Source organism: Micromonospora sp. Llam0 (assembly GCF_003751085.1).
GTDB lineage: Bacteria > Actinomycetota > Actinomycetes > Mycobacteriales > Micromonosporaceae > Micromonospora_E.
The window spans coordinates 1,147,706-1,263,048 of the sequence record NZ_RJJY01000001.1; the positions used below are offsets into that span (position 1 = coordinate 1,147,706).

Here is a 115,343-nt window from a genome sequence, read left to right on the forward strand (position 1 = left end):
CATGATCGCGAGTATCGCCTGCCTGACCCTGCTGCCATTGGCGTTGATCGCGCGGCAGGACCTGACGGCGGAGGTGCGGATGGCGTGGATCGGTCACCTCACCGACGGCAACCTTGATGCCGCCAACGGCCAACTGGCCGATATTTCCTCGGTCATCGACGCGGATTCCCTCACCGATGTGATGCGCAGCTATTCCGGCAAGTCCGGTTCCGCGTGTGGCCGGGACCTTGCGATGACCGCCCTCCTGGCGGGCGTCGACGCTGCGGCGGTGACCAGCTGGCGGGAGTTCGGACGCCGGTACGGTGTACTGCGGCAGTTGGCCAACGACCGTAGGTCGGTGCTGAAAGACGTCCGCGACGACGAGGATCTCGCCAACGGCACCCGGACACTGCTGCTCGCCCACGCGCTCGCCGGCGCGCCAGGCGACCACCAGGAACACATCCGCCGGCTGAGCGAGCGGGCCCGCCTCGACCTGGACGCCCGCACCGAACTGCGGGGCGAGCTGACGCGCACGGCCGTAGCCGAACGGTACGACTCGCACGTCACCGAACTGGGCCGGCACGCGAACCGGATGCTGTTCGACCTGGCCGCGCCGTCACCGTTCCGAGCGGCGGTCGAATGGATGGTCGACGTCTCGGTCGAGTCGGCCCTCATCGCGGTGGACTCGCCGACGGATGACCGGGCGCAGCGGGGTCCCCGACCGGCCCGGTCAGGCCGGCTCCTTCGTCGAGACCGCTGTGCGTAGCTGGCGCGCTGCGGCCAGGCCACTGCGTACGGCACCATCCAGGTAGGGCCCACCGAGGTAGTCGCCCGCGAACGCCAGGCCCGGCAGGGCCGGCTGCGCGTCGGTGAACTCCCGGGTACGACGGACGTGACCCACGTCGAAACGTGGCAGGGCGCGCTCCCACCGCTGCACGTTGCGCAGTTCGGCACCGCGCAGCCATTCGGCCGGGCCCAACACCTCGCGGATACGGCCGACCACCGCCTCTGCCAGGATGTCGTCGGGCCGGTCGGCGTGCCGATCGAAACCCTCGCCCGACAGGTACACGTGCACGAGCCTCTCCTCGTCCGCGCCGTCGGCCGGGGCGAGCCTGAGATAGGCGTTGACGGCCACGACCTCGGGCGCCTCGGCGGCGGGGAACAGCACGGAACCATCGGGAAAGGCCGCGCCGGCCGCCCTGACCGCGAATGTCAGTACGGCGGTGCGACCGTAGGAGATGGACCGGAGGTAGGCGAGGTCCGGCTCGGGCAGGTCCGGTATGATCGTCGCCGCCGCGCCCGCCGTGGTGGCACAGACGACCGCGGGCGCCCGGTACGTCGTGATCCCACCGCCGGTGTCGGCCTCGATGCTGAAGTCTCCCGAGGCCTTGCGCCTGATCCGCCGGACAGTGGTACCCGTTCGGACCTCCACCCCGGCGGCCAGTGCCTGCGGGAACCGGGCCAGGCCACCACGCATGCGACGGGAGGCACCGGCGGTCGCGTGGGCCTTGAGGATCGCCAGCAGGACCGGATAGCTCGTCGTCTCCGCGTCCCAGTAGAGCATGCCCCGCAGCAGCGGCCCGAACAGGTATTCGAGATTCTCGCTGCCGACCCGCCGACGTAGGAAGTCCGCGCAGGACATCACGTCCAGGTGGTCGGCGCGGGCCAGGTCGGCGATGTCGAGGGCCCGCCACCGGGCCGCGAGCCCGCCCGCGAAGCGGCACAGACGGAGCTTGGCCGACGCGCCGACGGCGCTGCCCGCCAGCAGCTTCGAGCCGGGGAGGATGGGGCGCAGCCTACCGTCGCGCACGACGTAGGTGCCCTGGTCGTGCTCGGACAGCTGCCCTGACACCCCGAGCTCATCCATCAGACGCAGCGTCGATACGTAGAAGGGCGTCACAAAGGCAGCCCCGGCCTCGATCACATGGCCGTCGACGGTCACACTCCGGACCCGCCCGCCGATCTGCTCGCCACCCTCCAGAACCAGCACCCGCTGGACGGACCGACGGAGATCGTGTGCCGCAGTCAGGCCTGCGACCCCACCGCCGACCACCACGACGTCGGCGGATGTTGCGTGCATCACCAGATGTCTCCCGTGTGAGTCCGTGTCGACCAGTGTGCACTGCCCGGTACGTCGGACACCGCAGTGTCGCCCGGCGACCGGCCTCTGTCGATGTCCAACCTATAGCGGGGCCAGCTCACCCGGGCGTTTGGGTGACCGCCGGTCATCGGGTCCGGGTCAGGCTTAGCGGAGCGGACTGCTGGGTATGTGTCTGCCGGGTGTCGACGCCCGACCGCAAGGAGGCGACCATGGTCGGCAGGATGATCAAGCGCTGGGCGGTCGTCGCGGTCGCCGTGCCGTTGGTGGCGGCCGGGGCGCGCAAGCTCAGCTCGGTGGTGGAGTCCCGTAGGGGCCCGTCGTCGCGTACCTCGAAGCTGCTGCGGCAGGCCGGGGACGCGCTGCACCGGAACAAGCGGCGCCGCTGACGGCGGTGAGCCGCGACAGGTTGCCCGGTCCGGAGCACGGTCGGGGTCCGCGCCACCGGACCGGGCAACCGCCTCTCAGATCGGGCAACCGCCTATCGGGTCAGGACGGGCAGTTGCCGGCCGCCCGGCGTTTCTCGATCGCGTCGGCGGCACCCGAGGCGTACTCGACCAGCACGCCGCCGCCCGGGTCGAACCGCCAGGTGTCCTGCTCCAACCGCAGTGAGCTGTTGCCCACGGTGTCGTCACGGCGCCAGGTCAGGTCGACGGCCGTCTCGTCGACCGGTGTGACCTCCTGCAGTTGGAACTCGACGCCGTCCTGCACCGGGCACGTCTCGTTGGTCTCGACGAACACGTCCTCCGGCACCGACTGCTGGGCCTCGGCGGTCCACAGCTGCCAGGCACCCGACCAGTCGCCGCCGGCGATCAGGTCGAACTCCTGCTGAGCGACGTCGAGTGCTTCGGCGACGTTGACCTGGATCGGCTCGCGGGTCTCGGTCGGCGTGTCGACGCCCGGGACCGACGGGGTGCCGGGGGACCCTGACGGGGGCGGGGTGCAGGCGGCGATGAGTGTCAGGGCGGCCACCCCGACGAGTACGCTCGCGGTAGAGCGGCGCATGACCGTTCCTCCTCTCGGTGCGCCTCCGGCAGGGGACGGCTTGGGAGCGCTACCAGAGGTCAATCTGGCAGCTTAGGCCCAGCATCAACTTTTGTCGATCACCTGCGGGTGGTCGGAGCGGTGCTGTGTATCAGGTGTGTGAAACCTTGTGAACAAGTTGCGCTGGTGGCCTCGGCCTTTTGGCTGCTCTACCCCGCCACATGCCGAGAAAGTCACGGTGAACTGGTTTCACCTCTTGTTCACGAACGTTCAGCCTGATAGAACACGGAGGTGGTGCGCCGTACTTCGCGGCCCGCTCGCCGCTCCACCCGCTACCTGAACGCACAGCTACCTGAATGCAAGGTCACCCTCGCCGTTCACGACGGAGGACTTCTCCCATGGCTGGTACCTCTCCGCGGGGCGGATCCGCCCCGCCCGCCCTCTCCCGCCGGTCGGTGCTCCAGCTCGGGGGCATCGGCGCGTTCCTGTTCGCCACCGGCGCCTGTGCCTCCGGCTCGGGCACCGACGGATCCGACGACGCCTCCCCGGGCGCCTCCGCCGACACCCTGCGGATCGCCGTCTCCAGCTACCTGAGCAGCTGGGACCAGGACTTCGTCGGCTTCGACCCGGTCGCGCTCATGCTGTACAAGAACGTCTTCCCGTACATGATCGACTACGGGGTGACCGAGGTCGACGGCTCCCGGATCCTCGACACCGAGAACGTCATGGCGACCTTCGCCGAGTCGTTCGAGCCGAACGCCGACCAGACCGTCTGGACCCTCAAGCTGCGCCAGGGCGTCACCTTCGCCAGCGGCAACGAGATGACCGCCGCCGACGTCAAGTGGTCCAAGGACCGGGCGTTCGCCGCCCAGGCCAACGTCGCCGGCATCTACCGGACCATCGGCCTGACCGAACCGGACCAGGTCACCGTGGTCGACGACTACACCGTCCAGTTCACCCAGGCGTTCCCCAGCGCGCTGACCCGGCAGATCCAGGCGATCTCGCTGTACGTCTTCGACTCCGAAGAGGCGAAGAAGCACGCCACCGACGCCGACCCGTGGGCCGCCGAGTGGTTCGCCAACAATGCCCCGACCGGCGGCTACTTCAACGTCGAGCGGGCCGTGCAGGGCCAGGAGATCGTGCTCGCCGCCAACGAGCAGTACCCCGGGCCGGACCCGGCGCAGACCAAGACCATCCGGATCTCCGTGGTCCCGGCCGCCGCCAACCAGCGACTCCAGCTGGAGGCCGGCGACATCGACGTGGCGTTGGGCATCGGCCAACGTGACATCGCGGATCTGAAGAACACCGACGGCGTCAAGGTCATCTCTGCGGCCAGCAACGAGCAGGTCGCCATCCAGATGTCGGTGACCACCGCGCCGTTCGACAACGTCGACGTCCGCAAGGCCCTCGCCCACGCGGTGCCGTACGACCAGATCATCAACAACGTGTACGGCGGCGACGCCCGCCCGACGAAGAGCCTGGTGCCGCTGGACATGCCCGGCTACGACGAGCGCGGCTACCCGTACGGCTACGACCCGGACGCCGCCCGCGCCGCGCTCGCCGCCGCCGGGGTCGACCAGATCAGCTCCGAGCTGGTCTACGCCACCGACAACGACACCCAGCAGCAGATCGCGGTCCTGGTGCAGAGCGAGGCCCGCAAGGTCGGCATCGAGCTGGAACTGGTCCCGCTGGACCCGGCCACCCTGGCCGAGCGGCGGCAGCAGAAGAACATCCCGCTGCAGATCACCGCCGGCCAGCTGTGGGTCAACGACGTCGAGTACATGCTGGCCACCAGCTTCGTCGAGGGCGCCAACCTCAACTACTCCAACTACGTGAACCCGGAGCTGGAGGAGATCTACGAGCGGTCGCACACCGTCGTCGACCCGGCCGAGCGCAACGAACTCTGGCTGCGGGTACAGGAGATCCTGGCCGCCGACGTGCCCTGGGTGATCCTCTGCCAGCCCAACTTCAACCTGCCGGTACGCGAGGCGGTCAGCGGCTGGGTCCAGCCCATGGACGGGCTGGCCCGGCTGCGCTACCTGAGCGCCTCGGCCTGACCGTCGGCGGCGACCACCCCTCATGCGCATCGCCCGCTTCGTCGCCCGCCGGCTGCTGCAGCTCGTACCGGTGCTGCTCGGCGTGGTCGTCGCGACCTTCGTCCTGGTCCGGGTGCTCCCCGGGGACCCGATCCGGACCATCCTCGGCCCCAACGCCACCGAGGCCGAGGCCGCCGCCGCCCGGGCCCGATTCGGACTGGACCAGCCACTGTGGAAACAGTTCCTGGACTACCTGGGCGGGCTGCTCACCGGCGACCTCGGCACGTCGATCCAGAGTGGCAACGCGGTCGCCGGTGAGCTGGCCCTGCGGGTCGGGCCCACCCTGCAACTGGTGGTGCTGGCGGTCGCCGTGGCGGTGCTCATCGCCGTGGTCGGCGGCATCTGGTCGGCGCGCCGCGCCGACCGGGCCGCCGACCACGGCATCCGGGTGCTGGCCCTGATCGGCAACTCGGTGCCGGAGTTCTGGCTCGGCCTGGTGCTGGTGCTGGTCGGCTACAGCATGCTCGGCTGGTTTCCGGCCCCCAGCGGCCGGGTCGACCCGGACACCAACCTCACCCCGATCACCGGCGCCGAGCTGATCGACGCCGCGCTGACCGCCAACGGACCGGCGTTCACCTCCGCGCTGGCCCACCTGGCGCTGCCGGTGGCCACCTTGGCGATCGTGGTGGTCGCCCCGCTGCTGCGCAGTGTGCGCGCCTCCGCGCTGGAGGTGCTGCACTCCGAGGCGTACACCGCCGCCGCCGCGCACGGGCTGCGCGACCGGCTGCTGCGCCGCGGCTACCTGGTGCGCTCCGCCCTGGTCCGGCTGCCGTCGCTGGCCGCCCTGGTCTTCGGCACCGCGATCGGGTCGACCGTGCTGATCGAGTACGTCTACTCGTGGCAGGGCTTCGGCCAGTGGGCGCTGCGCGGGCTGCTCTACCGCGACTTCCCGGTGGTGCAGGCCTCCGTACTGCTCATCGCGGTCTGCTACGTCCTCGTCTTCCTGATCGCCGACGTGGTGCACGCGATCCTCGACCCGAGAGTGAAGATCTGATGGTTGACCTGCGCGCGGCCGGCGGACCGGCGGACAGCGCCGACGACGCCGCCCCGGTGGTGGCCGCCGGCACCGCCCGGGGCGGCCGGTTCGCGACCGTACTGATCTCGGTCGGCGCGACGATCCTCGCGGTCGTGGCGCTGGCCGCGATCGCCGCACCGCTGCTGTCGTCGTGGGGCCCGCAGGAGATCGACCCGGCCGGCACCCTGCTGCCGCCCGGCGGCAGCCACCCGCTCGGCACCGACATCAACGGGATGGACGTGTGGAGCCGGCTGCTGCACGCCGGCCGGCTCGACCTGGGCATCGCGGTCGCCGCGGTCGCCCTCGCCGTGCTCGCCGGCACCACCCTCGGCCTGGTCGCCGGCTACTTCGGTGGCTGGGTCGACGACGTGCTGATGCGGCTGCTCGACATCTTCCAGGCGTTCCCCACCTTCATCCTGGCCCTCGCGGTGGCCGCCCTGCTCGGCGGCGGCACGGTCAACCTGATCCTGACCATCGCCCTGGTCAACGCCCCCGGCTACGCCCGGCTGGTGCGGGCCGAGGTCCGCTCGGTACGGGAACTGCCGTTCATCGACGCCGCGGTCACCTCCGGCGCGTCGCACCTCGGGGTGCTGTGGCGGCACGTGCTGCCGAACAGCCTCACCCCGGTACGGGTGATCGCCCCGCTCGGCTGCGGCTGGGCGATGCTCACCCTCGCCGGGCTGTCCTTCCTCGGGCTGGGCATCTCGGTACCGACCGCCGAATGGGGGTCGATGATCAGTCTCGGTTCGCCGGACGTGGTAGCCGGCCGCTGGTGGACTTCGGTGCCACCCGGCCTGTTCCTGCTGATCAGCGTGTTCGGCTTCAGCCTGCTCGGCGAAGGGCTGCAGGAACGCGCGGAAGCGAAACGGCGGTGACCGCGATGGACCCGACTACGATCACCCGGGACCTGCTCGCCATCGAGAACCTGTCGGTGCTGATCCGCCGACCCGGTCGGCAGGTCGCCGCGCTCAGCGGGGTCAGCCTGCACGTCGACCGGGGCGAGGTGGTCGGCCTGGTCGGTGAGAGCGGCGGCGGCAAGTCGATGGTGGCCCGCTCGATCGTCGGCCTGCTGCCCGGTGGCGCGCAGGCCACCGGCCGGGTCCGCTTCCACGGCGGCGACGCCACCGGCGACTCCGCCGACGGGCGGGATGCCGGTGCCGACGGTGGCGGCGACACCGGCGCCCCGGTCGACGTGCTGCGGCTCGGCCCGGAGCAGCTGCGCCGCCACCGCGGCCACGGCGCGGCGATCTGCTTCCAGAACCCGCGCGGCGCGCTCAGCCCCACCCGTACCGTCGGTCGACAGTTGACCGACCGGCTCACCACCCATCAGGGCATGACCCGGCAGCAGGCCCGCGAGACGGCCCGGGAGCTGTTCGCGGCGGTCGGCATCCGCAGCCCGCAGCGGCGGCTCGACGCGTACCCGCACGAACTGTCCGGCGGGATGGCGCAGCGGGTGATGATCTCGCTGGCCACCGGCTGCGCGCCCGGCCTGCTGATCGCCGACGAACCCACCACCGGCCTGGACGTCACCCTGGCCCGGGAGATCCTGCGGCAGTTCCGCCAGGCCGCCGACACCGACCGGCGCGGGGTGCTGCTCATCTCGCACGACCTGGCCTCGATCGCCGAGGTCTGCGACCGGGTGGTGGTGCTCTACGCCGGCACCGTCGTGGAGAGCGGCCCGGCGGCGCAGGTGCTGCGCGCCCCGGCCCACCCGTACACCCGGGCGCTGCTCGCCTCGGTGCCCGACGTGGACGGCCGCCCGGTGCGGGCCACCGCCGGCGGGATGCCGCTGCTGACCGCCCCGCCCGACGACTGCCCGTTCGTCTCCCGGTGCGCGCACGCCACCGACCGCTGCGCCGCGCAGCGTCCGCCGACCGGCGCCGTGCCGGCAGCCGCGTCGGACCGCGCCGCCGGCCGTACGACCGCGTCGGATCCGGCCGCTGGCGGTACGGCCGGTTGGACGCTGGCCTGCTTCCACCCGCAGACCGGGCCGTTGGTCACCGACCCGGCCGTCGTCGCACCGTCGACTGGTACCGGGTCGACCGGCACCGCGACGAGGGTCGCCCCCGACCCGGTCGGCGCAACCGAGCGGACGGTGCTGCGCATCGACGACGCGCACGTGGTCTACCGCAGCCGGTTCGGTCGCGGCGGGCACCACGCGTTGCGCGGCGTCGACCTGACCGTCGCCGCCGGCGAAACGCTCGGCGTGGTCGGAGAGAGCGGCTGCGGCAAGTCGACCCTGGCCAAGCTGATCCTCGGGCTGGTCGAGCCGGCCAGCGGCACCGTGGAGATCGGCGGCGCCCGGATGGCCGAGCTGCGCGGCCGGGCGCTGCGCACCCTGCGGACCCGCGCCCAGATGGTGTTCCAGGATCCGTTCGGCGCGCTCAGCCCGCGCCGCACCGTCGCCGACGCCATCGCCGAACCGCTGCGCGCGCTCGGCGTACCGGCCCAGCAGCGGGCCGAACGGGTCGGTGCCGCGCTGGACCGGATGGAGCTGGACCGGTCGATCCTCGGCCGCCGCCCGCACGAACTCTCCGGCGGGCAGGCGCAGCGGGTCGGCATCGCCCGCGCCCTGGTCGGCGACCCCGACCTGATCGTCTTCGACGAGCCGACGTCGGCGCTGGACGTCACCGTGCAGGCGCAGATCCTGGAAGTGATCCGCGACGTCGCCGCCGACCGGGACCGGGGCAGTGTGTTCATCTCCCACGACCTGGCCACGGTACGCGGCTTCGCCGACCGGGTCATCGTGCTCTATTTGGGCCGGATCGTGGAGGAAGGGCCGGTCGACGAGGTCTTCACCAGCCCGGCGCACCCGTACACCCGGGCGTTGCTGTCCAGCGCGCCGAGCCTCGGCGCCGGGTTCGGCGGCGGCCGGGTCGAGCTGCTCAAGGACCTCGACGAGTCGGACGCCGCCGCCGGTTGCCCGCTCGCCGCCCGCTGCCCGTTCGTCACCGGCCGGTGCCGCACCGAACAGCAGCAACTGCGGCCGTACGGGCGCAGCCGGGCGGCCTGCTGGCGGGCCCCGGAGATCCCCGACCTGCTGACCGAATCCGAAAGGTGACCTGAGACGATGCCCGCACCGCACATCCGGCTCGCCGTCGACATCGGCGGCACCTTCGTCGACGCGATGGAGCTGGACACCCGCACCAACCAGGTCCGGTTCCGCAAGGCGTCGACCACCCCGGCCCGCCCCTGGGAGGGCGTGCTGGACGCGGTGACCGCGCTCGGCACCGACCTGTCCCAGGTGGAGCTGTTCATCCACGGCACCACGCTCGGGCTCAACGCCGTGCTGGAGCGTCGGGGCGGGGCCACCGGCATCATCACCAACGAGGGTTTCCGGGACGTCTTCCTGCTCGGCCGGGGCAACGTGCCCGCCGACCACATGTACGACTTCCAGTACGAGCGGCCGGAGAGCCTGGTCAAGCGGCGGTACACCGCCGGGGTGACCGGCCGGCTCGACTACCAGGGTCGGGTGGTGACCGAACTCGACCCGGACAGTGTCCGGGCCGCCGCCCGCACCCTGGTCGAGGAGCACGGGGTCGGGTCGATCGCGGTCTGCTTCCTGCACTCGTTCATCGACCCCAGCCACGAACGCGCCGCCGCAGCGCTCATCCGCGAGGCGTACCCGCAGGTCAGCGTCTCGGTGTCGACGGACATCGTGCGCGAGCACCGCGAGTACGAGCGGACCAGCACCACCGTGCTGGAGGCGTACATCCGGCCGATCTTCGAACGCTACGTCGACGAACTGGAGTCCGGGCTGGCCGACCGGGGCTTCGCCGGCCGGTTCCTGATCATGCGCTCCGGCGGCGGCTCGATGACCTCGACGACGGCCAAGAAGTCGCCGACGCACACCGTGCTGTCCGGCCCGGCCGGCGGCATCGTCGGCGCCGCCTACCTGGCCGGCGCGCTGGGCCGGGACAACCTGCTCACCTTCGACATCGGCGGGACGTCGCTGGACGCCTGCGTGATCGAGGCCGGCAGCCCGGTCGCCGCGTACGAGGCGCAGCTGGAGCACTTCCCGCTGCTGATCCCGACCTACGACATCCGCACCATCGGCGCCGGCGGCGGCTCCATCGCCTGGCTGGACCGGGGGCTGCTGAAGGTGGGACCGCAGAGCGCCGGCGCCGACCCGGGGCCGGTCTGCTACGGCCGGGGCGGGCAGCGGCCGACCGTCACCGACGCCTCGGTGGTGCTCGGCTACGTCGACCCAGACCGGTTCCTCGCCGGCACCATGGGTCTGCAGGCCAAGGCGGCGCGGGCGGCGCTCGACGAGCAGATCGCCACCCCGCTGGGGCTGAGCCCGACCGCCGCCGCAGCCGGCGTCTACGACGTGCTGCTGGCCCGTACCGTCGGCGCGGTCCGGCAGATCACCGTGGAACGCGGCCACGACCCCCGGGTGTTCTCACTGCTCGCGTTCGGCGGCGCCGGGCCGCTGCTGGCCCCGCTGCTGGCCCGCGAGATGGGCATCCGAGAGGTGGTGGTGCCGTTCGCCCCGTCCGGCTTCTCCGCCTGGGGGATGCTGTCGGCCGACATCGTCGACGACTTCTCCCGTACCGTGCTGGCCACCCTGGACGCCGACGCGCCGGAGGGCAGCGTCGACCTGGCCGCGCTGGAGGCGATGTTCGGCGAGGTCGAGGCCGAGGCGGTCGGCTCCCTGGTGGAGCAGGGCGTCGACGCCGGCTCGGCGGTGCTGGAACGCCAGCTGGAACTGCGCTACCTCGGGCAGGAACACACCCTGATCGTCACCGTCGGCGCCGAGCTGGACCGCGACGCGATCCGGGACGCGTTCGAGCAACTGCACCGCACCCGGTACGGGCACGCGATGAGCAACCGACTGCAGATCCTCAACCTGCGGGTACGCGGCATCGGCCGGACCACCCGCCCGGAGCTGGTCCGCCCGCCGGCCGGCGACGGTGACCCGACGCGGGCGCTGCTCGGCCACCGCGACGCGTTCGACTTCGGCACCCGCGAGGTGGCGTCGTTCGCCGTCTACGACCGGGCGAAGCTGACACCGGGGGACCGGTTCGCCGGCCCGGCCCTGGTCGACGAGGGCACCTCCACCACGGTGGTGCCCAGCGGCCAGTACGTCGAGGTCGACCCGCACGGCTACCTGCTGGTGACCCTGGAGGAGGCGAAGTGACCACGCTGGACGGAGCCACCGCCGAGGTGGTGCGCAGCTACCTGATCTCGGCCGCCGAGGAGATGCGGGCCACGTTGATCCGCACCTCGTTCAACCCGGTGATCTACGAGGTGCACGACTTCGGCATGTCGATGTACGACGCCGACCTGCGGCTGATCGCCGAGGCGACCGGGTTGACGTTCTTCCTCGGCGCCAACGACTTCTCGCTCGCCAAGGGGGTCGCCTACGTCGGCCGGGAGAATCTGCACCGCGGCGACATCGTGCTGCTGAACTACCCGTACTGGAACGCCGCGCACGCCTCGGACGCCACCCTGTTCGCCCCGGTGTTCATGCCGGACCCGGCCGACGCCGATCCGGACGCCGACGGCGACCTGGTCGGGTTTCTCTGCGTGCGGGCGCACTGGATGGACCTGGGTGCCAAGGACCCGGGGTACGTGCTCGACTCCACCGACATGCACCAGGAAGGGCTGATCTTCCCGGGTACGAAGGTGGTGTCCCGGGGCGAGCCGGTGCACGAGATCCACGAGCTGATCCGCTTCAACTCGCGGATGCCCGCCGAGGTGCTCGGCGACCTGCACGCCCAGATCGCCGCGCTGCGTACCGGTGAGCGGCGGTTCCTGGAGATCCTGGCGAAGTTCGGCCGGCCCACGGTGGCCGCCGCCGTCGAGGCGATCATCGCCGACGGCGAGGCCCGCAGCCGGGCCGCCCTCGCCGCCCTGCCGCAGGGCTCGTGGACCGCCACCGACTGGGTCGACGACGACGGCATCACCGAGGACCCGGTGAAGATGCAGGTCACCGTCACCATCGCGGACGGCACCTTCACCGTCGACTTCGCCGGCTCGTCACCGGCGGTGCCCGGCCCGATCAACATGCCGTACGGGGCGACCGAGGCGATCTGCAAGGTCATCCTGAAATCGTTGACCTCGCCCGACCAGCCGTCGAACGCCGGCACCATCGCGCCGCTGCAAGTCAGGGCCGAGCCGGGCACCCTGTTCCACGCCGTCTACCCGCAGCCGACGTTCACCTTGTGGACCGGCATCGTCGCCGTCGAGCTGATCCTCAAGGCACTCGCCCAGGGCATGCCGGACCGGTTGCCGGCCTCGTCCGGCGGCGACGTGCCCGGGTTCATGATGGTCGGCATCCATCCGGACACCGGGCAGCTCTTCGCGGTCAGCAACAACGACCCGGTGGGCTGGGGCGGCACCCGGGAGCACGACGGGATGAACGCCGCCACCCACGTCTCCGGCAGCACCGGCCGGATGACCCCCATCGAAGTTCTGGAAGCCCGGACCGGGATGTTCTTCGAACGGTTCGAGATGCGCACCGACTCCGGCGGCGCCGGCCGGCACCGGGGCGGCGTGGGGCTGCGGCGCGACATCCGGTTCGTCACCCCGGGTGAGTTCCTGTCGGTGATCAAGAAGACGAAGTCGGCGCCGTGGGCGCTCGACGGTGGCGCGCAGCCGGACCCGAACCAGGTGATCGTGCACCCGGGCACCGACCGGGAACGGCGGGTCAGCACGAAACGGACACCGGTGGTGCCCGGTGACCGGGTCACCCTGCTCACCGCCGGTGGCGGCGGGCACGGCGACCCGCGTCGGCGCGACCCGGCGGCGGTACGCGAAGACGTCGCCGAAGGCTACGTGTCGCCGGCCGCCGCCCGCGAGGTGTACGGGGTCGACGTCGATGACTGACAATGCCACTGTGGATGGCGCGGCGACCGAGGTGGTGCGCAGCTACCTGGTGGCCGCCGCCGAGGAGATGCGCTCCGCGCTGGTGCGCACCGCGTTCAACCCGGTCATCTACGAGGTGTACGACTTCGGCATCTCCATCTACGACGCCGGGCTGCGGCTGGTCGCCGAGTCGACCGGGCTGAGTCGGTTCCTCGGTGCCAACGACTACTCGATCCGCAAGGGCGTCGAGTACGTCGGCCGGGAGAACCTGCACCCCGGTGACATCGTGCTGCTCAACTACCCGTACTGGAACGCGGCGCACGCCTACGACGCCACCCTGTTCGCCCCGGTCTTCCTGCCAGAAAGTTCCGGTGGGGACGGCACGCTCGTCGGGTTCCTGTGCGTGCGGGCGCACTGGATGGACCTGGGGGCCAAGGACCCGGGCTACGTGCTCGACTCCACCGACATGCACCAGGAAGGCGTCATCTTCCCCGGCACCAAGGTGTTCCGCCGGGGCGAACCGGCGCCCGAGATCATCGAGTTGATCCGCTTCAACTCGCGGATGCCGGAACTGGTCATCGGCGACCTGCACGCCCAGGTCGCGGCGCTGCGCACCGGTGAGCGCCGGCTGATCGAGCTGGTCGAACGGTTCGGCCTGGCCACCGTGACCACGGTCGTCGACACCGCGATCGCCGCCGCCCAGGAGTCCACCGCCGACGCGCTCGCCGCGCTGCCGCAGGGCTGCTGGACCGCCGTCGACTGGCTCGACGACGACGGCATCACCGACGAGCCGATCAAGATGCAGGTCACCGTCACCATCGCCGACGGCACCTGCACGGTGGACTTCACCGGGTCGTCACCCGCCGTCGCCGGTCCGGTGAACCTGCCGTACGGGTCGACCATCGCCACCGCCCGGGTCGCGTTCAAGGCGCTCACCACGCCGACCGAGCAGACCAACGCCGGGCACTTCACCGCGCTGCGGGTGGTCGCCGAGCCGGGCAGCCTGTTCCACGCCGTCTACCCGGCCGCCACCTTCACCCAGTGGACCGGCACGGTGGCGATGGAGCTGATCTACCGGGCGTTGGCCCAGGGCATGCCGGACCGGCTTGCCGCCTCGTCCGGTGGCGACGTACCCGGGTTCATGATGGTCGGCACCCACCCCGACACCGGGCAGCTGTACGCGGTCAGCAACAACGACCCGGTCGGCTGGGGCGCCTCGCCCGACCACGACGGCATCGGCCCGGCCAACCACCTGTGCCAGACCCAGGCCCGCAACACCCCGGTCGAGGTGCTCGAGGCCCGCACCGGGATGTTCTTCGAACGGCTGGAGATCCGCACCGACTCCGGCGGCGCCGGCCGGCACCGGGGCGGACCCGGACTGCGCCGCGACATCCGGTTCGCCACCGCCGGCGAATTCCTGTCCGTGGTGAAGAAGACCAGATCGGCGCCGTGGGCGTTGGACGGTGGCGGGCAGCCGGACCCGATCCAGGTGATCGTCCACCCCGGCACCGACCGGGAACAGCGGGTCAGCACCAAACGCACGCCGGTCGCACCCGGTGACCGGGTCACCCTGCTCACCGCCGGTGGCGGCGGGCACGGATACCCGCGCCGACGCGACCCCGAGGCGGTACGCGAAGACGTCGCCGAAGGCTACGTGTCACCGGACGCCGCCCGCGACGTCTACGGCGTACCCGTCCCCGCACCCGCAGAGAGGCCCGCGATGACCACCTCCGCTGACCGGACGCCGACATGAGCGCAGCCACCCGCCCCGGGCCGGTCGACACCGTCCTGACCAACTGCACCGTCGTCGACGCCCGCATTCTTGACGGCGTTGGCCCGGTCACCGACGCCGCCGTCTGGGTACGCGGCGACCGGATCGCCGCCGTCGGCCCGGCCACCGAGGTGACCGCCGCCGCCCGCGCCGAGGCCGACGTCACCGAGGTCGACCTCGGCGGGGCGTACCTGACGCCCGGGCTGACCAACATGCACACCCACCTGTCGCTGTCGCTGCCCGGTGCCGGCGGGCAGAGCGTCAAGGACATGACTTCGCACGAGCTGGCCCTCTACATGGCCGACGGGGCCCGGCGCACCCTGCTCTGCGGGGTGACCACGGTCCGCTGCGTCGCCGAGAAGGACCACGCCGACTTCGCGCTGCGCCGGGCGATCACCGCCGGCCGGGTCACCGGGCCACGGATCTTCACCGCCGGCCGGGCGCTGGTCTGCACCGGCGGGCACGGCCACGAGAGCACCGACACCCTGGAATGCGACGGGGCCGACGGGTTCCGGCGCGGCGTGCGCAGCCAGATCAGGGCCGGCGCCGACCTGATCAAGGTGATGATCTCCGGCGGGATCGCCGGCGAGCACGAGTCGATCCACACCCGGCAGCTGTTCCCGGACGAGATGGCCGCCGTCATCGACACCGCGCACGCCTGGGGCCGCAAGGTCACCGCGCACGCCGGCCCGGCACCGGTCATCGGCGAAGCCGTCGAGCTGGGCCTGGACTGTGTCGAGCACGGCTACCAGCTCACCGAGGAGGTGGCCGCCCGGATGGCACGGCGCGGCACCGCGCTGGTGCCGACCCTGCTGGTCACCCGGTGCAAGGAGTTCTTCGACGAACTCGGCGTACCGCAGTGGATGCAGTGCCGGTCGCTCGGTGCCGGACCCCGGCACCTGGAGAGCTACGCGATGGCCCTGGCCGCCGGGGTGGAGGTGCTGCTCGGCAGCGACATGCCGCCGTTCTGGCAGTTCGAGGGCACCAACGCCTCGGTGCGGGAGCTGGAGTACCTGTCGGAGAGCGGCATCGGCCCGGCCCGCGCCCTGTACGCCGGCACCCTCGGCCCGGTCCGCTGGCTCGGTGCCGAGGCCGACCTCGGCACCGTCGAGACCGGCAAGTACGCCGACCTGGTGGCGATGGACGCCGACCCGGTCGCCGACACGTCCGCGTTTCGGGGCGTGCGCTGGGTGATGTCCGGCGGCCGGGTGGTCCGCGACGATCGCACCGGCTGGACCGCCTGGTGAACGCGGTGCCCGTCCACCGTCCAGACGCCGCACCACGCCGGCCGGAAACTGACTGGAGGATCAGCATGTCCGAGCAGGAGACCGCCGAGATCGCGGCCGCGATCGGCGACATGTACGACGCGTTCCTCGCCGGCGACCGGGTCCGCTTCGACCGGCACCTGCACGCCGACGTGACCACCTGGGAGACCCACCTGCCCGGCCCGCTGCGCACCCGCGACCAGCTGGACGCCTACCGGTCCCAGCGCGACGCCGCCGGGGCCCGGCCGGTACTGGACCGGCTGGCCCCCGAGGACCTGCGGATCGACGTGTGGGGCGACGCTGCGGTGGCCCGCTACGTGCTGGTCGCGGTGCCAGCCGGCGGCGGGCCGGCCGAACACAGCCGGGTCACCGACGTACTGCGCCGCACCGGCGACGGCTGGCGGATCGTGCACCACCACTCCGAACTGGTCCGCCACCCGGCGGGACCGGCCCGCGAAGCGGCCCTCGAACCGGCCGGCGGCCCGGCATGAGACGCCTCATCGCCACCGGGTACGGCGAACCCGACCAGGTGCTCACCGTCGCCGACCTGCCCGACGACCCACCACCCGGCCCCGGCCAGATCCGGATCGCCATCGCCACCGTCGGGCTGAACTTCCTCGACGTGATGCTCTGCCGGGGCAGCTACCCGGTCCGCCCGGCGCCGCCGTTCACCCCCGGCGTCGAACTGGCCGGCCGGGTGGTGGCCACCGGCACCGGCGCCGAAGCGCTCGCCGACGCCGACGTGGTGGCCTGCCCGGCGTTGCCGCACGGCGCGCTCGGCGAGACCGTCACCATCGACGCGGCGCTCGCCGTACCGCGTCCGGCGGGCATCGACCCGGTCGTCGCCGCCGCCGTCCCGGTCACCTACCAGACCGCCTGGTTCGCGCTGGAGCGGGCCGCGGTCCGGCCCGGTGAGACGGTGCTGGTGCACGCCGGAGCCGGCGGCGTCGGCATCGCCGCCACCCAGCTGGCCGCCGCCCGGGGCGCCCGGGTGATCTGCACCGCCGGCGGGCCGGCGAAGACCGCGCTGTGCCGCGACAACGGCGCCGACGTCGCCATCGACTACCTGGTCGGCGACTTCGTCGAGGCGGTACGCGACGCCACCGGCGGCGCCGGCGTGGACGTGATCGTCGACCCGGTCGGCGGGGACGTGTTCACCCGGTCGCTGGACTGCCTGGCGTTCGAGGGCCGGCTCGTCGCGGTCGGTGCGGCCGGAGGCGACCCGCCGCCGGTGGACCCGATGCGGCTGATCGCCGGCAACCACACTCTGATCGGGCTCTCCTGGGGCTCGGCGTACCCGTGGACCCGGCCGGACGCGGTCGCCCAGGCGTACCAGCGGATCTTCGACCTGATCACGGCCGGCACGGTCCGGCCCCCGGTGAACCGGGTCGTCGACCTGGCCGGCACCCCGGCCGCGCTCGCCGACCTGGCCGACCGGCGCACCACCGGAAAGATCATCGTCCGGATCGACCCGAGGGAGCAGTGATGAGCGACCAGAGCACCGGTGCCGCCAGCGAAGGTGTCGCCGGCGGCGACATGGAGGTTTACGACCTGCGGGTCAGCGTGGACCGGATCACCGGCCGGTCGGTGTGCGGGATGGCCGTCGGCGACCACTTCGACCTGACCGACAGCGCGCATCTGAAGATCCCGGAGGGGAAGCACTTCTGTGTGTACGCGCTCGCCTCGGTGCTGCCGTTCCTGGCCGCCAAGCAGCGCGACATGCCGCCGGGGGACTGGCTGGAACGCGACACCCTGTTCGCCTGCCCGGACCCGGAGGAGGGCCTGGTCATGCGGGTCGAACGGACCTGCAAGCGGCGGATGAACTCGGCCGACCTGACCTGAATCATCGGAGGTTCGCGTGGCTGTGGAAATTGGACTCGGACTGCAGAGCGACAAACGCGCCGGCGACTACGCCCGGCTGGCCCGCGCCGCCGAGGCGTACGGCTTCGACGTGCTGAGCGTCTTCGGTGACCTGATGTACCAGCCGCCGATCTTCCCACTGCTGGAGATGGCCGCCGCCACTGATCGGGTCCGGCTCGGCACCGCCTGCCTCAACCCGTACTCGATGGCGCCGTACGAGATCGCCGGCCAGCTCGCCGCGCTCGACCTGGCCTCGCACGGGCGGGCCTACCTGGGGCTGGCCCGCGGCACCTGGCTCGGCGCGGTCGGCATCGAGCAGCCGCGCCCGCTGACCGTGCTCGCCGAGGCCGCCGAGGTGATCCGTCGGCTGCTGCGCGGCGACCGGTCCGGATTCGACGGCAAGGTGTTCCGGCTGGCCCCGGACACCGCCCTGCGGTACGCGGTGCACCGTCCGGATCCGCCGCTGCTGCTCGGCGCGTGGGGGCCACGCGGTGCCGCGCTCGCCGGCCGGATCGCCGACGAGATCAAGGTCGGCGGCAGCGCCAACCCGGACATGGTGCCGGTGATCCGCGACCGGCTGCGTCCCGGCGCCGACGCCGCCGGCCGCTCCGTCGACGACGTCGGCATCGTGTTCGGCGCGGTGACCGTGGTGGACACCGACGGCGACGCGGCGCGGGCGAAGGCCCGCACCGAAGTGGCGATGTACCTGGCGGTGGTCGCCGACCTGGACCCGACCGTGACCGTGCCGGACGAGTTGCTGGCACAGGTCAAGTCGCTGGTGGCGGCCGGCCGCGACGTCGACGCCGGCCGGCTGGTGCCCGACGACCTGCTGGACCGGTTCGCCTTCTCCGGCACCCCGGAGCAGGTGGCCGCCCAGGCACAGGGGCTGATCGACGCCGGGGTGCGCCGGGTCGAGTTCGGCACCCCGCACGGGCTCACCGACGATCGTGGCGTGGAGCTGCTCGGCAGCGCGGTGCTGCCGCTGCTACGTAGGGAGGCTTCCCGATGACAGTCGACGGTGTACTCGTCGTCGCCGGCCCGGGGCTGGCCGTCGACCCGGAGCTGCTGCGTGGCCTGGTCGTCGCCGAAGCGGCCGGGCTCGGCGTGGTCGGTGACTTCGTGGTCGCCGCCGACGCCGACGAGATCCGCGGCCTGCTCGACGGTGTCGGCAGCGTCGGCGGGCGCGCGGTGGTGCTGCTGCCCGGCCCGGACCCGGCGGTACGGGCACTGCTGACCGCCGACGGCCGCTGGGCGGGACGCACCGTCCACTACGACCCGCAGGTGACCGACCCGCAGCCGACCGGTCCTGGCTCGGTCCATCTGTCCGGTCGGGGAGTGTGGGGGCTGGCCTGGGCGATCCGGCACGCCGTGCACCGGCTGCGCCGCCCGGCGCTGCGGATCGCGTACGGCCCGGACCCGGAACAATGGGGCGAGCTGCGGCTACCGGCCGATCCGCCTGATGTGTCCGCCGGGCCGTTGCCGGTGGCGGTGCTGCTGCACGGTGGCTTCTGGCGGTCGATCTGGGCGGCGGACCTGATGGACGCGCTCGCCGTCGACCTGGCCGATCGGGGCTACGCGGCGTGGAACCTGGAGTACCGCCGGCCGGACCGGCATGGCTGGCCGGCGACCACCGCCGACGTGGCGACCGGGCTGGCGGTGCTGGCCAACCTGCCGGAGCTGACCGGCGGCGCGGTGCCGGACGGTCTGCTCGACCTGGACCGGGTCGCGGTGTTCGGCCACTCGGCCGGCGGGCAGTTGGCGGTGCGGCTGGCCGCCGACGGCGGCCCGGTGCCGGTGGCGTTGGCGGTCTCCCTGGCCGGGGTGCTGGACCTGGCGGAAGGGGACCGGCGGCAGGTCGGCACCGGTGCGGTCGCCGCCGCGCTCGGCGGTGGCCACGACATCGTGCCGCAGGTGTACGCCGCCTCGGATCCGATGGCCCGGCTGCCGATCGGGGTGCCACAGCTGATCGTCCAGGGTGCCGGTGACGACCTGGACCTGATCGACTTCAACCGCCGGTACGTAGCGGCGGCGCGGGCCGCCGGGGAGGACCCGGGCTGGCTGGAGCAGCCGGGTGACCACTTCTCGGTGATCGACCCGGCTGCACCGATCTGGCAGGCGACGATGACGCAGGTGGACCGGATCCTGGACCGGGTCCCGGGCCGGTGACGGGCCGGTGACGGGCCGGACCCGGTCAGCTGACCCGAAATTATGACGTGTCAGTGAACATGTTGCCCACTAGTGGGCAACATGGCGGTCAGAACAGCCGCGGGGTGACCACCGACACCACGGTGGTCACCTGGTCGGTGTCGTTGTACAGCCGGTGTGGGGTGCTGGACCGCAGGTGCAGGCTGTCGCCCGGGTAGAGCCGGTGCTCCACCCCGTCGACCTCGTACAGCAACTCGCCGCTGACCACGTAGGCGAACTCCTCACCGAAGTGCCCGTACGCCTCCTCGCGGCGCCCGCCCGGCGCGATGTGCACCAGCATCGGCTCCAGCACCAGGTTGGGGCCGCGGTCGGAGAGCATCCGGTAGGTCTGCTGGCCGGAGACGTACTCGGTGGCACCGTTGTCGGCCCGGGTGAGGGTGAAGTGCACCGGCAGGCTGCCCTGCGGGTCCTCGGCGGTTTCGGTCGGCTCCGCGCTGAAGAACTCGGCGACCGGCCGGTCCAGGGCGGCGGCGACGCTGTTGAGCGCGGTCAGCCCGATCGACGAGACACCCCGCTCGACCTGGGACAGGAACCCGATCGACAGGTTGGCGCGGCTGGCCAGACCGCGCAGGGTCAGCCCCTGCTCCTTGCGGAACTGGCGCATCCGGGCGCCGACCAGATCCTGGCGTGCGTCGCCGTCGGCGACGACGCGATCAGACCTGCGCACCGGACCTCCCGAGACCCCCCGCGCGGACCGCCCGCCGGGCCGCGCCGATTCTTGTTCGATGGTATCGAACTAACTGCCCCAACCGGAACCCCGACCGGACCTCGTGGAGGAGGGCTACGGGGTCGTAGCGCTGAGTAGTTGTTCGTTGTGCTCACTGTTCGTTACCCGTTGGCGTCGAACGGGTACGCCGTGTCCGCTTTGTGGTTGCAGGTTGTGACGGGCATTTACGCCGATCGTTCAGGGCCCTTATAGTTCGGGCACTGACTGGCGTCAATCACGGGGGTGCCGGATGGCAGGCGTGCGCATGGGCGGTTCGCGGCGCTACTGGGCCGCGACAATGGCCGCATCGGTAGCCCTGACAGGACTGGCGGTGCCGGCACGCGTGGCCGCTGCTCCCACCAGCTCTCCGCCACAGGCCTGTGTGGATGAGCAGGCAGACGCAGCCTCGGCGACGCGAATGGTTGAGATCTGTGGCCGGCGGGTCGAGCTTCTCGCCGAGCGTACGGAGTGGACACAGACCTTCGTCAACGTCGACGGTTCGCGGACCTTGGAGCAGACCATCGAGCCGGCCCGGGTCCGTAAGGGAAGCGCATGGGTGCCAGTCGACACCACCCTCAAGATGACGGCCAACGGCCCGGCGCCACGGTCAACGGTGCTGCCGATGGTCTTCTCCGGAGGCGGCGATGCCCCACTTGCCCGGCTCCGGGACGGCGAGCGAGAGCTGGCGATGATCTGGCCGTCTCGGCTGCCGAAGCCCGAGCTGGCGGGTGCGACCGCAATCTACCGGGACGTACTGCCTGACGTCGATCTACAGGTGACCGCGCAGCCGTTGGGCTTCTCCGAGGTGCTGGTGGTACGTTCCCGCGAGGCAGCGGCGGATCCGGACCTCGCGTCACTGCGGTTCGGGCTGGAGACGAAGGGCGTCACGGTGGGCGCAACCGCCTCGGGCGGGCTGGCCGCCCGCGACGACAAAGGCGCCGTCGTATTTGCCGCGCCTGCACCTCTGATGTGGGACTCCACTGAGTCCGCGGAGGCCGAAACCGACGCGGCACCGGAGAGGGCCACCCGGGAGAAGGACACGCAGGAGTCCGCACCGCAGCGCAAAACTGACTCAGCAGAGCAGCAGCAGCTGGATCAGTCGTCGACCGCGGAGGTCGCACCCGACCAGCCCGCCATCCCCGAGGCCGCCCATCGGGCGGTGATGCCGGTCCGCGTCAACGGGGACTCGATGACCATCCTGCCGGACAAGACGATGCTGACCGACCCACGGACAAAGCTACCGATCTATATCGACCCGTCCTGGACCGGTGGGATCGTCAGCAACGCGTGGACGACGGTGTGGAGCAAGTACAAGTCGAGCTCGTTTTGGCAGAACTCGTCGGCGTTGTACAACGGTTCGACATACGGATCGGCGGGTGCCGGGCGGACCGAAGACTGCTCCGGGTGCAGCGACTACATCATCCGGTCGTTCTTTCGGATGAATACATCAAAGGTTGCAGGGAAGAACATCGTCAAGGCTGAGTTTCGGGTCGAGCAGCGGCACGCGTGGACATGCAGCCCGAAGAGCAATGCGAAATTGTGGCTGACCGGGGCGATCTCGTCGAGCACGACGTGGAACAACCAGCCCACCTGGAACGGCAGCTACACGGCACAGACCTCGGGAAACCGCAAGCATGGGGCTGCGCACGGCTGCCTCGGCACCGGCACCATCGAGTTCAACGTGACGTCAATGGTGGCGAAGGCCGCGTCCAGTAAATGGTCGAACCTGACCGTAGGTCTGCGGGCTGTCGACGAGGGCACCAAGAACCAGTGGAAGCGGTTCAATCACTCCTCACCGAAGCTGGCGATCACCTACAACACCGACCCGAACGCACTGACGGACCGCAAGTCCGATGGAAAGGCCTGCGCCACCGGGGCGTCACGGCCGTACGTGTTGACGACCACGCCGATCCTCGCGGCCAAGCACTCCGACCCGGACTCTGACCAGCAGTCGCTGACAACCGACTTCTACTGGTGGCCGGTCGGCGGTGCCCGTAGCGAGACGAACAAGGTCTCCCAGTCGGCGGGGAACCCGTCGACGGTGTCACGGGCGATCCCGTCCGGGCGATTGACTGACGGCACGAGCTACGTGTGGCAGGCCCGCACCTGGGACGGTTCACGTCATGGGGTGTGGTCCGGGACCTGTGAGTTCACCGTAGACGCGACACCGCCGCCACCGCCGGCGAGCGTCGACTCCACGAACTACCCCGATGACGGCGTGCCGCGCGGCGGCGTAGGTCTGCCTGGCACGTTCACCGTGACCGCGCCGACTGTCCGCCCGTTCGAGGTCAAAGAGTACGCGTACAGCTTCGACCCAGCTGTGATGACGGCGGCGAAGACTATGTCGGCACGAACGACAGACTACGGCGCGTCGGTCACCGTGGTGCCGCCGCACGACGGCGTGAACGTGCTGTACGTGTGGTCGAAGGACCACGCTGGCCGATTCTCCACGCCCGTGTCGTATACATTCAGCGTTCGGGCCGGCGCCGGCCCTGCCGCCGAGTGGACGTTCGAGGAGACCGGGGCAACCGCTACCGACGTCTCCGGCCACGGCAACACCCTGACCGTCGGCGCATTGGCGACCCGGGTGGCCGGCCGGTCCGGGACCGGTACGGCACTGTCGCTGCCGGGCACCGCAGCGGCCACCAAGGCCGGCGCGCTCAGCACGCCGCACCCCGACACCGGTGTCTCGACACAGGTCCGCACCGATGTGAGCTTCACCGTCGCAGCCTGGGTCAGGATCAACTCCACCGCGGGAACTGGCCTACAGACCGTGGTCAGTGCGAACGGCTCCCGGACGTCCGCGTACCACCTCGGCTACGCCGGCGGCAACCAACGCTGGCGATTCACCATGGCGGCGGCCGACGTCGACAACCCCACGCTGTACAGCGTGCTGTCCAACGAGGCACCCACCGCAGGCAGGTGGACTCACCTCGCCGGGGTCTACGACGCCTCGACCAAGCAGATGACGCTCTACGTCAACGGTGTGCTCCAGACCGCACTGACCTAAACTTTGGTCGTTTTGTGGGTAATAGCGCCGGTTTCGGGGTGGGTGTGGGTCGGGTGCGGGACGTGAAGAAGCTCCTGGTAGGACATGGATTGACTAGATCAACATGTTCCAACCAGGAGCTTCGGTGTCGAATTCTGCCATGCTGTCCGCCAGCGCGGTGCGACAGGCCGCCGATCAGCGGGAGACGCTGCGGGCAGCGGTGATCGCCGGGCCCGCCGGTGTCGGGACCCTCGACGAGCAGGTGACCGGCCGGTTGTGGCCACTCCTGGCCGATGCCGCACTGATCGAACGGGCGCGGGCCACGGTCGGGCACGTCGACGCCCGGCGGCGGGTGCTGACCGGAGCGGTCACGGTGATGATCGTGCTCGGGCTGTGCCTGTTCCGGCGGGAGAGCACATCGGTGGTGACCGCACGGGTGACCTCACGGCTCCCCCGGACCCGGGTGGAGGGCGCACCGACCGCCGCGGCGGTGTCGAAAGCCCGGGGCAGACTCCCCGCAGCGGTGCACCAGCGGGTGTTCACCGACGCCGCCCGGTCCACACCGACGTTCGGGCCCGAGTCGTACGCGTTCGGTCTGCTGGTCACCGCGATCGACGGCACCGTGTTCGACCTGGCCGACACGACACGGACACGGGCCGGGTTCACCACCCCGACCGGCGGCCGGTTCCCCCAGGCCCGGATGGTCGCCCTGGTCGCCTGCGGCACCCGCTGGATCCTCGCCGCCCGCATCGCCTCCTCCGGGACCAGCGAACAGGCCCTCGCCGACGACCTGATCGGCGAACTCCAACCCGGCACCATCAACCTCGCCGACCGGGGCTTCTTCTCCATGGACCGCTGGACGCGGGCGGCCGCCACCGGGGCGCACCTGCTGTGGCGGGTCAAGAACGGCGCCCGGAGCCTGCCCGCCCGACTGGTCGAGGTCCTCCCCGACGGCTCCGCGCTCGTGCAACTCGCCGAGTCCGACGCGATGCTGTCCCGCCGCCGCACCACCCGCGCCGACCGCACCCTGCCCCGACTCCGTCCGACACTCGCCCGTCTGGTCGAGTTCACCGTCACCACCCGCGACCGCGCCGGCCGCACCACCCACAGCCGCTACCGCGTCCTGACCACCCTGCTCGACCACCACCGTCACCCCGCCACCACACTCGCCGCGCTCTACGCCGAACGATGGCAGATCGAACTCACCTACGGACGACTGAAGACCACCCTGCGGGGACCCCGCACCCGACCACGCGGACACACCCCCGAACTCGCCTACCAGGAACTCTGGGCGCTACTGACCGTCTACAACGCCCTCGTCCGACTCGCCGTGACCACCGCCGTCGACCTGAACATCGACCCCGACGCGGTCAGCTTCGCCACCGTCCTCGCCCTGACCCGCGCACACCTCGCAAGCCAGGACCCCGCACCCTGCGTCAACTGCGGACACGACGACCCCGACCCCACCACCACCCTGCTCACCGCGATCGCCGCCCAACCCCACAACCGACACACCCGCACCCGCACCGGCCCCCGCACCAAACGACAACGACGAACACAACGCACCCGCGACGTCACCTACGAGATAACCATCACCCAGACCGACCTACCCAAAGCCAGCAAAACGGCCAAAGTTTAGGTCAGTGGCTCCAGACCGCGACCGCGACCCTCGTCGGGGGGTTCAACGCCACGACAGATGTCGCCGTTGGCAAACGCAAGTGGAACGGCGGCGACGACAGCTTCTTCACTGGTCTCGTCGACAACGTGCGCTTCTACAACTTCGTCGAGACCCCGGCGAATCTCGCTGAGCTCGCCGTACCGCTGCCGCCGACAGTCACCTTTCCCAACGGCAGCGACGTCAGTGCTGGCGGCCAGCTCACCGTCCAGCTTGACGCGGGTGGGGACACGAATGTCACCTCGTTCCAGTACAGCATCGACGGTACTGGGCTGGGCAGCACGGTGAACGCGACCGTTGCAGGCGGCAGCGCGACGGTGACCGTCAACGTTGGCAGCGTCATGGGGGAGCGGCCCGTCTACGCGGTCGCGGTCGACGGCGGCGGCCGGGTCAGCTCTGTGAACGAAGGCATTTTCACGGTGACGTCCGCAGCGAGTCTGTCCGGCACGGTGTGGAACGCATTCTTTCTCCCACAGGCCGGCGTCGTCGTCCAGCTGCAGCCTGGTGGCCACCAGGCCACCTCGGGGTCCGACGGCAGCTACGCGGTGACCGGGTTCGCTCCCGGCTCATACACCATCACCGCAACCTTCGGCGGCCGATGCGGCGAGGTGTTTAGCGGACCAATTACGATCAGCGGTCAGGACGAAACGTTCGACATTTTCCTCTCCGCGTTCAGCGACGATCTCGGCCACACCTGCGCCGAGCAGACCACCGCGTTCACCGCCGCATCCAGCGCACTAACCTTGACCGGCGACGACGCCGTTGCCACCGTGGAACTGCCGTTCGCGTTCCCGTTCTACGGCGGTGCCTACCTAAGCGCGTGGGTGGACACCAACGGGTTGCTCTCCTTCACCGACCCCGGTGGCTCGCACCCGTACAGCGGCCAGCAGCCGGCTCCGGTCGCGCCGGCTGCGGCGGTCGCCCCGTTCTGGGACGACCTGGTCGTTGACGCCTCAGCGAGCGTGCGTACCGCGACCACCGGAAGCGGCACCGGAGAACGGTTCGTCGTCGAGTGGCGCAACGTCCACCGCAAGGGCAACACCGCGCAGCGGCTGTCCTTCCAGGCGATCCTCGCCCCCAACGGCACCGTGACCACCAACTACGACCAGATCGACAACGCCGCCGAACAGGGCGCCCACGCGGTCGTCGGCATCGAGGCACCCGAAGGCCAGGACCGGCTGCACTACTCCGTCGCCGAGCCGGTACTGGCGAGCGCCAAGGCGATCACCTTCACCCGCCCCGACGCCGTCGGTGAGCTGGAGCTGCACAGCCTGTCCGGTACGTTGACCAACGCCGTCGGCGCAGCGGTGGTCGGTGCCACGGTCATCCTGGACCCGACCGGGGTCAGTACCACGACCGGTGCCGGTGGCGCGTACAACTTCACCGGCCTGGTGGCGGACAGCTACACCGTCGAGGTGCGGATGGCCGGACGGTGCGGCGCAGTCGTCCGCGAGCAGGTGGAGCTCTTCGCCGACCTGGTGTCTGACCTGCAGCTGGGTCCGGACTATGGCGGCCTGGGCTACGCCTGCAGCACCGGGTCGTCCGGGTTCGTCGCCGCGTCTACAGCGCTGGCGCTGACCGGCGACGACGCGGCGACCATGGTCACCCTGCCGTTCCCGGTACGCTTCCACGGCGAGACGTACACCAGCGGACGGGTACACACGAACGGTTTGGTGAGTTTCGGCAGCGTGTCCGGTGAGCCGGACACCTGGGCGAACCCGACGATGCCGACGACGGCGGCGCCGAACGCCGTGGTGGCCCCGTTCTGGGACGATCTGGAGGTCGACGCGTCGGCCAGCATCCGTACCCAGACGCTGGGCAGCGCACCGAATCGGTCGTACGTGGTCGAGTGGCGCAACGTCGGATTCCGACCGACCAACGCCCAGCGGATCACCTTCGAGGTGATCTTCCACGAGGACGGAAGGATCGCATTCCACTACGGGGCCATGTCGACCCCGATCCAGCAGGGCTCGGCTGCGACGGTCGGCCTGGAGAACGCCTCCGGCACGGTGGCGGCGCTGTACTCCTTCCACGAGGCCGCGCTGACCGCTAACAGTTCGATCACCTACACCCCGGCGCCGGCCGGAACGGTTCAAGGGGTGCTGACCACGGCAGTCACCGGTGCCCCGGTGGCCGGGGCGACGGTGACGTTGAACCCGGGCAACCGCAGCGCCACCACCGCCGCCGACGGCAGCTATCAGTTCGCCACCGTTCCAGTGGGCGAATACAAGGTCGTCGCGTCCACCGGCGACAACCGGTGTGCCGGCCAGTACGCCCGAGAGACGATGAACCACCCCGGCGGCACCTCCGACGTGGACCTGTCGGTGATGGTCGACGGCGACGAGTTCGGCTACAAGTGCACCACCGCAGCGCAGACCTTCATCCCCGGTGACGTCGTCGAGGCCTGGCAGGGCGACGAGACGGTATGGCAGAAGAACCCGCCATTCCCGGTCAAGCTCTACGGTGAGTCGTACACGTCGGCGTGGATCAGCGCCAACGGCCTGATCAGCTTCAAGGACCCGGCGTACTTCGGCTGGATCGGTTCCTGGCCGGGCCCGATCCCGTCGCCGGCGGTGGATGGCTCACCGAACGCGGCGGTCTACGTGCTGTGGGACGACTGGGTGGTCGACGCCCAGGCCCGGATTGCGACCAGGATCAGCGGCACCGCCCCGAACCGGCAATGGGTCGTGGAGTGGCGCAACGTCCACATCTACGGCGACACGAACACGCGGGCCACCTTCGAGGTCGTCTTCTCCGAGAACGGCCAGATCATGCTCGCATACGCCGACATCGACCCAGCGAAGTCGATCGAACGCGGCGGTGAGGGCACCGTCGGGATCGAGAACGGCGACGGCTCCATCGGCTTCCAGTACCTGTTCCGTGAGCCGTGGCTTGCCTCCGGCCAGGGCATCACGTTCACCCCCAACCCGCCCGGACTGGGCAGCGTCGCCGGCACCGTCACCTGTGCGGGAACACCGGTCGCCGGAGCCACCGTGGCGGTCGCGGACAAGACGACCACCACCGCTCCCAACGGCACCTACCAGGTCACAGCGGTGCCTGCCGGCACTTGGGCCGCGATCGCCACCGTGCCGAGCGGCGCCTGCCGCGGGTCGGACGCGCGCCAAGTGGTGGTCGGCACCAACACCCAGGTAACCGCCGACTTCGGCCTAGCCGTCACCGCTACCGGCGGCGGCTACCAGTTGGCCGAGCAACCCGTCGCCTACACCGCCGCCAACGGCACCCTATTGTCCCTGACCGGTGACGACGCCTACACCTCGGTCGCACTTCCCTTCCCAGTGACCCTCTACGGCCAGACGTACTCCACCGGTTGGGTGGACAGCAACGGACTGGTCAGCTTCATCAACCCCGGCGAGCCCGCACCGGACGCGTGGCCGATCCCGTCACCCGCCGGCGCTGAGCAACCCAACGCCGCGCTGTACCCGTTCTGGCACGACTGGGTCGTCGATGCCAATGCCAGCGTCCGCACTGCTGTCCGTGGCACGGCGCCCAACCGGCAGTTCGTCATCGAGTGGCGCAACGTCCACTCGTACGAGGACCCCCGTACCCGCGTCACCTTCCAGGCCATCATCGACGAAGCCGGCGGCTACAGCTTCGCCTACACCGACAACGACGGCACGTTCCTCGAACGTGGCGGCGGCGCCACCATCGGCATCGAAAACGCCGACGGCACCGCCGCGATCCAGTACACGTACCGGCAACCCGTGCTCCGGCCCGGAGTGGGCCTGCGGTTCACCGCTCCCACGTCCTGATCGCACTGACCTGACTCGTATGATCCATCCCTCTGAGGACCCGGAGGTCGCGGTGCAGGAAGACCTGCTCCCATTTTCGCTGCCACTGGTCCGGCGCAGCCCGGCCCAGAAACTTCGGTGGATCGTCGCTACTGCACTGGCGGGTGTACTGGCCGCGAATCTACTGGTGCAGGCGCCGTCGGCCACGACTGCGCAGGCGGCCCACGCCGCCCAGCCCCCGGCGGTCGAGGAAGTGCCAAGTGTTCCGGTCGCCGCAGTTGCGGCCAACGAACCGGACCCGGTCAAGCCGTTGCCGCCAGCCAGCAACAAACCGGCACCGGTCTGGCCAGACGGCGGCGTCGCCTTCACGGACTTGGTGGCGGCCCGAGGCGGTATGACGGTGCGACCCGGCGGTCTGCCGGTGCAGGTGACCGCGTCCGACGACGGGTCGGCCCGGTCGGCGGGCAATCGGCCCGAGCGGCGGCCCGAGCGGGTGCGGGTCGAGGTGCTGGACCGAGCGGCGACCGTGCAGGCAGGTGTCCGAGGAGTGCTTCTTCGGCTCGCACCGGAAGGGGACGCAACCGACGGTGAAGTGTCGGTCAGCGTCGACTACGGTGCGTTCGCCACAGCGTACGGCGCTGACTGGGCGAGTCGGCTGCGGCTGGTCAGCATGCCGGACTGTGCGATGACCTCCGCAGCGGGGGATTGCGCCGGCAATGCCTTGCCTGGCCGCAACGACCTGGCCGCTACGACGGTGACAGCAACGGTACCGCTGGCGGCGAGCGGCAGTCTGGTCGCCCTGGTAGCGGGACCTTCAGGCCCAGCCGGGGACCTGGCCGCGACCTCGCTTCTGCCGTCGTCGACCTGGGCAGTCGGCGGCAACTCCGGCACCTTCAGCTGGTCGCATCCGATGCGGGTGCCGCCTGCGGCCGGCGGTCTGGCTCCGTCGGTGTCGCTTGCGTACTCGTCGCAGTCAGTCGACGGTCGTCACGCGGCGTCCAACAACCAGCCGTCGTGGATCGGTGAAGGATTCGACACATCAGGTGGCGGGTTCATCGAGCGGCGGTACCGGGCGTGCGCCAACGACATGGGCGGGCAGGCCAACAACACCGTCAAGACCGGCGACCTGTGCTGGGAAACCGACAACGCCGTCCTGTCGATGTTCGGCCGCGGCGGAGAACTGATCTACAACGCGCAGGAGAGCCGTTGGCACCTGCGCAACGACGAGGGCTCCCGGATCGAACGGAAAACCGGCGCGACCAACGGTGACAACAACGGCGAGTACTGGGTGCTCACCACGACAGACGGGGTCCAGTACTGGTTCGGGGTCAACCGGCTGCCGGGCTGGGCGTCGGGTAACCCGGTCACGAACTCAGCCTGGAACGTTCCAGTCTTCGGCAACGACCCGAACGAGCCGTGCCGTGCCGCCACCTTCGCCAACTCACACTGCATGCAGACCTGGCGGTGGAATCTCGACTACATCGTCGATCTGCACGGGAACTCAGTCTCCTACTGGTACAGCAAGGAGGCCAACCAGTACGGGCGTAACCTCGTCGCCACTGACGCGGCGAGCTATGACCGGGGCGGCTGGCTCGACCGGATCGACTACGGTACCCGTCGGGTCAGCGGGGTCGACTCAGTGTTTGCGACCCCGGCCCCGGCGCGAGTCGACTTCGCGGTGGCGGATCGCTGTCTGAGCAATTGCGGCGTGCACGACGAAGCGCACTGGCCAGACACGCCCTGGGATTCGGAGTGCACGGGCTCATCGTGTAACGAGGTGCTCTGGCCGACATTCTGGAGCACCAAGCGACTGGCCAGTGTTACGACCCAGGTCCGCTCCGGCGGAGCGTACGACAACGTCGAGCGGTGGACACTCACCCACACATTCCCGGATCCGGGTGATGGTACCCGGGCAGGACTTTGGCTGTCCACGATCACTCAGACGGGTCTTGTCGGTGCGGCCATCAGCATGCCGGCGATCGAGTTCACCGAGGTGCAGCTCGCAAACCGGGTCGACACCAACGACTTCGCACCGGCAATGAACTGGCTGCGCATCACGCGGATTCGTCATCAGAGCGGCGGAACCACCAACATCACGTACTCCGGAGAGGACTGTGTCGCGGGGCAGACGCCGACGCCGCACACCAACACCCGGCTTTGCTACCCGGTGCTCTGGACACCGGAGGGCTACCAGCAGCCGGTGACCGACTGGTTCCAGAAGTACGTTGTGACCAAGATCTACGAGACTGACCACACCGGTGGCGGACCACCTCAGGGCAGCCCACCCACGGTTTACTCGTACAGCTACCTCGATGGAGCGGCCTGGCGATACAGCGATGACGACGGGCTGATCGATTCGGACAGCCGCACCTGGTCGGGCTACCGTGGCTTCAAGCGGGTGGGCGTCACGGTCGGCGACCCCGGTGAGCAGACCTACACCGAGACCCGATTCTTCCAGGGCATGCACGGCGACCGGGCCGGCCCGGCCGGCGGGACCCGGACGGTCACTATCGACGGCATCAACGATGAGGACTGGTACGTCGGGCTGGCCAGGGAGACCAGGTCGTTGAACGGGCCTGGCGGTGCGGTGGTGTCCCGGCAGGTGAATGATCCGTGGGCATCGCCGGTCACTGCGTCGCGGACCGTCAACGGGCAGACGGTGACGGCCCGGTTTACCCGGGTGGGCTCGGTCCGCTACTACACGGCGTTGGACGCTGGCCGGGGCGAAAGGTCAACCCGAGTGGTGGCGACCTACGACCTGCACGGCATGGCGGCAACCGTCGATGATCACGGTGACGTGAACATCAGCGGCGACGAGCAGTGCACCAAGCTCGACTACACGCCCCGCAACGAGTCGAACTGGCTGATGGACCGTCCACACCGGGTGCAGTCCTACGCTGTCGGCTGCGCAGTCACCAGCGGCACCCTCGCTGAGGCTGACGTGCTGGGGGAGATGCGCACTCTATACGACGGCAACGCGTTTGAGACGGTACCGACCCGGGGGCTCGCGACCCGGGCCGACGAGATGTCGGCCTGGAACAACGGTGCATCGACTTTTGTCACGGTGAGCCAGTCGAGCTATGACGCCCATGGTCGGTCGATCTCCGTCCGCGACGCGATGAACTCCCAGACCACTACCGCCTACACGCCGGCCACCGGTGGGCCGGTCACTTCGGTCACCATCACTAACGCGATGCAGCACGCCACGACGACGACCGTGGCACCGGCCTGGGGGCTGCCGCTGGCCACGGTCGATCCAAACGGCAAACGCACCGACATGGCTTACGACAGCATCGGCCGGATGACATCGGTCTGGCTGCCCGGCCGCGACAAGGCGACCCAGTCGGCGAACGCGACCTACGCCTACCACGTCCGCAACAACGCGGCGACGACAGTCGCATCGTCTCGACTCAACGCAGAAGGTGCGTACGTCACGTCGTATTCTCTTTACGACGGACTGCTGCGGCCCCGGCAGACGCAGACGCCATCGCCGTCGGGTGGCCGAATTCTGACGGACACCTTCTACGACAGCGCTGGCCGGGTCGTCAAGGAGTACGGCGCCTACCACGACGGTACCGACCTCCCCGGCATCAACCTCTACACGGCGACCGAAGCGGCGTTCGTGTACACCCAGACCCGAGCCGTCTACGACGGCGCCGGCCGCATGCGAGCCGCGGTCTTCCAACCGTTTGCGGACGAGCGGTGGCGCACTAGCGTCTACTACGCTGGCGACCGGGTCGACGTCACGCCACCCGAGGGCGGCACCACGACCTCTACGCTGTCCGACACGCATGGACGCACCGTCGAACTGCGTCAGTACCATGGCGCGACCCCCACCCCGGGCTCTGCTGGAAGCTGGGACTCGTCGACGTACCACTACAATCGCAAGGGCCTGCTGCAGCGCATTACCGACAACGTCGGCAACAACTGGACGTACGGTTACGACTTCCGCGGCCGGCAGACCCAGGTTACCGACCCGGACAAGGGCGCCAGCACCTTCACGTACGACAACGCAGGCAGGGTCACCACCAGCACCGACGCCCGTGGCGAGAAGCTCGCCTACCTGTACGACCCGCTGAACCGCAAGCGAGCTGTCTACGACGACGAGATCGGCGGCACGCCTCGGGCTCAGTGGATCTACGACACCATCCTCAAGGGCGCGCTGACCCAGTCCACGCGGATCGAAGGCAGCGCTTTCTACCAGGTACGGGTGACCGGCTACAACGATCGCTACCAGCCGACTGGCACCCAGGTGACCATCCCCGCGACCGAGACCGGCTTGGCTGGTATCTACAACACCTTCCTGACCTGGAACGTTGATGGCTCGCTGGCGTCGCTACGTCTACCGTCAACGAACAACGACCTGCCGGACGAGACCCTGCTGTACAGCTACAGCGACCTCGGGCTGCCGACAAGGCTCGAAACTGAATATGGAGGCATGTCGAGCCAGTACGTCGCCGGCACCACCTACAACGCTTTCGGTCAGCCGACCCAGGTCACTCTCGACACCGACGACATCCTCGGTGAACGTGTATCACGGGCGTTTGCCTACGAAGTGGAAACCGGCCGGATGTCTCAGGCCATCACCGAGCGAGACACCGTCGCACCGAATAGGATTGCCGAAATACATTACATCCAGGACCACGCGGGCAACGTCACCAGCATCCGGGACGAGGCCCAGGATCCGGTCGACGACACCCAGTGCTTCAACTACGACCACCTGCGTCGGCTCACTCAGGCCTGGACGCCGAGCTCGGCGGACTGCGCCACGGCCCCGTCCGCTGCCGGCCTGGGCGGCCCGGCACCGTACTGGCATTCCTGGACCTTCGACAGCGTCGGCAACCGTCGTACCCAGTCGGTGCACACCACCGGTGGCATCGCCACCACCACTTACAACTATCCAGCGGCCGGCGCGGTCAGGCCACACGCCCTCGCCTCCACCACTGGGGCGCAGACCGGCACCTACACCTACGATGCGGCGGGCAACACCGCGACCCGGCCGACCGTCACCTCCGGCACTCAGACCTTGGGATGGGACTCCGAGGGTCGGCTGGCCAACTCCACCGACAGCAGTGGAGCGACCAGCTACCTCTATGACGCAGACGGCAACCGGCTGATCCGTCGTGATCCGGGCGGGAAGACGCTCTACCTCCCCGGCCAGGAGATCCGCTACAACTCGGCGACGACTTCGACCAGCGCCACCCGCTACTACAGTCACCTGGGCTCCACCGTCGGATCGCGGACCATGAGTGGGTTGTCGTGGCTGGCCAGTGACCACCAGGGCACGTCGTCGATAGCAGTCGACTCGGTCAGCCAGGCGTTGACCGTCCGCCGCCAGACCCCGTACGGCACTCCCCGAGGGGCGGTGCCGACCTGGCCGAACAGCAAGGGCTTCGTCGGTGGCACCATCGACAACACGGGCCTGACGCATCTGGGCGCTCGCGAGTACGACCCGGTTGCCGGCCGGTTCATCAGCGTCGACCCGGTCCATGACCTGACCGATCCGCAGCAGTGGAACCCCTACAGCTATGCGAACAACAGCCCAGTAACCTACAGCGACCCCAGCGGCATGATCTACACTGATTTCCTAGTGGGTAACGATCCCCACGTCAACGGCAGTCATCACGGTCTCGGGCCGAGCGTCAAGGGCGGCACGATCCGAACTACCCACTGCAACGGTACTGGCCCATACGATTGCCAGGCGAAGGCAGATGCTGGTCGATATGTTAGCGCTCAGCTCAAGATGGGACCTCCGCGAAGTTGGCAAGAAGAGCTTGCTGGGGAAGTGGCCTGTACGCTGAGTGGATTTTGTCGCGGAATTTCAACGGGTTACGATGGGTACCTTATTGGCAAGGCGCTTTTCGAAGGGGATCTCCGTGGTGCAGCGGCCGCAGGCGTGGGGTTCCTGACTCCGGGTTGCCCCACCCGTATCTGCGGAGGAATAGTCGGGAAGCTCTTCGGAGGTTCCTCCACGCCTGACGCGCCTGGTCCGACGGTGAAGCCAAAATCCGATACCCCATCATCGGACGCGCCCGCTGGTGGCTCAACCGGCAAACCGACGACAGCCAACACCGGCTCCGGTTCTGGCTCGGGGGGCGGCAGAGGGTCAGATGGGCCGCCAACCGGCGCTTCTGTCGACGGCGCGACTGGGGTTTCTGCCTCATCTGGCAATGGGCTAGGTCGGTTGTCCGGACGGGAGATTCGTGTCTCGGATAGTGGGCTTGCTAGAGTGGAGGCGCACCTGTCGCAATTCGGTCAAGTTGATATAAATGATGCGATGATCTCTCGACTTCGGGAAGCTAATGCAAGCGGTACTCGAATTAGTGGTGGAGATGCAAGTTTCTATATGCACGAACTGTCGGAGTCGCAATTCATGAAGATGGGCATGGACTACATGGATGCACATGCTGCCGCTTTTTCTAGGTACGACGTTTCGCCGTTCAGTGTGTACCCTCCGGAAGTCGTTTCACAGTTTTCGTCTCAGCTTTCTCCGGGCTATAAGAGGTTTTGGGGGCTGGGATGATTGAAGTCGCGCTTCGGTATCACCGCAAGGCGCGTGTCTGGTTTGATGATCGGCCGGCTTGCTTGGAGGTGTCTCCTGCAGAGTTGGCGGTCTGTGTACCGGGATATGTGCGGCCATATAGATCGTCTGCAGCGATCGAGCTTATGATCCCGCGTGGTGCCGATGTGCAGTATGGCCTTCTTGGGGGTACATATTATGCAACTTCGGATGATCGGCTCGTCCTCCGTGCCGCCACTATTGATGAAGATGTTGCTGGATGTGGGCTGGAATATCGTGACTCGCTTGTGCGGAGCCTGGAAACACCTAGAGTTGGGCTTCCGAGACACCTTGCCGAAGGTGCAATATCTGGCCTGAAGAGCTGGTTCTCTGTGCAGGGCTCCTTGAGTCCCGGTATCCTCTCTCTTGACTGTGCGGCATTTGGATCTGTTGGGTCAAGCTCGGTGGTTTTCGGACATCTCGCGAGCCTTCTTGTTTCTGTGATGATGGCTCAGGAAATCTCTCCGATGTTGCTTGACGGGGTGTTGGAGGATTTGCTATAGATGGACCTTGACTTGCTACTCCAGCCGTACTTTCAGACTTGGAGGCTGCCCTGGTAGTGGCTGGCTCGGGCACAGTGCTGATGCCTACGCCGCCACCGACCACTGCCGGATGGTGATCAGGTGCGCTGGGAGACGTCGGACCCCGCTGAGGCGTGAACGGGGTCGGTTGGTTTCCTCCGGATTCGCTGTCTTCTTTTCGACTTCTGCGGCGGCAATGGACAGGAATCGGAGGCACTGACCTAAACTTTGGCCGTTTTGCTGGCTTTGGGTAGGTCGGTCTGGGTGATGGTTATCTCGTAGGTGACGTCGCGGGTGCGTTGTGTTCGTCGTTGTCGTTTGGTGCGGGGGCCGGTGCGGGTGCGGGTGTGTCGGTTGTGGGGTTGGGCGGCGATCGCGGTGAGCAGGGTGGTGGTGGGGTCGGGGTCGTCGTGTCCGCAGTTGACGCAGGGTGCGGGGTCCTGGCTTGCGAGGTGTGCGCGGGTCAGGGCGAGGACGGTGGCGAAGCTGACCGCGTCGGGGTCGATGTTCAGGTCGACGGCGGTGGTCACGGCGAGTCGGACGAGGGCGTTGTAGACGGTCAGTAGCGCCCAGAGTTCCTGGTAGGCGAGTTCGGGGGTGTGTCCGCGTGGTCGGGTGCGGGGTCCCCGCAGGGTGGTCTTCAGTCGTCCGTAGGTGAGTTCGATCTGCCATCGTTCGGCGTAGAGCGCGGCGAGTGTGGTGGCGGGGTGACGGTGGTGGTCGAGCAGGGTGGTCAGGACGCGGTAGCGGCTGTGGGTGGTGCGGCCGGCGCGGTCGCGGGTGGTGACGGTGAACTCGACCAGACGGGCGAGTGTCGGACGGAGTCGGGGCAGGGTGCGGTCGGCGCGGGTGGTGCGGCGGCGGGACAGCATCGCGTCGGACTCGGCGAGTTGCACGAGCGCGGAGCCGTCGGGGAGGACCTCGACCAGTCGGGCGGGCAGGCTCCGGGCGCCGTTCTTGACCCGCCACAGCAGGTGCGCCCCGGTGGCGGCCGCCCGCGTCCAGCGGTCCATGGAGAAGAAGCCCCGGTCGGCGAGGTTGATGGTGCCGGGTTGGAGTTCGCCGATCAGGTCGTCGGCGAGGGCCTGTTCGCTGGTCCCGGAGGAGGCGATGCGGGCGGCGAGGATCCAGCGGGTGCCGCAGGCGACCAGGGCGACCATCCGGGCCTGGGGGAACCGGCCGCCGGTCGGGGTGGTGAACCCGGCCCGTGTCCGTGTCGTGTCGGCCAGGTCGAACACGGTGCCGTCGATCGCGGTGACCAGCAGACCGAACGCGTACGACTCGGGCCCGAACGTCGGTGTGGACCGGGCGGCGTCGGTGAACACCCGCTGGTGCACCGCTGCGGGGAGTCTGCCCCGGGCTTTCGACACCGCCGCGGCGGTCGGTGCGCCCTCCACCCGGGTCCGGGGGAGCCGTGAGGTCACCCGTGCGGTCACCACCGATGTGCTCTCCCGCCGGAACAGGCACAGCCCGAGCACGATCATCACCGTGACCGCTCCGGTCAGCACCCGCCGCCGGGCGTCGACGTGCCCGACCGTGGCCCGCGCCCGTTCGATCAGTGCGGCATCGGCCAGGAGTGGCCACAACCGGCCGGTCACCTGCTCGTCGAGGGTCCCGACACCGGCGGGCCCGGCGATCACCGCTGCCCGCAGCGTCTCCCGCTGATCGGCGGCCTGTCGCACCGCGCTGGCGGACAGCATGGCAGAATTCGACACCGAAGCTCCTGGTTGGAACATGTTGATCTAGTCAATCCATGTCCTACCAGGAGCTTCTTCACGTCCCGCACCCGACCCACACCCACCCCGAAACCGGCGCTATTACCCACAAAACGACCAAAGTTTAGGTCAGTGGAATCGGAGGTCATTACCGCTACCGACGGTCACCCGTTTTGGGTAGCCAGTCAGGCGACGTGGCGTGACGCCAGCAGGCTACGACCGGGTGACGAACTGCTGGCCTCGGACGGCTCCCGCCTGCGGGTCATCGACATCGTCGCCTGCCAGCGGCCCGCCACGGTTTACAACCTCACCGTCGCTGACATCCACACGTACTATGTGTTCGCCGGCACAGCACCGGTACTCGTACATAACTGCGGTGAGCTAATCGCCGGCCCGAATTTGGGATCCCTTCGGGTATCGGCTGCCGATCCTTCAGACTCTGAATTGGCGGCCGCACAGTACATGGCTGCCCGGGGAGGGAATGTTGTTCTTAGGGATCCGGTTGGTCCGAGGGGGACTGCAACAAGTGACCTTCTTGTGGACGGTGTACAGTGGGATGTCTACACCCCCACTACGAGAAATGTGAGCAGAATCGTGAGCGCTGTTGCTACTAAGGGTGGTCAGGTCCGAGGTGGCGGCGTTATTATTGACCTTTCGCAAACGAGCGTTACCGCAGACCAGCTTGCCAATATCCAGGCCAGGATTGCGGGAACGGGCGCGCGTGTGGGTCAGATTGAGGTGATGCCGTGATGGCGAAATTTCTGTGCATATGCGGCACGATAATTCAAACAAGTGGGCCGATCCCTAACGAGCTGGAGTGGAAAATAATTTCGGACCTTGAATTTGATCGATTCGAGGGCCTGGTGGACGCTGAGGAGGTCTATGTGGCGTCCAGGCCGGTATTCAAATGTCACACCTGTGGCCGCCTTTGGATCTTCTGGCGTGGTGTGGATGAGCCACCGCAGTGCTATAAGCCAGAAAGTCCGACTGAATTGGGAGAGGTGGATACCTAAACTAATACGGCAGCCCGGGTTCGTTCTGTAGATGCTGGTTGATGAATTGCCTGGTCGCGGCGGCGGTAGTGGCTGGTCCGGGCGCGTGCCTGGTGTCGACGCCGCCAGTGTGACCAGGTCAGCCAGTGGCTGATCGGGTGGACGGTGTTGGTGATCAGCTTCGCGAAGAGACGGCGGATCTCGGGCAGGGTCAACGCGATCACTGTCTGATCGGCTGCGGTGCGGTCACGGTGTTCACGGGCTGCGATCACGGTCAGGATCGCGTGGGCGAGCATGACGAGGGTGACGTGGCGGTGCCAGGCGTGCCAGCGGCGGACCTGGGGCTCGTCCAGGCCGATGGCCTTACCGGTCTGGAAGCAGGTCTCGATCGACCATCGGGTCCCGGCCACGCGCACGAGCGTGCGCAGCGGAACGGGCCGGGCCGACCAGCAGCGGTAGAAGGCCAACTCGCCGTCGCTGATCCGGCGGCGGATCAGCAGGGTGTGCCGGCCGGGGGACTCGTCGGCGGGTGCGGTGATGGCGATCCAGGCCCAGTCGTAGTAGCGGGAGCCTTTCGACCCGACGCCGGCGGGCAGGCGGTTCCAGGCTCGGGTGGGCAGGTCGGCGGCGAGCCGGTCAGCACGCCGTGGGCCGTCGACCGGACGGGCGGTGACCCGGTGGCTCTTCGCCACGGCCAGGACGTAGCCGATCCCCCTGGCCTGCAGACCGCGGCGCAGGTGCCGGTCACCGCCGTAGGCCTCGTCCGCGGTGACCCACGCCGCCGGCGTGTCCGCGTCGAGGGCACGGGTGAGCATCCGCCGGGCCAGAACGAGCTTGGTCGCGAACTCGACATCGGCGGGGACGCCAGCGGCGGCGCACCGGTCCGGGTCGTCGGTCCATGCCTTGGGCAGGTAGACCTCCCTGTCGATCAACGTGTGACCGCCCGGGGCGGCGTAGGCGAGGTATACCGCGACCTGCGCGTTCTCCACCCGCCCCGCCGTGCCGGTGTACTGCCGCTGCCATTTAGCGAGACCGGTGTCGATCGGCAAATGCCGGAGCAGCGCTCGGCGTAGTGCTGCGGCGGCAACCGACGGCGGCAGCCGGGGAAGCTCGTCGAGTTCTGGGGCGTGGTGTCACCGGTGTGCGCGCGGGGTCGTGGGCCGTGGCGTGTGTGTGCGGTCCGGCTTCGGCCGGACCGCTTCTGGATCTGGTGGAGCAGGTCCTAGCCCAGCAACTCCGGTGTGAGCGCTCCGTGTTCGCCGGCTTTGATCGAGTCGATGAATCTGGCCCAGGTCGGAGTGGTGAAGGCGAGGGTTGGTCCGGCCTGGTCTTTGCTGTCGCGGACTGCGGTGGTGTGGGGCATGTTGGCGACCTCGATGCAGGCGCCGCCGTTGTTGTCGCTGCGGCTGGACTTGCGCCAGGTGGGGTGGGGCGTGTTCATGGTCAGCCTCTGGTGTCGTCTGCGATCTGTTGGATGAGGGTGCGGGATTCGACCGGGCCGAGGGCGGCGGCGGTGAGTCGTTCCCAGAGCCGAGTGTATGCCCGGACGGAGTCGGGTCCGTCGAGGTAGTCGGCATCGGTGAGGGTCTCCAGGTAGACGACTTCGGATGCCAGCTCTTCGCCGAAGCGCAGGATGATGAAGTTGTACGACGAGGTCTCGTAGGTGGGGGCGTCGAACGGGAACACCTGGATCGTCACGTTTGGGCGGTTGGCGAGTGTCGCGAGGTGGGTGAGCTGCTGGTGCATGGCGGCCGAGTCGCCGAGGGTGCGGCGGAGGGCTGACTCGCTGAGGATCAGGTGGAGGTGGGGTCCGTCGGGTTGGTCGATGACCTTCTGTCGTTCGAGTCGTACGGAGATCTGTCGCTCGAGGTCGTCGGTGTGGGTGCGTTGGTTGAGGGCGCGGATGTAGGGCTCGGTCTGGAGGATGCCGGGGATGACTTCTGGTTGGTACCAGCGGATGTGGGTGGCGTCTGCTTCGAGGTCGAGGTATTGGCGGAACCAATCGGGGATGACGTTGCGGTAGCCGCTCCATCGTCCGCGTTGGCGGCCGGCTCGTGCGAGGTCGCGGAGGGGTTCGGCGTCGTCGCGGGTGACGCCGTAGAAGTCGAGGAGCAGGGTGAGGTCGGTTTGGCGGATGCCGGACTGGCCGAGTTCGAGTCGGCTGATCTTGCTGGCTGAGGAGTCGATGATCTTGGCGGCTTCGTCCTGGGTTTTGCCGGCGGCTTCGCGGGCGCGTTTGAGGGCGTTGCCGAGGCGTCGGCGCTGGATCGTCGGGTTGACCATGGTGGTGAGTATCTGACGGCTGTCCCGGTGGGTGTGGGACGTGCCGGGTGGGTTCCCAAAGTGTGTCCTCACACGTACCATCGTTTTTGGACTTGCAAATTAGGAGTGCGGTTCGGGCTTGCGGGAGGTCGTGTGTCTGGGCGTGTCACGTACGAGTCGTACCTGGTGGCGGCGGCGATGACGCTGGCTCGCCGGCATCGGCCGGTGTGGTCCTGGCGCAGGTGGCGGCGGATCTGCCGGTGCGGGTCGGTGTTGCCCTGCCGGGCACGGCACCGGATTCCGATCAACCGGGGTCACTGGCCGGGGGAGACGCGGTGACGACGCATCGACCCGTACGGCCGAGCTGGATCTGCGCTGGCTGTGGCCTTTCGTGGCCGTGCGGGACGCGGCGGCGGGAACTGCTGGCCGAGTACGCGGGGGCGCGGGTGTCGCTGTCGGTGTACCTGGCGACGTGCCTGCTGGACGCGATGGCTGACCTGCCGCAGGACCGCTGCGGCGACGTCTACTGGCGGTTCATGGGCTGGTGGCGGTGAGAGCCGGGGTCGGGCCGGTGGCGGCAACCACCCGGCCCGATCCCGTTCCATCCCTCCGAGAGAGACGTTCCATTTCATCCAAGGGAAGGCAGACGATCATGGACATCTGTGCGTTGACCAGCGCCACGGTGCTCGGCTACCTGGCTGGGTTGTTCTCGTTCCGGGTCAAGAGCCGCTGGTGCCCCAAGTGTGGCGAGCTGACCACCGTCCCGCCGCCGTCCAACCCGATGAGGTAGCCGATCGGCGTCGGCGCATGACAGCAGGTCACCGGCGGTCGGCGTACAGGTGGGAGACGCGTCACTTCCGCAGCTAATGATCGGTTGAGTCCACCGGTTGTTGGCCGACCGGCCCCGACCCGTTCATCGCGGTTGGCCAGGGTCAGCAGCCATGACTGCACAGCACCATGCGATAGACCGCCGCGTCTTCCTGCGCGGCTCGGCCGCCCTCGCCGCCCTACCGGTAGCGGGCAGCCTGCTCGCCGCCGCCCCGGCGTCAGCCGCCCCGGCCACGGCGACCAGCACCGCAGCGGCAGCGGCGGCCGTCACCGGGAACGTGCCGCCGGCACCCAGCTACCCCGGGTTGCCGTTCGTCGACGACTACCTGACCAACACCAGCGCCAACCGGACCCCGCAGACCAACGCGGCGGTACGGATCCTCGCCGGCTTCGAGCAGCTGTGGACCACCGGCAGCAGCTGGGACGACGGCGTACCGCGCAGCGCCGAGGTGTTGCGGGCCAACATCCGCTACGTGGTGAAGGTCGGCGAGGAGCGCACCGACGCCGAGGCGAAGCAGGCGTACGTCTTCGACCGGCAGCACCAGAGCTACAGCGCGATCAGCGGCCTCGGCCCGCTGACGCAGCCGTACCTGGCGGGGTCGCTCGCCGTCACCGGCATCACCGCCGCCCCCGACGGGGTGCCGGCCGGCCGGGTCAGTGACGCGCTGCCGCCGGGTGCGCCAGCCGGCTCGGCGCTCGGCGCCGGCTCCACCTCGTCGGCGCTGGGCACAGTGGTGCAGCTGGTCAACACGATCCGCGGCCCGCACGCCTCCAGCAACCCGAGCAAGTCCACCAACCAGTATCCGCGACCGTGGCGGCTCACCGACGACAGTAAGGTCGTCGAGACCGGCGGTATCCCGGTGCTGGGCGTGCCGGTGTACGCGGCGAACACCGCCGTGGTGCCGCAGCTGCTGCGCCAGCGGGCCGAGAACCCGGCCGACGACGGCGGTTTCCCCAGCGGCCACGCCAATGCCGCCTACCTGGCGGCGCTGGCCTTCGCGTACGCCGTGCCGGAGCGGTTCCAGGAGTTGCTGGCTCGGGCCAGTGACGTCGCGGACAGCCGGATCGTGGCCGGCATGCATTCGCCGGTGGACGTGATCGGTGGGCGGATCCTGGCCACCGCGCTGGCCGCCGCCGTGCTGGCCGACCCGGCGTACGCGCAGCTCAAGGCCGACGCCCGGCGCCAGGCCGCGGAGTATCTCCAGGCCCGCACCGGCACGAGCGCCGACACCTTGTACGCGTACGCCCACTCGGCCGGGCCGGACACCGACCCGTACGCCGACCGGGCGGCGAACCTGGCGAAGGTGACGCCCCGGTTGACGTACATGTTGCCGCAGGCCCGTAAGGACACCCCGTTCACCGTGCCGAAGGGCGCCGAGACACTGATCGAGACCCGGCTGCCGTACCTGGACGCCGAGCAGCGCCGCGAGGTGCTGCGCAGCACCGGGCTGCCGGGCGGCTACCCGCTGCTGGATGGCCCGGAGCAGTGGGGTCGGCTGAACCTGTTCGCCGCCGCCGACGGCTACGGGTCGCTACGCCGGACCGTGCGGGTCACGATTGACGCCGCCGCCGGCGGTTTCCACGCCGCCGACGCCTGGCGCAACGACATCGACGGCGAGGGCATGCTGGTCAAGCTTGGCACCGGTGCGTTGACCCTGTCCGGCGCGAACAGCTACGTCGGCGGCACCCGGCTGGTCGACGGCACCCTGGTGGCGGCGTCCGCGCGGGCGTTGGGCGACGGCCCGGTGGAGCTGCGCGGCGGCACGTTGCGGCTGGACCGCACCGCCGGCCAGCTGTGGGTACGCGGCGAGTACAGCCAGTCCGGCCAGGCGACCCTGGCGGCGAACCTGACCGACAGCGGTGAGCCGTCGCTGGTCGTCGACGCGACGGCGACGCTCAACGGTCGCGCCGCCCTGGTGCTGACCCTGGACCCGGAGCGCCCGCCGGCGGCGAACGCGTCGGTGCCGGTGCTGCGGGCCGCGAAGCTCGTCGGCACGTTCGGGTCGGTCACCGTCACCGGGATCGACGGCTACACGGCCGAGCCGTTCCATACCGCCACCGGTGTGTCGGTGCGGCTGCTGAAGACCGCCTGACAGCTGCCCGACTGACAGACCGGGCCGCGCCGATCGACGCGACCCGGCTGGTCGACCGGGCATCGAGGTGAAGCTGGGACACCCTTTCGTTGCACCGATGGGTGTCCTGGCCGCACTTCGCGAACGTCAGTGGGTGGCGGCGGTCGAGTGGAGGACGGCGTCGAGCGCCTTCAGGTAACCGTCGGTGTATCCGGCCAGGTTCGGGTGGAACGCGTCCTCGACCGCGGTGATGCCGTTGAGCCACGGGTCGTCACTGCAGACCCGGTGCTTGGCGAACAGGTCGTCGACCGGCACGAACACCCCGTACGTCTTGGCAGTCTTCTCGATGGCCTGGTTGAGCTGCACCGCCGCGTTGTTGAGCAAGTTTCGTCGATACTCGTCCAGCGGCGCTTCGACGCAGAAGCTCTGCGCGAACAGTTGGGAGTAGCCGAGGATCACCAGCTTGGCGTTCGGGGCTTTGGCGACGATGTCGCCGTACACCTGCTTCAGGTCGCCCGGCAGCGCCGTCTCGATGATCGCGACGGCCGCGTCCACGGCGGCCTTGCAGGTGCTGTCGTGCAGCGCCTCGATGCATTTCTCCAAAGTGGCGGTGAAGCCGAGGTTGTCGCCGCCGACGGTGATGGTCACCAGCTTCGTGTCCGGCCCGAGGAAGCCCAGCTGGTAGGCGATCACGTCGTCGGTGGTCGCGCCGCTGCACGCCGAGAAGCCGAACGACATGGCGCGGTTGGCGTCGGCGAACTGTGCCGCGTAGGAGTGCTTGCTCTGCTTGCAGTCACCGTCGGTGTACGGCGGCGCGCCGACCCCGGATGAGTACGAGTCGCCGAGCGCGACGTACTGCCGATCGGCTGCACTGGCTGTCGTACCCGCGCTGGCGGCGACTGGCAGAGCGGCGACCGCGCCGACCAGTAGCGCCACCGAGACGGGCAGGATCAGAACGAGGCGGGTTCTTCGGGCATAGTGCAACATCACGGGTACCTCCCCAGTGGATTCATGTTGGAGTGAGGAGAGGATGGGGCATCCGTCGCGGTGAATCAATCGTGGAGCGGACGGCTGTCCGCTTCACGACGGACATTCGCGTTCGACGGTGTGGCTGCGGCACCCTGATGTCGACATCGACCACCGTCCACGTCGGCTGTCGGGAGGACCAATGAGGCAACGAATCCGGCCACGAACGATCGGTGCCACATTGTGGCCGCGTTGGTGGGCACCCTGGTCGCCACGCTGCTGCCCGCCGCGCCCGCCCTCGCCCTGCCCTCGGGCGCCAGCTGGTCGGCTTCGTGGAGCTACTACCACCCCAACGCCTACCAGTACGCGGGCACCCTGCCCGGGGTGAGCCTGACCGGCTACGCAACCGACTACTCCGGCACATCGAACACGGTCGGAACCATCCAGGACACCGCCAACGACGGGCGCTGCGCCCGGGTGATGCTCTATGCCAACGGCGTCGGCTACCTCGTCGACCAGACGATCTGCGGCAACGGCCGCAGCCTGAACTACAGCACCGGAAGCTACAGCCAGGGACTGCTGGTCATCGTCTACCGGATGATCGAGGGCACCTCGACTCACGACAAGGGCTACTACCTCTACATCCCGGGCTCGGCCAGGGACCCGGAGCTACGGACCGTCGGCACCGGGGCGAGTTGGTCCTACTACACCTCGACGGCGTTTCAGTACGCGGTGACCCGGCCCGGTGTCACGCTGGTCGGGTACGGCTCGCACCAGGCGTCCGACCAGCGCTCCTCGCTGAGTACGGTGCAGAAGACCGCGACGTCGGTCGGCTGCGCGACCGCGCGGGTGACCGGCGGGACGGCCACCAGTAGCGGCACCTGCACCAACGGCGGCAGTGCGTCGTTCAGCCGGTTCGACCACACCTACAACCTGGAAGCCTCCGCCTGCTATCAGCCGGTGCCCGGCACCCAGAACTGCCTGGCGCTGAACATCCCCGAGCCCTGGTGACTCCCCGGCGGGCGTAGGCCCAACCGATCCGCGAACTCGGTGAGCTCGTCCCGCTGCTCAGCCGGATCGTCGGCGGCGCTGCCGACCACGATGCGGGTCACTCCCTGCTCGGCGAAGGCCGCGACCCGCTCCGCCGGCATGTCGATAGACCCCCACCGGGTGTACTCGATCGCCGCCGGGTCGCGGCCCGCGTCCGCCGCGACGGAGCGGGCCAACCCCCACTGCGCCGCCCGCTCGTCCGGGGTCAGCATCCCGCCCGGGAAGTAGCCGTCGCCGCGTAGCCCGACCCGCCGGGCGGCGGCCCGGCTCGACCCGCCGACGTGGATCGGCAACGACATCGACCCGTACGGTTTCGGGAAGCTGCAGATCTGATCGAAGTCGAAGAACTCGCCGTGGAACGAGACGCCTTCCTCGCCCCCGGCCCACAACAACCGCATCACGTCGATCGCCTCGTCGGCACGCCGTCCCCGGGAGCGGAAATCGACACCGATCGCCCGCGCCTCACCGGGCAGGCTGCCCAGACCCACGGTCAGCAGCCGCATCCGGCCCTTCGACAGCGCGTCGATGGTGGCCAGCCGCTTGGCGAGCACCACCGGATGGTGGTACGGCAGCAGCAGCACGCCGGTGCCGAGCAGCAGTCGGTCGGTTGCCGCCGCCACGAACGCCAGCAGGTCCAGCGGGTCGGCGAACGGCAGCGACGGCGGGATCTGCACCGGCCCGACCGACGCTCCCGGATACAGCACCACATGCTCTGGTACGTACAACGCTTCGAACCCGCACGCTTCGGCATGCCGGGCGTATGTGACAAGCCGGTCCGGGTCGGTGCCGTGCAACGGGGTGCTGTAGCTGACCGCGAACCTCACTGCCGTCGCCGATGCGTCCGGGTCCGATCGAGCTGGCGTCGCAGTTGCTCCCGTACGGTGGCCAGCCGCTGCAGCGCGGCATCGACCTCGGTCAGCTTGCGGCTCAGCACGGAGATCGAGTCGGGGCAGACGTCGCCGGTCGGGTTCCCGGCCCGTAGGCAGGTCACGAACGGGCGGATGTCGTCCAGGTCGAAGCCGGCCGCGAGCAGCGACCTGATCTCCTCGACCACTCGCAGTTCGGTGTCGTCGTAGTCGCGGTAGCCGTTGGCGCAGCGCCGGGGACACACGAGCCCCCGGGCCTCGTAGTAGCGCAGCATCCGGGCGCTCGTCGCGGCCCGCTGCGCAAGTTCGCCGATCAGCATCCGAACCTCCGTCCTTGCCGTGGCCGCGACGCTAAACCTTGACATCGGTGAGAAGGCAACCGACAGCCGACGGCGGAACCCCAGGGGGTCAGCCGAGGCTGGCCGCCATCCGGCGTACCGCCTCGGTGATCGTCTCCGGTGCGGCGGCCAGGTTCAGCCGGGCGTGCCCGGCGCCGCCGCTGCCGAAATCCCCGCCGGCGCTCAACGCCACCCGCCCCCGGTCGAGGAACGCGGCGGCCGGGTCGTCACCCAACCCCAACGCCCGGCAGTCCAGCCAGGCCAGGAAGGTCGCCTTGCCCGGCGGGTACCGCACCTGCGGCAGTTGCGCCGCGAGCAGGTCGGCCAGCAGCCGCCGGTTCGCGTCGACCGCCGACCGTACGGTGTCCAGCCAGTCGCCGCCGTCGCGGAACGCCGCCGTGTGCGCGATCACCCCGAGATGGTTGACTCCGTGGCCAACCTCCTCCGGCAGCCGGGCCAGGTCGGCCGCGGCCGCTGGCCCGGCGACCGCGAGGGCGGCCTTCAACCCGGCCAGGTTCCAGCCCTTGGAGCCGGAGATCAGCGTCAGGCCGTCGTCGGCGCCGGGCACCGACAGGTACGGCACGAACGTCACACCGGACGCGGTCATCGGTGCGTGAATCTCGTCGACCACCACCCGTACGCCGTGCCGGCCGGTCAACTCCGCCACGGCGGCCAGCTCGTCGGCGGTGTGCACCGTCCCGGTCGGGTTGTGCGGACTGCACAGCAGGTACGCCGCCCGGCGGCCACCCGCGCGGGCGGCGGTGAACGCCCCGGCCAGCGCGTCAAGGTCCAGCCGGCCGTCCGACCCGAGCGGGGCCTCCCGCACCGGCCGACCCAGGTTGCGCAGGAACCCGTAGAACGGCGGGTACACCGGCGGGTTGATCACCACCGTGTCGCCCGGCCCGGTCACCAGCTTCAGCATCTCGACCGCGCCGAGCATCACGTCCGGCACGATCGCCGTGCGCGCCGGGTCCAGACCGTCCCACCCCCACCGTTCGGCCGCGAACCCGGCGACCGCCTCGGCGTAACCGGCACCGGTGGCGTAACCGAGATCACCGGCACGCACCGCCGCGTCGATCGCCGTGACGACCGGTCCGGCCGGGTCGACGTCCATTTCCGCCACCCACACCGGCAGCACGTCAGCCGGGTAGAGCCGCCACTTGATGCTGGTCCGCTGCCGGGCCCGGTCCAGCGGCACCCACGGCCCCTGCGGTGGTGTCGTCACCGTCGCCTCCGATCCAGGACGTTCGTTCACCCTGATCCGCTCGCGGTCGGCTCGACCGCCTTCAGCAGTTCATACATTCCCGACGAGGGGTTGTCGTTGGGGAACGTCGCCTGATTCCGGTCGTGCCGCCGCCCGAGCAGTGCGGCGCGTCGTGCCGCCGCCTGCCGTTGCTGCAGGTAGCGCGTCGGGTCGATCCGCTTGCCGGTACGGCCGTCGAGCTTGCGGCTACGCCGTTCGGCCTCAGCAGTGGTGAGGAACGCCGTCTGGTCCTGAAAGTGCAGGATGAGCCACAGCTCGAAGCACGGGTTGCTGACCGCCAGTCGAATGCCGTGTTTCGCTGCCAGCCGGATGGCCCGGTCGAGGTGCGGATGGTGCTTGGGCCATTCGACGTCGAACACGCACCAGCATTCGTCGACCTCGTCGTCCCCGCTACGTTCTATCGCCCGGTTGACCAGGGTCAGCGGAACCCCTCGCTCCGGGTCGATCTCGATGTTGATCGATGTGCTGTCCCTGATGTGCGGAAGCCGGCGGAGCGCGTTCAGGTAGTCCGGCTCCGACGCCTCGCCTTCGCAGAAGATGACGATCGTCCTGCGCTCGGGGCGGGTCGCAGTCCGCCGTCGCAGGTCCTTGGCCCGCGTCCGTCTCGGTGTCACCGGTCAGCCGATCAGTCCGAGTGCCCGGAGGATCTCGGTGCGGTCGACGTCGGGTAGCGCGCCGAACCGCCCGTGCAGGTACGCCTTTTCGAGGTTCTGCGACCGGCGTACGCGTTCGCCGGCGAACTCGGCGAGCGCGCCGAGGCGGGTCGCGCCGTCAGCTGCCTTTTCGGTCAGCCAGACCTCGTCCCGGTTCAGGTGATTGAGCAGGCTGGTGTCGTGCGACGTGAAGATCAGCTGTGCTCCCGAGGGGTTCGTCGCGGGGTCGGTGAACAGCCGGATGAGCTGCATGGACAGTGTCGGGTGCAGGCTTGCGTCCAGCTCGTCGAACAGCAGCAGGGAACCTGCTTTCAGCGCGGTCAGCACCGGGCCGATGAGCTGGAACCAGGTACGAGTGCCCTCCGACTCGGCACCGAAATCCAAGGGGACCGCTTCGCTTTCCGTGCGATGCACCAACCGGACCCGTCGTCGACGGCCCGGCGGTGTCAGATCCTGATCAGCAGCTGCACCGTCATCGATCAGCACGTCCTCGATGCCGAGGTCGGCCATCCGCAGCAGCGCCAACGCCTGGGCCCGGTCCGGACGCAGGTCCTCGAACCACGCGGGTTGCAGCTGATCGGGGCCGGTCTCCTCGAACCAGTACCTGGTCGAGAGGCTTGCCGCCCGCCTCACGAACGGGCGGCGCCGAGCCATTTGCCCCAGTGTCTGGACGTTCAACAGTGCGTGGGCGGGGCCGGTGACGAGGGGCTCGCGGAACCGTCGGGCAGCTGACAAGGCGAGAGTACGGGCGGTCAGCAGCTCACGGGTGCCCGACAGGTGGCCGAGGCCCCGTTGCAGCGTCAGCTCGTCGCCTTCGCGTTCGAAGATCCGACGCCGCTTGCGCTCCGGATAGTGGAACAGACCTTCGTAGCGGATCGCGTCGGTGTCGAGCTCGACGACGTACTCGAAGCGGACCCCGCCGAGGATCAGCTCTACGGTGAACTCCGACGGGCGTCGCGGACCGTCGCCGAACGCGAACGGCTCGACCGGGATCCCGTCGTCCCAGAACCGCAGCGAGTCGGCGACCGCGTCGCGTAGCCAGCCGAGTGCGGCGACCACGTTCGACTTGCCGGAGGCGTTGGGACCGTAGATGGCGGCGACCGGCAGCAGGCTCTCGTCGATACTGTCGACCCGCTGCACCGCCGGCCGGTCCCGGTCGACGGCGACCATCGACAGCTCGACCGGTCCGAGGATCGAGCGGAAGTTCGCCGCCTCGAAACGGATCAGCACAGCACCTGCCTCCTAGCGCATGACCCCGCAACCATACCGCAGTATCCGGCGGAAATTGACAGAATCGCGGCTCTGTCGACGCCCAGCCGACGTCAAGCGCGGTCAGTCGGCGGCGGTGACCGGACGCCAGCCCAGCGGGGTGGAGAGCACCATCGTGCTGGACGGCTGACCGTACGGGGCGAGCCGGTCGATCACGTCCTCGAAGGCGTCCATCGACGCCGCCGCCACCTTCAGCATCGAGCAGGCGTCGCCGGTGATCCGGTGGATCTCCAGGATCTCCGGCCAGGTCGGCACCTGCGGGTCGCGCAGGATGCAGTGCGACCCGTAGCAGGACATCCGGATCAGCGCGATCACCGTCCAGCCGGCCCGGGTCAGGTCGACGTGCGCGTGGTAGCCGCTGACCACCCCGGACTCCTCCAGCCGGCGGACCCGCTCGGCCACCGCCGGCGGCGACAGGTGCACCCGGCGGGACAGCTCGCTGAAGGAAAGTCGGGCATCGGCCTGCAACTCACGCAGCAGCGCCCAATCCATCTCGTCCACGGACACTTTCCCTTCGTTAACCGACCACCCAAATCTAGCCACGGACCTGCAGGTCGCGGCCGCGTACCGCCGTTGATCCGGTATTCAGCCGCGGACCGCAAGTCGGCAATCATGGGCGACACAGCAAAGGAGGGCAGCCGACGTGAACAGCACCGACGTGGCCAGCCCACCGGCCGTGCGGCCGGTGGACGCCGCCGAACGCGACGCCCGCGCCGCCGCGAACGCCGGCGAGCCGACCCTGGAGTTCGGCGACCGGGTGCCGTACGACGCCTACGTGCACGCCAGCACCCTGCACAGCCTGCAGCGCACCCTCAGCGACGACCCCGGCGAGATGTCGTTCCTGATGGTCAGCCAGATCATGGAGCTGTACTTCGGGCTGACCCGCCACGAGCTGCGCCACGCTCAACGGCTGATCCGCGCCGACCGGGTGTGGGAGGCGCTCGCCCCGCTGCGCCGCGCCGCCCTGCACCTGGAAGGGCTCAACGCCTCCTGGCAGACGCTGCGCTGGATGACCCCGGCCGACTTCAACCGGTTCCGTAACCTGCTCGGTGAGGGCTCCGGTTTCCAGTCGGCGATGTACCGGCAGTTGGAGTTCATCCTCGGCATCCGGACCCCGTCGCTGATCCGCCCGTTCCGCCGCCAACCCGACGTGTACGCCGAGCTGGAGCAGGCCCTGCACACGCCGAGCCTGTGGGACGACGTGATCGCCCTGCTCGCCCGCGCCGGCCACGACATCCCGGCCGACCTGCTGGGCCGCGACGTCGCCACCGAACACGAACCGCACCCGGCCGTCGAGGCCGCCTGGGTGGAGGTCTACCGGGTCAACGGCCCGGACAACCATCTGCGGCTGCTCGGCGAGGCGTTGACCGAGGTCGCCGAACAGTTCGGCGACTGGCGCTACAAGCATCTCAAGGCGGTGCAGCGCACCATGGGCGCCAAGGTCGGCAGCGGCGGCTCCGCCGGGCTGGCCTGGCTGCAACGCAGCATGAACCGGGTGGTGTTCCCCGAGATCTGGTCCGCCCGGACCAGCATGTGAGAGGCTGCCGCATGTTCACAGAGGACGACGCCCGTCGCCGCGACGCCGCCGACCCGGGCCACCGCGACCTGTTCCACATCCCGCCGGCCACCGGCGGCGACCACCCCGACGTCGCCTACTTCGCCGGCAACTCCCTCGGCCTGCAACCGAAGGCCACCCGCGCCGAGCTGCTCGACGACCTCGACGACTGGGCCCGGCTCGGCGTCGAAGGCCACCTCGAAGCCGGCCGGCCGTGGCTGCCGTACCACGAGTTCCTCACCGACACCGCCGCGCGACTGGTCGGCGCCCTGCCCAGCGAGACCGTGGTGATGAACTCGCTGACGGTCAACCTGCACCTGCTGATGGTGTCGTTCTACCGGCCGACCGGCGACCGCACCCGCATCGTCATCGAGGACTCGGCGTTCCCGTCGGACAGCTACGCGGTGCGCAGCCAGGCCGCCTTCCACGGCCTCGACCCCGACCGTACGGTGGTCCGGCTGCGCCCGCGCCCCGACGAGGACACCCTGCGCACCGCCGACGTCGTCGACTACCTGCGCACCGACGGCGACCGGGTGGCGTTGGTGCTGCTCGGCGGGGTCAACTACCTCACCGGCGAGCTGCTGGACATCCCGACGATCACCGCCGCCGGCCGGGCCGCCGGCGCGATCGTCGGCTGGGACCTGGCGCACGCCGCCGGCAACGTGCCGCTGCGGCTGCACGACTGGGGTGTCGACTTCGCCGCCTGGTGCTCCTACAAGTACCTCAACTCCGGGCCGGGTGCCCTGGCCGGCGCGTACGTGCACGAACGCCACCACGGCGATCCGACGCTGGCCCGCTTCGAAGGCTGGTGGAGCACCGAGCCGGCCACCCGGTTCGAGATGACCCCGGTGTCGCGGCCACCGGCCAGCGCCGACGCCTGGCAGGTCTCCAACCCGCCGATCTTCGCGATGGGTCCGGTCCGTACCTCGTTGCAGATCTTCGACAAGGTCGGCATGGCGGCGCTGCGCGACCGCAGCGAACGGCTCACCGGCTACCTCGAACAGCTGCTCGACGAGACCCTGCCGGGCCGGCCGGTCAGCGTCGTCACCCCCCGGGATCCGGCCCGACGCGGCTGCCAACTGTCGCTGCGCATCAGTGGCGGGGCGGGTGCCACCGGCGGCGGGGCGCACGCGTTGACCGCCCGGCTGCGCCACGAACACGGGGTGATCGCCGACGCCCGCGAACCGGACATCGTCCGGCTCGCCCCGGTACCGCTGTACTCGACGTACCACGACTGCTGGCGGGCCGCCCGGGCGCTCGCCGCGACCCTCCCAGCGAAAGGCGGCGACGATGTCTGAACGCGCACCCGTCGCGGTGGTCGGCGCCGGCCTGGCCGGCAGCCTGCTCGCCTGCTTCCTGGCCCGCCGCGGCCTGCCGGTCACCCTCTACGAGCGCCGACCCGACCCGCGACGCGGCACCGCCGAACGCGGCCGGTCGATCAACCTGGCGCTGTCCGAACGCGGCCTGGACGCGCTGCGCCGCATCGGCCTGGCCGACCAGGTGCTCGCCGACGCGCTGCCGATGCCCGGCCGGATGATCCACCCGGTCGACGGAGACCTGGACTTCCAGCCGTACAGCGCCGACGGGCAGCGGGCGATCAACTCGATCAGCCGGGGCGCGCTCAACAACGCGCTGCTCGACGCCGCCGAGGCCGCGCCCGGCGTCACCGTCGTCTTCGACCACCGGCTCGTCGGCCTCGACCCGGACACCGGCGAGGCGACCTTCGACACGCCGCAGGGCACGGTCCGCGCGGACGCGCAGGTCGTGCTCGGCGCCGACGGCGCCGGTTCGGCGGTACGCGGCCAACTGCTCGCCCACGGCCTGGTCGACGAGAGCCTCGACTTCCTCGACTACGGCTACAAGGAGCTGACCATCCCGGCGGTCGGCGGCGACTACGCCCTCGACCCGGGTGCGCTGCACATCTGGCCGCGCGGCACGTCGATGATGATCGCCCTGCCGAACCCGGACCGCTCCTTCACCTGCACCCTGTTCTGGCCGACCGGCGGTACGTCGAGTTTCGCCTCGCTGAGCAGCCCGGCGGCGATCGAACGGCACTTCCGTACCCACTACCCGGACGTGCCGCCGCTGGCACCGGACCTGGTGGACGACTACCAGCACAACCCGGTCGGTCTGCTCGGCACGGTGCGCTGCGACCCGTGGCAGGTCGGCGGCCTGGTGGCGCTGGTCGGCGACGCCGCCCACGCGGTCGTGCCGTTCTACGGCCAGGGCGCCAACTGCGCCTTCGAGGACGTCGTCGAGCTGGACCGCTGCCTCGACGACACCGGCGGCGACTGGGCGGCGGCGCTGCCGCTGTACCAGTCCCGCCGCCAGGACAACGCCGAAGCGATCGCCCAGATGGCCCTGGCGAACTTCGTCGAGATGCGCGACAAGGTCGCCTCCCCGACGTTCCAGACCTTCCGCAAGGTCGAACACGCCCTGGAACGGGCGTTGCCGGGGCGCTACGTGTCCCGGTACGAAATGGTCTCCTTCACCACCATCCCGTACGCCGAGGTCAGGCGTCGGGTCCGCCGCCAGCACCAGCTGCTGGCGGCGGCGGTGGCCGGGACGGCGGCGCTGTCAGTAGGGGCACTCGGCGCCGCCGTCCACCGGCTCGTCCGGAAGGGACGCTCATGACCCTGTGGCACCCCGACCTGTACGCCGGTCGGCCGGCCGCTGCCGGTCCCGGCCTGCTGCGCAACTTCGTCGACGGCCGGTTCGTCGACACCGGGAAGCGGTTTGCGAAGGTGTCGCCGGTGTCCGGGGAGACGGTGTTCGAGGTGGCGGAGGCCGATTCTGCGACGGTCGACGCGGCCGTCGCGGCGGCCCGCGCGGCGCTGCGCGGGCCGTGGGGCGGCATGGCCGAACGGGACCGGGCGGCGGTGTTGCGGGCGGTGGCCGACGAGTTGGACCGCCGGTTCGACGACCTGGTCGCTGCTGAGGTCGCGGACACCGGTAAGCCGGTCAGCCAGGCCCGGACCCTGGACATTCCGCGCGGGGCGGCGAACTTCCGGGCGTTCGCGGAGATCGCCGCGACCGCGCCGACCGAGTCGTTCACCACGGTCACGCCGAGCGGCGGCCGGGCGTTGAACTACGCGGTCCGCAAACCTGTCGGCGTCGTCGCGGTCATCGTGCCGTGGAACCTGCCGCTGCTGCTGCTCACCTGGAAGGTCGCCCCGGCGCTGGCCTGCGGCAACGCCGTCGTCGTCAAGCCGAGTGAGGAGACCCCGGCGTCGGCGACGCTGCTCGCCGAGGTGATGGCGGCGGTCGGCGTACCCGACGGGGTGTTCAACCTGGTGCACGGCTTCGGGCCGGGCGCGGCGGGGGAGTGGCTGACCACCCACCCCGGCGTCGATGCGATCACCTTCACCGGTGAGTCGGCGACCGGGTCGGCGATCATGCGGGCCGCCGCCGACGGGGTGAAGGCGGTCTCGTTCGAGCTCGGCGGCAAGAACGCCGGCCTGGTCTTCGCCGACGCCGACCTGGACGCCGCCGTCGCCGGCTCGGTGCGGTCGTCGTTCACCAACGGCGGCCAGGTGTGCCTGTGCACCGAGCGGCTGTACGTGCAGCGGCCGGTCTTCGACGAGTTCGTCGACCGGCTGGCGGCCGCCGCCCGCGACGCCCGGTACGGCTGGCCCGCCGACGAGACGATCTCGACGATGCCGCTGATCTCGCGCGGCCACCGGGACAAGGTGCTCGGCTACTACGACCTGGCCCGCGCCGAAGGCGCGCAGGTCCTCGCCGGTGGCGGCGTGCCGGCCTTCGGCGACCCCCGTGATGGCGGCGCATACGTGCAGCCGACCGTGTTGACCGGGCTCGACTCCTCGGCGCGGCTGGTGCGCGAGGAGGTGTTCGGCCCGGTCTGCCACATCGCCCCGTTCGACACCGAGGAGGAGGCGTTCGCGCTGGCCAACGACTCCGACTACGGACTGGCCGCAACGGTGTGGACCCGCGACGTGGGGCGGGCGCACCGGGCCGGTGCCGGACTGGACGCGGGCATCGTCTGGGTGAACACCTGGTTCCTGCGGGACCTGCGCACCCCGTTCGGCGGAGTGAAGGCCTCTGGGGTGGGCCGGGAGGGCGGCGTGCACTCGCTGGACTTCTACTCCGAACTGACAAACGTCTGTGTGGATTTCTCATGACTGTGGACATCGAGGCCGCTGTCGCGGCGCTGACCGGGGCGTACGACACCGGGGTGCCGTGCCCGCCGCTGCGCGACCGGCTGCTGCCCGCCGGCGACGCGGCCGCCGCGTACGCGGTGCAGCGGGCGACCGTCGCCGGCTGGTCGGCCGTCGGCCGCCGCCGGGTCGGCGCGAAGATCGGCCTGACGTCGCCGGCGGTGCAGGCCGCGTTCGGCGTCTACCAGCCCGACTTCGGGGTGCTCTTCGCCGACATGGCGGTGCCGGATGGCGACGAGGTCGACCTGGCCGGGCTGATCCAGCCCAGGGTGGAGGCCGAGGTGGCGTTCGTGCTCGGCGCGGATCTGCCGGACGGGCCGGCGACCGTGGTCGACGTGCTGCGGGCCACCGACTTCCTGCTACCGGCGATCGAGATCGTCGACTCCCGGATCACCGACTGGGACATCTCCATCGTGGACACCGTGGCGGACAACGCCTCGTCCGGGCTGTTCGTCCTCGGCGACCGGCCGGTGCCGGCCGCCTCGGTGGACCTGCGCGAGTGCGGCATGGTGCTCGAATCGGCCGGTGAACCGGTGTCGGTCGGCGCCGGGGCCGCCTGCCTCGGCAACCCGGTGCACGCCGTCGCCTGGCTGGCCTCGACCATGGCCGCCGCAGGGGATCCGCTGCGGGCCGGCGACATCGTGCTCTCCGGCGCGCTCGGCCCGATGGTGCCGGTCACCCCGGGGGCGGCGTACGAGGCACGCATCGCCGGGCTCGGCACGGTACGGACCAGATTCAGCGCCAAACCGGCCGGCCGGTCGGGCGACGGCGAGTCAGGGGAGGGACGGTAATGGGTGTCGGAGTGGCGGTGATCGGGTCGGGCAACATCGGCACCGACCTGATGATCAAGGTGCTGCGGTTGTCGGAGTCGCTGCGGATGGTGGCGATGGTCGGCATCGATCCGGAATCCGACGGGCTGGCCCGCGCCCGCCGCCTCGGCGTGGCGACCACGAGTGATGGGGTCGACGGCCTGGTCGCGATGCCCGAGTTCGCCGACGTGCGACTCGTCTTCGACGCCACGTCGGCGGGCGCGCACCGGCGCAACAACGAGATCCTGCAGGCGCACGGGCGGACCGTGGTCGACCTGACCCCGGCCGCGATCGGCCCGTACGTGGTGCCACCGGTCAACCTGGACGCGCACCTGGCCGAGCCGAACGTCAACATGGTCACCTGCGGTGGGCAGGCCACCGTACCGGTCGTCGCCGCCGTCGCGGCGGTGGCCCCGGTCGCGTACGCGGAGATCGTCGCCTCGATCGCGTCCCGCTCGGCCGGTCCGGGCACCCGGGCCAACATCGACGAGTTCACCCAGACCACCGCCCGCGCCCTGGAAGTCGTCGGCGGTGCCGGCACAGGTAAGGCGGTCATCGTGCTGAACCCGGCCGACCCGCCGCTGCTGATGCGCGACACCGTCTACTGCCTGATCCCGGCCGGCGTCGACACCGGCGCGGTCGCCGAATCGGTGGACGCCATGGTCGCGTCGGTCGCCGGGTACGTGCCCGGCTACCGGCTCAAACAGGCCGTGCAGTTCGACCCGGTCGACGCGTACGTGCCGGCGCTGGGCAGCCACTTCACCGGTGTCCAGGTGTCGGTGTTCCTGGAGGTCTCCGGTGCCGGGCACTACCTGCCCGCGTACGCCGGCAACCTCGACATCATGACCTCGGCCGCGCTGCGCACAGCGGAACGTCTGGTCGCCCTCCGGGAAGGGGCTCAGCGATGACCCGGCTGTACGTGCAGGATGTGACGTTGCGCGACGGCATGCACGCCATCGGGCACCGCTACACCGTCGACCAGGTGCGGCAGATCGCCGCCGCCCTCGACGCGGCCGGGGTCGACGCGATCGAGGTCGCCCACGGCGACGGCCTGGCCGGCTCGTCCGTCACCTACGGCCACGGCGCGGCGTCGGACGCCGACTGGATCCGTGCCGCCGCCGAGTCGATCAGCCGGGCGACGCTGACCACGCTGCTGCTGCCCGGCATCGGCACCATCGACGACCTGCGGGCCGCCCGCGACCTCGGCGTCACCAGCGTCCGGATCGCCACCCACTGTACCGAGGCCGACGTCGCCGCCCAGCACATCTCCTGGGCCCGCGACAACGGTATGGACGTCGCCGGGTTCCTGATGATGTCGCACATGAACACCCCGGCCGGGCTCGCGCAGCAGGCCAAGCTGATGGAGTCGTACGGGGCGCACTGCGTCTACGTCACCGACTCCGGCGGCCGGCTGCTGATGGACGACGTCGCCGCCCGGGTCGACGCCTACCGGCAGGTCCTCGACCCGGCCACCCAGATCGGCATCCACGCCCACCACAACCTGTCCCTCGGCGTGGCCAACAGCGTCGTCGCCGTGCAGCACGGCACCACCCGGGTCGACGCCTCCCTCGCCGGCATGGGCGCCGGGGCCGGCAACGCCCCCCTCGAGGTCTTCACCGCCGTGGCCGACCTGCACGGCTGGAAACACGGCTGCGACACGTTCGCCCTGATGGACGCCGCCGAGGACCTGGTGCGGCCGCTGCAGGACCGGCCGGTCCGTGTCGACCGGGAAACCCTGTCGCTCGGCTACGCCGGGGTGTACTCCAGCTTCCTGCGCCACGCCGAACGCGCAGCTGACCGCTACGGCCTCGACGTGCGGTCCATCCTGGTCGAACTCGGCCGCCGCAGGATGGTCGGCGGCCAGGAGGACATGATCACCGACGTCGCCCTCGACCTCGCCAACGGAGAGCGCCCGTGACCGCCACCAGCATCGACCCCGCCGACCTGGCCGCCCGGCTCGACGAGGCGGCGGTCACCGGCACCCCGATTCCGCAGCTCGCCGACGCCCACGGCGTCGACGTTGACGCCGCGTACCGGGTGCAGCAGGCCCTGATCGCCCGCCGCACCGGCCGGGGCGAACGCCTCGTCGGTGCGAAGATGGGGCTGACCAGCCGGGCGAAGATGGCGCAGGTCGGCGTCGACTCCCCGATTCTCGGCCAACTCACCGACACCACGCAGGTACCCGACGGCGGCAGCGTCGACATCTCCGGGCTGATCCACCCCCGGGTCGAACCGGAGATCGCCTTCCTGCTGGACCGGCCGCCGACACCCGGGATGCCGTTCACCGACGCGGTGCGGGCCGTCGCCCCCGCGCTGGAGGTCATCGACTCCCGGTACGCCAACTTCACCTTCTCGCTGCCCGACGTGATCGCCGACAACACCTCGGCCGCCCTGTTCACCGTCGGGCAGTGGCAGCCGGTCCCGGACGGCGTCGACAACCTCGGCGTACTCCTCGACATCGACGGACGCACGGTGCAGACCGGATCCACCGCCGCCATCCTCGGCGACCCCCGCCGCGCCCTGACCGCCGGCATCGCCCTCGCGGACCGGCACGGCCCGGCTTTGCGGGCCGGGTGGATCTTCCTGGCCGGCGCGGCCACCGCCGCGGTGCCGCTCGCCCCCGGCGCGCACGTGCGGGCCACCGTCCAGGGGCTCGGCACCGCCGCCTTCACCACCACCGGAGGTACGCGATGACCGCGCACCTGGTCGCTGGCAAGGCCACCCCACGCGGGGCGTTCCCGCACGTCAAGGTCGCCGGCGGGTTCATCTTCGTCTCCGGCACGTCCAGCCGCCGCCCCGACAACACCATCGCCGGGGCCACCGTCGACGAATACGGCACCACCCAACTCGACATCCGCGAACAGACCCGCGCGGTGATCGCCAATATCGCCGACCTGCTCGCCGCCGCCGGTGCCAGCCTCGCTGACCTGGTCTCGGTCACCACGTACCTGGTCAACATGAACGACTTCGGCGGCTACAACCAGGTCTGGGCGCAACACTTCGACCACACCGGACCCGCCCGGACCACCGTCGCCGTTCACCAACTGCCGCACCCGCACCTGCTCATCGAGATCCAGGCTGTCGCCGTGGCACCGGCCGACGCCCCCACCCGGAAGGAGTGACACCCGTGAGCGACATCGCCGAACCGGTCAACTTTCCCAACTGGGTCAGTGAGAACGAGCATCTGCTCAAGCCGCCGGTGAACAACAAGCAGCTGTTCCCCACCGGCGACGATTTCATCGTGCAGGTCGTCGGCGGCCCCAACCAGCGCACCGACTTCCACGTCGACCCGTACGAGGAATTCTTCTACCAGGTCAAAGGCAACATGCACGTCAACCTGATGACCGACGACGGGCCGCAGACCGTGCACATTCGCGAAGGCCAGATGTGGGTGCTGCCCGGATTCGTACCGCACTCGCCGCAACGCCCGGAGGCCGGCTCGATCGGGGTCGTCATCGAACGGGTCCGCGAGGAGGGCACCCTGGAGAAGTTCCAGTGGTACTGCCTCGACTGCGGCAACCTGGTGCACGAGGTGGAGTTGCAGGTGCGCGACATCGTCGCCGACCTGCCGCCGGTCTTCACCGCTTTCTACGGCGACGAAGCCGCGCGTACCTGCGACAAGTGCGGTGCCCTGCATCCGGGCAAGGGCTGATCGTCGCCGTGACCGACGCCGGGCAGACCATCGACGTCCACACCCACCTGGTGCCCAAGGGCTGGCCGGATCTCGCCGCCGCCTGTGGCGGGACCGGCTGGCCGTGGCTGCGGGTCGACTCCGAACGCGCCGCCATGATCATGGTGGGTCAGACGGAGTTCCGGCCGGTCGGCCCGCAGACCTGGGACCCCGCCACCCGGCTGTCCGACATGGACGTCGACGGGGTCGACGTGCAGGTGGTCTCCCCGACGCCGGTGTTCTTCGCCTACGACCGGCCCGCCGACCAGGCGGTCAAGGTGGCCCGGATCTTCAACGACCTGACCCTGGAGGTCACCGCCGCCGGTGTCGGTCGGCTGATCCCGTTCTGCCAGGTGCCGTTGCAGGACCCGGACGCCGCCTGCGCCGAGCTGGACCGCTGCCTGGCCGCCGGCCACGCTGGGGTGGAGATCGGCAACCACGTCGGCGACCGTGACCTCGACGACGCCGGCATCGTCGCCTTCCTGCGACACTGCGCCGACGTCGGCGCGCCGGTGTTCGTCCACCCGTGGGACATGCCGGACGGGCCACGGCTGGACCGCTGGATGGCCCGCTGGCTGTCCGGCATGCCCGCCGAGACCCACCTGTCGATCCTGGCGCTGATCCTCGGCGGCGGCTTCGATCAGCTGCCCCGTACGCTGCGGATCTGCTTCGCCCACGGCGGCGGCAGCTTCCCGTTCTGGCTGGGCCGCGCCGACAACGCCTGGCACCGCCGGGGCGACGTGGTACGCGGCCGCTCGGCGCACCCGCCGAGCCACTACCTGGACCGGTTCTACGTCGACTCGGTGGTGTTCGACCCGGCGGCGCTGCGGCTGCTGGTCGACACGATGAGTGCCGACCGGGTGCTCCTGGGCAGCGACTACCCCTACCCGCTGGGGGAACGGCCGGTCGGCGCGGTGATCGACAAGGCGGACTTCCTCACCGCCGACCAGCGGGCTGCCCTGAGCGGCGGCAACGCCTACCGGTTCCTTACCGGCTGACCGTCGGCGACCTGCCGGAGCAGGGTGGCGAGTTCGTGCAGCAGTTGCGGCGGGCAGTCGGCGAACGGGCTCGCCGCCAACGTCGCCGTGATGATCTCCTGGCGTACCTGTCGGCCCTTGTCGGTGAGGGCGAGCACCCGGCCTCGCCGGTCGGTGGGGTCGACGCCGCGTTCGACCAGTCCGCGCTCGATCAGCTGGTTGGCGATGAAGCTGAGGTTGGGGGCGTTGCAGTACAGGCGCTCGGCGAGCGTCTTCATCGACGGTGCTGGTCCGGTCGGGTCGATCGCCCACAGCGCCTGCGCGGTCGCGTTGGTCAGCCCGTGGGCGGTCAGGGCGGGTTCGAGCCGGTCGCTGGTCGTCATGAAGATCTCGTGGTTGGCGCGGATGGCGTCGACGAGGTCCCGGTGGTCCACCGGCCGACGGTACCACTTGCGCTTCGAGTCTCGAACTATTACGGTCTGAAACGCTTCGAGTCTCGAAGTATATCGTCAAAGCTGAGGAGCCGCACCATGACCCAACTGGCCGAACCGCTCGAACTGCCCAGCGGGCAGGTCCTGCCGAACCGGATCGCCAAGGCCGCCATGGAGGAGTTCCTGGCCGTCGACGGTCAGCTGCCCGGCACCGAGCTCGCCACGCTCTACCAGCGCTGGGGTGCCGGCGGAGCGGGGCTGCTGATCACCGGGCACGTCATGGTCGACGAGCGGGCCCTCGCCGACCCCTCCGACGTCGTGCTCGCGGACCGTACCCCGCTGGAACCGTTCCGGCGCTGGGCGGCGGCGGCGACCGCTGGCGGTGCCCGCGCCTGGATGCAGATCAACCACCCCGGTCGGGTCGTCTACGCGGACATGCCGGGGCTGGCCTGGTCGGCGTCGGACATACCGGTCAGCATCGGGCGGCTGTCCCGCTTCTTCGCCCAACCCACCGCGATGACGCCGGAACAGATCGACGAGGTCGTCGACCGGTTCGCCCGGACCGCGCAGCGAGCCGTCGAGGCCGGATTCGACGGGGTGGAGATCCACGCCGCCCACGGCTACCTGATCAGCCAGTTCCTCTCCCCGCTGACCAACCGGCGGACCGACCGCTGGGGAGGTGAACTGCTCAACCGGGCCCGGCTGCTGATAGACGTCGTTACCGAGGTCCGGCGTCGACTGCCCGACGGCGCGGCGGTGGCGGTCAAGCTCAACACCGCCGACTTCCAGCGCGGCGGCTTCGACCCGGACGACGCCAGACAGGTGGTCGGCATGCTCGCCGACACTAGCGTCGACCTGGTCGAACTCTCCGGCGGCTCGGTGGAGAGCCTGGCCACCAACGGCTACCCGGCGGACGGGCACACCCTCGCCCGCGAGGCGTACTTCCTGGACGCCGCCGCGACGATCATCCCGCAGGCCCCGGTGCCGGTGATGCTCACCGGCGGCGTCCGCCGCCGCGCCGTCGCCGAGCGGGTACGCGCCCAGGGCACGGCGGTCGTCGGAGTGGCGACGGCGCTCGCTGTGGACCCGGAGCTGCCGCGGCGCTGGCTGCGCGGCGAGGAAGCAGCGGTCGCGGTGCCGGGCCCGCGCTGGAAGAACAAGCACCTGGCCTCGGCGGCCACCCAGGCCGTCGTGCACTGCCGGCTCCGCCAGGTCGGGCGAGGATCCGCCGACCCCGGCCGAGCGGACCCGGTCGTTTCCCTCATCCAGGAGCAGCTCCAGCGACGCCGGTCGCTGCGGCGCTACCGCCGGTGGTTGGCGGAGCCGGTCAGCGTACGGACGTGGTCCTGGCCAGGGTGACGAACGCGGACCAGGCGGCGGGGGCGAAGGTCAGGGTGCCGCCGTCGCGGTCCTTGGTGTCGCGGACGTGGACCCGGCCGGGGAGGTTGTCGGCGACCTCGACACAGTTGCCCCCAGCGGGGTTGCTGCGGGTCGACTTGCGCCAGCGAGGGGTGGTGCTCAGCTCCATGTCTGCACCGCTTTCAGGATCATGTCGTGGGATTCCTCGACAGGCAGAGCATAACTGCGGACACCTTCCCAGGACCGCTCCAATGTCTGCACGTCGGCCGGGTTGCTGATCACGTCACCGCCGAAGTGGGAATCGACGTAGCCGAACACGTGATCGTCCACGGTCGCCATCGCGAACGAGCCGTTGAGGCCGTGGTAGGCGTCGGCGTTGCCCGGCACCACGTGCACCCAGACGTTGGGGCGGGCCGCCGCCTCGGCGAGACTGCGCAGCTGCTCGGCCATCTGCTCCGGCGTGCCGACCTGACGGTGCAGCACGCTGCGGTCGAGGACGGCGATGAACTCGGCCGGGTCGTCGGCGCGGGTGAGCACCTGCTGGCGGGTGAGCCGGTTCGCCAGCCGGGTCGGCACGTCGTCGACCGGGCCGACGCGCAGCAGTCGTTCGGCGTACTCCCGGGTCTGCAACAGGCCCGGGACGACCGCGAGCTCGAACGATCGCAGCAGGGTGGCCCGCTCCTCCATTTCGGCCCACGGGCGCAGGAAACCGGCGAAGGACATTCCGCGCGCCTCTGCGGAAGCGCGCTGCACGCGGTCGCCGCTGCCCAGCACATCGTCGAGGATCTTCGCGTTCTGCTGCACCGGGACCAGGCGGCCGTTCTCGTAACTGCCGATCGACGACGCGCTGAGCTGGATCAACGCGCCGAGCTGCTGCTGGGAAAGCCCGCGCTCGGTGCGCAGGGTGCGAATCAGGCGGTGCACCTCGTGCATTTTCGGATCCCCGATCTGCTGATGGTGGGGCGGTGCGTCGAATGCCACCTCTACCTCTATCAGTACGACGGATCGGAGTCCATGATGGAGATCGGATAAATTCCGGATAGTTTGTGTGATCGATATCGGGTGCTGTCGGGTCGGCTGCTACCGGGTCGGCTGGGCGTCGAGCCGGGCCACCCGACGGGGTCCGGCGGTCCGCCGGAAGCTGGCGTCGAGCAGCTCGCCGATCTCCGCCCAGTCGGTGTCGTCGGCCAGGTCCACCCCGACCCAGCCGGAGCTTGCCAGGTACGCCGGCGCGTAACAGCGAGGCTCGGCCAGCAGCGCCGCCCGCTCGTCCGGTTCCACCAGCACCAGTACGGAGTGATCATGCTGCTGGTAGACGCCGTCGACCTTCACCGAGCCGCCGTAGTAGGCGAACACCTTCGTGGTGTAGAACGCCGGATGCCCGTGCGAGATCTTCTCGGCGGCGTCGGGGAAGGCCAGCGCGAGCCGGCGTACCTCGGCGAGCAGCGGGTCGGCGTCGTCGAACATGATCGGGTGCGGCATAGCGGTAGGTAATCACACCCGGCTGACACTTCGGCCCCGGTCACCTGGTCGGGCGGGCTCCGACGGAATCACGTACCACGTAGGTTCCTCCCCCGGAGCGGCAACGCGGGTCACTTCAGCTTGTCTTCTCCCGGATGATGAGGATGAGCAGACCGGCACCGGCGACTGCCGCGACCAGGCCGAGCGGGATCGTGGTCCAGGACATCAGGAACGACAACGAGCCGTCGGTGTGCCCGTTCTCCGCCAGGAACCTCTGCGGATCGGCGGGGTCCACCAGGACCGGCATCTCCCGCTCCGGCGTACTGCGACACCCGGTCACACCAGCACAGGGAATCCACGCGCCGTACTGCGCCCCGTCGTACAGGTAGTGGACCTCGATCCGGTCGATTCCGGTACCGCGCCCGCCACCGGCCCGGTCGGTGATGTACGCGGTGACCGGAACACCCACACCACGCAACCGGTCCGCCTCGGCCGAGAAATGCCAACGGTAGGCAAGCGAACCACCGAACAGCCCCAGCCCGACCACGAGCAAGGCCACTGCGAGCGCGGCTATCTCCCGCCGGGCGCGACGGGCGTCAGCGGCCCTCGTGGCGCTACCGGAATGCGGGCCAGTGCTCCGGCCTTCAGGCCCGGGGGTGAAGGCCCGCGCTGGGCGGGCCGCCAGGCCCGAGCAGTGCCCTGACCTGGCCGGTTCTGCTGCTCGATGTGCTGCGTCACGATGCTTGGTGGCGCGCCGGCGACGGAGCCGGCGAAGTACGAGCCCGACCAGAGTTTGTTGGCCCGGTGGTAGTGGCGTGCGAGGTCGGGAAATTCCTGCCGGGGGTGGCGCGACGGGACTCCCTTGAGTGAGTTGACCAGGCGGGCCGCGGCGACTTTGGGTGGGTGGTCGACCAGCAGGTGGACGTGGTTGCCCTCGCCGTTGAACTCGACCAGTTCGGCCTCGAAGTCCGTGCATACGTCCCGCATGATCGCCTCCATGCGGGTCAGGTGACGGTCGGCGAACACCGTGTGCCGGAACCTCGTCACGAAAACCAAATGAACATGCGTCGCGAAGACGCAGTGCCTACCGTTACGGATACCCTCAACTTCTGCCATAGACTAACGTGATATCGTGTGGTTCGTGCAGCTCCGGTACCAGTTCCGGGTCTATCCGACACCCGGCCAGCAGATCGAGCTGGCGAAGGCGTTCGGATGCGCCCGGGTGGTGTTCAACGACGGGCTGCGCCTCCGGCAGACCGCCCACGATCAGGGCCTGCCGTACGTGTCGGACGCCGAGCTGTCCAGGCGGGTCATCACGCGGGCCAAGACGACTCCGGAACGGGCGTGGCTGGGCGAGGTGTCGGCGGTGGTGTTGCAGCAGGCCCTCGCGGACCTGAACACCGCGTACCGCAACTTCTTCGCCTCGATCACCGGCAGACGCAAGGGTGCGAAGGTCGCGCAGCCGAGGTTCCGGTCCCGTAAGGACAACCGGCAGGCCATCCGTTTCACCCGCAACTCCCGGTTCACGGTCCTGGACAACGGCCGTCTGCGGCTGCCGAGGATCGGCGACCTCACGGTCCGCTGGTCCCGGATACTGCCGTCGGACCCGTCGTCCGTGACGGTCATCCGGGACGCCGCCGGTCGGTACTTCGCCTCGTTCGTCGTGCAGACCAGCGAGGACGAGCCGCTGCCGCCGACCGACGCCGAGGTGGGGATCGACCTCGGGCTGACGCACTTCGCGGTCATGTCCGACGGCACGAAGGTCGCCGCACCCAGGTTCCTGCGCCGCGCGGCCCGCAAACTGAAACGGCTGCAACAGGCCCTGTCCCGCAAACAGCGGGGCAGCAACCGCCGTGGGAAGGCCGTCGTGAAGGTCGCCAGGGCGCACGCCCGGGTGGCCGACACCCGGCGGGACTGGCAGCACAAGCTGTCCACGACGATCATCCGCGAGAATCAAGCGGTGTACGTCGAGGACCTGTGTGTCGTCGGTCTCGGCCGGACCCGGCTTGCCAGGTCCGTGCACGACGCGGGATGGTCATCGTTCGTCGGCATGCTGGAGTACAAGTCGGCGAGATACGGACGTACGTTCGCCCGGGTGGACCGGTGGCTCCCGTCCACCCGGATGTGCTCCGACTGCGGCCGGATCAACGAGAAGATGGCGCTGAACGTCCGGTCGTGGGTCTGTCCGTGCGGCGGTCACCACGACCGGGACGTCAACGCCGCGATCAACATCAAGGCCGCCGGGCAGGCGGACTTCAACGACCGTGGAGCGCGGGTAGGACCGGGACCCGTCCCGGCACCGCGCGGTGAAACGGTAACCCACCAGAACACCGCGCGTGACACGCGCGGCGTGGCTGGAATCGCCGCCGTTTAGGGCGGCGAGGATGTCAAGGGCCTTCCGATTGCGCTTGCCCTTGCCCATCACAACCTCCATCGACGACGGAGAGCGAGGGCTGGGACAGCCCGGCAACGTCGCCGACCGATGGTAGGGCCGCTGGGCCAGTGAGCATCCGCAGCCGGACATCGTGGCACACGGGCGTCGGGTGGCAGCAAACGCCGATGCGGGCGGGTGCGCCGTACGGCGACAATGCCGGTGTGAACGACAAGATGTTGGTCAGAATGAGTAAACGGATGTCGCTGGCGTTGCGCCACGCGCCCGACCGGTTCGCGCTCGAACTGGATCCGGCCGGCTGGGTCCGGGTGACGGACCTGCTCGCCGCGCTGCGGATCACCAGGCTGGAGTTGGACACCGTCGTCGAGCGGGACGGCAAACAACGGTTCGCGCTGCGCCGCGACCCCGACGGCACCGAGCAGATCCGGGCGAACCAAGGACATTCGGTCCCGATCGACCTGGGGCTGGTCGCGCTGGCTCCGCCGCAACGGCTCTACCACGGCACCACCGCCGCCGCGCTCGACTCGATCCGGGCCACCGGGCTGCACCGGGCCCGGCGGCACCACGTGCACCTGTCGGCGGACACCGACACGGCCCGCCGGGTCGGTGCCCGACGGGCCGGCGGCGTCGCGGTCCTCACCGTCGATTCGGCGGCGATGGCCCGCGATGGTCACCTCTTCTATCGCAGCGCCAACGGGGTGTGGCTGACCGACGCGGTGCCGCCCCGCTACCTGGATATCTGAGCGCCGACGCGGGCCTCGATGGTCGCCATCAGGTCGGCCGGAAGCGGGCCGGCGGCTGCCGCCGCGAGGCATTCCCGCAGCTCGGTGCGGTTCTTCACGCCGAGGACTACGGTGTCGACGCCAGGCATCGACAGCGTGTACCGGTGGGCCAGCGAGGCGGCCGACTCACCCAGCTCGCCGGCCAGCTCGCGCAGCGGCGCGGCCCGCCGGAAGTCGACCATGGTCGGATGCTCCGGCGGCAGGTCCCGGTCGACGGCGTCGGTGAACGCGCCGGCCGCGACCGCCCGGATGCCCATCACTCCGACGCCGTGCCGGCCGGCGGCCGTCAGGATGTCGCGTGGCCGGGAGCCCCCGCTGCCGGGCATCAGCAGATCGCCGGGGGAGTCCAGCAGGTTCGTCACACACTGGGCGACCGCAGGGGACGGCTGATCGCCGAGCACCCGGATGATCACGTCCGGCTCCTCGACGGCGGTGATCCCCCAGGCGCCGATCCGGCCGCGCCGGACCAGGTCCTCGAACGCCGGCCGGACGGCTTCGGTGAACAGATCGGCGGAGGTGACCCCGGTGGTGCCCGGGGCGGCCTGTGCCACGATCGGATTGTGCAGCAGTAGCGCGTCGACGAACGACAGTCGCATCCGCTGCAGGCTGTCGTCGAGGGACTTCTCCAGCAGGGCCGCGACGTCACCGGCGGCCGGGTTGCCCAGCCCGCACTTGGTGACGACCCGTACGCCGGCCGGCAGACTGCCGTCGAACGCCGCGCCGACCACCCGCTCCGCCTCGCCGTCGCCGTAGCCGGGTGCGACGTCGAGCAGGTCGATACCGGCATCGACCCCCTCCCGTACGGTCGCCACCGCCTCGTCCCGGTCGGTGACGCCCCACACCTGGCCCAGCCCACCCCCGCCGAGGGTGAGGACGCTGACCGGTCCGATGCTGCCGAGGCTACGCTTCTCCATCGCCGTACGTTCCTTCCGCCGCGATCTCAGGTACGGCCGAAGCTTCCCACTTCGAGCACACTCGAAGTCAACCGTGGACAGGCCCGGTCATCTATGGGTGATCAGTGTGCCAGCCGTCGGTCAGGTTGCCGGGAGGTTCTGATCAAGGCGAGTCATCTTCGTCTGTTCGAGATTTCCAAGATATTGACTAGTATCACGGAGATGGCGTCGAAGGCATCGACCTGAAGCAATGAATAACGGTCGGAAAGGGACAAACACGTGAACGGTTTCGACAGGCGAATGGGTGGACTGATCAATCGGTCTCTCCGCCGGCTGGCGGTTGTCGCTCTGGCTGTCACCATGGGGCTCTTCCTGGTCCCGGCGACAGCGGCGCAGGCTGCCACGTGGCGGTCGGCGACATCCACCGGATGGGGGCCGAGCCCGGCCGCCGGCCAGCAGAACGCGGCGAACAACGCCCGCGCGGCGCTCACCTCGCTCGCCGCTAACCTCGGCGAGACCTGCAGCAATGTCACGGTCTCCGCGCCGCGACACCTCTACACCGCGCCCGACGGCTCGGCGTACGTCTACGAGGCGACAGCCACCGGCTACTGTGTACCGGCCCCGCCGCCGCCGTCGTACACCGTTGCCCGTTCGGCGACCCGGCAAGGCAGCGGTGCCACCTCGACCAGCGCAATCCAGAACGGGGCCCAGGCTGCCCGCGCCGACATTCTCGCCGTCGGGGTGGCCTGTGCGAACTGGGCGACGAATGCCAGCAATGTGTTCACCGCGCCGGACGGATCCTGGCACGTCTACAACGTCACGGTCAGCGCGCTCTGCACGAACTGACAAGCCGGTATTCGGCAGGCTCGGGTGTGACACACGCGCAACGCACTCGGACAGTCGTCAGCCCTGCGCCGTCGACGTGGCCGCCTGCCCGTAGGTTTGCGCGCCCGCCCGTAGGATCCGGGGCTGTGGATCCGGCGCTCGGCACGCTCACCGGGCAGCAGCGGTCGTTGTTGGACCGCTGGCTGCCCGGCGTGAGCGTCGAGCGGGACCACAGCTGGGGCCTGGTGGCGACCACCGTCCTGGAGGTGACGTGTGCCGGATCGCGGTTCATCGTCAAGGCCGGCGGCGATGGTGACCATCACCTCGCCCGCGAGTTGCATGCCCACCGGCACTGGCTGCGCCCGTGGACCAGGATCGGCCGCGCCCCGACGTTGGTGTACGGCAGCGCCGAGGCGAAATTGCTGGTCACCCGGTTCCTGCCGGGTGAGCTGGCGCTCGGCAGCGGGCACGCCGACGACCCGGACATCCACCGGCAGGCCGGCGAACTACTGGCGATGCTGCACGCCCAGTCCGCCGTCACCGACGTCGACCACGAGCGGAGGGAGAACGCCAAGTCGCTGTCCTGGCTCGCCGGCCCGCACCGGATCGACGACGACACGGTACGGCGGTTGCGCGCCGAGATCGCCAGCTGGCCGACGCCGTCGGTGACCCTGGTGCCCCACCCACGGCGACTGGCATCCGCGCAACTGGCTCGTCGACGGTGGCGTGGTCAGCGTCATCGACTTCGGCCGCGCGGCGCTGCGGCCCGCGTACACCGACTTCGCCCGGCTTGCCGTCAACGACTTCCGCCGGTCGCCGGCCCTCGAAACGGCGTTCCTCGACGGCTACGGCCCCGACCCGCGTACGGCCGACGCATGGCACCGCACCCAGGTCCGGGAGGCGATCGGCACCGCCGCGTGGGCCTACCGGGTGGGCGACGAGCGGTTCGAAGCCCAGGGCCACCGCATGATCGCCGACGCGACGGGCGACCGACCCGACCGTCGGGCATGAGCAAAACGCCGCTTCAGGTACAATTTTCTGTACCTGTGCGGAGGTGATCATGCGGACGGTGAACTTCACCCAGCTGAGGCAGAATCTGGCTGCCGAGCTCGACAGCGTCGTCAACGACGCCGAGGAGGTCGTGGTGACCCGGTCGGGTCATGAGCCGGTCGTCATCGTGCCGCTCGCCGAGTACGAGTCGATGAAGGAGACCGAGTACCTTCTCCGTAACCCGAGCAACGCCGCAGCCCTGCGGCGATCGATTGCAGAGCTGGAAAACGGCGACGCGCAGGAACAGCAGCTCGTCGATCCAACCGCCGTACGGGACGTTGCGTGAGACTGGTTTTCACCGCGACAGCATGGGCCCAGTACCTCAGCCATACGGATCGAAAGTTGATCAAACGCATCAACGACCTCATCGCCGACGTGATGCGTAACGGTTACGAGGGCATCGGCAAGCCGGAGCCCCTTCGTGGCGAGCTGTCCGGATTCTGGTCCCGCCGGATCGATCGCGAACACCGACTCGTGTACCGGATCACCAAGGAGGACGTCGAGATCGTCGCCTGCCGGTACCACTACGAGCGTTGACCTCCTCCAGTCCCGGCGTCAGCCGGGGAGGTGGTCGGCCAGATCGCACAGGTGATCCAGGGCGGGCTCGATCGACGGCGCGGTGAGCCGGCGCTCCTGCCAGGTCACCAGCGCGTCACCGGTGAGGCGGACCGGGCGGTCCGGATGCTCCACCAGCCAACGCCCGATCTGCGGGTTGAGCAGCGTACGGGCGAACGCGACGTCGTCGGTGGTGACCCGGAACCAGGCGTCGATGTGCGAGTTGCCGGTCGTGAACTCGGTCGTGTCGGTCAGGTCGTACCGATGGCTCTCCTGACCGGTCTTCGTCAACTGTACGGTCGGGCCGGACTCCCGCACGGCCACCGCGAAGACCCGCAGGCACGCCTGCACGTTGCCCCAGTCGTTGACTTCCCGCAGCTCGAAACACCAGAACGGCCGCCCCCGGTGGCGTCCGCTGATCGCGTCGCAAGTGGTCGGTGCCGGGATCGGGAAGCTGCCGAACCGGCTCAGCAACTCGCGGTCATGCTGCTGGTAGCTCCAGCCGCGCTCGTTGACCGAGGCGACCAGGGCCGCCGTGGCGCGCGTGCTCCGCCAGAGTCTGCGGGTGCGCTGGACGCTCAGCCAGATCCCGAGGACGAGCGGGCTGAGAAGGAACAGCGACAGGAACAGTTCGAGGTTCATGGCGATCCTCCGGTGTCGAACGTCGCCAGGGTGGCCGTGGCCCGGGCGACGTTCGCCACCGACTCGGTGTCGCCAAGGCTGGTGTAGAGCTCGTGCTGCCACCGCAGCCAGGTGGCGATCAGCGACCGGATCTCCACGTCGTAGACAGCGTGCATGAACAGGATGTCGGCCACGCCGGTCAACCAACCCGACGCGTCTGCGGCATCCGAGCCGTTACCGTCATCGAACCACTGCCGGCCGGCCCGGTACAGCACCCGGGCCCAGGTCGCGCCGTACCGGTGGAACTGGTAACGCATCTTGTTGGTGCCCAGCATCGACGTCGCGGCGAACAGCAGGTGCGCGTCCAGGGCGAGCCGCATCCCGGAATGGATGTCGCCCCAGTCGAGCGCTGCCTCGGCTAGCTGGGCCAGCTCGGTCGCCACGTCAGGCGCGCTTTCCAGCCGGACCCGCAGCACCGGCACGAGGGGCATGCTGGCTCCGGCCAACCCCGGCAGCCGGGCGTTCAGCTCGGGCGCGACCTTCGCCAGCACCGCCGGCAACGTCGGCCGCTGGCGCAGTTGGCGGATCAGGTCCGCCCCGGGCCACTCGTGCCGGACCGCGCCAAACTGCTCGATCAGTTGGCGTACGGCCTTGGCTCGATCATGCTGGCCGAGCGCGAGATGGGCGACGTTCGCGATTTCGGCCGCCATCGTGAAGTCGTGCCAATGTTCCATCCGCGCCTGGTCGCGTTCCCATGGCTCCAGTGCGACGAACCCCTGCGCGTACTGGTACACCGCGTATCCGGCGGCGCGGCGATGATTTCCGGGTCGCCGCCGGCGCGCATCTGCACCTCCGCCGCCGCCACGGCGATCAACGCCTGGTCGAAGTCAGACGCCAGGTGACCGGCTTCGGCCTGGACGATGTACGTGAACAGTGCCTGCTGGGCGTCGGCGAGCGCGGAGAACAGATTGCCGAGCCCGGCGTGCGCCTGGGCCCGGGCGATCGCTACGTCGGCGATCGCCCGCTCGAACTCCGGGCCGCCGTCCGCCCCGGGCAGGCCGCTGATGCCCGTGTCGGGGACGATCCGGAGCAGGCCCTCGTGTGTCTGGGCGTACCGCAGCGCGCCGGCCTTCTCCCAGGTCGACTCGGCCGCCTTCAGCGTCTTGACCGCTGCCTGAAGGTCGTTGCGCTGGGTCTGCCAGTCGCCGAGCGTCAAGTGGATCCGGGCCAGCAGCTCGTGGGCGTCGGCGTCCTCCGGATCCCGCTCGACGGCGGCCTCAGCCAGCCCGCACGCCTCCTGGTAGGCGCGGATGGCGGCGTCGACATCGCTGCGGTTGTGCGACCGGTCACCGTTGTCCAGGAGGTCACGGATCCGTTTGCCATGGTTCATCGGACGGTCCTTTCCAGCCGGTGCGCGACCCGAGGCCGCAGGAGCCGGGGTGCGGCGGCCCGCGTCGTCGGACTCGCGACCGTCGTAGCGACCACGGTAGCCGGTGCGACGTGTTGCTTGACTTAGTCGGGAAGCTAAACAAAGCTGGGGATGCGCTCCCATCGACGGTCCTCCCACAGCACCTGCGGTCACCGCCCGGGCGGCCGGCAGGTCCAGTGTGACCTCGAAAGGAACGCAGACCATGCCACGAAGAGCCCTCGTGTGCTCGCTGTTCGCCGCCCTCGCCATGGCCCTGGGCCTGGCGGTGACGGCGGCGCCTGCGGCGTCGGCCGCCGACCCGGTCCGGATCATGCCGCTCGGCGACTCGATCACCGCCGGCCCCGGCTGCTGGCGGGCCCTTGTCTGGGACCAGTTGCGCCGTGCCGGGCACACCGACATCGACTTCGTCGGCAGCGCCTCCGACGGCGGCAGCTGCAACTACGGCTTCTCCTACGACCCCGACCACGAGGGCCACGGCGGCTTCTCGGCGGTCGGCATCGCCGACAACAACCAACTGCCGCCGTGGCTGAACGCGGCGGCCCCGGACATCGTCGTGATGCACCTGGGGACCAACGACCTGTGGGGCGGCTGGCAGTCGATGGACACCATCATGGCCGCGTTCACCAAACTGGTCGGGCAGATGCGGGCCAACAACCCGGACATCAAGCTCCTGGTCGCGCAGATCATCCCGCACCACGGCTGCACGACCTGCCCGGCCGACACGGTGACGCTCAACAACCGGATCGCCACCTGGGCCACCGGCCTGACCACCGCCCGGTCACCGATCGCCGTGGTGGACCAGTGGACCGGCTTCGACGCCGCGACCGACACCGGCGACGGCGTACACCCCAACGACGCCGGGTTCCGCAAGATGGCCGACCGGTTCGCGCCGGCGATCGCGCGACTCCTCGGCACCGCCACCCCGACGCCGACGGTCACCCCGACCACTCCACCGGTCACCCCGACCCCGACGGCCACGCCGACCACGCCACCGCCCGGTGGGGACTGCACGGCCACCTACCGGGTGGTCAGCCAGTGGAACGGCGGCTTCCAAGGGGAGGTGAGTGTCCGCAACACCGGCTCGGCGGCGACGTCGGCGTGGACCGCGACGCTCACCCTCGGCGGCGGTCAGCAGGTCAACCAGGCGTGGAACGCCACCGTCACGCAGACCGGGGCGACGGTCACCGCCGGCAACGTGAGCTGGAACGGCAGCCTGCCGGCCGGCGGCTCGGCCAGCTTCGGGTTCCTCGCCTCCGGCGACGGTGACACCGCGGTGTCGGCGGCCTGCACGCTCAGCTGAGGCCGGGTCCGGGCGCGTCCGCACGGTTGACAGGATGGGCGGATGATCGAGCAGCGTCGTCGGTCCGGCCCGTCGTCCACCTCGGGCGTCGGCCGGGCCCTGCGGGTGATGGTCGCGGTACTGGTCGGATCGGCGGCGGTGGTCGGCGCGGTGCGTCTGGTCGCACCGGCCACCGCCGGACCCGAGGCGGAACCCCCGGGCGTACGGCGACAGTTGACCTTCCTGCGGGCGGCGCTGGACGACGGGGCCGGTGAACAGGCACAGCGACTCTTCCCGGAGGGCTACTTCTTCAGCCACGCCCTGTACGGGCTGGCCTGGGTCGACCTCGGGCTGCGCGCTCCGGTCGGCGATCGGACCGAGGCCCTGGCCGAGGCCCGCTGGGCGTTGACCAGACTGGAGTCACCAGCCGGCCGAGCACCGTTTCCCGCCGACCTGACCCCGGCGTACGGCGTGTTCTACCAGGGTTGGACGAACTGGCTGCGCGGCGGCGTGCTGAGCCTGCAACCACCGGACGGTCGGGACCCGGCCGAGCTGGCCCGGTTCACCGAGGCCGCGGCCGACCTCGGCGCGGCCTTCGACACCACCGGGTCGCCGTACCTGCCGGCGTACCACGGACAGGCCTGGCCGGTGGACTCCACGGTGGCGGTGGCGTCGCTGCGGCTGCACGACAGTCTGTTGCCGGACCGCTTCGACGGTACGGTGGCGCGTTGGCTGGCCGGCGTACGGCAGCGTCTCGACCCGGCAACCGGTCTGCTGCCGCACCGGGTCGACCCGGTGACCGGCGCACCGGCCGAGGTGGCCCGGGGCACCTCACAGAGCCTGATCCACCGGTTCCTGCCGGAGATCGATCCGGCGTTCGCCCGCGAGCAGTATCTGACCTTCCGGGACGGGTTCGTGGCCGCGCCACTGCGGCTCGGCCCGGCGGTGCTGGAGTACCGGGCCGGCACCAGCGGCCCGGCCGACGTCGACTCCGGGCCGCTGCCGCTGGGGGTGAGCCTGTCGGCCACCGTGGTCACCCTCGGCGCGGCCCAGGTGCACGGCGACGCGGCGTTGGCCGGCGCCCTGGCCGGCTACGGCGACTTCGCCGGCCTGCCGGTCGACACCCCGACCACCCGGCGGTACGCGTTCGGGCTGATACCGATCGGTGACGCGTTCCTCGCCTGGTCGAAGTCCGCGCGGCCGTGGGTCGCCGCCGCCGGCCAGCCGCCGCCGGCCAGTGTCTCCTGGACGTGGCGGCTGCCGCTGCTGGCGCTGTTGTCCAGCGTGGCGCTGCTGTCCGTCGTGGCGGTGCTGCCGTGGCTGCCCACGCTGGTCCGCCGCCGGGCCGCGAGCAGGAAAGCGCGAGCAGGAAAGCCGGTGAGCCGGTGAGCCGGCCGACAATGGCGTACGCCCCGAGGGGTCACCTCGGGGCGTACGCTCGGGGCGGCTCACCGTCGACGGGTCATCTACCGGTGAGCCGGGTCACGGGTCAGCTGGTCTCCAGCGCACCCGCCGATCGGCCGCACACCTGGCGCAGTGCCCAGTCCTCGACCCGTACGTCACCGCCGGTGACCTGGGTCTGGCGGGTCTGCGGCATGTAGCCGTCCTTGGCCACGATCATCGTGACCGGGTTGTGCCGGTGGTCGAGCCAGTGGGCGTAGCCGCCGTCGGCGTCGGTGGTCAACGGCAGCTCCATCGTCCACGTGCTCAGTTGCACCGTCGCCCCGGTGATCGGGGTCAGGTCGCCGTCGCAGCCCACGGCGGAGACCGTACCGGTGATCTTGCCCCAGGTGTCCGGCGGGGTGACGGTCATCGTCACCGGCACCGTGTCCACCGCGTACGGCGTGTCCTCGAAGACGGTGACACCGGTGGTGTAGGCGCCCGGCTGGGCCACCTCGGCGGTCAGGGTCAGCGTGACTGTGAGGCTCTCGCCGGGGGCGATCGTGGCGGTGCCCGGGTCCACCGTCAACCATTCGGTGTCCGTCATCGACCCGCACTGGTCGAAGCCGGGCAGTAGCTCCACTGTGTTGGTCGGTTGGAATCCGGAGATCGCCGACCCGCCGACCCGGTAGAGCCCGCAGGCGCTACCCGGCCGGAAGCCGGGGCTGTTCGCCGTCGGCAGGGGCGACCACGCGTCGGTCGCCGGGTCGTAGGCGTACCCCTCGTTGGTGATCGCCTGGGTGCCGGTGCCGCCACCGGAGATCAGCAGCTGGTTGTCGGCGGCCTGGTAAGCCGAGCCCCACAGGTTCACCGGCATGTCGGCGAGCTCGGTCCACGCGTCGGTGGCCGGATCGTAGGAGTAGCTGGCGGTCACCGGCTGGCTGTCGGACAGCCCGCCGGCGCAGACGATCCGACCGCTGACCGCGCCACAGGACTGCCAGGCGATCGGCATCGGGTAGTTGGCGACGGTCGCCCAGGCGTCGGCCCGGGGGTCGTAGCGGAACACCTGGTCGCCGTACGGGGCGCAGCTGGTCGTGGTGCAGCCGCCGACCACGTACAGCTGGCCGTCGAGCACCGTCGATCCGGCGGCGGCCGACGCGGCCGGCACGTCCGCGCCCTTGCTCCACCCACCGGTGGCCGGGTCGAAGATCAGCGTGTCGGTGTTCAGGGTGCTCCACCCGCTGACCAGGTAGACCTTGCCGTCGATGACGCCTTCGGCGGCCTGGCTGCGGGCACCGTACGGCATGTCGTCGAGCCGGGACCAGGCCTGGGTGGCCGGGTCGTAGACGTACCCCTCCTCCAGCGACGACGATCCGCTGGATCCGCCGAACGAGTACAGCTTGCCGTCGACGGTCACCGCGCTGTTGTCCATCACCGTCCGGGGCAGCCCCGGAAGACTGAGCCACGGCTCGGCCGCAGGGGTCGCCGCCGGCGCGGCACCCGGCCCGAACGTCGCCGCCGCCGGCACAGCACCGGCGAGCTGCTCGATCGGCGCGTCCAGCGGAATCCGGCGGGTCGGTGCCCCGGCGGCCGCCGCGATCTGACGCGACGCGGCCCGTGAACCGTCGGCGCGCTGGATCTCGAACTCACCGGCCCGTTCGCTCAGCTCCACCTCGGCCGGCGCGCCGCCGGTGTTGGTGACGGTGACCTCGGCGGTCGTGGCTCCGCCGAGCGGCACGGTCGCCTCGACCGGCGTACCGGTGACGGTCAGCTGCCCGGCGGCCAGGTTGTAGTTGTGCCGGGTGGTCCAGTCCTCGGTGATCTCGGCCCACCGGGTCAGCTCCGCGTACTGGTTCACCGAGGCGGTGATCCGGTGCCGGCCGGCGGGGGAGAACAGGGCGTAGAAGCCGTCGTCCAGGTCCGGGTCCTGCGGCGTGGCGACGGTACGGGTGCCGACGGAGCCGTCCACCGGCGTCACCTCGGCGTCGGCCAGCCCGGCGCCGGTGTTGGCGTCCCGGACGAAGCCGACGGCCAGCCCGCCTTCGACCTTGACACACTCGAACTCGGTCTCGGCGATCCAGTCCACCGCGTTGCTGAAGACCCGGGCGCTGTCGTCGTGCCAGGTCTGCGGGCCGGTGTTGTAGCTGGCCGCGTGCATCGACAGCAGCACGTGCCGGTTGTTCGTCCGCTGCTGCACCCCGATGCCGACCCCGACGGTGCCGACCTCCGAAGTGACGGCGTTGGCGACCACCATCCGACCCTCGCCGCCGTAAGCGTCGAAGAAACCGTAGTACTTGGAGTAGTTGTCCGTCTCGTCGAAGGCGATCCGTCCGCCGAGCGGGAACCCTTCCACCACCGGGTGTTCCTGCATCACCTGGTACGACAGGTCGCCCTCGGTGTCGTAGACGATGCCGCTGCTGCGGGCCCCCGGGTTACCGGTGTACTGGCTGAGCATGTAGATGCCGTTACCACCCACGTTGGACCAGGTGTCCAGGAACAGCACACCCACGCCGGCCGCGTCGGTGTCGGCCAGGAACCGCAGGAACGTCTCCTCGCCGGGGTTGCTCGGCCGGTTGACGATGATCGCGTCGTAGCCGGACACGTCGGTGTCCCAGCCGACCTCGGTGGTCGGGACGCCCTGGTCGTCGAGGAAGGTGCCGATCTTTCCGGCTTCGTCGCCGAGGATCCCGATCCCGGCGGAGAAGGCGTAGCCGGGTGCGGACGCGCACCGCTGCACCGGCGCGGCCACGTCCATGGTCCGGTTGCCGCCGTGCACCTGCACCGGCTGCTCGACGGTGCCGTAACCGTCGTACTGCGGCTCCACCACCAGGGTGTACGTCGCGTGGGTCGGCAGCACCAGCCGGTACCGGCCGTTGAACGGGTTGGTGAACGTGCTGACCTCGGTGCCGGCCACGCTGACCTTGGCGTACAGCGGCCAGCCGTGCCCGGAGCCGTCCCGGACCAGGCCGCTGAGCGTCATCGTCGGCAGCGCGGTCAGCGCGACGTCCTCGACGGTCGTCCCGCCCAGGGGGATGGTCACCTCGGTGCTCTGCTCGGCGTAGCCGAACGCGGTGACGGTCACCGGGTAGGTCCCGACGGTCAACCGGGCCGAGTAGGAGCCGTCCGCCGCGGTGACCCGCTCCCGGACCGTCTCGCCGCCGATGGTCACCGTCGCGCCCTCGACCGGCGCACCGGTGTCCGCGTCGGTGACCACCCCGGACAGGGTGCCGGTGTCACCGACCGGTGCCGCCTCCAGCAGCGCCAGCGCGTCGAGACGGCCCTCGCCGTACACGTTGTTGTCCGCGCCGGTGCCGCCGCACTGCGGGTCGGCGGTGTCGATCGCGGTCTGGTCCAGCAGCCGCTTCGTCGCGTCGGTGTCGCCGATCAGCGACGGCGCGGCCGACCACAGCAGCGCCACCGTGCCGGCGACGTGCGGGGCGGCCATCGAGGTCCCGTTCTCGCTGTAGTAGCTGTCGCCCGGTCCGGACGAACGCACCGCGACCCCCGGCGCGGAGATGTTCGGCTTGAACTCGCCGTCCTGGCCCGGCCCACGGCCGGAGAAGTAGGCGATCTCGTTGTCGACGTCGTACGCGCCGACCGAGTAGTTGATCGTCCGGGTGCCCGGTGAGCCGCCCGACTGGCAGCCCAGCTCACCGCTGTTGCCGTTGGACCAGATGCCGAGGATGCCGGCGGCGTCCCAGGCCAGCATCACGTCCTCCATGAACGGATCCACCGACGGCTGCCGGCTGCCCCACGAGTTGTTGATGACGTGTGGCCGTTTGCCGGCGTCAGGGTTCTGCCCGTTGAGGTCGGTCGGCTCCAGCAGCCACTGGCCGGAGGCGACCAGCGCCGCGTCGCTCGGGCAGCAGCCGTTCGCCGCGATCCAGTTCGCCTCGGGCGCGACGCCGATCCGGTTGCCGGTGCCGCCGTCGCCGACCATCGTGCCCATCGTGTGGGTGCCGTGCGAGCCCCGGTCACACGGGGCCGCGCTGCACCGGCTGTCGGCGTCGAACCAGTTGTAGTTGTGGTCGAACGTGCCGTCGCCCAGGTTGCCCCGGTACTGGGCGACCAGCGCCGGGTGGTCGAACTGGACACCGGTGTCCAGGTTGGCGACGGTGATGCCGGCGCCCTTGGTGCCGAACTGCTCCCACACGTCGTCGGCGTTGATGTTGGCGATGCCCCACTCGACGTCCTCGGCCTGGGTTTCGCTTCCGCTGTCACCGTCGGCGTCGTCGCGGGCCGGCTCGTCCGGGGTCGGCTCGATCAGCTGGTACTCGACCGGCTGGTAGAGGCCTTCGACGTCGGGCCGGGCCGCCAGCTCCTGGGCCAGCATCGACGAGCCGTCCCGTACGTAGATCGCGTTGCTGGCCCAGAACGCCTGGTAGGTCACGCCCTCGGTGTCGAGCAGGTGCCGGACGCTGGTCTGGCTGGTCGCGGCGGTGGTCCGCAGCGCCTCGGCGACCGCCGCGCCGCGCGCCGTCCAGTCGTCGATCTGCCGCGCCTGCGCCAGGTCGGCCCGCTCGGCGAACCGGATCCACAGGTCGGTGCTGCCGTCGGACTGCAGCGACCGCTCCAACTCGGGCTGGATCTTGTCGGCGACGCCGCGCGCCGGGTCACCGCCCGGATCGGGGCCGGGCCGGGGTGCCGCCGCCGCCGGGTTCGGCGCGGCCAACGCCACACCGGCCAGCAGCACCAGCGACAACGCTCGTGCGATGGGTCTCATTGGGGGGGTTCCTTCCGTGGGATCGGCCACGCGGGTGGGCACGCCGTGCCCCTCACAGGGGTTGGTACGGGTCACGGCGTTCCGCGCTGCAGGTCGCGCAGGTACCGGTGCCACCGTCGGGTGCTGCCGCGTCCGCGCCCGCCTCGGGCCCGTCGGGTACGGGTCGATCGGGTTCGGGGTCGGATTCGGGTCCGGGGTCATCCGTGGACCGCACTGGTGGCTCGTGCATGCAAGTCATGCTGCTGAGCCGGCGGATCGTTAGCTATCCAGCAGATACGTCAAAGAATCGACCGGTCGCGGTCGATGTGCCCGATCCGGTTTCGACCGGGTTGCCGGGCCGTTTCAGCCGTCGGCCGTGAGGACACCGGCCTCCACGGCGGCGACCGCCAGCGCGGTACGGCTGGACACCCGCAGCTTGCGCATCGCCGACCGCAGCTGCTGATCCACCGTGGCCGACGACTTGGCGAGGATCCGGCCGATCTCCCGGTTGGTGTGCCCGGCCACCACCAAGCGGACCACGTCCAGCTCGCGCGGGGACAGCCGGTCGCCGTACCCTTTGCGGCCGCCCCGCCACCGGCGCGGCACCTCCCCGCCGTGTTCGCGTAGCCGCCGCGCAACCCGGTCGGCGGCACCGCGCGCGCCGAGGCCGGCCAGCCCGTCGTACACCTCGACCAGCAGTGCCCGTCCCGGCTCGGCCCGCCCAGCGGCCAGCAACGCCAGCGCCTGCCGTTCCCGGGCGAGCAGCGCGTCGTACGGGCGGGGCAGCGCCGCCCATGCCCGGGCGGCCCGGTCGAAGCCGGCCGCTGCCCGGTCGTGGTCACCGGCGGCGTCGGCCAGCGCGGCCCGGCACACCGCCAGCGCGGCCGCCGGGCCCGGCGCGGCCCGGTCGCGTAATCCGCTGGCGAAGCGACGCACCAGTCCGGCCGCCTCGTCCGGCCGCCCGGCGGCGAGCAGCGCCGCGACCCGCGCCGGGGCGATCTCGGTGGCCCACACCCAGACCCGTTTGGCGGCGACCGCGCCGATCGGACCGTCGGTGACCCGCAGCGCCCGGTCGGCCTGCCCGTCGTCGAGCCACAGCCGGGCCAGCATGGCGGCCGGCTCGACCGTGTCGTCGACCGCGCCCTGCCGCGCCGCCTCGTCCAGCACCACCTGGAACTGCTGCTCGGCCGGGCGCGGCTGGCCGGTGGCCGCGGCCAGGCGCCCGGCCAGTCGCAGACTCGCCAGGTAGACGCCTGGCCGGTCCCGGTCCGCCTCGGCCAGTTGGGCGGCGCGGTCGGCCAGGCCGTCCCACCGGCCGGTGAACCAGTCCAGGTTGGCCTGTTCCACCAGGATGTTGTAGCGCAGCCGGACCAGACCCTCGGCGTCGGCGAGAGTCAGCGCCACCGCCAAGTGCCGGCCGGCTTCGGCGTACCGGCCCCAGATCAGCGCCCCGGTGCCGACGTTGGCGTGGATCCGGGCGATGTCGCGCCGTTCGGCCGCCGACGCGCCGTCGGTCGGCAGCCCGGCCACCACCTCCCAGGCCTGCGGCTCGCCGAGCATCAGCAGCGCCGCCGCCCGGTTGCCGGCCAGCGACATCCGGTCGGCGGCGGACGGGATCCGCGGGATGAGTTCGGCGGCCCGGCGCAGCCACCGCAGATGGGTGGCGGCCGGCCACGGGCCGGCGTACGCCCAGCCGAGGTAGGTCATCGCGCGGGCCGCCTCCACCGGGTCGGCCAGGTACTCCACCGCCCGGCCGAGTTCGGTGAGCGCGGCCTGCGCCTCGCCGCCGATGATCAGCAGCCGGCCCAGCGGGTTGCGGATGTCGGCCTGCTGCCGCGCGGTCAGCTCGGTCGACTCCAGCACGGCACGCAGGGTGGCGACCACCCGGTGGTAGACGTCGTCGACCGGCTCGCGCCGGCCGAGCGCGGCGACGGCGGCGGTGCGGGCGATCCGGGCCCGGTCCGGTGCCGCCAGCTCCGCGACGGTCAGCAGCTCGTCGAGGGTGACCGCGGCGGTGGTGTGGTCGCCGGAGGCGATCATCCGATCGGCGGCGGCCTCGGCGTACCGGGCCCAGCGCGCCACGTCGCCTGCCTCGCGGAAGTGCCGGGCCAGCTGAGCGACCGGCGGCGGACCCATACCCTCGACCGCCTGTCCGGCCCGCAGATGCAGCGTACGCCGATCGGGGTGCACGATAGCCTCGTAGACGGCGGTGGCGGCGAGCGCGTGCCGGAACCGCCACCGACCGCCGCCGGGGTGGTCACGCTCGTCGCTGTCCAGCAGACCGGCGGTGGCCGCCTCGGTCAGCCCGGCCCGGCAGGCCCGGGTCAGCAGGCCGGCGGTGGCCGCCAGGGTGGCCTCGTCGGCGGGTTCGCCGAGGACGGCGGCGGCACGCAGCACCCGCTGGGCGGCCGGGGTCAGCCGGCCGACCCGTTCCCGGGTCGAGTCCCGCACCGACGCCGGCACCTGCAGTTCGCTCAGGCTCAACCGCACCCAGCGTCCGTCCCGGAACACCACGTCGGACCGGTCACACAGCAGGCGTACCGACTCCTCGACCATCAGCGGCACGCCGCTGGTGCGCTGGTGCAGAAAGGCGGCGAACTCGGTCGACATCGGATTGCCGTCCAGCATCGACGAGACCATCGCCGCCGTGTCGGCGACGTCCAGCGGCGCCAGGGTGATCCGCAGCCGGGCGCCGCCGCCGGACGCCGGCCGGGACAGCCGCAGCAGCAGCGACCGGTCGTCGACCTCCTCGGGGCGGTAGGTGACCAGCAGGCTCGGCCCGCCGGGTGCCGGTCGGGCGGCGAGGAACACCAGGAACTCCTGGGTGACCTCGTCGGCCCAGTGCGCGTCCTCGACGACGAGCAGGTCGACGTCGAGCGCGCGGATCAGCTCGTCCAACGCCCGGAACAGCCGGTGCCGGGCTGCGGTGGCGTCGTCCACCGGGTCCAGTGGCGGCGGCAGCTCGGCCGACCATTCCGGCACGAGTGGGCGCAGTGCCCCGGCCAACGCGCTCAGCCGTACCCCGGTCAGCCGTGGCCGGACATCGCGCAGCGCGTCCACGATGGGCGCGAGGGTGAGCGATTCGCGTAGCGGTGGGCAGACCGCCAGCAGAGTGCCGGGGCGTGGACCGGCCCCAGTGGTCGACGTCTCCCGGACCAGGCGGCTCTTGCCGATCCCCGCCTCACCCTCCAGCAGGACCACCGCCGGGGGGCGGGCGAGCGCCGTGGCCAGCGCCGCCAGCTCACCGGACCGTCCCACCAGCCGTGGTGCGGCGATCGGCACCGCTGTGCCCGCCGCCGCAGCGTGCCCGCTCACCCGCATCGTCGGAGCGTATCCCGCACGTCGGATGCCACCGGCGGGCCGTCGATGCCGCCTCGGCCGGGTGCCCGCGCATCCAGTCCTTGTCGTGATCCGGACCGTGCCGACCGTGGCGACCATGGTCGCCGTCCGACTATTGTCGAGGCGGATTCAGAATTCGCCCGACGTCCGGGTCGACCACTACGTGAATCCATCCGGTCTGTTCGCTCCGCATCAGCGCCCCACGCCCTTGTCGATGTCCGTTGGGTGTTGGGGCTTCTCGTGGGCTGACCGGGTTGTCCACAACCATCGAGACAGGAGTTCGGCACATGATCAGCAACGCCATGCTGCAGCAGGCGGGCACCATTCTGGGGCAGGTCGCCAACGGCGTGAACATCGTTGTCGTTCCGCAGTCGATGTCCGTCGGCACGGCCGAGAACCCGGCCATCTGTCTGAAGTCGGCCATTCAGGTGAACTGGGTGAAGAAGCAGATGGCCGCGCCGGAGGTCCGCAAGTACGTCGAGGACGATGTGGCCTGGGACGGGATCATCGGCACCGTCGCCCTCGACACGCTGGTGATCCAGGAAGCGGTTTTCGACGGTACGGTGGCTTACCGCTCAGCGGTGATCTGGCACGAGCACGGGCATGTCCTGCACGGCAAGACCGAAAACGGAAACGTCTACCTGTACGAGGTCACGAATCTCACCAATGCCGTAGGTGTGCTGGACGGCGAGGAAATCCGGGACGTTCTGGAAATGAGGTCCGTGGCGTATCGGGCGGCGGTGGATCCGGGTGTCGCGGCGCTGCGGCAGTTCCTGCAGCAGAATTGGCAGATCACGCTGTAAGCGGGTCTGCGACGCGGGTGCCGGACCGGCGCGGTGAGGCCCTCGACGTCCGGACGGACCGCGACCCACGCGGCGAGGCCCTCGACGTCCGGACGGACCGCGACCCACGCGGCGAGGCCCTCGACGCCCGGACGGACCGCGACCCACGCGGTTGCCGTGGGACCGGAGTCCACCGCGTGGGCCGCGTGCCAGCAGGTGCGGTTCACTACAGGGGCCACTGCGACGTGCGGGTCAGTCCGACTCGGGTCGCAGCACGATCCGGGCGAGCAGTTCCTCGCCGTCACGGAGTCCGCGGACGCCGACCTCGGCGTCGACGTCGAGACTGGACAGCTCGACCTCGTCGCCGTTGTCGACCACCCGGCACTCGTCGGCGCAGGTCCAGTCGAGCACGAAGCCGTCCGCAGACTCGACGCTGATCGTGGTGCCGTCGATGGAGCCCACCGTGCCGCGCTGCACGACGAGCGTCCGAAGGCCGTCGTCGGTCTGTACGGTCATCTCGCCGTGCAGACCGGCGCCGCCCGCCCCGAGGCCGCGCAGCCAGCCGGCGCGCGGGCCGGGCCGCCCCCACGGGCCACGGCGACCGTCCCACCACCCGGGGCGGTCGTCGCCGGAGAGACCGAAGTCGCTGTAGTCGACGGTGTCCACCGCAGCGACCGCGAGCGGATCCGCAGCGGCGCGGGAGCCGTCGGACGAGCCGCCGAACCCACAGCCGGTGAGGGTCAGCAACGCGACCGCGCCGGCTGCAGCGCCGGTGAGTGCCTTGGTGCCAACTGATTTTCTCATGTGGTCAGCATCGGCCACCGACACGAAGCCACCGTCAGGTCGATGTTCGGATCAGGTAAGGCGTCCGGCGTCGTCGTCGGTCCGACGGAGGCAGCCGAGCTACCGGGCCGGTCGGCGCGGCAACCGTACGGTGAACACGGCACCGCCGCCGGGGGAGTGGCCGGCGGTGATCCTTCCGCCGAGACGGTGGGTCAGCCCGGCGGCCAACGCCAGCCCGATCCCGGTGCCGACCGACCGTTCGCCCCGGTACCGCCGGTGCAGTGCACCGCGTTCGAAGATCACCGCCAGGTCGTCGTCGGTGAACCCCGGGCCGTCGTCGTGCACCTGCACCGCGACGGAGTCCGGCTGCCCGGCGGCGTAGCCCGGCTGCCCGCTGGCCGGTTCCGGCGGTACGTCGAGCCGTACGGTGCCGCCGGCCGGCACCACCCGCAGCGCGTTGTCCAGCAGGATGTCGACGACCTGCCGGAGCCGCCCCGGGTCGGTGTGGACGGTCACCGGCGTCGCCGGTGGGGTCAGGCCGACCGTCACCCCGTTGCCGGCGAACCGGGGCCGCCAGGCGTCGACGGCGTCGGTGAGCAGCGCGCCGAGGTCGACGTCGACCAGCTCCAGGGCGAAGTCGGAGGCTTCCAGCCGGGCCAGCGCCAGCAGGTCGCCGACCAGGCGGTCCAGCCGCTGCGCCTCGCCGAGCATGATCTGCCCGGTACGCGCGGCTGCGTCAGGGTCCACCACGCCGTCGGCGATCGCCTCGGCGTACCCGCGCAGGGTGGTCAGCGGGGTGCGCAGTTCGTGCGAGATGGACAGCAGGAAGTCCCGTTGCCGGGCTTCGCTGACGGCGAGCGCGGTGGTGAGATCGTTGAGCGCGCGGGCCAGCTGCTCGGCCTCGACGGGCGGATCCAGCGGTACCCGTACGGTGCGGTCCCCGGCGCGTAGCCGCTGCGCCGCGTGGGCGGCGGCCCGGATCGGGCGGGACAGCCGGGCGGCGAGCAGCACCCCGGCGATCAGGCCGGCGGTGAGCCCGGCGGCCAACGCCAGCCACAAATTGCTCCAGACCAGGCGGCCGACGCCGGGGCGTACCGGTTGGAGCAGCACCACCGCCGTGCCGTCGCCGGTGGGCCGTCCTTCGATCAGGGTCGGCCGGCCGTCGACGCGGGTCGGCCGCCGGCCGGTCACCGGCTCACCGGCGGCGAGCCGGCGGACCACCGGGCCGGGCAGCGGTCGCGGCTGCGTCTCGCCGGGTCGGACGAGCACCACGTCGATGCCCTGGTCGGTCAGTTCGCCGGTCAACCGGCCGGCGAGGGCCGTCCGCGTGCCGGCCGGCGCGTCGGTGACGGCCGCCGCGACCAGGTCGGCCTTGGCGGCCAGCGAGGCGCGGGCGCCGCGTTCCGTGCCCCGGACCCCGAGCGGGATGGCGACCGCCGCGGTGACCAGCACCGACAGCAGGGCGACCGTGCAGGCGACCCCGACGGTACGGGCGGTGAGCGTGCCGGTGAGCCGGCGCCAGCCGGACCGCTGCCCGGTCTGGTCCGGCTCAACCATCGGCGGTGTAGCCGACGCCGCGCACTGTGCGGATAACGGTGGCGGCGGTGCCGAGCTTGGCCCGGACCTGGGCGACGTGCACGTCGACGGTGCGGGTGCCGGCGTGGGCGGCGTACCCCCAGACGGAGGCGAGCAGCTCCTCGCGGGTGTAGACCCGTCCGGGCCGGCGCATCAGGTGGTCGAGCAGGTCGAACTCGGTGGAGGTGAGGGCGACCGGGAGGGAGTCGGCGGTGACGGTGCGCCGGGCCGGGTCGAGGGTGACGCCACCGACGGTACGGACCGGTTCGCCACCGGGCGGGCCGAGGCTGCGGCGGCGGATGGCCCGCACCCGGGCGACCAGCTCGCGAGGGCTGAACGGTTTGGTGACGTAGTCGTCGGCGCCCAGCTCCAGGCCGACGACCCGGTCGACCTCGTCGTCACGGGCGGTGAGGAAGATGACCGGGGTCCAGTCGTCGTCGGCGCGCAGCCGTCGGCAGATCTCGGTGCCGGAGATGCCGGGTAGTGCGATGTCCAGCACGGCCAGCACCGGGCGCAGTCGTCGGGCGGCGGCCAGCCCGCTGTCACCGTCGGCGCAGACGTGTACGCCGAACCCGTCGCGGGTGAGGTACAGCCGGATCAGGTCGGCGATCGGCTGTTCGTCCTCGACGACGAGCACCAGTCCCCGGTCCGGCTGCGGCGCTGCGGTCACCCGCTCATCATGGCGGGACCGCAAAACGGCCGCATCAGTTTCCGGTACGGATCAGGTAAAAGTCGCTGCTGGCGGGTGATTCCCGGATTGTGAACCGGACCGGATGCCGCATCAAATCAGATCACGGTCAATAACTGTACGGGCACGTTGTGTATTCATTAGGCTGATTGCACATCGCTCCTCATGAATGGAGGTGGACCAGTGGCTGTCCTCACTGGATCCCACTACCGCCCCGGCTACCTCCGCCGTGGCATCGCCCTGCTCGCCACCGCGCTGCTGACCGCCACCGCCGCCGTGGCCGGCACCGCCGCGCCGGCCCAGGCAGCCGTACCCGACCGCTGGGGCTTCGCCTATCTGCAGACGCCGACCCCGGCACCCGGCACCATCCTCGACACCACCCGGCAGTGGGGCGGCTGGAAGGCCACCGCACCCGCGCTCTGGGCGAGCGTCGACCAGATCGGCCTCGGCCGCTACCGGGTGCGGTTCCCGTTGACCGCCTCGGCCAACGGCGTCGCCCACGTCACCGCGGTCGACAACGACCCGCGCTGGTGCCAGGCATTCCAGAACTACCCGTCCGGCACCGACCAGATCGTCGTCGTCCAGTGCTACCGGCCCGGCGGAGCGCCGGACAACTCCCGCTTCGTCGTCGACTACACCGCCGCCTCCGGGGTGCTGCCACCCGGGTCGGACGCGTTCGGCTACGTCAAGGCGGACCCGGGTGGCGCGCCGATGTCGTCGTACAACTCGGCCGGTGCCGGCAACCTGGTCACCCAGATCGGCACTGGTTTCTACGAGGTGCGGCTGAACGGACTCGGCACCGGCCTGCTGGACGGCAACCTGCAGGCCACCGCCGAGCACCCGAACAGCCCCCGGCGGTGCAAGATCGCCGGGTGGACCTCCAGCGGCGGCGCCATCGTGGCGTACGTGTTCTGCTTCGACGCCGGCGGTTCGATGGCCGACAGCTGGTTCAACCTGACCTACCACCGGCAGCGACCGGTCTTCGGCGCGGTGCCGCCGACCCGCTTCGCCTACCTGTGGAGCCCGGCACTGGGCGGGCCGTCCGACTTCAACTCGGCCGGCGGGGTCAACACGATCATGGTCTCCGGGGTCGGGCAGTCCCTGGTGACACTGCCGGCGGTCGGTTTCCAACGGACCACCGTGCAGGTCACCGCATTCGGCGCCACCCCGGACTACTGCAACCTGCAGGCACCGTGGGGGCTGTCCGGCAACACGGTGTTGGTCCGCAACGTGATCTGCTTCAACGCCGCCGGCACGCAGACACCGAACAACTTCTTCCTCACCTACTCGTCGAGCGTCTGACCGGCGAGGAGCCTGACCGGCGAGGGGTCGGGGCGGGCACCGCCCCGACCCCTCACATACGGATCGGTCAGGCCAGACCCGCCCGGCGCAGCGCGTCGGCGAGCGCACCCTCGGGCTGGCCACCGCCCCGCTGGCCACCCCGGCCGTCCTTGCCACCCCGGCCGCCGCCGCGACCATCCTGGCCACCACGGCCGCCCTTGCCGTCGCGGCTCTGCTGCCGGGGCTGCCCGCCCCGGCCTGGGCCGCCGCCCCGGCCACCGCCGTCCGCTGCGTCCCGTTGCCCCGGGGTGCGCCCGGCACCCGGCTCGTCGTCCAGCCGCAGCGTCAACGAGATCCGTTTGCGGGCGACGTCCACGTCGAGCACCTTCACCCGGACGATGTCACCGGGCTTGGCCACGTCGCGCGGATCCTTGACGAAGGTCTTCGACATCGCCGACACGTGCACCAGACCGTCCTGATGCACCCCGACGTCGACGAACGCGCCGAACGCGGCCACGTTGGTCACCACCCCCTCCAGCACCATGCCGGGCCGCAGGTCGGCGAGGGTCTCCACGCCGTCGGCGAAGGTGGCGGTACGGAACGCCGGCCGCGGGTCGCGGCCCGGTTTCTCCAGCTCGGCGAGGATGTCGGTGACCGTCGGCAGACCGAACACGGCGTCGACGAACTTCTCCGGCCTGATCCGGCGCAACGTCTTCGTGTCGCCGATCAACGTGCGCAGGTCGCTGCCGGCGTCGGCGAGGATCCGACGGACCACCGGGTACGCCTCCGGGTGCACACTGGACGAGTCGAGCGGGTCGTCACCGTCGCGGATGCGCAGGAAGCCGGCGCACTGTTCGAACGCCTTCGGCCCCAGCCGGGCCACCGTCTTCAACGCCTCCCGGGACCGGAACGGCCCGTTCGTGTCCCGGTGCAGCACAATGTTCTCGGCCAGCCCGGCACCGATGCCGGAGACCCGGGTCAACAGCGGCGCCGACGCGGTGTTCACGTCCACCCCGACCCCGTTGACGCAGTCCTCGACCACGGCGTCGAGCGACCGGGACAGCTTCGTCTCGGAGATGTCGTGCTGGTACTGCCCGACCCCGATCGACCGGGGGTCGATCTTGACCAGCTCGGCCAGCGGGTCCTGCAGCCGGCGGGCGATGGAGACCGCGCCGCGCAGCGACACGTCGAGGTCCGGCAGCTCCTGAGAGGCGTACGCCGAGGCCGAGTAGACCGACGCGCCGGCCTCGGAGACCATCACCTTGGTCAGCTGCAGATCGGCGTGCCGGGCCATCAGGTCGGCGACCAGCTTGTCGGTCTCCCGAGACGCGGTGCCGTTGCCGATCGCCACCAGGTCCACCCGGTGCGCGGCGGCCAACTTCGCCAGCGTGTCGATGGCGGCGTCCCACTGCCGGCGCGGCTCGTGCGGGTAGACCGTCTCGGTGGCCACCACCTTGCCGGTGGCGTCCACCACCGCCACCTTCACCCCGGTCCGGATACCCGGGTCCAGACCCATCGTGGCCCGGCTGCCGGCCGGCGCGGCCAGCAGCAGGTCCCGCAGGTTGGCGGCGAACACCCGGACCGCCTCGTCCTCGGCCGCCTGCCACAGCCGCACCCGCAGGTCGGCGCCGAGGTGGATCAGGATCCGGGTACGCCATGCCCAGCGGACCGTGTCGGCCAGCCACTTGTCCGCCGGCCGACCCTGGTCGCTGATGCCGAACCGGCCGGCGATGATCGGCTCGTAGCTGCTCGGCCCGGCGACGGCGTCGGCCGGCACCTCCTCCGGCTCCATGGTCAGGTCGAGGACCTGTTCCTTCTCACCCCGGAACATGGCCAGCACCCGGTGCGACGGCAGCTTGGTGAACGGTTCGGCGAAGTCGAAGTAGTCGGCGAACTTGGCGCCCTCGTTCTGGCGTCCCTCGCGTACCCGGGAGGTGAGCCGGCCCCGCGACCACATCCGCTCCCGCAGCCCACCGATCAGGTCGGCGTCCTCGGCGAAGCGTTCCACCAGGATCGCCCGCGCGCCGTCGAGCGCCGCCGCCGCGTCGGCCACCCCCTTGCCGGCGTCGACGTAGCCGCCGGCCGCGGTCCGCGGGTCCTGGGTCGGGTCGCCGAGCAGCAGATCGGCCAGCGGCTCCAGACCCGCCTCGCGGGCGATCTGCGCCTTGGTCCGCCGCTTCGGCTTGTACGGCAGGTAGATGTCCTCCAGCCGGGCCTTCGAGTCGGCCGCCATGATCTGCGCGGTCAGCGCCTCGTCGAGCTTGCCCTGGCTGCGGATCGACTCCAGGATCGCGTCACGGCGCTCATCCAGTTCGCGCAGGTAACGCAGCCGCTCCTCCAAGGTACGCAGCTGCGCGTCGTCGAGCATTCCGGTGGCTTCCTTACGGTACCGGGCGATGAACGGCACTGTCGCGCCGCCGTCGAGCAGTTCGACGGCGGACGCCACCTGCCCGGCCCGTACTCCCAGTTCTTCGGCGATCCGCTGATCAATCGCTGTGGTCACGTCGCGTGCCCCGCTCCAACTCCCCGGCTGCCGGCGGCGGTGCTCCCGCCCGGCCCGATGCCTGTGGCCCGGCACCCGTCGTGTGGCCGGTGCCGGGGACCACGGTGGGTGGTCCGGGAAGCATTCTGCCGGCTACCGGCGGCCGGTGTCGCGCCACCACGCGACCCGGTCGACGGCGCAGGTCACCAGGCGATCGACGTGTCCCGCTGCGGCCACAGCCGCACCGCCAGCCGGGACCGTGGAACCGGGTGGTTGATCGCTTCGACCACCGCCGTCAGCTGCGGGTCGAGCCGGCTCGCGGTGGCCGTCAGTTGGCGACGCACCGTCGCCCCGTACATGGTCACGAACCAGCCTTCGGTGCCGGTGGCGCGGACGATCTGGGCCAGCGCGGCGGTCCGGGCGTCAACCGCGACGACTCGGCCGAGGGCGTGGCCGAGGCGGACCCGGGGGCCGGCCGCCCGGACCGGATCCATCGCCGGGAACCGGGTCGTCATCCGGCGGGTCACCGGATGGCGGACCAGTTCGGTCCGTAGCACGCCGATCGTCTCCAGGTCCTCGGCGACCACCCCGGGCAGCCCTGGTCGCATCAACGCGATCCAGTCCGGCACCGGTTGGCGTTGTTCCAGCCGCAGCTCGGCCAGCAGCGGGTCGGCGACCGGGTCACCGAGCGGCTGCCCGTCGACCGGGACCAGCAGGTCGTCGCGGATCTCGGCACGACCGGCGAGGATCAGCGTGACGATCGCGGTGCCGGCGAGCCCGGCGCCGAGCAGATCCCGGCCGACGATCGGCCGGCCGGTGCTGTCGTCGAGCGCAACCAGGAAGAACTCCTCGGTCAGCGTCAACTCCGTCGGAGTTCGAGCACGGCGCATCGTCGTCCCCTGCGGCGGTTTCTGGTGCGCGAGCCGAGCAGGGCCGCTGGAACGGCCCGGCAAGGATGGATGACCTTGCTGAAGCGGAACCTTACGACGCCGGACCAATCAGCTCAAGCCATTCCTTTGTTGGAAACCGGTGAATGTTCCTTCGACAGTGCCGAAATGCCACCCCGCACCAGGTACGGCACCGGCGCCGGGTTAGCGTCTGCTGGTGGACCCGGCACCAGCAGCGACCCGGTCGGCCACCCCGCCGGCCGGGGACCTCCGCGCCCGCCGCCTGTTCGGCCGACGGGCCGCCGCGGCCAGCGATCTGGCGGCGAGTCCGTTCCGGGCCGACCGGGACCGGATCGTCTCCTCACCGTTCTTCGCCCGGCTCGGCGGCGTGACCCAGGTGATCAGCCCGGGCGGCTCCGGCCTGCTGGTGCACAACCGGCTCACCCACAGCCTCAAGGTGGCCCAGGTGGGCCGAGCCGTCGCCGAGCGACTGACGGCCGACGAACGGCACCGTGCCCTGCTCGACGAGCTCGGCGGCTGCGACCCGGACGTGGTCGAGGCGGCGGCGCTCGCCCACGACCTCGGCCACCCACCGTTCGGGCATCTCGGTGAACGGGTGCTGGACCGGGTGGCCCGGCACCGGCTCGGTCTGCCGGACGGTTTCGAGGGAAACGCCCAGTCCTACCGGATCGTCACCAGCACCGAGATCCGGGGCGAGGCGGCCGTCGGTCTGGACCTGACCGCAGCGGTACGGGCCGCCATGCTCAAGTACCCGTGGACCCGGCGGACCTATCCGCAGCCGCATCCGAGCCTGCTGCGCCCGGCGCCGCGTGGTGCCGCGGTCGCGCCCGACGATCCGGCGGTCGGGTCGGTCAAGTTCGGTGCCTACACCACCGAGGCGGCCGACCTGCGGCAGGCCCGGGCACCGTTCGCCGGGGTGATCGAGCCGTGGCAGCAGACCGTCGAAGCGTCGATAATGGATACTGCCGACGACATCGCGTACGCCATCCACGATGTGGAGGACTTCCACCGGGTCGGCGTACTGCAGCAGGGCCCGGTCGCCGGGGAACTCGTCACCTGGCAGCGCTCCGCCGCCGAGCTGCGGGAGCTCACCGACGCGGAGGTCGCCGCCAGCGCGCACCGCCCCGGCCGGTCCATTGAGCGGCTCCGCCGCCAGCTGCACCGCAAGGACAGCTGGATCGCCTCCGACGAGGCGTTCGCCGCCGCCGTCGAACACGTCCGCCAGGAGCTGGTGGACGGCCTGCTGATGGTGCCGTTCGACGGGTCGATCGAAGCGGAGGAGAGCATCAGCACCTTCTCCGCCCGGTGGACCCGGCGGCTGGTCGGCGCGATCGGCGTCACCGCCGACCCGCCGGTACGTTCCGGCCACGTGCTGCTGGCCACCGCCCAGTGGCACGAGGTGCAGGTGCTCAAGTTCGTGCACCACCGGTTCGTCCTCGCTCGGCCGGACCTGGCGCTGCACCAGCGCGGTCAGGCCGATCTGCTGGCCACCCTGGTCGACGCGCTGCACGCCTGGGTGACCGACCCGGACGAGCAGGGGCGGCTGCCCCGTCGGCTGCACGACCTGGTCGAGCTGGCGGAGGCCGAGTTGGCCGCGACCGTCGGCAGCGACACCCCACCCGGGGCGGGTGGCATCCCGGGCGGCGGCCTGATCGGCATCCCAGGCGCCCCGGCCCGCGGCCGGGTGGACGGCCTGGTCGCCGCCGCTCAGGGCCGGGCGATCATCGACTACGTCGCCTCCCTCACCGACGGCCAGGCAGTCGCGTTGCTGGGCGCGTTGACCGGCCGGTCCGGGCAGCTGTGGACCGACGCGTTCGTGCTGTGACCGACCCGTCCGGTTGGTGATCGACGGTCCCGGCGGCGGTCAGTCCCGCCAGCCGTAGTCCAGACTCACCAGACTGGTGCCGACGGTGATCCGGGCCAGGATACCGACCAGCGCCGACCGCCGCTGGTCGCGGCTGACCACGTCGGCGGCGTCGGCGTTCAGCTGCACGTACCGTTGCCACACCTGCTGTTCGATCTCCTCGGCGTTGATCAGGGGACGGTCACATTCCGTGTCGGGGCAGGCGTAGTGGCGGGTGTCGTCGTCGGTGCTGGCCGGAATCAACAGGCGGTCACCGCACCACAGCAGACCGCGCAGGATGTAGAGGTCGGAACCGGTCGTGTCACGGCGTGCAGGGTTGACCATGATGCCCATGTCTCATCGCCTCCTGCCAGTGTGTACGGGCCGGAGGGGTGTCCGGTTCGCCGGATCGCCACAGCAATGGGCGGGCTGGCGCCGGATGGGCGGGCCGCCGGCGGCGTCAGGGGCGGCGGCCGCCGCCCGGACGGAGGTTCTGCAGGCGCACCTGACCCCGGGCGATCAGCTGGCCGTCACTGTCGGTGATCTGGACCTGCCACAGTTGCTGGCTGTAGCCGCGGTGGACCGGCGTGCCGACGGCGATCAGCTCCCCGCCGGAGGCCGCCTTCAGGAAGTCGGTCTGGTTGGCCACCCCCACCACCCGGCCCTCGTCACCGAGCCAGGTTGCCGCGCCGAGGCTCGCCGCGCTCTCCACCAGCGCGCAGTACACCCCGCCGTGCACGATCCCGAACAACTGGTGCAGCGCCGGGGTCACCAGCAGCCGTAGCTCCACCCGCTGCGCGGACACCTCTGCTGCCCGTACGCCGAGCTGCGCGTCGAACCCACCCAATGGCCTGTCCATGGTGCCTCCCGTCGGCGGGCGGTACCGCCCCGTCGGCGAGCGTAGTCAACCCGTGTGGGCGCGCCGCCGGGGATCCGGCTCGGTCTGCTGCCGGCCCCGCGTCAGCGGGCCGGCTGGTGGAGCCGGAATGGCTGACGTTGCCGGCGCGGCTGGCGGAGTAGGCGGAGTAGGCCTGAGCCGACGCATCGCCGGCAGCTCGACCCACCGGTGCAGCGGCACCGCCAACAGGTAGGACCCGACCAGGAACGCCAGGGTCAACCCGACCGCCTGCCCGGTGGCCCACTCCCGGTCCCGGCCGACGAGGTGCATGACAGTCACGATCACCACCAGATGCAGCAGGAAGAACGCGTACGACACCTCGCCCAGATGGACCGCGACCCGGTGCCGCCACCAGGACCGCCGGCCGTGCAGATCGGCCAGTGCCGCCGCCGGGACCAGCAGGCCGATCGTCACGATCGTCGCCGCGGTGTCGCGGGCCTGCGCCGGCAGCCACTCGACGGCGAGATAGTTCGCCACCCACAGGGCGGTGGCCACCGGCAGTCCCGGCCCGCGCCAGGCACCGCGCCGCACCAGCAGCGCCAGCACGATGCCGAGCAGGAACTCCAACATCCGGACCGGCGGGAAGATGTAGACGAACCAGCGGCGGTGTTCCGCCGCGATCAGCAGGTCGGCCACCACCGGCATCAGCCAGACGGCGGCCGGCAGCGCGACGGCGGCGACCCGCAGCGCTGTCGTGCCGAGCCGGCGCAGTCCCGCGTACAGCAGGGGGAACGCCAGGTAGAACGCCATCTCGCAGGAGAGCGACCAGGTGACCGGGTTGATGCCCAGGTAGTACACGTCCGACGGATGCCAGGCCTGCACCAGCGGCGCGGAGAAGGCCAGCAGCCGCGGCCAGATGTCCGGCAGCCGGGCCGTCAGCACCATGCCGACGACGGCCGGCACCAGGGCGACCAGGTGGGCCGGGTAGACCCGCGCCAGGCGGCCCCACCAGAACCGGCCCGGCCGGTAACCGGGGCGGACCGACCAGGTGAGGACGAAGCCGGACAGCACGAAGAAGAACGAGACGCCCAGGTCACCGCCGTTGAACAGGATGCCGGCGATCCGACTGTCCTGCGGGTCAGCCAACGGGATGAACGAGTAGGCGTGCACGCCGAAGACCAGCAGTGCCGCGGCGAACCGCAGCCCGGTCAGCGACGGCAGCCGGCCCGGCGAGGGAGGGGTGGCAGGCACCGGGCCAACGATATCCACCGGCGTCGTACGTCAAACCAGCGATATCTACCCGCGCCGTACCCCAAGCGGACGATTGGTCGGCGGTGCGGCGGCGACCATCAGCCGCGACCGATCGGGCCCCGCCGTGGCGGACCCGGCCTGACCAGGCTGGCCGCCCCGTCACCTTGGTATGGTGTCGGCCTGTTCGACGAATCAGCCGGTGAATGACATGTGCGCAGGGGCCATCGTGACGCGACCCGCCGCGCCGGGGACGGGGCGGGCCTTGTCGTCGTCGTTGCCGGCACTGGTTTTCCTGGCGTTCGGTGTCGTCGCCGCCGCGCTCTACGCGGCGTTCGACACGCCGCTGATCGCCGGACCGGCCTTCACCGTCGCCGGGGTGGGTGGCGCGCTCGCCGTGACCCTGGGCCCCCGCTGGCACCGGGCCCAGCCGCGCTGGGCCTGGCGGATGCTCGCCGTCGCCTGTGTGTGCTTCCTCACCGGAGCGCTGGCCCGGCCGTGGGCGGTCGAGCAGGACGGGCCGTACGCGCTGACCGCCGACGCCGCCACCGTGCCGGGCTACCTGTTCATGCTGCTCGGCCTGGCCGGGCTGCTGCGCACCCGGGGGCGGCTGCCGTCGCACGCGGTGATCGACGGTCTGATCGTCTTCATCGGCGCGGCGCTGTGCTCCGTACTGCTGCTGGCGGTGCCGGCGGGCAGCATCACCGACCGTCCGCCCCTGGTCTCCGCCCTGGCCGCGCTGTATCCGATCTTCGACGTGATCCTGATCCTGCTGCTGGTCAGCCTGGCCTTCACCACCGCCGTGCGACGGCCGAGCTACCTGCTGCTGGTCGCCTCCATGAGTCTGCTGGTGGTCGGCGACGTGCTCTACGCCATCATCGGAGTCTCCGGCCAGCTCACCGGATCCCGGCTGCTGGATCTGCCGTTCCTGCTCGGTTTCCTGTTGATCGGCGCCGCCGCCCTGCACCCCTCGGTGGTCGACCTCGGTCAGGCGGCCCGGTTGCCGGTGCAGGCGTGGTCCTGGCAGCGGCTGCTGCTGATCGGCCCGGCGCTGGCCGCGCCATCCCTGCTCACCGTCTTCGTCTCCGGCCGGTCGACAGCCGACCGGCTGGTGCTCGGCGTGGGCGGTGCCGCCATGGTGGTGCTGCTGATGATGCGGGCGGTCTCCGCCGTCCAGGGGTACGCCGCCGCGCAACGGCGCTACGAACACCGCGCCACCCACGACCCGCTGACCGGTTTGCCGAACCGGTTGATGCTCGCCGCCGAGGTACGCCGGCTGCTCACCGCCGGTCGGCCGGCGGACACCGGGGTCTGGGTGTTCTTCCTCGACCTCGACGGGTTCAAACTGGTCAACGACTCGTGGGGGCACCACGCCGGCGACCAGCTGATCGCCCAGGTGGCGGCCCGACTGCGGGCGGCGCTGCCGGCTGCGGCGACGGTCGCCCGGGTCGGCGGGGACGAGTTCGTCGTGGTCCAGTTGGGCAGCCGAGCGCAGGCCGTGGCGCTGGCCGACCGGATCATCGACTGCGTGCACGAACCGCTGCGGATCCGGCAGGTCGAGGCGGTGATCACCGCCTCGGTCGGGATTGCCGGGACCCAGCTCGACGACGGTGGCGCGGGCGACGACCCGCCGGTGACCGCCGACGCGTTGCTGCGTGACGCCGACACGGCCATGTACCAGGCGAAGGCCGATGGTCGCGGCCGCTGGGTGATGTTCGACGCGTCGATGCACGAGCGGGTCCGCGAGCGGGTGGAGATCGAACAGGCCCTGCGGATCGCGCTCAGCGAGGACGATCTGCGGATCGCCTTCCAACCGATCGTCGACCTGGAAAGCGGCAGCCTGATCGGCGCCGAGGCGTTGCTGCGCTGGGAACACCCAGGCCGGGGCAACATCTCACCGGCGGTGTTCATCCCGATCGCCGAGGACACCGGGCTGATCGGACCGATTGGACGGTGGGTGCTCGACCGGTCGTTGCGGCAACTGGCGCAGTGGCGGGCGGACGGCACGGTGCCGGCGGATTTCTGGATGTCGGTCAATGTGTCGCCCCGCCAGTTGCGTGACCCGGGTCTGATCCGGGCGTTGGACGACACGCTCGACCGTCACCGGGTGCCGGCCCCGGCCGTCGTCCTGGAGATCACCGAGTCGGTGATGATCGACCCGACCAGCGTCACCGGCCAGGTGCTGGCAGACCTGCGGCAGCGGGGTATCCGGATCGTCGTCGACGACTTCGGCACCGGGTTCTCCGCACTGGGCTATCTGCGCAAGCATCCGGTCACCGGGGTCAAGGTGGATCGGGCGTTCGTCGCCGGCCTCGGCCAGAGCGCCAAGGACGAGGAGATCGTCCGGGCGGTGGTGGCGATGAGCAGCGCCCTGCACCTGACCGTGGTCGCGGAGGGAGTCGAGACGCCGCTGCAGCAGGGCGTGCTCGCCGTCCTCGGCGTGCTGTTCGGGCAGGGCAGGCTGTGGGGAGAGCCGGTCGGCCCGGCTGAGTTCGCCCGACAGTGGGCAAGCCGACCCGCCGACCCGGTGGACGGGCCGGCGGTGCCGGCTGCCGGGCAGGTTCAGGGACGCGGCGGCAACTCGTAGAGCCAGAACGTTTGCTCGTCCAGCCGGGTCGCCCGCGCCCCCTCGGTCAACGACCCCAGGGTCTGATGGATCGCCCGGCCCAGCCCGATCTGGTCGTTGCGGCGGCAGATGTCCAACGCCGCGACGCCGTCGCTGTCCTGCACCCGTTGCCACATGTCGGCGATCACCGACTCGAAGATGCCGCAACCGCGGTACTGCGGATGGACGGCGAAGAATCCGATGTACCAGATCCGGCGCTGCGCGTACAGGTCGGGCCAGCGGTGGGCGAAGTAGTCCGGGGAGATCAGCGGCATCGAATCCAGTTCGTTGGTGAAGGTGGCGAGCGCGGTCAGCAGATCGGGGGACCGGTCGTCGCGCCCCAGATACTTCAGCACCCGGGCGTCGCTCAGCACCTGGTCGAACTCGGCCCGGTCCATCACGTGACGTTGGACCGCGGTGACCCGGAGTTCGTCGAACGCGGTGGTGTACAACTGCCAGGTCGGTTCGGAGAGTTCGGGTGGGATGCTCGTTTCGACCTGTATGCGCATTACTATCCTCCGGGCCCGCGCCGGTAGACGGGGGTGGACGCGAGCCCTGCCACCGAGTATGAGCGACCACTGAGCCCAAGGTCAGGCTGTGGGCGGCGGGCGAAATTTTCGACACCGGCACCGATCCGCGGACCGTCCGGCTGCGTACTGCTGTACGGGCACAACGGTGTGCCGTGCCCGCGAACGCCGAGGAGGGGCAGTCATGCAGCGACCGGCACAGGGGGGCGAACCAGCCGCGATCGAACTCGGCCCAGTGCAGCGGCCCGGTACGGTCTGGCCTGGTCCCGCTCCCGGCCAGCCACGCGAACCGGACGACGAGCAGCCGGAGCAGCAGCACCACCTCGACCACCTCGACCACGACGAACCGGTGACCGCGCCGCCGGGCCTGTTGCCACCGCCGCCGTGGCTGGCCCGGGAACTGGACCGACCGGAACCGGTCACCCCGGCGGTACCGTTCTTCGACCCGGAACCCGACACGTCCGAGCCGACCGGTCGCAGTCCGCGCCGACTCGCGATGGTCGTCACCGGGCTGGTGGCGCTGTTCCTGGTCGCCGCGCTGGTCGGGGCCGGCGTCGTCGACGCGCTGCGGACCACATCGGACACCACCACCGCCGACGCCCTGCCGCCGGCCGACGGTCCCGGTGTGGTCGACCCCGCCGCCGTCGACCCGGAACCCGCCACCGAACGCCTGGTGACCGGCCCGCTCGGCGAGCTACAGCAGGCCGAATTCGACCTGGTCAGCGGCACCACGACGGTCAACATCCGGGCCGCTGATCTCGGCGGTGACCTGTACCGGGTCCGGACCCCGATCGACGCCGACGTGCAACCACGGGTGATCGCCGACGGCAACCGGATCAAGCTGCACCTGGTGCCGAACGACCAGTCCGGCCCCGGTGTCGTCGACATCGAGCTGCACTCGTCGGTGCGCTGGCAGTTGCGGCTCACCGGCGGTGTCGCGGAACACGCGATCGACCTGACCGGTGCCGAGCTGAGCGGAGTGGACATCGTCGGCGGGGCGGCCCGCATCGAGCTGTCCCTGCCCGCGCCGGACGGCACCCTGCCGGTGCGGATGACCGGCGGCGCCAACCAGTTCCTGATCAACGCCCCGGATGGGCCGCCGGCCCAGGTCCGGTTCGGGTCCGGGGCAGCCAGCGCCACCATCGACACCCGCAGCCACGACGGTATCGCCCCCGGTGCCGTCTTCACCGGCCAAGGCTGGGCGGGCGCGACCGACCGCTACGACATCGACGCCGTCGCCGGACTGTCCGTGCTCACCCTGCAACGGAACTGACCGACTCACTCGGCCTGCTCGGCCTCGTCCATCACCCGGTAGATCCGCTGCTCCGACACCGGGTACGGGGTACCCAACGCCTGAGCGAACACGTTGACCCGCAGCTCCTCGATCATCCAGCGGATCCGCCGGGCGGCTTCGGTGTTGTGCCGGGCCGGCGGCAACCCGTCGAGCATCTGCTGGTACTCCCGGCGTACCGTGTCGATCCTGGCCTGCTGGTCGCGGTCCCGGCGCGGATTCTGCGGCAGCTTCTCCAACCGGCGTTCGATCGCGGTCAGATAGCGCGGCAGGTCCGCCAGCCGGGCGTACCCGGTGGCGGTCACGAACCCCGGATAGACCAGGGCGGCGAGCTGCTCGCGGACGTCGGTGAGCGCCGCCACCAGCGCGAGATCGGTGGTACGGCCGAGCCGCTGCTGCACCGCGTACGCCGCCGCCAGCACCTGGCGTACCCGGGACACGATCTCGACCGTGACGTCGACCAGCCCGGCGCGGACCTGCTCGCGCAGCGCCGCGAACCCGTCGGCGTCCCAGGCCGGCCCGCCCGCCTGCGTCATCAGCAGGTCCACCGCCGCCCCAGCGCAGTCGTCCAGCAGCTCGACCACGTTGCGGTACGGGTTGCGACTCAACGCCAACTTGTCCTGATTGGACAGCCGGCCGGAGACGAACTTCGCTGGGGACGGCAGGGTGAGCAGCAGCAGCCGCCGGCTGCCGGCCCACATCGACCGGTCCCGGACGGCGGCGCTGTCGAACACCCGGACCGCGACGCTGGCACCCTCGTCGACCAGCCCCGGGTAGGCGGTCACCCGGTAGCCGACCCGGTCCTGCTCGACGCTGCGCGGCAGCGTGCCGATGCTCCAGTCGCGCAGCCCGCGCCGCTCCACGTCCGGCGCGGCGGCCGCCACCACCTTGCGTACCTCGGTGGTCAGCTCGCGCCGCAGCGCGGCCAGGTCCTTCCCCTCGGCCAGCGGCTTGTCGTTCTCATCGACCACCCGGAAGGTGACCCGCAGGTGTGGCGGCACCTTGGTCAGGTCCCAGGCGTCGTGCGGCACCATCACCCCGGTCAGCCGGCGCAGCTCCCGGCCGAGCGCGTCCAGCAGCGGCTCGGCGCCGGGTGTGATGGCGGCCAGCACCGCGCGGGCGAAGTCGGGCACCGGCACGAAGTTGCGGCGCAGCTGCTTCGGTAGCGACCGGACCAGGGCTACGACCAGCTCCTCGCGCAACCCGGGCACGTGCCAGTCGAAGCTGTCGTCCGGCACCTGGTTGAGCATCGCCAACGGCACGTCGACGGTCACCCCGTCGGTCCCGGTGCCGGGCTCGAACCGGTACGTCAGCGGCAGCGCCAGCCCGGCGGAGTGCCACTCGTCGGGGAAGTCGGCCGGGTCGATGCGGCCCTTGCCCTGGTTGACCAGCATGTCCCGGTCGAAGGTGAGCAGGTCGGGCCGGTCCCGGCGGGCCTTCTTCCACCAGCTGTCGAAGTGCCGGCCGGAGACCACCTCGGCCGGCAGCCGCTGGTCGTAGAACTCGAACAGGGTCTCGTCGTCGACCACGATGTCCCGGCGGCGGACCCGTTCCTCCAGCTCGCCGACCTCGTCGAGCAACGCCCGGTTGTCGTGGAAGAACCGGTGCGGCGTGTGCCAGTCACCCTCGACGAGGGCGTGCCGGATGAACAACTCCCGGCTCAGCGCCGGGTCGACCCGACCGAAGGTCACCTTGCGACCGGAGACCAGCGGTACGCCGTACAGGGTGACCTTCTCGTAGGCCATCACCGCCGCCTGCTTCTTCTCCCAGTGCGGTTCGCTGTACGAGCGTTTCACCAGGTGGCCGGCGAGCGCCTCGACCCACTCCGGTTCGATCTTGGCGACCGTACGGGCCCACAGCCGGGACGTCTCGACCAGCTCGGCCGCCATCACCCAGCGGGGCGGTCTGCGGGCCAGCGCCGAGCCGGGGAAGACCGCGAACTTGGCTCCCCGGGCACCCAGGTACTCCGGCTTGGCCGGGTCCTTCACCCCGATGTGCGAGAGCAGACCGGCCAGCAACGACTGGTGTACGGCGGCCGGCGCGGCCGGCTCACCGCCCCGGTCGACCGGTACGTTCATCGACCGCAACACCTGCCGGATCTGGCTGTGGATGTCCTGCCACTCGCGGATCCGCAGGTAGTTGAGGAACTCGGCCCGGCACATCCGCCGGAACGCGCTGCCGGAGCGTTCCCGCTGCTGCTCCCGCAGGTAACGCCACAGGTTGAGCAGGGCGACGAAGTCGGATTCCGGATCGGCGAACCGGGCGTGCGACTGGTCGGCCTGAGGCTTCTGCTCCGCCGGCCGTTCCCGGGGATCCTGGATGGACAGCGCGGCGGCGATCACCGCGACCTCGTCGACGCAGCCGTTACCTTCGGCGGCGAGCACCATCCGGCCGAGCCGGGGGTCCACCGGCAGCTGCGCCAGCCGCCGCCCGACCTGGGTCAACCGGGGCGGCAGGCCCGGCGACGGCGGCTCGATCGCACCCAACTCGTGCAGCAACGCGACGCCGTCGGTGATCTGCCGGCGGTCCGGCGGCTCGACGAACGGGAACGCGGCGATGTCGCCCAGCCCGATCGCGGTCATCTGCAGGATCACCGAGGCCAGGTTGGTGCGCAGGATCTCCGGGTCGGTGAACTCCGGTCTGGACTCGAAGTCGGCCTCGTCGTACAGCCGGATGCAGATCCCGTCGGAGGTGCGCCCGCAGCGGCCCTTACGCTGGTTGGCCGACGCCTGCGACACCGGCTCGATCGGCAGCCGCTGCACCTTGAGCCGGTTGCTGTAGCGGGAGATCCGCGCCGTACCCGGGTCGATCACGTACTTGATCCCCGGCACGGTCAGCGACGTCTCGGCGACGTTGGTCGCCAGCACCACCCGCCGGCCCGGATGCGACTGGAAGATCCGGTGCTGCTCGGCGGCGGACAACCGGGCGTACAGCGGCAGGATCTCGGTGTCGCGCAGCCGGGGCCGGTTGGCGACCAGCTTGCCCAGCGCGTCGGCGGCGTCGCGGATCTCCCGTTCGCCGCTGAGGAAGACCAGGATGTCGCCGGGGCCCTCGTCGGCGAGCTCCTCCACCGCCGCGCCGATCCCGTCGACCTGGTCGAGCGTCACGGTGCCCGGGGTGGCGTCCGGGTCGTCCGGGTCGACGGTCTCCCGCAGCAGCGGCCGGTAGCGGACCTCCACCGGATAGGTCCGCCCGGACACCTCGACCATCGGCACCGGTGGACGACCCGGTTCGCTGAAGTGGTCGGCGAAGCGCTGCGGGTCGATCGTCGCCGACGTGATGACCACTTTGAGGTCGGGGCGGCGGGGCAGCAGCTGTTTGAGGTAGCCGAGGATGAAGTCGATGTTCAGGCTGCGTTCGTGCGCCTCGTCGATGATCAACGTGTCGTACTGGCGCAGCATCTTGTCGTGCTGCAGCTCGGCCAGCAGGATCCCGTCGGTCATCAGCTTGACCAGGGTCTGGCCGCCGACCTGATCGTTGAACCGGACCTTGTAGCCGACCACGTCGCCCAGGGTGGTGCCGAGCTCGTCGGCGATCCGGTCGGCGACGGTACGGGCGGCCAGCCGACGCGGCTGAGTGTGCCCGATCAGCCCGCGCACCCCACGACCCAGCTCCAGGCAGATCTTCGGGATCTGGGTGGTCTTGCCCGAGCCGGTCTCGCCGGCCACGATCACCACCTGGTGGTCGCGGACCGCCGCCGCGATGTCGTCGGCGCGTTCGCTGACCGGCAGGCCGGCCGGGTAGCTGACCTGCGGCACCGCGTCCCGCTGTCGCTGCACCGCCTGCTGCGCCGACGCGATCGCCCTGGCGATTTCGTCGAGCGTTGCCTGCCGGGCCTGCGGATCCCGGACCTTGCGCACCCCGTCGAGGCGCCGCCGCAGCCGCCGCTCGTCACGAAGCGTCAAGTCGGGGAGGAGTTTCAGCAGGTCAGCGGGGGGCGGCGCAGGGGAGGGCGGGTTCATGGCGATGACCACGATACCCGCCGCTGTCCGCCCGGTCGCCTGGGTTTCCGGCCACCTGTCCCTGGTTCAGGCCACCGCGTTCAGCAGCCTCTCCAACGTCGTACGCGTCGGAAGCCGGGACAGCACGTGTCGCACACTGCGCTCGGCGTACCGCCGATCCTCGGGTTTCGGGTCGTCGGCGTCGCGGGCCGACGCCGCCTGCACCTGATCGAACACGTAGTTCGCGAGACTGGTCAGCGCGCCCCGGAAGCTTGCCAGCTCCAGCGCGGGCAGCCGGCCAGCCCGGTCCTGGTAGCCGGCAACCAGCGCCCGCACGCCCGCGACGTTGATCTGACCGGCCGGGTCGACAGTCCAGTCCAGCAACGCGTTGGCCAACTCCCATGCCGGCGGCTGACCACCGGCATGCTCCCAACCGAGCACGACGAGTCGACCGTCGCGGTCGAGCCGGGTCTGTGCCGGTCCGAGCGTGTTGTGTGTCAGCACCGGCTCGGGCGCTGGTTCGTCCCGGCCGATGCTGTCGAGGTCGACCAGGTTGGGCACCGCTGCCTGCAACGCCGCAGGCCAGGTGCCGGCTGCGGCGGTTCTGGTGGTGGCGGTCGTGGCGGCGGCCAGGTCGGCCCAGCTGACCTTGCTCAGTCGGACGGCGTGCCACGGGCTGATCCGGTCCACCGGCAGTTCGAGCCCGTGGATCGCGGCGAGCACCCCGCCTACCGAGTGGGCCACGGCCGCGCTCACCGGTGGCGCGAGCGGCGGCCCGGCGGGCAGCTGGTGGTACGCCCGCCAACGGTGCCCACCGATCGACTCGATGATCTCGCCGGTGCGGCTGCGCACCGGTGCCGGCAGCAGCACGCCGGCCGCAGCGGCGGCCAGCTGCAGCGCGGTATCGGTTTGGGCGTCGACGATCGGCCACCAGGTGTCCATGGTGCGCACCTGCCAGCTGCCCCGGTCGGTACTGACCGACCAGCGGCGGCCGATGTCGTCGGGCCGGGCCAGCGAGCGCATCGGGCCGGCGACGGTGCCGAGGCCGAAGCGGTCCGCGATGGCCTGGGCGAGTGCCGGGTCGGTGGTGTCGGCCCGCCCGCGCATCCGGTCGACCTCGGCTCTGAGCTCCGGCCAGGTACGGAAGCCGTACTGACCGGCCAGCGACGCCTGCGCGTCGGCCAGGGTCGCGGTCGGATCGACGTCACGCAGCCCGGCCAGCAGCTCCTTGGCCTGCTGCCGCAGGTGGTGCAGGTGTGGGTTGTCGGGGAGCGTCTTCATGGGAACCTCGCTCTGCGACCCGGACTCGCACGGGCGGATTCAGAGCAGCGGTGTCCGTCGCTCGAACCAGGAACGTGGGGTGGCTTCGAGCCTTCCGGCGAGTCTCGGCGCGATCCCGGCGCGCTGCCGGTGAGCTTAACCGGCCACGGCGCTGCCGTCGACTGCCCCGCGCGCTGTCCGTCGCTTTCTGCCCGCCGCTCCCCGCCCGCGATGTGAGGCTGAGATACGTTATCCGGCGCGGAATAGGTATCTCAGCCTCACATCGATGCGCCAGGGACCGTGTGGACGTCGGCAACGGCCCCGGGGTGCTCCGTCGCCCGCCCATTCGGTGGTGCTTCCCGGGCAGGGAATGCGGCCGGTCGGCCGCGCTGGACCGGCCGTCGTGGCGGACCCTCCCGGACGGGGGCTGGGGAGAGGACCGCCGTGGGACCGGTCGCGGCGAGCGGGGGAGCGGAGCACCCCGAGGTGTCTACGGGCGGCGGTTCACTCGCCGTTGACGCCGTGGGGTGGGTCGTCGTCGGGCGGGTCGTGGTCTACGCCGGGCGGGTCGTCGTCGGTGCCGTCGTGCGGATAGCCGTCGTGCGGGTAGCCGTCGTGCGGATAGCCGGCCGGCATCAGACCGGAGAGTTGCAGCACCGCCCGGACGCGGCGCGCGGAGCTCGGGTCCCACCGGTCCAGGATGGCGAGGGCGCGCAGCGACGGCCGGCACGGCGCGACCACCCCGCCGCACCGGTGGCACTCGCCGGTGGTCCGGTTCGGGATGTGGGTACGGGCCGTTTCGTTGGCCTGCCGGACGGCCGCTTCCAGCGCGGCGGAGCGTGGCTGAGCGCCCTTGAGCTGGAACGGCCAGTCGCGGTCCGGGTCGATCTGCCCAGGGGTTCGCTTCGGCAGCGGAGGCCGGTTCGGTGTCGGGTCGACATTGCGTGGCGTACCGATCGAGGTGTACCGGGCGAGCCGGGGCGTCCCGCCGATTCCGTCGTTCCTGGGCACTGTTCCCCCTACGTTGGAGAGTGCGATTCGGGTGCCCCGGAGGGAACGCTTGCCGGTCATTCCATCCGGGTCTGACTTCCACCCTGGACTATCTGTCGTCCGGCCAGGAAGATGTGTGGCGGTAATAGGGTCACTACTTCATCGGCGTGGGGGAACAGATGGCGAACGTGAATGAGTTTCGGCATATCCTGCGGTTGCGGCGGACCGAGAAAGGAGCAAACATTCAGGTGGTGGGCGTAGGGTTCCGTGCGGTGGCATAGCGTGATGGCCGGTTGGCTGGTGGCCGCCGGCTGATGTTTACCTGGGTGGGTCGGGGTCAGGTGGGTACGGGTAGGTCCGGCATCCAGGGCACGGGCACGGCAAAGTCGGCTGGGTTGATGTTTAGGCTGGTTGGAGCTGTAGGAGTTTGAGGATTCGGCTGTTGTTGCGGGCGTTGTAGCGCAGGGCGGCGGCGATGTTGGTGGTGTCGTGGATTCTCAGGAGGCTGACCGACACGTTTCGTAGGGTCGCCATGACACGCGGCGCGTTGCCGGTACGGATCCGGGAAGCGTCCTCCCGAAAGGTCACATCCCTCACCCAGTGGAGGACCTCGATTCCCCAGTGCTGACGGACGTAGGCCAGCAGATCAGCGGCGTCGGCCTGTCCGGCGGTGAGGCTGGTGACATACAGCATCGCCTGGTAGCTGGTACGGCCCTTCACGGTGACGGCGCGCTCGATCAGTAACACCTGCGCGACGTGCGGAAAGTTCAGATCCGGCGGGGCGGGCATGACCTGGACGGTACGTGCCTCGTGGCGGCCCCGGTCGTCATCCACACTGCGCCCGGTGACCGGCACCCCGGCCCAGTCCAGCGCGTTGAGCCGGTCGAACAGGGTCGGCTGGTTGTCGAGCACCGGGAACACGAAATGCGCCTCCTTGACCTCCCGCAGCCAGCGGGCATGCTTGCGTTGCGTCTGCATCGCGTCGGCGGTCACCACGTGATCAGCGAGGTTCAACGGCGTCAACAGCCCGGTGAACGCGGCGATCTCGTTGCTCCTGCCCGGGATCTGACACTGGGCGAGGACCACCCCGGCGCAGGTGAGCGCGGCCAGCAGATGCGGCGCCGCCCGGTCGCGGGTCCGCGCGCCCCGGCTGGTCTTGCCGTCCACCGCGACCTGCGGCAACCGTGGCCGGTGACGGTCCCGCGCGCTGGCGCGGCGGCGTCGCTGGCCAGCGGCCTTGGCCCGGCGTCGGGCCTTACGGTCCCGCGACGGCCGCACCCCGACCCGGGCTTTCGCCCGCGCCGCCGCGTCCGCGCGGCGCTGCAGCCACCGGCCCATGGCGGCGTCCAACGCGTCACCGTCGAGTCGGGCACACAACCCCCGCACCGTCTTCTCGTCCGGGCCGACGTACCTTCCGGTGGCCGGGTCCACCCGGGCACCGAACGCCTTCAACGTCTTCTGCGAACATCCGGCGATCCACTGCCCGACCGCGTACGCCGACACACTTCCGGCCAAGACCGCGGCGAGGGCCAACCCGACCACCGTCGGAAGCCGATGCCGGACACCCCGCGCGTCTCGCGGATCGGGAACCCGCGACAACGCCGCCACCAGGCTTTCCTGCCCGTCACGGCCCAACAGGACAGGCCGTGTCCTCTGGCCCGACTGGCCTTGGACAGCGTTGATCAGCAATGATGCAGGCGCGGGCACGGTACTCCACAAGGTGATCCGAAGGCGTAGACAACCTCAAGATCACCGGAGCCGTGCCCGTTCCGTCAAATCCACTCCGGACCTCAACGCGGAGTCCTCAGCCGCACACCCTCCGACTTTGCCGTGCCCGTGGGCATCCAGGGCCGTCCGAGGATGGCGTCGCGGAGGACCTGCATCTTGTCGAGGCCGTTCTTCGCCGCGCTGGACACATAGCCGAGAATTCTGTAGCGGTCTTTCGTGCGTTGCTCGCTGGTGAGCCGCCCGGAGATCTTCTGCTGGATCTTCGCTGGTCGTAGGTCCCGTTCGGCCTGGTTCGAGGTCGGCGGAACCTGTAGGTCGTCGACGAAGCGCAGCACGTCGGCGCGACGGTCCCGGAAGACTTCCAGCAGCAGGCGGGCTTTACGCTCACCGGGACGGTTGCCGGTGGTGGTGGTGGTGTCACAGGCCAACCAGGACACCGTGGTGCAGGTTGTACAGCAGTTTGGCCTTGACCTGCGGGTCGATGCCGGGCCGGTTCTGTTCCCGGGCCACGTTCGTCTCGTGGATCAGAGCACGCGGGGCGTCGGAGATCCGCTTCGGCCAGACCGCGTCGGGGTACACCTCGGCCGCACCGTCGAGATCACGGAGGAGGTGGGCACAACACAACTGGTGTACCAGGGTGCCCAACCCGGCCGAGTCGTAGTTCTGGTAGCGGTCGTGCACGACCACCGAGGCGGTCAGGTCCTTGACCACGAACGCGGTGAACGTGGCCAGGTCCCGATCACCGACCTGGTAGTGAGTCCACCACTGGGTACAGGCCACGAGCAGGTACTTGTCCGCTTTCTTGCGGCCCGGCTTCGGCTCCTTCGGCCCGACCCGCAGCGGCGTCTCGTCACAGCACACCGCGTACGCCAAGGTGATCAGCGTTCGGATCCGTTTGTCGACCTCACTGGTCAACGCGGCGGCCCGGCTCAGCATGCCGTGCACGAACCCCGGCGACGGTGTCGCCCCCGTCAACGACTGGAGCATCCGCACACACCGCTGCACCGGAATGAAATGCACGACCATCAGATAGACAGCCCACGCCTGCGGGTTCGGGCCGTACCCCACCGGACCGGCTCCCGCGCCTTGCGGGCGGGCCGCGGTGTGCAACGTCCCGCACCCGCACCGCACCGCGTGCTGGTCGTACTGGGTCAGCGTCGCGGTCATCAACGGGACCTCGACCTGCTGATACCGGTCCACCACACCCAGATCCCGCGCGTGCGTCAACTGCGCTCCGCACCCGCACACGCCTTCGGGGAACCGGTCCCGCCGCTGATCAGGGGCATCCGACCAGGCCAGGTTCGACCCCGGCGCACCCCGCTGTTTACCCCGCGTACCCGCCGGAGTGTCCCGCTTCTTCCTGACCGCCGGTGGCGTTCGACCCGGATCGTCGTCCTTCGACGGCGGAGACGACGAGTTCCGCGACAGCAGATGCTCCAACCGTGCCAACCGCGCCGCAAGAGCTTCGTTCGCCGCCGTCAACTCCGCGATCCGAACGTCCTGAGCAGCGATCCGCTCCGCCTGCGTCCGAGCGAGCGAGATCAGCTCTTCACGAGAAAGATCACCCAACGCCGGCACACCCAAGATGAAACCACATCGGACAGGGCCCCGCCGAACCAGCCAAGCCCCGTCACTCAGCCCGCACTGACCATCACGCTTCGAGAACCACGTGAATGTTTACAGAAAGGACTGTCGCAGGACGCACTCGGCTCACAGGTGCACGTGACCGGATCGCAGATCGGCCACTACGAGACGGGGCGCTCACTGCCGCCCGACGACCTGGCGGTGAATCTGGACCGGGTGCTCGGCACCGGCGACGAGCTGCGCCAGCTGGCCGAACAGGCGCGCGGCGAGGCGGTCGCCCCGTGGATGCGCCCGTGGAAGCTGAACGAGTCCCGGGCGGTGCAGCTGCGGTGGTTCGAGCACTCGCTCATCCCGGGGCTGCTGCAGACCGAGGCGTACGCCCGGGAGGTCATCTCCGCCGGCACGCACACCGAGGTGCAAATCGAGGAGATGACCCGGGAGCGGCTGGAGCGGCAGACGGCGGCGCTGGAGCGGGTGAACCCGTATCCGGTGCCGTTGACCGCCATCATCGGCGAGGCCGCGCTGCGGGTCGGGCCGTCGGCGCTGATGAAGGACCAGCTGGAGCATCTGGTCGACATCGGCCACCGGCAGACCGTGCACGTGCGCGTCCTGCCGTTCTCCGCCGGGCTGCATCCGGGGCTGGCCGGTGCGTTCGTGTTGGCGACCCTGCCGGACGGCGGAACGGCGGCGTACATTGACGACCAGATGGCGGGGCGGGTCTGCGAGACCGCCGACAAGCTCCGGCATCTGGTGCTCGCCTGGGAGATGATCTGCGCGCGGGCACTGCCCTGTAACCAGTCCCGTGACCTGATTCTGAGAGTGATCGATGAGCATGAGCGAGCCGGTGTGGCGCACGTCCACCCGTAGCAGCAGCAACGGCGGTGCCTGTGTCGAGGTCGCCGACAACCTGCCCGGCCGGGTCCTGGTCCGGGACACCAAGGACCGTGCCGGCGGGACGCTCACCTTCGCCCCGTCGGCCTGGTCCACCTTCGTCGCCTCGACCAAGCCCCCCGCCGCCACGACGTGACCGGTCCCATCCCTGACCGAATTCGACCACTGACCCCTTGGAATCGATCATCTGGGTGAGGTCGTAGGAGCGCGAGCCTGCGTCGAGTGGCCACGGCCGAGGGCACCCACATGGTTGTCTCGGGGCCGGTTTGACGACAATGACGGTTCCCTCGACTGCGCGCATCGCTGTCATGAAGGTCGGGGCCGAGCCGGTCGGCCCGAGAGGTCGTGACCTTGGGCCTGGTTGCCCAGGATCCCACCGGGAAAGGGTGGACATGGGCGGGCCCGGGCGACCGGTCCGGGCCGCCGCCACAGGAGGTGGGACCCATGACCGAGCAGCGGTACGCGGGCAAGGTCGCGCTGGTCACCGGTGCCGGATCCGGCATCGGTCGGGCCGTGGCGCTGCGGTTGGCCGCAGAAGGAGCGACGGTGGTCGGCTGCGACGTCGACACCGACGGGATGGACGGCACCGGCAAGCTGCTTGCCGCCGCCGGACACGCCGCCGACCTGGTCACCGCCGATGTGACCGTGCAGGCCGACATCGACGAACTGGTCACCCGGCTGCCCGGCGACCGGATCGACCTGCTGGCCAACGTGGCCGGCGTGATGGACTTCTTCCTGCCGGTGACCGAGCTCGACGACGCCACCTGGGACCGGGTGCTCGCAGTCAACCTGACCGGCCCGATGCGGCTGACCCGGGCCGTGCTGCCGCTGATGAAGGTGGCCGGAAAGGGGGCGATCGTCAACATCGCCTCGATCGGCGGGCTGACCGGTTCGGTCGCCGGGTCCGCGTACGTGGCGTCGAAGCACGGCCTGATCGGACTGACCCGTTCGACGGCGTTCCTGTACGGCGCGGACGGCATCCGGACCAACGCTGTCTGCCCCGGCGGGGTGGAGACGAACATCGGCCGCAGCGCCCAACCGAAGGTCGAATGGGCGTACGAACGGCTGTCGAAGTCCTTCGCCGGTCACGTGACCCGGACCGCCGCGCCGGATGAGATCGCGACCCTGGTCGCCTGGCTCGGCAGTGACGAGGCGGTCAACGTCAACGGTGCCGTCATCACCTCGGACGGCGGCTGGACCAGCTGACCCGCCACCGGAGGCAGCGCCCCACCGGACGGTTTCGCCGCAGCCGCCGGACGCGCTGCCGGGCCAGCGGGGCGCGGATGTCCGCCAGGTCAGCCGGACCCGCGCAACCGCTGGTACGCCCGGTCCAGCTCGGGCTGGGCGGGTGCGCCGCCGGACACCGGCTGCCAGAAGCCGGGGTCCGGCGGCGCCGTCACGTCGACCCGCCTGCCGGCCGCGGTGTCGAAGCCGAGCCGCCAGGCGTGCAGATGGGTCCGCATGCCGTTGGCAGCGGCGGCCCGGTCGAACAGCGGGTCACCGACGATCGGATGGCCGATCCAGGCCAGGTGCACCCGGATCTGATGCCGACGGCCGGTCAGCGGCGCGACGGCGAGCAGCCGGTGCGTGGCGTCGGCTGCCGCCGTACCGGATCCGGTGGTGACCCCGTCGGACCCGGCGGTGACGGCGGTGATCCGGCTCTGCGACGGATAGGTCTTGACGTGGTCGAACTCGGCCCCGGCGGCGAGCGACCAGCGCGTGGTGGCGGCGTCGAAGCCGATGTCGGCGCGGTTACCGGCGACCCGGACCCGGTTCTTGCGGCCCACGCTCAGCGGCAGGTCGACGACGCCGACGTCGGGCAGCGGCGCGCGAGCGGCATCGGCATCGGTGGCGGCGGCCGACACCACGGCCAGATAGACCTTTTCCACGGTACGGCGGTTGAACTGCCGGGTCAGGTCGCCGTGGTGGCGCAGCTCCTTGGCGAACAGGATCGCCCCGGAGGTGTTCTTGTCGATGCGGTGCACCGGGAAGACCGGCTCACCGGCCTCCTCGGCGAGGCGGGCCAGGTCGGTGCCGTGCCGTTCGCCCATCACCGCGACACCGGGAGGCTTGTTCAGCACCAGGGCGGCGTCGTCCTCGAACAGGACGGCACCGGCGCGAAGTTCGGTCCACAGGTTCACCGGTGGCCGAGGATACGCCGCACGTGGCGGCGTACCCCCGGCGCACCCTGCGTTCGCATCATGAGGCGATGCGTCGGACGGCTCAGCCGGCGGTGGACCAGATGGCGGTGAAGGCGGCGGCCTCACCGGCCAGCCAGCGCTCCACCTGGTCGGGGCGGGAGGTGACATCCGGACGCCGGAAGGTGGTGCCGCGCCGCAGGTCGACCAGGACCGGCTCGGCACGCGGCAGCACCTGGTCCATGTGCCGGGCCATCAGGTGCAGGGTCGCGGTGTACGCGTCGGGGCTGGGTGGCTGGTCGTCGAAGTGGATCCGGACCGCTTCGGCGTGCCCGTCGGCGTACCGCAGGCCGAAGTGTGGGTTGATCTTGACGGGGAGGTTGCCGACCATGCCGAGCGCGTCGTGGGTCTGCGCCAGCTCCACCTGGCTCAGGTCACCCAGCGACTCCAGGTAGCGCTGCGCGCCCGGGGTGAGGGTCGCGTACAGCGGCTGCCAGCGCTGGGCGACCTGCCCGACCACGGCGGCCAGGTGGCTGCCGCCGGTGCGGAACCGGATGTCGGCCTTGAGCGCCTTGACCAGTTGCCCGTGCGGGTTGAACCCGGAGCGGCTGACCCGCTGCCGGCGCAGCCCGCCGACAAAGGACGCCTTCGCCGGCCCGGACTGCCCGACATAGCGGGTGAAACCGAGCAGGGTCGCGTACGGGACCGGGGCCGGGTTGGTCGGTGCTGCGGTGGGGGTCGAAGCGGTGGCAGGAGGGGGTGCGATCACGGCATTCCTTCCCAGGTCAGGAGCCGGATTAGTACACCCATTCTAATCGAGAAGTGACGCTGCGCCCAGTGTTTGATCACGCTGCGCCGCGTTTGTGGCCGCCCGGTGGCCTCGGTGCGGCATCGTGTGGGCCGGGCGTTGGTTGACAAGATTGGCTAATGTCATTAGCTTATGAGCTATTAAATTTAGCTACCAGCCTGGAGGTTGCGATGACCGCGTACCTGTCCCTCGACGGCGGGCGCATCGCCTACGAGGTCACCGGCGACGGCCCACTCGTGGTCCTCGCGCCCGGCATGGGCGAGAGCCGCACGGCGTACCGGTTCGTCGTCCCGCAGCTGGTCGCCGCCGGCTACCGGGTCGCCGCCACCGACCTGCGGGGCACCGGCGAGTCCAGCGTCGGCTGGCCGTCGTACTCCCGTACCGACATCGCCGGTGACCTGGTCGCGCTGATCCGGCACCTGGGCGGCCCGGCCGTGCTGGTCGGGCATTCGATCTCCGGCGGGGCGGCCACCATCGCCGCGGCCACCGCGCCCGAGCTGGTCACCGCCGTGGTCGAGCTCGCGCCGTTCACCCGCAAACAGTCGATCAGCCTCGGTGACCTGCGGGTCAAGCGGTACCGGCAGGGCATGACCCGACTGCTGGGCGCGGGCGTGTTCGGCAGCGTCAAACAGTGGCTCGGCTACCTGGACGTCGCCTTCCCCGGGCACCGGCCGGCCGACTGGGCCGAGCAGCTGGCCCGGACCGAGGCCCGCCTACGTGAGCCCGGCCGGATGAAGGTGCTGCAGAAGATGGGCCAGTCCAGCCCGGCCGACGCCGGTGCGCAGCTCGGCAACGTCCGCTGCCGGGTACTGATCATCGAAGGGACGCTCGACCCCGACTGGGCCGACCCGCGTGCCGAGGGCGAAGCGATCGTCGCGGCGCTGCCCGCTGGCCTGGGTACGGTGGCGATG

At 70.5% G+C, this 115,343-nt stretch carries 94 protein-coding genes and 2 pseudogenes (2 of these 96 running past the window's edge); 53 read left to right on the forward strand and 43 right to left on the reverse strand.

All coding sequences use genetic code 11. The features are described from left to right. Nucleotides 1-745 carry the 3' portion of a polyprenyl synthetase family protein gene (locus EDC02_RS05205; protein ID WP_123600968.1) on the forward strand. It extends 335 nt beyond the left edge of the window, so the window shows 745 of its 1,080 coding nt (coding positions 336-1,080); its start codon lies off the left edge, out of view; its stop codon occupies nt 743-745. Here EDC02_RS05205 and EDC02_RS05210 read toward each other — a convergent pair. Continuing rightward, nucleotides 710-2,059, reverse strand: coding sequence for an NAD(P)/FAD-dependent oxidoreductase (locus EDC02_RS05210; protein WP_123600969.1), 1,350 nt, complete (start codon nt 2,057-2,059; stop codon nt 710-712). The two genes, EDC02_RS05205 and EDC02_RS05210, sit on opposite strands and share 36 nt — an antisense overlap. 230 nt (nt 2,060-2,289) lie before the next feature. On the opposite strand from EDC02_RS05210, the gene EDC02_RS40720 reads away from it, so the two are divergent. Further along, nucleotides 2,290-2,466: a hypothetical protein gene (locus tag EDC02_RS40720; protein WP_199757515.1), complete on the forward strand. Its 177-nt coding sequence runs from the start codon at nt 2,290-2,292 to the stop codon at nt 2,464-2,466. Nucleotides 2,467-2,566: 100 nt separating this feature from the next. Here EDC02_RS40720 and EDC02_RS05215 read toward each other — a convergent pair whose 3' ends face one another. Next, entirely contained in the window at nt 2,567-3,082 is a 516-nt protein-coding gene (locus EDC02_RS05215; RefSeq protein ID WP_148083331.1) for a hypothetical protein, read from the reverse strand. Nucleotides 3,083-3,459: 377 nt separating this feature from the next. On the opposite strand from EDC02_RS05215, the gene EDC02_RS05220 reads away from it, so the two are divergent. The 13 genes from EDC02_RS05220 to EDC02_RS05280 all read left to right on the forward strand — a co-directional run bounded on the left by EDC02_RS05220 (nt 3,460) and on the right by EDC02_RS05280 (nt 20,044). After that, entirely contained in the window at nt 3,460-5,118 is a 1,659-nt protein-coding gene (locus tag EDC02_RS05220) for an ABC transporter substrate-binding protein (RefSeq protein ID WP_123600971.1), read from the forward strand. 22 nt (nt 5,119-5,140) lie between these two features. Next, nucleotides 5,141-6,151, forward strand: a complete 1,011-nt coding sequence (locus tag EDC02_RS05225) for an ABC transporter permease (protein ID WP_123600972.1) — start codon at nt 5,141-5,143, stop codon at nt 6,149-6,151. Next, on the forward strand, nt 6,151-7,047 hold the full coding sequence (locus EDC02_RS05230; RefSeq protein WP_123600973.1) for an ABC transporter permease: 897 nt from the start codon (nt 6,151-6,153) through the stop codon (nt 7,045-7,047). Before EDC02_RS05225 ends, EDC02_RS05230 begins: the two co-directional genes overlap by 1 nt. A gap of 5 nt (nt 7,048-7,052) precedes the next feature. Continuing rightward, nucleotides 7,053-9,233: an ABC transporter ATP-binding protein gene (locus EDC02_RS05235; protein ID WP_233605750.1), complete on the forward strand. Its 2,181-nt coding sequence runs from the start codon at nt 7,053-7,055 to the stop codon at nt 9,231-9,233. Between the two features lie 9 nt (nt 9,234-9,242). Then, nucleotides 9,243-11,312 (forward strand): hydantoinase/oxoprolinase family protein, encoded by a 2,070-nt coding sequence (locus EDC02_RS05240; protein ID WP_123600974.1) that lies wholly within the window; start codon nt 9,243-9,245, stop codon nt 11,310-11,312. Further along, nucleotides 11,309-13,003 (forward strand): hydantoinase B/oxoprolinase family protein, encoded by a 1,695-nt coding sequence (locus EDC02_RS05245; protein ID WP_123600975.1) that lies wholly within the window; start codon nt 11,309-11,311, stop codon nt 13,001-13,003. The genes EDC02_RS05240 and EDC02_RS05245 overlap by 4 nt, the downstream gene beginning before the upstream one ends. Further along, a complete protein-coding gene (locus EDC02_RS05250) occupies nt 12,996-14,735 on the forward strand; it encodes a hydantoinase B/oxoprolinase family protein (RefSeq protein WP_123600976.1) in 1,740 nt (579 codons plus the stop codon). The genes EDC02_RS05245 and EDC02_RS05250 overlap by 8 nt, the downstream gene beginning before the upstream one ends. Further along, complete coding sequence (locus tag EDC02_RS05255) at nt 14,732-16,000, forward strand: amidohydrolase family protein (RefSeq protein ID WP_123600977.1); 1,269 nt, start codon at nt 14,732-14,734, stop codon at nt 15,998-16,000. The genes EDC02_RS05250 and EDC02_RS05255 overlap by 4 nt, the downstream gene beginning before the upstream one ends. Before the next feature lie 65 nt (nt 16,001-16,065). After that, nucleotides 16,066-16,509: a DUF4440 domain-containing protein gene (locus EDC02_RS05260; RefSeq protein WP_233605751.1), complete on the forward strand. Its 444-nt coding sequence runs from the start codon at nt 16,066-16,068 to the stop codon at nt 16,507-16,509. Then, complete coding sequence (locus EDC02_RS05265) at nt 16,506-17,504, forward strand: NADPH:quinone oxidoreductase family protein (RefSeq protein WP_123600978.1); 999 nt, start codon at nt 16,506-16,508, stop codon at nt 17,502-17,504. The genes EDC02_RS05260 and EDC02_RS05265 overlap by 4 nt, the downstream gene beginning before the upstream one ends. Beyond that, the gene (locus EDC02_RS05270) at nt 17,504-17,860 is read left to right on the forward strand and encodes a TIGR04076 family protein (protein ID WP_123600979.1); all 357 of its coding nucleotides are present in this window, start codon (nt 17,504-17,506) and stop codon (nt 17,858-17,860) included. The genes EDC02_RS05265 and EDC02_RS05270 overlap by 1 nt, the downstream gene beginning before the upstream one ends. Before the next feature lie 16 nt (nt 17,861-17,876). Continuing rightward, on the forward strand, nt 17,877-18,887 hold the full coding sequence (locus EDC02_RS05275; RefSeq protein WP_123600980.1) for an LLM class flavin-dependent oxidoreductase: 1,011 nt from the start codon (nt 17,877-17,879) through the stop codon (nt 18,885-18,887). After that, nucleotides 18,884-20,044, forward strand: coding sequence for an alpha/beta hydrolase (locus EDC02_RS05280; protein WP_123600981.1), 1,161 nt, complete (start codon nt 18,884-18,886; stop codon nt 20,042-20,044). Before EDC02_RS05275 ends, EDC02_RS05280 begins: the two co-directional genes overlap by 4 nt. Nucleotides 20,045-20,132: 88 nt before the next feature. On the opposite strand, the gene EDC02_RS05285 is transcribed toward EDC02_RS05280, so the two are convergent. Beyond that, nucleotides 20,133-20,750 (reverse strand): helix-turn-helix domain-containing protein, encoded by a 618-nt coding sequence (locus EDC02_RS05285; protein WP_233605752.1) that lies wholly within the window; start codon nt 20,748-20,750, stop codon nt 20,133-20,135. Nucleotides 20,751-21,207: 457 nt separating this feature from the next. Between EDC02_RS05285 and EDC02_RS41320 the strand changes: the two genes are divergently transcribed. From EDC02_RS41320 to EDC02_RS05310, 4 genes are all read left to right on the forward strand, one after another. Next, nucleotides 21,208-23,799 (forward strand): LamG-like jellyroll fold domain-containing protein, encoded by a 2,592-nt coding sequence (locus EDC02_RS41320; RefSeq protein ID WP_158632056.1) that lies wholly within the window; start codon nt 21,208-21,210, stop codon nt 23,797-23,799. A gap of 124 nt (nt 23,800-23,923) precedes the next feature. Then, nucleotides 23,924-25,417: an IS4 family transposase gene (locus tag EDC02_RS41325; protein ID WP_158632025.1), complete on the forward strand. Its 1,494-nt coding sequence runs from the start codon at nt 23,924-23,926 to the stop codon at nt 25,415-25,417. 125 nt (nt 25,418-25,542) lie between these two features. Continuing rightward, nucleotides 25,543-29,223 carry a carboxypeptidase regulatory-like domain-containing protein gene (locus tag EDC02_RS05305; protein ID WP_233605753.1) on the forward strand — a complete coding sequence of 1,227 codons (3,681 nt, stop codon included), beginning with the start codon at nt 25,543-25,545 and terminating at the stop codon, nt 29,221-29,223. 52 nt (nt 29,224-29,275) lie between these two features. Continuing rightward, complete coding sequence (locus tag EDC02_RS05310) at nt 29,276-35,725, forward strand: RHS repeat-associated core domain-containing protein (RefSeq protein WP_233605754.1); 6,450 nt, start codon at nt 29,276-29,278, stop codon at nt 35,723-35,725. A 778-nt stretch (nt 35,726-36,503) separates the two neighbouring features. Here EDC02_RS05310 and EDC02_RS05320 read toward each other — a convergent pair. Next, a complete protein-coding gene (locus EDC02_RS05320) occupies nt 36,504-37,997 on the reverse strand; it encodes an IS4 family transposase (RefSeq protein WP_158632025.1) in 1,494 nt (497 codons plus the stop codon). A 132-nt stretch (nt 37,998-38,129) separates the two neighbouring features. On the opposite strand from EDC02_RS05320, the gene EDC02_RS05325 reads away from it, so the two are divergent. Continuing rightward, nucleotides 38,130-38,747, forward strand: a complete 618-nt coding sequence (locus tag EDC02_RS05325) for a polymorphic toxin-type HINT domain-containing protein (RefSeq protein WP_158632057.1) — start codon at nt 38,130-38,132, stop codon at nt 38,745-38,747. Between the two features lie 259 nt (nt 38,748-39,006). Here the strand turns inward: EDC02_RS05325 and EDC02_RS05330 are convergent, their stop codons facing one another. The 3 genes from EDC02_RS05330 to EDC02_RS05340 form a co-directional block, all read right to left on the reverse strand. Next, nucleotides 39,007-40,038, reverse strand: coding sequence for an IS701 family transposase (locus EDC02_RS05330; protein ID WP_158632058.1), 1,032 nt, complete (start codon nt 40,036-40,038; stop codon nt 39,007-39,009). Between the two features lie 173 nt (nt 40,039-40,211). Next, on the reverse strand, nt 40,212-40,430 hold the full coding sequence (locus tag EDC02_RS05335; RefSeq protein WP_123600987.1) for a DUF397 domain-containing protein: 219 nt from the start codon (nt 40,428-40,430) through the stop codon (nt 40,212-40,214). A gap of 2 nt (nt 40,431-40,432) precedes the next feature. Beyond that, nucleotides 40,433-41,272, reverse strand: coding sequence for a helix-turn-helix transcriptional regulator (locus EDC02_RS05340; RefSeq protein ID WP_123600988.1), 840 nt, complete (start codon nt 41,270-41,272; stop codon nt 40,433-40,435). Nucleotides 41,273-41,586: 314 nt separating this feature from the next. Between EDC02_RS05340 and EDC02_RS05350 the strand changes: the two genes are divergently transcribed. The 3 genes from EDC02_RS05350 (at nt 41,587) to EDC02_RS05355 (ending at nt 44,172) form a co-directional block, all read left to right on the forward strand. Then, nucleotides 41,587-41,805, forward strand: a complete 219-nt coding sequence (locus EDC02_RS05350; RefSeq protein ID WP_123600989.1) for a hypothetical protein — start codon at nt 41,587-41,589, stop codon at nt 41,803-41,805. A 98-nt stretch (nt 41,806-41,903) separates the two neighbouring features. Continuing rightward, nucleotides 41,904-42,041, forward strand: a complete 138-nt coding sequence (locus EDC02_RS40055) for a hypothetical protein (protein ID WP_158632059.1) — start codon at nt 41,904-41,906, stop codon at nt 42,039-42,041. Nucleotides 42,042-42,192: 151 nt separating this feature from the next. Beyond that, nucleotides 42,193-44,172 carry a phosphatase PAP2 family protein gene (locus tag EDC02_RS05355; RefSeq protein ID WP_123600990.1) on the forward strand — a complete coding sequence of 660 codons (1,980 nt, stop codon included), beginning with the start codon at nt 42,193-42,195 and terminating at the stop codon, nt 44,170-44,172. A gap of 126 nt (nt 44,173-44,298) precedes the next feature. Here EDC02_RS05355 and EDC02_RS05360 read toward each other — a convergent pair whose 3' ends face one another. After that, complete coding sequence (locus tag EDC02_RS05360) at nt 44,299-45,138, reverse strand: SGNH/GDSL hydrolase family protein (protein WP_123600991.1); 840 nt, start codon at nt 45,136-45,138, stop codon at nt 44,299-44,301. Nucleotides 45,139-45,360: 222 nt separating this feature from the next. On the opposite strand from EDC02_RS05360, the gene EDC02_RS05365 reads away from it, so the two are divergent. Continuing rightward, nucleotides 45,361-46,128, forward strand: a complete 768-nt coding sequence (locus EDC02_RS05365; RefSeq protein WP_123600992.1) for a hypothetical protein — start codon at nt 45,361-45,363, stop codon at nt 46,126-46,128. Here the strand turns inward: EDC02_RS05365 and EDC02_RS05370 are convergent. From EDC02_RS05370 to EDC02_RS05395, 6 genes are all read right to left on the reverse strand, one after another. Further along, nucleotides 46,071-46,991 (reverse strand): LLM class F420-dependent oxidoreductase, encoded by a 921-nt coding sequence (locus EDC02_RS05370; RefSeq protein ID WP_123600993.1) that lies wholly within the window; start codon nt 46,989-46,991, stop codon nt 46,071-46,073. The two genes, EDC02_RS05365 and EDC02_RS05370, sit on opposite strands and share 58 nt — an antisense overlap. Beyond that, nucleotides 46,988-47,353: a MerR family transcriptional regulator gene (locus tag EDC02_RS05375; protein ID WP_123600994.1), complete on the reverse strand. Its 366-nt coding sequence runs from the start codon at nt 47,351-47,353 to the stop codon at nt 46,988-46,990. The genes EDC02_RS05370 and EDC02_RS05375 overlap by 4 nt, the downstream gene beginning before the upstream one ends. 88 nt (nt 47,354-47,441) lie before the next feature. Continuing rightward, nucleotides 47,442-48,596, reverse strand: a complete 1,155-nt coding sequence (locus EDC02_RS05380; RefSeq protein ID WP_233605755.1) for a MalY/PatB family protein — start codon at nt 48,594-48,596, stop codon at nt 47,442-47,444. A gap of 26 nt (nt 48,597-48,622) precedes the next feature. Beyond that, nucleotides 48,623-49,249 (reverse strand): RloB family protein, encoded by a 627-nt coding sequence (locus tag EDC02_RS05385; protein ID WP_123600995.1) that lies wholly within the window; start codon nt 49,247-49,249, stop codon nt 48,623-48,625. A gap of 3 nt (nt 49,250-49,252) precedes the next feature. After that, nucleotides 49,253-50,518: an ATP/GTP-binding protein gene (locus EDC02_RS05390; protein ID WP_123600996.1), complete on the reverse strand. Its 1,266-nt coding sequence runs from the start codon at nt 50,516-50,518 to the stop codon at nt 49,253-49,255. 102 nt (nt 50,519-50,620) lie between these two features. After that, a complete protein-coding gene (locus EDC02_RS05395; protein ID WP_123600997.1) occupies nt 50,621-51,058 on the reverse strand; it encodes an Lrp/AsnC family transcriptional regulator in 438 nt (145 codons plus the stop codon). Between the two features lie 142 nt (nt 51,059-51,200). On the opposite strand from EDC02_RS05395, the gene EDC02_RS05400 reads away from it, so the two are divergent. From EDC02_RS05400 to EDC02_RS05450, 11 genes are read left to right on the forward strand one after another with little or no spacing between them, the layout of a single operon-like run. Next, nucleotides 51,201-52,094, forward strand: a complete 894-nt coding sequence (locus tag EDC02_RS05400) for a tryptophan 2,3-dioxygenase (RefSeq protein WP_123600998.1) — start codon at nt 51,201-51,203, stop codon at nt 52,092-52,094. An 11-nt stretch (nt 52,095-52,105) separates the two neighbouring features. After that, nucleotides 52,106-53,410, forward strand: a complete 1,305-nt coding sequence (gene kynU, locus EDC02_RS05405) for a kynureninase (RefSeq protein ID WP_123600999.1) — start codon at nt 52,106-52,108, stop codon at nt 53,408-53,410. Continuing rightward, nucleotides 53,403-54,746, forward strand: coding sequence for an NAD(P)/FAD-dependent oxidoreductase (locus EDC02_RS05410; protein ID WP_123601000.1), 1,344 nt, complete (start codon nt 53,403-53,405; stop codon nt 54,744-54,746). The genes kynU and EDC02_RS05410 overlap by 8 nt, the downstream gene beginning before the upstream one ends. Next, a complete protein-coding gene (locus tag EDC02_RS05415) occupies nt 54,743-56,251 on the forward strand; it encodes a 2-hydroxymuconic semialdehyde dehydrogenase (RefSeq protein ID WP_123601001.1) in 1,509 nt (502 codons plus the stop codon). The genes EDC02_RS05410 and EDC02_RS05415 overlap by 4 nt, the downstream gene beginning before the upstream one ends. Further along, nucleotides 56,248-57,078 carry a 2-keto-4-pentenoate hydratase gene (locus EDC02_RS05420; RefSeq protein WP_123601002.1) on the forward strand — a complete coding sequence of 277 codons (831 nt, stop codon included), beginning with the start codon at nt 56,248-56,250 and terminating at the stop codon, nt 57,076-57,078. The genes EDC02_RS05415 and EDC02_RS05420 overlap by 4 nt, the downstream gene beginning before the upstream one ends. Further along, complete coding sequence (locus EDC02_RS05425; protein WP_123601003.1) at nt 57,078-58,004, forward strand: acetaldehyde dehydrogenase (acetylating); 927 nt, start codon at nt 57,078-57,080, stop codon at nt 58,002-58,004. The genes EDC02_RS05420 and EDC02_RS05425 overlap by 1 nt, the downstream gene beginning before the upstream one ends. Beyond that, entirely contained in the window at nt 58,001-59,014 is a 1,014-nt protein-coding gene (gene dmpG / locus EDC02_RS05430; RefSeq protein ID WP_123601004.1) for a 4-hydroxy-2-oxovalerate aldolase, read from the forward strand. Before EDC02_RS05425 ends, dmpG begins: the two co-directional genes overlap by 4 nt. Further along, nucleotides 59,011-59,790 (forward strand): 2-keto-4-pentenoate hydratase, encoded by a 780-nt coding sequence (locus EDC02_RS05435; protein WP_233605756.1) that lies wholly within the window; start codon nt 59,011-59,013, stop codon nt 59,788-59,790. Before dmpG ends, EDC02_RS05435 begins: the two co-directional genes overlap by 4 nt. Next, nucleotides 59,787-60,218, forward strand: coding sequence for a RidA family protein (locus tag EDC02_RS05440; RefSeq protein ID WP_123601005.1), 432 nt, complete (start codon nt 59,787-59,789; stop codon nt 60,216-60,218). The genes EDC02_RS05435 and EDC02_RS05440 overlap by 4 nt, the downstream gene beginning before the upstream one ends. A 5-nt stretch (nt 60,219-60,223) precedes the next feature. Continuing rightward, nucleotides 60,224-60,748: a 3-hydroxyanthranilate 3,4-dioxygenase gene (locus EDC02_RS05445; protein WP_123601006.1), complete on the forward strand. Its 525-nt coding sequence runs from the start codon at nt 60,224-60,226 to the stop codon at nt 60,746-60,748. After that, complete coding sequence (locus tag EDC02_RS05450) at nt 60,718-61,764, forward strand: amidohydrolase family protein (RefSeq protein ID WP_370461420.1); 1,047 nt, start codon at nt 60,718-60,720, stop codon at nt 61,762-61,764. The genes EDC02_RS05445 and EDC02_RS05450 overlap by 31 nt, the downstream gene beginning before the upstream one ends. Here EDC02_RS05450 and EDC02_RS05455 read toward each other — a convergent pair. Next, the gene (locus EDC02_RS05455) at nt 61,743-62,177 is read right to left on the reverse strand and encodes a MarR family winged helix-turn-helix transcriptional regulator (RefSeq protein WP_199757516.1); all 435 of its coding nucleotides are present in this window, start codon (nt 62,175-62,177) and stop codon (nt 61,743-61,745) included. The genes EDC02_RS05450 and EDC02_RS05455 overlap by 22 nt on opposite strands. 96 nt (nt 62,178-62,273) lie before the next feature. Here EDC02_RS05455 and EDC02_RS05460 point away from each other — a divergent pair, with 96 nt between their 5' ends. Continuing rightward, complete coding sequence (locus EDC02_RS05460) at nt 62,274-63,533, forward strand: 2,4-dienoyl-CoA reductase (RefSeq protein ID WP_123601007.1); 1,260 nt, start codon at nt 62,274-62,276, stop codon at nt 63,531-63,533. Here EDC02_RS05460 and EDC02_RS05465 read toward each other — a convergent pair. The 5 genes and pseudogenes from EDC02_RS05465 to tnpA all read right to left on the reverse strand — a co-directional run. Continuing rightward, nucleotides 63,502-63,702 carry a DUF397 domain-containing protein gene (locus EDC02_RS05465; protein ID WP_123601008.1) on the reverse strand — a complete coding sequence of 67 codons (201 nt, stop codon included), beginning with the start codon at nt 63,700-63,702 and terminating at the stop codon, nt 63,502-63,504. The genes EDC02_RS05460 and EDC02_RS05465 overlap by 32 nt on opposite strands. After that, nucleotides 63,693-64,457, reverse strand: coding sequence for a helix-turn-helix transcriptional regulator (locus tag EDC02_RS05470; protein WP_158632060.1), 765 nt, complete (start codon nt 64,455-64,457; stop codon nt 63,693-63,695). Before EDC02_RS05470 ends, EDC02_RS05465 begins: the two co-directional genes overlap by 10 nt. Nucleotides 64,458-64,613: 156 nt before the next feature. After that, a complete protein-coding gene (locus tag EDC02_RS05475) occupies nt 64,614-65,015 on the reverse strand; it encodes an MmcQ/YjbR family DNA-binding protein (RefSeq protein WP_123601010.1) in 402 nt (133 codons plus the stop codon). Between the two features lie 115 nt (nt 65,016-65,130). After that, on the reverse strand, nt 65,131-65,553 hold the full coding sequence (locus EDC02_RS05480; protein ID WP_123601011.1) for a hypothetical protein: 423 nt from the start codon (nt 65,551-65,553) through the stop codon (nt 65,131-65,133). A 146-nt stretch (nt 65,554-65,699) separates the two neighbouring features. Further along, a pseudogene (tnpA, locus tag EDC02_RS05485) lies at nt 65,700-66,110 on the reverse strand (IS200/IS605 family transposase); the annotation flags it as partial. Nucleotides 66,111-66,135: 25 nt separating this feature from the next. On the opposite strand from tnpA, the gene EDC02_RS05490 reads away from it, so the two are divergent. Continuing rightward, nucleotides 66,136-67,368, forward strand: coding sequence for an RNA-guided endonuclease TnpB family protein (locus EDC02_RS05490; protein ID WP_123604526.1), 1,233 nt, complete (start codon nt 66,136-66,138; stop codon nt 67,366-67,368). Nucleotides 67,369-67,589: 221 nt separating this feature from the next. After that, a complete protein-coding gene (locus tag EDC02_RS05495) occupies nt 67,590-68,129 on the forward strand; it encodes an RNA 2'-phosphotransferase (protein WP_123604527.1) in 540 nt (179 codons plus the stop codon). Here the strand turns inward: EDC02_RS05495 and EDC02_RS05500 are convergent. After that, the gene (locus EDC02_RS05500; RefSeq protein ID WP_123601012.1) at nt 68,114-69,082 is read right to left on the reverse strand and encodes an aldo/keto reductase; all 969 of its coding nucleotides are present in this window, start codon (nt 69,080-69,082) and stop codon (nt 68,114-68,116) included. The genes EDC02_RS05495 and EDC02_RS05500 overlap by 16 nt on opposite strands. Nucleotides 69,083-69,421: 339 nt before the next feature. Between EDC02_RS05500 and EDC02_RS05505 the strand changes: the two genes are divergently transcribed. The 4 genes and pseudogenes from EDC02_RS05505 (at nt 69,422) to EDC02_RS05520 (ending at nt 71,473) form a co-directional block, all read left to right on the forward strand. Further along, the gene (locus tag EDC02_RS05505) at nt 69,422-69,907 is read left to right on the forward strand and encodes a hypothetical protein (RefSeq protein WP_148083334.1); all 486 of its coding nucleotides are present in this window, start codon (nt 69,422-69,424) and stop codon (nt 69,905-69,907) included. 660 nt (nt 69,908-70,567) lie between these two features. After that, nucleotides 70,568-70,897, forward strand: a pseudogene (locus tag EDC02_RS40730) (phosphotransferase family protein); the annotation flags it as partial. Between the two features lie 49 nt (nt 70,898-70,946). Continuing rightward, entirely contained in the window at nt 70,947-71,222 is a 276-nt protein-coding gene (locus tag EDC02_RS05515; protein WP_123604528.1) for a type II toxin-antitoxin system Phd/YefM family antitoxin, read from the forward strand. Beyond that, nucleotides 71,219-71,473, forward strand: a complete 255-nt coding sequence (locus tag EDC02_RS05520) for a Txe/YoeB family addiction module toxin (protein WP_123601014.1) — start codon at nt 71,219-71,221, stop codon at nt 71,471-71,473. Before EDC02_RS05515 ends, EDC02_RS05520 begins: the two co-directional genes overlap by 4 nt. A gap of 18 nt (nt 71,474-71,491) precedes the next feature. Here EDC02_RS05520 and EDC02_RS05525 read toward each other — a convergent pair whose 3' ends face one another. From EDC02_RS05525 to EDC02_RS05535, 3 genes are read right to left on the reverse strand one after another with little or no spacing between them, the layout of a single operon-like run. Continuing rightward, complete coding sequence (locus EDC02_RS05525; protein ID WP_123601015.1) at nt 71,492-72,133, reverse strand: hypothetical protein; 642 nt, start codon at nt 72,131-72,133, stop codon at nt 71,492-71,494. After that, on the reverse strand, nt 72,130-72,822 hold the full coding sequence (locus EDC02_RS05530) for a hypothetical protein (RefSeq protein WP_123601016.1): 693 nt from the start codon (nt 72,820-72,822) through the stop codon (nt 72,130-72,132). The genes EDC02_RS05525 and EDC02_RS05530 overlap by 4 nt, the downstream gene beginning before the upstream one ends. Next, on the reverse strand, nt 72,747-73,502 hold the full coding sequence (locus tag EDC02_RS05535) for a tetratricopeptide repeat protein (protein WP_158632061.1): 756 nt from the start codon (nt 73,500-73,502) through the stop codon (nt 72,747-72,749). Before EDC02_RS05535 ends, EDC02_RS05530 begins: the two co-directional genes overlap by 76 nt. A 241-nt stretch (nt 73,503-73,743) precedes the next feature. On the opposite strand from EDC02_RS05535, the gene EDC02_RS05540 reads away from it, so the two are divergent. Then, complete coding sequence (locus EDC02_RS05540) at nt 73,744-74,841, forward strand: cellulose binding domain-containing protein (RefSeq protein WP_123601018.1); 1,098 nt, start codon at nt 73,744-73,746, stop codon at nt 74,839-74,841. Nucleotides 74,842-74,883: 42 nt separating this feature from the next. Continuing rightward, entirely contained in the window at nt 74,884-76,209 is a 1,326-nt protein-coding gene (locus EDC02_RS05545; RefSeq protein ID WP_199757517.1) for a hypothetical protein, read from the forward strand. Nucleotides 76,210-76,309: 100 nt separating this feature from the next. Here EDC02_RS05545 and EDC02_RS05550 read toward each other — a convergent pair whose 3' ends face one another. Together EDC02_RS05550 and EDC02_RS42520 are read right to left on the reverse strand one after the other, a co-directional pair. Continuing rightward, the gene (locus tag EDC02_RS05550) at nt 76,310-80,923 is read right to left on the reverse strand and encodes a S8 family serine peptidase (RefSeq protein ID WP_123601019.1); all 4,614 of its coding nucleotides are present in this window, start codon (nt 80,921-80,923) and stop codon (nt 76,310-76,312) included. Nucleotides 80,924-81,265: 342 nt separating this feature from the next. Further along, complete coding sequence (locus tag EDC02_RS42520) at nt 81,266-84,223, reverse strand: AAA family ATPase (RefSeq protein ID WP_123601020.1); 2,958 nt, start codon at nt 84,221-84,223, stop codon at nt 81,266-81,268. Nucleotides 84,224-84,528: 305 nt separating this feature from the next. Here EDC02_RS42520 and EDC02_RS05560 point away from each other — a divergent pair, with 305 nt between their 5' ends. Then, the gene (locus EDC02_RS05560; RefSeq protein ID WP_123601021.1) at nt 84,529-85,044 is read left to right on the forward strand and encodes a hypothetical protein; all 516 of its coding nucleotides are present in this window, start codon (nt 84,529-84,531) and stop codon (nt 85,042-85,044) included. Nucleotides 85,045-85,275: 231 nt separating this feature from the next. Here the strand turns inward: EDC02_RS05560 and EDC02_RS05565 are convergent, their stop codons facing one another. The 3 genes from EDC02_RS05565 to EDC02_RS05575 all read right to left on the reverse strand — a co-directional run bounded on the left by EDC02_RS05565 (nt 85,276) and on the right by EDC02_RS05575 (nt 88,051). Next, entirely contained in the window at nt 85,276-85,827 is a 552-nt protein-coding gene (locus EDC02_RS05565) for a hypothetical protein (RefSeq protein ID WP_148083335.1), read from the reverse strand. A 99-nt stretch (nt 85,828-85,926) separates the two neighbouring features. Beyond that, entirely contained in the window at nt 85,927-87,363 is a 1,437-nt protein-coding gene (locus EDC02_RS05570; protein ID WP_123601023.1) for a cell wall metabolism sensor histidine kinase WalK, read from the reverse strand. Beyond that, entirely contained in the window at nt 87,356-88,051 is a 696-nt protein-coding gene (locus tag EDC02_RS05575) for a response regulator transcription factor (RefSeq protein ID WP_123601024.1), read from the reverse strand. Before EDC02_RS05575 ends, EDC02_RS05570 begins: the two co-directional genes overlap by 8 nt. Before the next feature lie 201 nt (nt 88,052-88,252). Between EDC02_RS05575 and EDC02_RS05580 the strand changes: the two genes are divergently transcribed. Beyond that, nucleotides 88,253-89,371, forward strand: a complete 1,119-nt coding sequence (locus EDC02_RS05580) for a hypothetical protein (protein WP_123601025.1) — start codon at nt 88,253-88,255, stop codon at nt 89,369-89,371. A gap of 67 nt (nt 89,372-89,438) precedes the next feature. Here the strand turns inward: EDC02_RS05580 and EDC02_RS05585 are convergent, their stop codons facing one another. Further along, nucleotides 89,439-91,853, reverse strand: a complete 2,415-nt coding sequence (locus EDC02_RS05585) for a Tex family protein (RefSeq protein ID WP_123601026.1) — start codon at nt 91,851-91,853, stop codon at nt 89,439-89,441. A gap of 182 nt (nt 91,854-92,035) precedes the next feature. After that, nucleotides 92,036-92,722, reverse strand: a complete 687-nt coding sequence (locus EDC02_RS05590) for a GPP34 family phosphoprotein (RefSeq protein WP_123601027.1) — start codon at nt 92,720-92,722, stop codon at nt 92,036-92,038. Between the two features lie 214 nt (nt 92,723-92,936). Here EDC02_RS05590 and EDC02_RS05595 point away from each other — a divergent pair, with 214 nt between their 5' ends. Then, nucleotides 92,937-94,565, forward strand: coding sequence for a deoxyguanosinetriphosphate triphosphohydrolase family protein (locus tag EDC02_RS05595; RefSeq protein WP_123601028.1), 1,629 nt, complete (start codon nt 92,937-92,939; stop codon nt 94,563-94,565). 39 nt (nt 94,566-94,604) lie between these two features. On the opposite strand, the gene EDC02_RS05600 is transcribed toward EDC02_RS05595, so the two are convergent. The 3 genes from EDC02_RS05600 to EDC02_RS05610 form a co-directional block, all read right to left on the reverse strand. Then, a complete protein-coding gene (locus tag EDC02_RS05600) occupies nt 94,605-94,937 on the reverse strand; it encodes a zinc ribbon domain-containing protein (RefSeq protein ID WP_123601029.1) in 333 nt (110 codons plus the stop codon). Nucleotides 94,938-95,043: 106 nt separating this feature from the next. After that, nucleotides 95,044-95,442 carry a PaaI family thioesterase gene (locus EDC02_RS05605; protein WP_123601030.1) on the reverse strand — a complete coding sequence of 133 codons (399 nt, stop codon included), beginning with the start codon at nt 95,440-95,442 and terminating at the stop codon, nt 95,044-95,046. Nucleotides 95,443-95,487: 45 nt separating this feature from the next. Then, nucleotides 95,488-96,672, reverse strand: a complete 1,185-nt coding sequence (locus EDC02_RS05610) for an acyltransferase (RefSeq protein ID WP_158632062.1) — start codon at nt 96,670-96,672, stop codon at nt 95,488-95,490. A gap of 226 nt (nt 96,673-96,898) precedes the next feature. Here EDC02_RS05610 and EDC02_RS05615 point away from each other — a divergent pair, with 226 nt between their 5' ends. Beyond that, a complete protein-coding gene (locus EDC02_RS05615) occupies nt 96,899-99,256 on the forward strand; it encodes a bifunctional diguanylate cyclase/phosphodiesterase (protein ID WP_158632063.1) in 2,358 nt (785 codons plus the stop codon). On the opposite strand, the gene EDC02_RS05620 is transcribed toward EDC02_RS05615, so the two are convergent. After that, on the reverse strand, nt 99,232-99,783 hold the full coding sequence (locus EDC02_RS05620; RefSeq protein ID WP_123601033.1) for a GNAT family N-acetyltransferase: 552 nt from the start codon (nt 99,781-99,783) through the stop codon (nt 99,232-99,234). The genes EDC02_RS05615 and EDC02_RS05620 overlap by 25 nt on opposite strands. Nucleotides 99,784-99,985: 202 nt before the next feature. Between EDC02_RS05620 and EDC02_RS05625 the strand changes: the two genes are divergently transcribed. Then, the gene (locus EDC02_RS05625; protein ID WP_123601034.1) at nt 99,986-101,074 is read left to right on the forward strand and encodes a hypothetical protein; all 1,089 of its coding nucleotides are present in this window, start codon (nt 99,986-99,988) and stop codon (nt 101,072-101,074) included. A 5-nt stretch (nt 101,075-101,079) separates the two neighbouring features. Here EDC02_RS05625 and hrpA read toward each other — a convergent pair whose 3' ends face one another. The 6 genes from hrpA to EDC02_RS42280 form a co-directional block, all read right to left on the reverse strand. Then, nucleotides 101,080-105,054 (reverse strand): ATP-dependent RNA helicase HrpA, encoded by a 3,975-nt coding sequence (gene hrpA / locus EDC02_RS05630; protein ID WP_123604530.1) that lies wholly within the window; start codon nt 105,052-105,054, stop codon nt 101,080-101,082. A gap of 66 nt (nt 105,055-105,120) precedes the next feature. Then, nucleotides 105,121-106,314: a phosphotransferase gene (locus tag EDC02_RS05635; RefSeq protein ID WP_123601035.1), complete on the reverse strand. Its 1,194-nt coding sequence runs from the start codon at nt 106,312-106,314 to the stop codon at nt 105,121-105,123. Nucleotides 106,315-106,797: 483 nt separating this feature from the next. Then, the gene (locus tag EDC02_RS05640; RefSeq protein ID WP_123601036.1) at nt 106,798-107,304 is read right to left on the reverse strand and encodes a hypothetical protein; all 507 of its coding nucleotides are present in this window, start codon (nt 107,302-107,304) and stop codon (nt 106,798-106,800) included. Nucleotides 107,305-107,685: 381 nt separating this feature from the next. Then, nucleotides 107,686-108,891, reverse strand: coding sequence for an ISAs1 family transposase (locus EDC02_RS05645; RefSeq protein ID WP_148083336.1), 1,206 nt, complete (start codon nt 108,889-108,891; stop codon nt 107,686-107,688). A 182-nt stretch (nt 108,892-109,073) separates the two neighbouring features. Next, nucleotides 109,074-109,439 carry a transposase gene (locus EDC02_RS42275; RefSeq protein ID WP_158632064.1) on the reverse strand — a complete coding sequence of 122 codons (366 nt, stop codon included), beginning with the start codon at nt 109,437-109,439 and terminating at the stop codon, nt 109,074-109,076. Then, a complete protein-coding gene (locus tag EDC02_RS42280; RefSeq protein WP_148083288.1) occupies nt 109,429-110,580 on the reverse strand; it encodes a transposase in 1,152 nt (383 codons plus the stop codon). The genes EDC02_RS42275 and EDC02_RS42280 overlap by 11 nt, the downstream gene beginning before the upstream one ends. An 81-nt stretch (nt 110,581-110,661) precedes the next feature. Between EDC02_RS42280 and EDC02_RS39465 the strand changes: the two genes are divergently transcribed. The 3 genes from EDC02_RS39465 to EDC02_RS05675 all read left to right on the forward strand — a co-directional run bounded on the left by EDC02_RS39465 (nt 110,662) and on the right by EDC02_RS05675 (nt 112,692). After that, complete coding sequence (locus tag EDC02_RS39465) at nt 110,662-111,462, forward strand: helix-turn-helix transcriptional regulator (RefSeq protein ID WP_255500580.1); 801 nt, start codon at nt 110,662-110,664, stop codon at nt 111,460-111,462. After that, nucleotides 111,422-111,622, forward strand: coding sequence for a DUF397 domain-containing protein (locus EDC02_RS05670; protein ID WP_123601040.1), 201 nt, complete (start codon nt 111,422-111,424; stop codon nt 111,620-111,622). Before EDC02_RS39465 ends, EDC02_RS05670 begins: the two co-directional genes overlap by 41 nt. A gap of 308 nt (nt 111,623-111,930) precedes the next feature. Further along, nucleotides 111,931-112,692 (forward strand): SDR family oxidoreductase, encoded by a 762-nt coding sequence (locus tag EDC02_RS05675; protein ID WP_123601041.1) that lies wholly within the window; start codon nt 111,931-111,933, stop codon nt 112,690-112,692. 89 nt (nt 112,693-112,781) lie between these two features. Here the strand turns inward: EDC02_RS05675 and EDC02_RS05680 are convergent, their stop codons facing one another. Both EDC02_RS05680 and EDC02_RS05685 read right to left on the reverse strand, forming a co-directional pair. Next, nucleotides 112,782-113,627 carry an RluA family pseudouridine synthase gene (locus EDC02_RS05680; protein ID WP_199757518.1) on the reverse strand — a complete coding sequence of 282 codons (846 nt, stop codon included), beginning with the start codon at nt 113,625-113,627 and terminating at the stop codon, nt 112,782-112,784. 82 nt (nt 113,628-113,709) lie between these two features. Beyond that, nucleotides 113,710-114,390, reverse strand: coding sequence for a hypothetical protein (locus EDC02_RS05685; protein WP_123604531.1), 681 nt, complete (start codon nt 114,388-114,390; stop codon nt 113,710-113,712). Between the two features lie 212 nt (nt 114,391-114,602). Between EDC02_RS05685 and EDC02_RS05690 the strand changes: the two genes are divergently transcribed. Continuing rightward, on the forward strand, nt 114,603-115,343 hold the 5' portion of the coding sequence (locus EDC02_RS05690) for an alpha/beta fold hydrolase (RefSeq protein WP_123601043.1). 105 nt of this gene lie beyond the right edge of the window; 741 of the gene's 846 nt are visible here — the first part of the coding sequence; the start codon lies at nt 114,603-114,605; its stop codon lies beyond the right edge, outside the window.

Excerpts from the sequence above, each read along its gene's own strand:
- EDC02_RS05410 (WP_123601000.1), top strand. The coding sequence starts at position 53,403 with ATGTCTGAACGCGCACCCGTCGCGGTGGTCGGCGCCGGCCTGGCCGGC.
- EDC02_RS05250 (WP_123600976.1), top strand. The coding sequence starts at position 12,996 with ATGACTGACAATGCCACTGTGGATGGCGCGGCGACCGAGGTGGTGCGC.
- EDC02_RS05530 (WP_123601016.1), bottom strand. The coding sequence starts at position 72,822 with ATGGCGGCCGAAATCGCGAACGTCGCCCATCTCGCGCTCGGCCAGCAT.
- EDC02_RS05675 (WP_123601041.1), top strand. The coding sequence starts at position 111,931 with ATGACCGAGCAGCGGTACGCGGGCAAGGTCGCGCTGGTCACCGGTGCC.
- EDC02_RS05255 (WP_123600977.1), top strand. The coding sequence starts at position 14,732 with ATGAGCGCAGCCACCCGCCCCGGGCCGGTCGACACCGTCCTGACCAAC.
- EDC02_RS05465 (WP_123601008.1), bottom strand. The coding sequence starts at position 63,702 with ATGGAGCTGAGCACCACCCCTCGCTGGCGCAAGTCGACCCGCAGCAAC.
- EDC02_RS05335 (WP_123600987.1), bottom strand. The coding sequence starts at position 40,430 with ATGAACACGCCCCACCCCACCTGGCGCAAGTCCAGCCGCAGCGACAAC.
- EDC02_RS05340 (WP_123600988.1), bottom strand. The coding sequence starts at position 41,272 with ATGGTCAACCCGACGATCCAGCGCCGACGCCTCGGCAACGCCCTCAAA.
- EDC02_RS05215 (WP_148083331.1), bottom strand. The coding sequence starts at position 3,082 with ATGCGCCGCTCTACCGCGAGCGTACTCGTCGGGGTGGCCGCCCTGACA.
- EDC02_RS40720 (WP_199757515.1), top strand. The coding sequence starts at position 2,290 with ATGGTCGGCAGGATGATCAAGCGCTGGGCGGTCGTCGCGGTCGCCGTG.
- EDC02_RS05525 (WP_123601015.1), bottom strand. The coding sequence starts at position 72,133 with ATGAACCTCGAACTGTTCCTGTCGCTGTTCCTTCTCAGCCCGCTCGTC.
- EDC02_RS05565 (WP_148083335.1), bottom strand. The coding sequence starts at position 85,827 with ATGAGAAAATCAGTTGGCACCAAGGCACTCACCGGCGCTGCAGCCGGC.
- dmpG (WP_123601004.1), top strand. The coding sequence starts at position 58,001 with ATGACCCGGCTGTACGTGCAGGATGTGACGTTGCGCGACGGCATGCAC.
- EDC02_RS05270 (WP_123600979.1), top strand. The coding sequence starts at position 17,504 with ATGAGCGACCAGAGCACCGGTGCCGCCAGCGAAGGTGTCGCCGGCGGC.
- EDC02_RS05425 (WP_123601003.1), top strand. The coding sequence starts at position 57,078 with ATGGGTGTCGGAGTGGCGGTGATCGGGTCGGGCAACATCGGCACCGAC.
- EDC02_RS05670 (WP_123601040.1), top strand. The coding sequence starts at position 111,422 with ATGAGCATGAGCGAGCCGGTGTGGCGCACGTCCACCCGTAGCAGCAGC.
- EDC02_RS05600 (WP_123601029.1), bottom strand. The coding sequence starts at position 94,937 with ATGGGCATCATGGTCAACCCTGCACGCCGTGACACGACCGGTTCCGAC.
- EDC02_RS05415 (WP_123601001.1), top strand. The coding sequence starts at position 54,743 with ATGACCCTGTGGCACCCCGACCTGTACGCCGGTCGGCCGGCCGCTGCC.
- EDC02_RS05260 (WP_233605751.1), top strand. The coding sequence starts at position 16,066 with ATGTCCGAGCAGGAGACCGCCGAGATCGCGGCCGCGATCGGCGACATG.
- EDC02_RS05550 (WP_123601019.1), bottom strand. The coding sequence starts at position 80,923 with ATGAGACCCATCGCACGAGCGTTGTCGCTGGTGCTGCTGGCCGGTGTG.
- EDC02_RS05225 (WP_123600972.1), top strand. The coding sequence starts at position 5,141 with ATGCGCATCGCCCGCTTCGTCGCCCGCCGGCTGCTGCAGCTCGTACCG.
- EDC02_RS05500 (WP_123601012.1), bottom strand. The coding sequence starts at position 69,082 with ATGGAGAAGCGTAGCCTCGGCAGCATCGGACCGGTCAGCGTCCTCACC.
- EDC02_RS05635 (WP_123601035.1), bottom strand. The coding sequence starts at position 106,314 with ATGAAGACGCTCCCCGACAACCCACACCTGCACCACCTGCGGCAGCAG.
- EDC02_RS05375 (WP_123600994.1), bottom strand. The coding sequence starts at position 47,353 with ATGCTGATCGGCGAACTTGCGCAGCGGGCCGCGACGAGCGCCCGGATG.
- EDC02_RS05560 (WP_123601021.1), top strand. The coding sequence starts at position 84,529 with ATGATCAGCAACGCCATGCTGCAGCAGGCGGGCACCATTCTGGGGCAG.
- EDC02_RS05605 (WP_123601030.1), bottom strand. The coding sequence starts at position 95,442 with ATGGACAGGCCATTGGGTGGGTTCGACGCGCAGCTCGGCGTACGGGCA.
- EDC02_RS41320 (WP_158632056.1), top strand. The coding sequence starts at position 21,208 with ATGGTTGAGATCTGTGGCCGGCGGGTCGAGCTTCTCGCCGAGCGTACG.
- EDC02_RS05625 (WP_123601034.1), top strand. The coding sequence starts at position 99,986 with ATGCAGCGACCGGCACAGGGGGGCGAACCAGCCGCGATCGAACTCGGC.
- EDC02_RS05590 (WP_123601027.1), bottom strand. The coding sequence starts at position 92,722 with ATGCGCCGTGCTCGAACTCCGACGGAGTTGACGCTGACCGAGGAGTTC.
- EDC02_RS05460 (WP_123601007.1), top strand. The coding sequence starts at position 62,274 with ATGACCCAACTGGCCGAACCGCTCGAACTGCCCAGCGGGCAGGTCCTG.
- EDC02_RS05535 (WP_158632061.1), bottom strand. The coding sequence starts at position 73,502 with ATGAACCATGGCAAACGGATCCGTGACCTCCTGGACAACGGTGACCGG.
- EDC02_RS05505 (WP_148083334.1), top strand. The coding sequence starts at position 69,422 with ATGGGGCTCTTCCTGGTCCCGGCGACAGCGGCGCAGGCTGCCACGTGG.
- EDC02_RS05230 (WP_123600973.1), top strand. The coding sequence starts at position 6,151 with ATGGTTGACCTGCGCGCGGCCGGCGGACCGGCGGACAGCGCCGACGAC.
- EDC02_RS05420 (WP_123601002.1), top strand. The coding sequence starts at position 56,248 with ATGACTGTGGACATCGAGGCCGCTGTCGCGGCGCTGACCGGGGCGTAC.
- EDC02_RS05280 (WP_123600981.1), top strand. The coding sequence starts at position 18,884 with ATGACAGTCGACGGTGTACTCGTCGTCGCCGGCCCGGGGCTGGCCGTC.
- EDC02_RS05540 (WP_123601018.1), top strand. The coding sequence starts at position 73,744 with ATGCCACGAAGAGCCCTCGTGTGCTCGCTGTTCGCCGCCCTCGCCATG.
- EDC02_RS05545 (WP_199757517.1), top strand. The coding sequence starts at position 74,884 with ATGATCGAGCAGCGTCGTCGGTCCGGCCCGTCGTCCACCTCGGGCGTC.
- EDC02_RS05210 (WP_123600969.1), bottom strand. The coding sequence starts at position 2,059 with ATGCACGCAACATCCGCCGACGTCGTGGTGGTCGGCGGTGGGGTCGCA.
- EDC02_RS05515 (WP_123604528.1), top strand. The coding sequence starts at position 70,947 with ATGCGGACGGTGAACTTCACCCAGCTGAGGCAGAATCTGGCTGCCGAG.
- EDC02_RS05570 (WP_123601023.1), bottom strand. The coding sequence starts at position 87,363 with ATGGTTGAGCCGGACCAGACCGGGCAGCGGTCCGGCTGGCGCCGGCTC.
- EDC02_RS05240 (WP_123600974.1), top strand. The coding sequence starts at position 9,243 with ATGCCCGCACCGCACATCCGGCTCGCCGTCGACATCGGCGGCACCTTC.
- EDC02_RS05360 (WP_123600991.1), bottom strand. The coding sequence starts at position 45,138 with ATGTTGCACTATGCCCGAAGAACCCGCCTCGTTCTGATCCTGCCCGTC.
- EDC02_RS05220 (WP_123600971.1), top strand. The coding sequence starts at position 3,460 with ATGGCTGGTACCTCTCCGCGGGGCGGATCCGCCCCGCCCGCCCTCTCC.
- EDC02_RS05475 (WP_123601010.1), bottom strand. The coding sequence starts at position 65,015 with ATGCCGCACCCGATCATGTTCGACGACGCCGACCCGCTGCTCGCCGAG.
- EDC02_RS05440 (WP_123601005.1), top strand. The coding sequence starts at position 59,787 with ATGACCGCGCACCTGGTCGCTGGCAAGGCCACCCCACGCGGGGCGTTC.
- EDC02_RS42520 (WP_123601020.1), bottom strand. The coding sequence starts at position 84,223 with ATGCGGGTGAGCGGGCACGCTGCGGCGGCGGGCACAGCGGTGCCGATC.
- EDC02_RS05620 (WP_123601033.1), bottom strand. The coding sequence starts at position 99,783 with ATGCGCATACAGGTCGAAACGAGCATCCCACCCGAACTCTCCGAACCG.
- EDC02_RS05265 (WP_123600978.1), top strand. The coding sequence starts at position 16,506 with ATGAGACGCCTCATCGCCACCGGGTACGGCGAACCCGACCAGGTGCTC.
- hrpA (WP_123604530.1), bottom strand. The coding sequence starts at position 105,054 with ATGAACCCGCCCTCCCCTGCGCCGCCCCCCGCTGACCTGCTGAAACTC.
- EDC02_RS05235 (WP_233605750.1), top strand. The coding sequence starts at position 7,053 with ATGGACCCGACTACGATCACCCGGGACCTGCTCGCCATCGAGAACCTG.
- kynU (WP_123600999.1), top strand. The coding sequence starts at position 52,106 with ATGTTCACAGAGGACGACGCCCGTCGCCGCGACGCCGCCGACCCGGGC.
- EDC02_RS40055 (WP_158632059.1), top strand. The coding sequence starts at position 41,904 with ATGGACATCTGTGCGTTGACCAGCGCCACGGTGCTCGGCTACCTGGCT.
- EDC02_RS05355 (WP_123600990.1), top strand. The coding sequence starts at position 42,193 with ATGACTGCACAGCACCATGCGATAGACCGCCGCGTCTTCCTGCGCGGC.